The sequence below is a fragment of the Sphingobacterium deserti genome, from assembly GCF_000757725.1.
In the GTDB taxonomy this organism is placed as follows: domain Bacteria; phylum Bacteroidota; class Bacteroidia; order Sphingobacteriales; family Sphingobacteriaceae; genus Sphingobacterium; species Sphingobacterium deserti.
This window is the reverse complement of the sequence record NZ_JJMU01000029.1, coordinates 1-115,343: the sequence shown is the minus strand read 5'-3', so window position 1 is coordinate 115,343 and position 115,343 is coordinate 1. Positions and strand designations below refer to the sequence as shown.

At 41.9% G+C, this 115,343-nt stretch carries 99 protein-coding genes (1 of these 99 running past the window's edge); 19 read left to right on the top strand and 80 right to left on the bottom strand.

The genetic code is table 11. The features are described from left to right. The 4 genes from DI53_RS10075 to DI53_RS10065 all read right to left on the bottom strand — a co-directional run. On the bottom strand, positions 1-440 hold the 5' portion of the coding sequence (locus DI53_RS10075; protein WP_037498503.1) for a hypothetical protein. It extends 154 nt beyond the left edge of the window; the window shows 440 of its 594 coding nt (coding positions 1-440); its start codon is at positions 438-440; its stop codon lies off the left edge, out of view. A gap of 86 nt (positions 441-526) precedes the next feature. After that, on the bottom strand, positions 527-766 hold the full coding sequence (locus tag DI53_RS10070; RefSeq protein WP_037498499.1) for a hypothetical protein: 240 nt from the start codon (positions 764-766) through the stop codon (positions 527-529). Positions 767-794: 28 nt separating this feature from the next. Continuing rightward, entirely contained in the window at positions 795-926 is a 132-nt protein-coding gene (locus DI53_RS20680) for a hypothetical protein (RefSeq protein ID WP_275041040.1), read from the bottom strand. Beyond that, positions 923-1,315: a hypothetical protein gene (locus DI53_RS10065; RefSeq protein WP_052072318.1), complete on the bottom strand. Its 393-nt coding sequence runs from the start codon at positions 1,313-1,315 to the stop codon at positions 923-925. Before DI53_RS10065 ends, DI53_RS20680 begins: the two co-directional genes overlap by 4 nt. Positions 1,316-1,920: 605 nt before the next feature. Between DI53_RS10065 and DI53_RS10060 the strand changes: the two genes are divergently transcribed. Beyond that, on the top strand, positions 1,921-2,625 hold the full coding sequence (locus DI53_RS10060) for a LytR/AlgR family response regulator transcription factor (protein WP_037498496.1): 705 nt from the start codon (positions 1,921-1,923) through the stop codon (positions 2,623-2,625). 69 nt (positions 2,626-2,694) lie between these two features. Here DI53_RS10060 and DI53_RS10055 read toward each other — a convergent pair whose 3' ends face one another. Continuing rightward, positions 2,695-3,885, bottom strand: coding sequence for an exo-beta-N-acetylmuramidase NamZ family protein (locus DI53_RS10055; protein ID WP_037498493.1), 1,191 nt, complete (start codon positions 3,883-3,885; stop codon positions 2,695-2,697). A 768-nt stretch (positions 3,886-4,653) separates the two neighbouring features. Here DI53_RS10055 and DI53_RS10040 point away from each other — a divergent pair. Beyond that, positions 4,654-5,883 (top strand): exo-beta-N-acetylmuramidase NamZ family protein, encoded by a 1,230-nt coding sequence (locus tag DI53_RS10040; RefSeq protein WP_037498486.1) that lies wholly within the window; start codon positions 4,654-4,656, stop codon positions 5,881-5,883. 96 nt (positions 5,884-5,979) lie between these two features. Next, entirely contained in the window at positions 5,980-6,180 is a 201-nt protein-coding gene (locus tag DI53_RS10035) for a hypothetical protein (RefSeq protein ID WP_037498483.1), read from the top strand. A 68-nt stretch (positions 6,181-6,248) separates the two neighbouring features. On the opposite strand, the gene DI53_RS10030 is transcribed toward DI53_RS10035, so the two are convergent. Together DI53_RS10030 and DI53_RS19590 are read right to left on the bottom strand one after the other, a co-directional pair. Beyond that, positions 6,249-6,638, bottom strand: a complete 390-nt coding sequence (locus DI53_RS10030; protein ID WP_037498480.1) for a DUF2752 domain-containing protein — start codon at positions 6,636-6,638, stop codon at positions 6,249-6,251. A gap of 4 nt (positions 6,639-6,642) precedes the next feature. Continuing rightward, a complete protein-coding gene (locus DI53_RS19590) occupies positions 6,643-7,155 on the bottom strand; it encodes a CD225/dispanin family protein (RefSeq protein WP_052072328.1) in 513 nt (170 codons plus the stop codon). A gap of 56 nt (positions 7,156-7,211) precedes the next feature. Here DI53_RS19590 and DI53_RS10020 point away from each other — a divergent pair, with 56 nt between their 5' ends. Next, positions 7,212-8,018: a M90 family metallopeptidase gene (locus tag DI53_RS10020; protein WP_241462404.1), complete on the top strand. Its 807-nt coding sequence runs from the start codon at positions 7,212-7,214 to the stop codon at positions 8,016-8,018. Between the two features lie 57 nt (positions 8,019-8,075). On the opposite strand, the gene groL is transcribed toward DI53_RS10020, so the two are convergent. From groL to mutY, 15 genes are all read right to left on the bottom strand, one after another. Then, complete coding sequence (gene groL / locus DI53_RS10015; protein WP_037498474.1) at positions 8,076-9,713, bottom strand: chaperonin GroEL; 1,638 nt, start codon at positions 9,711-9,713, stop codon at positions 8,076-8,078. Positions 9,714-9,789: 76 nt separating this feature from the next. Further along, positions 9,790-10,065, bottom strand: a complete 276-nt coding sequence (locus DI53_RS10010) for a co-chaperone GroES (protein WP_037498471.1) — start codon at positions 10,063-10,065, stop codon at positions 9,790-9,792. 277 nt (positions 10,066-10,342) lie between these two features. Further along, complete coding sequence (gene secG / locus DI53_RS10005) at positions 10,343-10,702, bottom strand: preprotein translocase subunit SecG (protein ID WP_037498468.1); 360 nt, start codon at positions 10,700-10,702, stop codon at positions 10,343-10,345. A 13-nt stretch (positions 10,703-10,715) separates the two neighbouring features. Next, positions 10,716-12,392: a prolipoprotein diacylglyceryl transferase gene (locus DI53_RS19585; RefSeq protein WP_052072316.1), complete on the bottom strand. Its 1,677-nt coding sequence runs from the start codon at positions 12,390-12,392 to the stop codon at positions 10,716-10,718. A gap of 7 nt (positions 12,393-12,399) precedes the next feature. Continuing rightward, a complete protein-coding gene (locus DI53_RS09995; protein WP_037498465.1) occupies positions 12,400-12,918 on the bottom strand; it encodes an LptE family protein in 519 nt (172 codons plus the stop codon). Positions 12,919-12,930: 12 nt separating this feature from the next. After that, positions 12,931-14,190 carry a sigma-54 interaction domain-containing protein gene (locus tag DI53_RS09990; RefSeq protein WP_037498462.1) on the bottom strand — a complete coding sequence of 420 codons (1,260 nt, stop codon included), beginning with the start codon at positions 14,188-14,190 and terminating at the stop codon, positions 12,931-12,933. A 16-nt stretch (positions 14,191-14,206) separates the two neighbouring features. After that, positions 14,207-15,643, bottom strand: coding sequence for a tRNA (N6-isopentenyl adenosine(37)-C2)-methylthiotransferase MiaB (gene miaB, locus DI53_RS09985; RefSeq protein WP_037498458.1), 1,437 nt, complete (start codon positions 15,641-15,643; stop codon positions 14,207-14,209). Between the two features lie 232 nt (positions 15,644-15,875). Further along, complete coding sequence (locus DI53_RS09980; protein WP_037498452.1) at positions 15,876-16,565, bottom strand: YiaD family glycine zipper/OmpA-like lipoprotein; 690 nt, start codon at positions 16,563-16,565, stop codon at positions 15,876-15,878. A gap of 100 nt (positions 16,566-16,665) precedes the next feature. Next, positions 16,666-17,427: a hypothetical protein gene (locus DI53_RS09975; protein WP_037498449.1), complete on the bottom strand. Its 762-nt coding sequence runs from the start codon at positions 17,425-17,427 to the stop codon at positions 16,666-16,668. Between the two features lie 60 nt (positions 17,428-17,487). Beyond that, positions 17,488-17,883, bottom strand: a complete 396-nt coding sequence (locus tag DI53_RS09970) for a hypothetical protein (protein WP_037498446.1) — start codon at positions 17,881-17,883, stop codon at positions 17,488-17,490. Between the two features lie 204 nt (positions 17,884-18,087). Next, positions 18,088-19,494 carry a 23S rRNA (uracil(1939)-C(5))-methyltransferase RlmD gene (gene rlmD, locus DI53_RS09965; RefSeq protein ID WP_037498443.1) on the bottom strand — a complete coding sequence of 469 codons (1,407 nt, stop codon included), beginning with the start codon at positions 19,492-19,494 and terminating at the stop codon, positions 18,088-18,090. Between the two features lie 137 nt (positions 19,495-19,631). Next, entirely contained in the window at positions 19,632-20,207 is a 576-nt protein-coding gene (locus DI53_RS09960; protein WP_037498442.1) for a TetR/AcrR family transcriptional regulator, read from the bottom strand. A gap of 198 nt (positions 20,208-20,405) precedes the next feature. After that, complete coding sequence (gene pheS / locus DI53_RS09955; protein WP_037498439.1) at positions 20,406-21,443, bottom strand: phenylalanine--tRNA ligase subunit alpha; 1,038 nt, start codon at positions 21,441-21,443, stop codon at positions 20,406-20,408. An 81-nt stretch (positions 21,444-21,524) separates the two neighbouring features. After that, complete coding sequence (ssb, locus tag DI53_RS09950; protein ID WP_037498436.1) at positions 21,525-21,971, bottom strand: single-stranded DNA-binding protein; 447 nt, start codon at positions 21,969-21,971, stop codon at positions 21,525-21,527. Between the two features lie 2 nt (positions 21,972-21,973). Next, complete coding sequence (gene mutY / locus DI53_RS09945) at positions 21,974-23,041, bottom strand: A/G-specific adenine glycosylase (protein ID WP_037498432.1); 1,068 nt, start codon at positions 23,039-23,041, stop codon at positions 21,974-21,976. Between the two features lie 134 nt (positions 23,042-23,175). On the opposite strand from mutY, the gene DI53_RS09940 reads away from it, so the two are divergent. The 3 genes from DI53_RS09940 to DI53_RS09930 all read left to right on the top strand — a co-directional run bounded on the left by DI53_RS09940 (position 23,176) and on the right by DI53_RS09930 (position 26,462). Further along, on the top strand, positions 23,176-24,030 hold the full coding sequence (locus DI53_RS09940) for a M23 family metallopeptidase (RefSeq protein ID WP_037498429.1): 855 nt from the start codon (positions 23,176-23,178) through the stop codon (positions 24,028-24,030). A gap of 114 nt (positions 24,031-24,144) precedes the next feature. Beyond that, positions 24,145-24,585, top strand: coding sequence for a hypothetical protein (locus DI53_RS09935; protein ID WP_052072314.1), 441 nt, complete (start codon positions 24,145-24,147; stop codon positions 24,583-24,585). An 11-nt stretch (positions 24,586-24,596) separates the two neighbouring features. After that, positions 24,597-26,462 carry a M1 family metallopeptidase gene (locus DI53_RS09930; RefSeq protein ID WP_037498425.1) on the top strand — a complete coding sequence of 622 codons (1,866 nt, stop codon included), beginning with the start codon at positions 24,597-24,599 and terminating at the stop codon, positions 26,460-26,462. 361 nt (positions 26,463-26,823) lie between these two features. Here DI53_RS09930 and DI53_RS09925 read toward each other — a convergent pair whose 3' ends face one another. From DI53_RS09925 to DI53_RS09900, 6 genes are all read right to left on the bottom strand, one after another. Continuing rightward, entirely contained in the window at positions 26,824-28,821 is a 1,998-nt protein-coding gene (locus DI53_RS09925; RefSeq protein ID WP_071790479.1) for a calcineurin-like phosphoesterase C-terminal domain-containing protein, read from the bottom strand. Between the two features lie 183 nt (positions 28,822-29,004). Beyond that, the gene (locus DI53_RS09920; protein ID WP_131555226.1) at positions 29,005-30,552 is read right to left on the bottom strand and encodes a DUF5689 domain-containing protein; all 1,548 of its coding nucleotides are present in this window, start codon (positions 30,550-30,552) and stop codon (positions 29,005-29,007) included. Between the two features lie 23 nt (positions 30,553-30,575). Then, on the bottom strand, positions 30,576-32,039 hold the full coding sequence (locus tag DI53_RS09915) for a SusD/RagB family nutrient-binding outer membrane lipoprotein (protein WP_037498422.1): 1,464 nt from the start codon (positions 32,037-32,039) through the stop codon (positions 30,576-30,578). A 16-nt stretch (positions 32,040-32,055) separates the two neighbouring features. Then, complete coding sequence (locus DI53_RS09910) at positions 32,056-35,523, bottom strand: SusC/RagA family TonB-linked outer membrane protein (RefSeq protein WP_037498419.1); 3,468 nt, start codon at positions 35,521-35,523, stop codon at positions 32,056-32,058. Positions 35,524-35,639: 116 nt separating this feature from the next. Next, positions 35,640-36,611: a FecR family protein gene (locus DI53_RS09905; protein ID WP_169741991.1), complete on the bottom strand. Its 972-nt coding sequence runs from the start codon at positions 36,609-36,611 to the stop codon at positions 35,640-35,642. Between the two features lie 71 nt (positions 36,612-36,682). Next, positions 36,683-37,408, bottom strand: a complete 726-nt coding sequence (locus DI53_RS09900) for an RNA polymerase sigma factor (RefSeq protein WP_052072307.1) — start codon at positions 37,406-37,408, stop codon at positions 36,683-36,685. Between DI53_RS09900 and hemW the strand changes: the two genes are divergently transcribed. Then, positions 37,401-38,618: a radical SAM family heme chaperone HemW gene (hemW, locus tag DI53_RS09895; protein ID WP_241462403.1), complete on the top strand. Its 1,218-nt coding sequence runs from the start codon at positions 37,401-37,403 to the stop codon at positions 38,616-38,618. The genes DI53_RS09900 and hemW overlap by 8 nt on opposite strands. Before the next feature lie 95 nt (positions 38,619-38,713). On the opposite strand, the gene DI53_RS09890 is transcribed toward hemW, so the two are convergent. The 3 genes from DI53_RS09890 to DI53_RS09880 all read right to left on the bottom strand — a co-directional run bounded on the left by DI53_RS09890 (position 38,714) and on the right by DI53_RS09880 (position 41,593). Then, positions 38,714-39,415 carry a hypothetical protein gene (locus DI53_RS09890; protein WP_037498414.1) on the bottom strand — a complete coding sequence of 234 codons (702 nt, stop codon included), beginning with the start codon at positions 39,413-39,415 and terminating at the stop codon, positions 38,714-38,716. A gap of 19 nt (positions 39,416-39,434) precedes the next feature. Continuing rightward, a complete protein-coding gene (locus DI53_RS09885) occupies positions 39,435-40,109 on the bottom strand; it encodes a hypothetical protein (RefSeq protein WP_037498411.1) in 675 nt (224 codons plus the stop codon). 233 nt (positions 40,110-40,342) lie between these two features. Beyond that, the gene (locus DI53_RS09880; RefSeq protein WP_037498408.1) at positions 40,343-41,593 is read right to left on the bottom strand and encodes a 3-deoxy-D-manno-octulosonic acid transferase; all 1,251 of its coding nucleotides are present in this window, start codon (positions 41,591-41,593) and stop codon (positions 40,343-40,345) included. 59 nt (positions 41,594-41,652) lie between these two features. Here DI53_RS09880 and DI53_RS09875 point away from each other — a divergent pair, with 59 nt between their 5' ends. Continuing rightward, a complete protein-coding gene (locus tag DI53_RS09875) occupies positions 41,653-42,645 on the top strand; it encodes a UDP-glucuronic acid decarboxylase family protein (RefSeq protein ID WP_037498406.1) in 993 nt (330 codons plus the stop codon). A gap of 248 nt (positions 42,646-42,893) precedes the next feature. Here DI53_RS09875 and DI53_RS09870 read toward each other — a convergent pair whose 3' ends face one another. Both DI53_RS09870 and DI53_RS09865 read right to left on the bottom strand, forming a co-directional pair. Further along, positions 42,894-44,624 (bottom strand): FISUMP domain-containing protein, encoded by a 1,731-nt coding sequence (locus DI53_RS09870; RefSeq protein WP_052072305.1) that lies wholly within the window; start codon positions 44,622-44,624, stop codon positions 42,894-42,896. 20 nt (positions 44,625-44,644) lie between these two features. After that, the gene (locus DI53_RS09865; protein ID WP_131555224.1) at positions 44,645-44,845 is read right to left on the bottom strand and encodes a hypothetical protein; all 201 of its coding nucleotides are present in this window, start codon (positions 44,843-44,845) and stop codon (positions 44,645-44,647) included. 740 nt (positions 44,846-45,585) lie between these two features. On the opposite strand from DI53_RS09865, the gene galE reads away from it, so the two are divergent. After that, positions 45,586-46,614 (top strand): UDP-glucose 4-epimerase GalE, encoded by a 1,029-nt coding sequence (gene galE / locus DI53_RS09860; RefSeq protein ID WP_037498402.1) that lies wholly within the window; start codon positions 45,586-45,588, stop codon positions 46,612-46,614. 32 nt (positions 46,615-46,646) lie between these two features. Here the strand turns inward: galE and DI53_RS09855 are convergent, their stop codons facing one another. Further along, complete coding sequence (locus tag DI53_RS09855; protein WP_037498400.1) at positions 46,647-47,081, bottom strand: DUF983 domain-containing protein; 435 nt, start codon at positions 47,079-47,081, stop codon at positions 46,647-46,649. Between the two features lies 1 nt (position 47,082). Beyond that, on the bottom strand, positions 47,083-47,952 hold the full coding sequence (locus DI53_RS09850; protein ID WP_037498398.1) for an AraC family transcriptional regulator: 870 nt from the start codon (positions 47,950-47,952) through the stop codon (positions 47,083-47,085). A 158-nt stretch (positions 47,953-48,110) separates the two neighbouring features. Between DI53_RS09850 and DI53_RS09845 the strand changes: the two genes are divergently transcribed. From DI53_RS09845 to DI53_RS09825, 5 genes are all read left to right on the top strand, one after another. Next, positions 48,111-48,656 (top strand): hypothetical protein, encoded by a 546-nt coding sequence (locus tag DI53_RS09845; RefSeq protein WP_052072304.1) that lies wholly within the window; start codon positions 48,111-48,113, stop codon positions 48,654-48,656. A 301-nt stretch (positions 48,657-48,957) separates the two neighbouring features. After that, a complete protein-coding gene (mfd, locus tag DI53_RS09840) occupies positions 48,958-52,293 on the top strand; it encodes a transcription-repair coupling factor (RefSeq protein ID WP_037498396.1) in 3,336 nt (1,111 codons plus the stop codon). 135 nt (positions 52,294-52,428) lie between these two features. Beyond that, positions 52,429-53,613: a trans-sulfuration enzyme family protein gene (locus tag DI53_RS09835; protein WP_052072302.1), complete on the top strand. Its 1,185-nt coding sequence runs from the start codon at positions 52,429-52,431 to the stop codon at positions 53,611-53,613. Between the two features lie 187 nt (positions 53,614-53,800). Further along, positions 53,801-54,007, top strand: a complete 207-nt coding sequence (locus DI53_RS09830; RefSeq protein WP_037498392.1) for a hypothetical protein — start codon at positions 53,801-53,803, stop codon at positions 54,005-54,007. Then, positions 53,997-54,299 carry a type II toxin-antitoxin system RelE/ParE family toxin gene (locus tag DI53_RS09825; protein WP_037498390.1) on the top strand — a complete coding sequence of 101 codons (303 nt, stop codon included), beginning with the start codon at positions 53,997-53,999 and terminating at the stop codon, positions 54,297-54,299. Before DI53_RS09830 ends, DI53_RS09825 begins: the two co-directional genes overlap by 11 nt. Positions 54,300-54,342: 43 nt before the next feature. Here DI53_RS09825 and DI53_RS09820 read toward each other — a convergent pair whose 3' ends face one another. From DI53_RS09820 to DI53_RS09600, 45 genes are all read right to left on the bottom strand, one after another. Next, entirely contained in the window at positions 54,343-54,657 is a 315-nt protein-coding gene (locus tag DI53_RS09820) for a helix-turn-helix domain-containing protein (protein ID WP_037498388.1), read from the bottom strand. A gap of 190 nt (positions 54,658-54,847) precedes the next feature. Then, positions 54,848-55,987, bottom strand: coding sequence for an aldose epimerase family protein (locus DI53_RS09815; protein ID WP_241462402.1), 1,140 nt, complete (start codon positions 55,985-55,987; stop codon positions 54,848-54,850). 15 nt (positions 55,988-56,002) lie between these two features. Beyond that, positions 56,003-57,160, bottom strand: coding sequence for a galactokinase (gene galK / locus DI53_RS09810; protein WP_193790643.1), 1,158 nt, complete (start codon positions 57,158-57,160; stop codon positions 56,003-56,005). 1 nt (position 57,161) lies between these two features. Next, positions 57,162-58,202 carry a UDP-glucose--hexose-1-phosphate uridylyltransferase gene (locus DI53_RS09805; RefSeq protein WP_071790477.1) on the bottom strand — a complete coding sequence of 347 codons (1,041 nt, stop codon included), beginning with the start codon at positions 58,200-58,202 and terminating at the stop codon, positions 57,162-57,164. Positions 58,203-58,291: 89 nt separating this feature from the next. Then, the gene (locus tag DI53_RS09800; RefSeq protein WP_037498385.1) at positions 58,292-59,566 is read right to left on the bottom strand and encodes a metallophosphoesterase; all 1,275 of its coding nucleotides are present in this window, start codon (positions 59,564-59,566) and stop codon (positions 58,292-58,294) included. Between the two features lie 10 nt (positions 59,567-59,576). Further along, positions 59,577-60,602: a ferrochelatase gene (hemH, locus tag DI53_RS09795; RefSeq protein WP_037498379.1), complete on the bottom strand. Its 1,026-nt coding sequence runs from the start codon at positions 60,600-60,602 to the stop codon at positions 59,577-59,579. Between the two features lie 69 nt (positions 60,603-60,671). After that, on the bottom strand, positions 60,672-61,520 hold the full coding sequence (locus DI53_RS09790) for a 4-hydroxy-3-methylbut-2-enyl diphosphate reductase (protein WP_037498375.1): 849 nt from the start codon (positions 61,518-61,520) through the stop codon (positions 60,672-60,674). A 133-nt stretch (positions 61,521-61,653) separates the two neighbouring features. Continuing rightward, positions 61,654-63,303, bottom strand: coding sequence for a RagB/SusD family nutrient uptake outer membrane protein (locus tag DI53_RS09785; RefSeq protein ID WP_052072326.1), 1,650 nt, complete (start codon positions 63,301-63,303; stop codon positions 61,654-61,656). 28 nt (positions 63,304-63,331) lie between these two features. Beyond that, complete coding sequence (locus DI53_RS09780; RefSeq protein ID WP_037498370.1) at positions 63,332-66,349, bottom strand: SusC/RagA family TonB-linked outer membrane protein; 3,018 nt, start codon at positions 66,347-66,349, stop codon at positions 63,332-63,334. A gap of 483 nt (positions 66,350-66,832) precedes the next feature. Then, entirely contained in the window at positions 66,833-68,776 is a 1,944-nt protein-coding gene (locus DI53_RS09775; RefSeq protein WP_241462401.1) for a polysaccharide biosynthesis protein, read from the bottom strand. Positions 68,777-69,422: 646 nt separating this feature from the next. Beyond that, positions 69,423-70,058, bottom strand: coding sequence for a response regulator (locus DI53_RS09770; protein WP_037498363.1), 636 nt, complete (start codon positions 70,056-70,058; stop codon positions 69,423-69,425). Between the two features lie 25 nt (positions 70,059-70,083). Next, the gene (locus DI53_RS09765; protein WP_037498597.1) at positions 70,084-71,274 is read right to left on the bottom strand and encodes an OmpA family protein; all 1,191 of its coding nucleotides are present in this window, start codon (positions 71,272-71,274) and stop codon (positions 70,084-70,086) included. A 1,027-nt stretch (positions 71,275-72,301) separates the two neighbouring features. Next, on the bottom strand, positions 72,302-73,507 hold the full coding sequence (locus tag DI53_RS09760; RefSeq protein WP_037498357.1) for an OmpA family protein: 1,206 nt from the start codon (positions 73,505-73,507) through the stop codon (positions 72,302-72,304). A 402-nt stretch (positions 73,508-73,909) separates the two neighbouring features. After that, positions 73,910-76,297, bottom strand: a complete 2,388-nt coding sequence (locus DI53_RS09755) for a GumC family protein (protein WP_037498352.1) — start codon at positions 76,295-76,297, stop codon at positions 73,910-73,912. Between the two features lie 13 nt (positions 76,298-76,310). Beyond that, positions 76,311-77,105 carry a polysaccharide biosynthesis/export family protein gene (locus DI53_RS09750; RefSeq protein ID WP_037498347.1) on the bottom strand — a complete coding sequence of 265 codons (795 nt, stop codon included), beginning with the start codon at positions 77,103-77,105 and terminating at the stop codon, positions 76,311-76,313. A gap of 181 nt (positions 77,106-77,286) precedes the next feature. Continuing rightward, on the bottom strand, positions 77,287-78,222 hold the full coding sequence (locus tag DI53_RS09745; RefSeq protein WP_052072298.1) for a hypothetical protein: 936 nt from the start codon (positions 78,220-78,222) through the stop codon (positions 77,287-77,289). Beyond that, positions 78,222-79,850 (bottom strand): ABC transporter ATP-binding protein, encoded by a 1,629-nt coding sequence (locus DI53_RS09740; protein WP_037498341.1) that lies wholly within the window; start codon positions 79,848-79,850, stop codon positions 78,222-78,224. Before DI53_RS09740 ends, DI53_RS09745 begins: the two co-directional genes overlap by 1 nt. After that, a complete protein-coding gene (locus tag DI53_RS09735) occupies positions 79,850-80,950 on the bottom strand; it encodes a nucleotidyltransferase domain-containing protein (RefSeq protein ID WP_037498338.1) in 1,101 nt (366 codons plus the stop codon). Before DI53_RS09735 ends, DI53_RS09740 begins: the two co-directional genes overlap by 1 nt. 3 nt (positions 80,951-80,953) lie before the next feature. After that, positions 80,954-81,223: a PqqD family protein gene (locus DI53_RS09730; protein ID WP_037498335.1), complete on the bottom strand. Its 270-nt coding sequence runs from the start codon at positions 81,221-81,223 to the stop codon at positions 80,954-80,956. A gap of 3 nt (positions 81,224-81,226) precedes the next feature. Next, positions 81,227-81,664, bottom strand: a complete 438-nt coding sequence (locus DI53_RS09725) for a S24 family peptidase (RefSeq protein ID WP_037498332.1) — start codon at positions 81,662-81,664, stop codon at positions 81,227-81,229. 102 nt (positions 81,665-81,766) lie between these two features. Beyond that, positions 81,767-82,921, bottom strand: coding sequence for a glycosyltransferase (locus DI53_RS09720; protein WP_206538018.1), 1,155 nt, complete (start codon positions 82,919-82,921; stop codon positions 81,767-81,769). After that, positions 82,885-84,021 carry a glycosyltransferase gene (locus DI53_RS09715; protein WP_037498328.1) on the bottom strand — a complete coding sequence of 379 codons (1,137 nt, stop codon included), beginning with the start codon at positions 84,019-84,021 and terminating at the stop codon, positions 82,885-82,887. The genes DI53_RS09720 and DI53_RS09715 overlap by 37 nt, the downstream gene beginning before the upstream one ends. Before the next feature lie 6 nt (positions 84,022-84,027). Next, on the bottom strand, positions 84,028-85,161 hold the full coding sequence (locus tag DI53_RS09710; protein WP_037498326.1) for a glycosyltransferase family 4 protein: 1,134 nt from the start codon (positions 85,159-85,161) through the stop codon (positions 84,028-84,030). Beyond that, entirely contained in the window at positions 85,158-86,438 is a 1,281-nt protein-coding gene (locus DI53_RS09705; protein ID WP_052072296.1) for a hypothetical protein, read from the bottom strand. Before DI53_RS09705 ends, DI53_RS09710 begins: the two co-directional genes overlap by 4 nt. A gap of 6 nt (positions 86,439-86,444) precedes the next feature. Beyond that, positions 86,445-87,452 (bottom strand): glycosyltransferase family 2 protein, encoded by a 1,008-nt coding sequence (locus DI53_RS09700; RefSeq protein ID WP_037498323.1) that lies wholly within the window; start codon positions 87,450-87,452, stop codon positions 86,445-86,447. 2 nt (positions 87,453-87,454) lie between these two features. After that, positions 87,455-88,540: an acyltransferase family protein gene (locus DI53_RS09695; RefSeq protein WP_037498321.1), complete on the bottom strand. Its 1,086-nt coding sequence runs from the start codon at positions 88,538-88,540 to the stop codon at positions 87,455-87,457. Then, positions 88,537-89,412: a beta-1,6-N-acetylglucosaminyltransferase gene (locus tag DI53_RS09690; RefSeq protein WP_037498318.1), complete on the bottom strand. Its 876-nt coding sequence runs from the start codon at positions 89,410-89,412 to the stop codon at positions 88,537-88,539. The genes DI53_RS09695 and DI53_RS09690 overlap by 4 nt, the downstream gene beginning before the upstream one ends. Beyond that, complete coding sequence (locus DI53_RS09685; RefSeq protein WP_037498315.1) at positions 89,409-90,266, bottom strand: beta-1,6-N-acetylglucosaminyltransferase; 858 nt, start codon at positions 90,264-90,266, stop codon at positions 89,409-89,411. The genes DI53_RS09690 and DI53_RS09685 overlap by 4 nt, the downstream gene beginning before the upstream one ends. Further along, on the bottom strand, positions 90,263-91,225 hold the full coding sequence (locus DI53_RS09680) for a glycosyltransferase family 8 protein (RefSeq protein WP_052072294.1): 963 nt from the start codon (positions 91,223-91,225) through the stop codon (positions 90,263-90,265). Before DI53_RS09680 ends, DI53_RS09685 begins: the two co-directional genes overlap by 4 nt. After that, positions 91,225-92,313, bottom strand: coding sequence for a glycosyltransferase (locus tag DI53_RS09675; protein ID WP_206538017.1), 1,089 nt, complete (start codon positions 92,311-92,313; stop codon positions 91,225-91,227). Before DI53_RS09675 ends, DI53_RS09680 begins: the two co-directional genes overlap by 1 nt. Before the next feature lie 28 nt (positions 92,314-92,341). Continuing rightward, the gene (locus DI53_RS09670) at positions 92,342-93,145 is read right to left on the bottom strand and encodes a glycosyltransferase family 2 protein (RefSeq protein ID WP_071790476.1); all 804 of its coding nucleotides are present in this window, start codon (positions 93,143-93,145) and stop codon (positions 92,342-92,344) included. Position 93,146: 1 nt separating this feature from the next. Next, a complete protein-coding gene (locus DI53_RS09665) occupies positions 93,147-93,689 on the bottom strand; it encodes a serine O-acetyltransferase (protein ID WP_037498312.1) in 543 nt (180 codons plus the stop codon). 34 nt (positions 93,690-93,723) lie between these two features. After that, positions 93,724-94,767, bottom strand: coding sequence for an acyltransferase family protein (locus DI53_RS09660; protein WP_037498309.1), 1,044 nt, complete (start codon positions 94,765-94,767; stop codon positions 93,724-93,726). 166 nt (positions 94,768-94,933) lie between these two features. Next, a complete protein-coding gene (locus DI53_RS09655) occupies positions 94,934-95,878 on the bottom strand; it encodes a glycosyltransferase family 2 protein (RefSeq protein ID WP_037498305.1) in 945 nt (314 codons plus the stop codon). Between the two features lie 205 nt (positions 95,879-96,083). Further along, positions 96,084-97,418 (bottom strand): GNAT family N-acetyltransferase, encoded by a 1,335-nt coding sequence (locus DI53_RS09650; protein WP_169741990.1) that lies wholly within the window; start codon positions 97,416-97,418, stop codon positions 96,084-96,086. Positions 97,419-97,422: 4 nt separating this feature from the next. Next, positions 97,423-98,400, bottom strand: coding sequence for a hypothetical protein (locus DI53_RS09645; protein WP_037498302.1), 978 nt, complete (start codon positions 98,398-98,400; stop codon positions 97,423-97,425). Next, a complete protein-coding gene (locus tag DI53_RS09640) occupies positions 98,397-99,107 on the bottom strand; it encodes a WbqC family protein (protein WP_037498299.1) in 711 nt (236 codons plus the stop codon). Before DI53_RS09640 ends, DI53_RS09645 begins: the two co-directional genes overlap by 4 nt. 3 nt (positions 99,108-99,110) lie before the next feature. Further along, positions 99,111-100,193: a DegT/DnrJ/EryC1/StrS family aminotransferase gene (locus DI53_RS09635; RefSeq protein WP_037498296.1), complete on the bottom strand. Its 1,083-nt coding sequence runs from the start codon at positions 100,191-100,193 to the stop codon at positions 99,111-99,113. After that, a complete protein-coding gene (locus DI53_RS09630; protein ID WP_037498293.1) occupies positions 100,190-101,626 on the bottom strand; it encodes a lipopolysaccharide biosynthesis protein in 1,437 nt (478 codons plus the stop codon). The genes DI53_RS09635 and DI53_RS09630 overlap by 4 nt, the downstream gene beginning before the upstream one ends. A gap of 32 nt (positions 101,627-101,658) precedes the next feature. Then, positions 101,659-102,618 (bottom strand): NAD-dependent epimerase/dehydratase family protein, encoded by a 960-nt coding sequence (locus DI53_RS09625; RefSeq protein ID WP_037498291.1) that lies wholly within the window; start codon positions 102,616-102,618, stop codon positions 101,659-101,661. Positions 102,619-102,640: 22 nt separating this feature from the next. Then, on the bottom strand, positions 102,641-103,849 hold the full coding sequence (locus DI53_RS09620; RefSeq protein ID WP_052072322.1) for an MraY family glycosyltransferase: 1,209 nt from the start codon (positions 103,847-103,849) through the stop codon (positions 102,641-102,643). A gap of 399 nt (positions 103,850-104,248) precedes the next feature. After that, entirely contained in the window at positions 104,249-105,784 is a 1,536-nt protein-coding gene (locus DI53_RS20325) for a fimbrillin family protein (protein ID WP_052072290.1), read from the bottom strand. A gap of 10 nt (positions 105,785-105,794) precedes the next feature. Further along, positions 105,795-105,986 (bottom strand): hypothetical protein, encoded by a 192-nt coding sequence (locus DI53_RS09610; protein WP_037498288.1) that lies wholly within the window; start codon positions 105,984-105,986, stop codon positions 105,795-105,797. 477 nt (positions 105,987-106,463) lie between these two features. Further along, on the bottom strand, positions 106,464-107,594 hold the full coding sequence (locus DI53_RS09605) for an MraY family glycosyltransferase (protein WP_037498285.1): 1,131 nt from the start codon (positions 107,592-107,594) through the stop codon (positions 106,464-106,466). A gap of 40 nt (positions 107,595-107,634) precedes the next feature. Beyond that, on the bottom strand, positions 107,635-108,546 hold the full coding sequence (locus tag DI53_RS09600) for a DUF5106 domain-containing protein (RefSeq protein ID WP_052072288.1): 912 nt from the start codon (positions 108,544-108,546) through the stop codon (positions 107,635-107,637). A gap of 687 nt (positions 108,547-109,233) precedes the next feature. Here DI53_RS09600 and DI53_RS09595 point away from each other — a divergent pair. The 4 genes from DI53_RS09595 to DI53_RS09580 all read left to right on the top strand — a co-directional run bounded on the left by DI53_RS09595 (position 109,234) and on the right by DI53_RS09580 (position 115,069). Further along, entirely contained in the window at positions 109,234-109,881 is a 648-nt protein-coding gene (locus DI53_RS09595) for a Crp/Fnr family transcriptional regulator (RefSeq protein ID WP_037498282.1), read from the top strand. A 617-nt stretch (positions 109,882-110,498) separates the two neighbouring features. Continuing rightward, positions 110,499-110,741 (top strand): hypothetical protein, encoded by a 243-nt coding sequence (locus DI53_RS09590; RefSeq protein WP_037498279.1) that lies wholly within the window; start codon positions 110,499-110,501, stop codon positions 110,739-110,741. 16 nt (positions 110,742-110,757) lie between these two features. Further along, positions 110,758-112,554, top strand: coding sequence for a fimbrillin family protein (locus DI53_RS09585; protein WP_037498276.1), 1,797 nt, complete (start codon positions 110,758-110,760; stop codon positions 112,552-112,554). Between the two features lie 748 nt (positions 112,555-113,302). Next, a complete protein-coding gene (locus tag DI53_RS09580; RefSeq protein WP_037498273.1) occupies positions 113,303-115,069 on the top strand; it encodes a fimbrillin family protein in 1,767 nt (588 codons plus the stop codon). The last annotated feature ends 274 nt before the right edge of the window (positions 115,070-115,343 follow it).

Below are 115,343 nucleotides of genomic sequence, written 5' to 3'. Positions count from 1 at the left end.
TTTTTCCCACGAAAGAATTTCGAGAAAGATACATCAAACCTGTTATAAGCAGGCAACTGTTGATTAAAATAATCAGAACTAAAAATTGGGTAATAAAGATCTAAATCGCTATTATACTCTGCCCTATCCACCGTATTAATGAAGGTTCCAGGCCGAGCGAAATACACGAGCGAAAGGGAAAACAGGGAGGGATTGTTATATTGTACGAATGTCTTGACGAAATACTTTAAATGACTAGTACCATTATATTGACCATCCCCTATAAAGGCTTTTTGATCGATAAATGAGTTGGAGAAAGAGTATTTGATGTAATTGTAAAAGACCTTTTCAAAATAGAACTCTGCACCAAATGTCTGGACTCTATTCGATAATAACTCGAACGATTGATCCTGTTGACGATCTCCAGTTTCATTTTTATAGTATAATGCACCTTTGATCAAAAGATCAGCCTTTTTGTATTGGTAATCTAACGCCTGCTAATTCATAAAAAAGAGGCTGCCATTTTGAGACAGCCTCGTATAAATAATTAAACAGCATTACATTCCCCACCGTTCGAACAAGATCCATCGATATAATTAACCATATCTGATGTATTTTTATATTTGGCTTCCCAAACTATACCACTATTATAGCATTTGCATTTAAATGTACTATATCCATCCTCATATCCATCTTCACTATCGATAGTACCACCCATAATAAGCTTTAACTCGTCACTGGTCAGAATCTGATCCTTACCAAGATTTTTCAATGAAATTTTTTTCATTTTTTTAAAAATTTAAAATAGTTTTATCTTACAATCCGCCCACACCCGGATCAAATTCGTTAATTAACAAGAGAGGAATTTGTGAGCTCTCTTTTGCCCAAGTGCGTTTCGAACCGACACGGGCTTTTTTCTGCGCTAGAAAAAATTTTTCAAAATTCATACCAGATTACTTTCCAGCCTTGCGAGAAGTGCGAAATCTTCACTTGATTTATTAGGAAGGCTGCTTAGCAACTCTATACCAAAATCTACCTCCTCCTTCGCGTTCGACTTTTTACCACTTTGTGAATAAAGTATGGTCGTATAGAACTGTAGATACGCTCTCCAATAAACTAAAATTGCGCTTTGTTTTCCTTTATCCAGATTTCCCAGTTGACCCTTGAGCTCTTGCAGTTTCTCCGTTTTTTGTGAAACATCAGATACAAAGGCATTGTAAACTCTTTCCTGAATGTTATTCAAGACAGAATCAGCCGTTCCATTTGATCTAGCCATAACGCAAGTCTGCATAACAAGGAATACACTGATAAAACATATAGATAGCTTCATTTTCATAATACTGTGGTTTTAAATTTGACAAAAAAGAAGATTAAAGTAGCTTACAATAAAAAATTCGGTAATTTAAGCGTTGGTTAATTTACCATTCAGTAAGATTCCTATGAAATATTTTCGACGAACTCCTATATTAATCGTTTAAAAGGCAAAATTGACCCGATATTCCTGCTGAAGTATAACGCACTCAAGCCCGAGTTCAAACCATAGCCGACAGACGTGAATAGCTACACAGCCTTGAATCAACCTAACAGCCTCAATTAATCAATATTTTAAGAAAATAAGAACCAATACAAGGAACAAATTATAACAAATAGTAACCACTTGATCACACAAGCACCATCTCTTTTTCTCTCCAAAAAATAGAATTTTTATTAAAAACATATTTTGTAATATTTTATTATTTATATTAGTAAACATTGACAATAAGAACATAAAACAAATCCTTTAAATAGTTTGGGATATAGATGGAGAAATGGAGCTGTCTTGATGATGTAAGTTTTATGGTGCTATATTGTAATTGGGCCAATTGATACAGAATCTACTATTCTACATAGTAAACGAAAAATGTTGTGTGATAGGAAATCACTCTAAAATAAGAACATGCCATGATTAAATGCATTGTAGTTGAGAATGATATACATACACAGAAACATGTAGTATCGACATTGAAAAAGATGGCTGATGTAGAAATTGTTGCGGTATTCGATACTGCACTCGCTGCCATCACTATCCTAAGTACTAACGAGGTGGATCTAGTATTTTGTGCCATACAAATGCCTGACATCAATGGCTTGAGCTTGTTTAAAAGTTTACAAAACCCTCCATTTTTTGCCTTTGTAACGACAGACCCTACTTATGCAGTAGCGTGTTATGAACTGAATGTATTGGATTACATCCTCAAGCCTTTCGGGATTGAGCGTTTATTAAAAACGGTAAACAAAGCCAAAAACCTCCTGAGGTCTCGAAAAGCAGAAAATTTAGCTTCTGACTATATGGTGATTAAAGATAAGCAGTACAGTTTTATTACCTCTTATGACGATATCTGCTATATCCAGGCAGATAAAGATTACGTACATATCTGGACAATTAAACGGGAATACTATGTTTGGCGCAAACTTATCGACTTGGAAGACACCTTAAAGGGTATGCGAAGGTTTGCTCGCGTGCACAAATCTTACATCATCAATTTAGATTATGCGGAACATGTCATTGGAAATACCATCAAAATGAAAGGTAAATTACCTGAGATTCCAATTGGCGGACGCTATAAAGTCGAGTTGTTTAAAAAGCTGGGCGCGGCCAGCAGATAAGAAAGCCGATTAAATCTATCATAGCTTGATAATGACGTCAAGATTTGCGAGTCCTTGAACGATCCGTAATTATTGATACAGCAAATACTTGCTACGCATCACCTTGTATTTTTCGAGGCCTGGCTTCCAGCTGTCGCGGATCTGTTTTTCGGTTAGCCCATCGATTATTTGCTGCTTTAGCAATGGGCCGCCCGCCAATTTATCAAACACCACAATCTCTTTGCTTTGCTTATTATCGAAAAATATCTTTTTATCCGGATATTTATTATACGTTTCTATAAGCCAGGAAAGGTTGATCGCTTGTGCCTTGCGAACGCTCTTTAGGTCTACATTTCTTAAATCCAAACCATAGCATTTCTTTCCTAAATGAATAGGCGTAGCGCTCATATTTGCTATGCTTTTTGGCGTAAATGAAAAATCGTAAATACCCCTGAATTCGGGTGCCCCGATCACTGTGAATGGAAATTGGGTGCCCCTGCCCTCGCTTAAGACTGTGCCCTCGAACAAGCAGGTTGACGGGTATAAGATGACCGCTTGATACGTGTTAATATTCGGAGACATATTGACAGGAGGATGGTATTCCATATCGTGCGTATAGTTTGCAACAGGGATAATTTTTATCTGACATTTGATGCCATCAGCCAACCATCCTTCGCCATTGATCATTTGTGCATATTCACCAACCGTCATCCCATGCGTGATCGGCACGGGGTGCATACCTATGCCTGATTTGTAATCCATATCCAATATAGGACCATCCACGAAGTATCCATTGGGATTCGGCCGATCAAGGATCAGTAATTCCTTGCCATTTTCCGCACAAGCCTCCATCACCCTATGCATAGTTGCCAGATAGGTGAAATAACGAACACCAATATCTTGGATGTCAAAAATCATTAAATCAATATCGTCTAGCATTTCCTTGGTAGGCTTATTCGTCTTTCCATAAAGCGACACAACCTTCACTCCGGTTAATGCATCGACAGCATCCTTGACCTTAACTCCAGCACCTACATCTCCGCGAAAACCGTGTTCTGGACCAAATACTTTAACAATATTGACACCGAGTGCCAATAAACTATCTACGCTAGGCTTATCACCTATCCGTGAGGTGGGATTGACAACCATGCCGATCCTTTTGCCTTTCAGGTAATTGAGGTATTCATCTATCCGATCTGCTCCCGGAACGATTTGCGAAAACGTCGGCGCAGAAACAAACAAGAATAGGCAGATAAATAAGCTGATGTTTTTGATTTTCATAATGACAAAATTGAACTTACAACGTTTCAAATTAATATGGCTAACTCATTTTGAATTAATCGACAGGCCTGAAAGACTGCACCATCGACTCATTAATAGTTCCGTAAGAATAGGGATTAAAAATGAAATATGCAAGAAAACGCATGTGACTAAGCAAATAATTGTTACAAAGGTATTTCTGAATACACACAATTGAACGTTTGAAAATACAATTGCACAAAAATGCAGGGTAAGCAAACTTGGGCATATGTAACACATTTATTTTTAATAACCCAGCTTAGAATTTGCTATACGATCGTTAATTTATCGATCACCTTTTTTCATTTCGTACTGAACGAGGTTGACAAAGAAGCTAAGATAGCGGGCCAAAGCATAAGTCGCTTTAACGGTAATAGGTCGTAGTTTATAGTTTAACATGCCTTAAATAACGAGTAGGGAAAAATCCCTTATGCAGCAATACCTATTACCATATCTATTGTATACACATTTTTTTGATTGAGGCCAATTGGATCTTTTCGTAAGTAATAGTAGGTAACTGTAAGTGGCCATTTTCATAGCAGAATGACTAAATACGTATTTGCTCGTCGCTGAATGAGTTTACATTCTTTACTCGAGCATAGCTAACATATTTGCAGGTTTATACTTGTTTTAACACTATGGCCACAAAGAAACTAATAATTAAACGTAAAATTCAGCGCAAAAAAACGCATGATTATGCATATTTTTTCTACTTTTATAGTGTAATCAATATTTCTAATAACGATAGCTATGCCACAGTTTAAAACTATTTCACTTTTAATAATTCTTTCGTCCAGCCTTCTATCCTGCCAGTCTGGATCTAAGCCAAAAACCGTTATAGAATCAGCAGATTCGACCGATCAGGCGCTTAAAATTTTACCTGGAGCGGATCAGCTTAATGATTACCTGCCGCTATTAAAAGATAAAAAGGTAGGCCTGATGGGAAATCAAACGACTATCGTGGGTGCCGAAAAAGAGCATCTAGTCGATATCCTACTTGAAAAGGGGGTGGATCTTCACTTTGCTTTTGCACCAGAGCATGGCTTTCGCGGCACTATTGAGCGTGGTGAGAAAGTTGGAAACGAAAAGGATGAAAAAACCGGTCTTCCCTTATACACGTTATATGGGGGCAATTCAAAACAAGACTCTATTATCCAGTCAATTGATGTGATGCTATTCGATCTACAAGATGTAGGCGCTCGATTTTACACTTATATGGCTTCTATGCACCACGTTATGGAGCTCTGCGCCAAGCATGGTAAACAAATGATTGTATTAGATCGTCCTAATCCAAATGGAGACCAGGTGGATGGGCCTGTACGTAAGGATGATAAATTTAAAGCAGATATTTCTTTTCACAAAGTGGCGATCATGCATGGATTGACGATGGGAGAAATGGCGCAAATGATAAACGGGGAAAAGTGGCTGGAGGAAGGACGCCAATGTAGCCTGACGGTGATCCCTGTAAAGAATTACGACCATACGATGATGTATGAGCTTCCTGTGATCCCTTCACCATCTTTGCCAAACCATCTTTCCGTGCGCTTGTATGGCTCGCTATGTCTTTTCGAAGGCACATCCATATCCGAGGGTAGAGGCACAGCATGGCCTTTTCAAGTCATTGGGTATCCCGATCCTGTATTCGGAGATTTTAAGTTTACGCCAGGAGAAAAATCAGGTATGGCCAAGCATGTGGCAGGCAAAGGTGAGGTCAACTATGGGTTGGACTTAAGAAGCGTTGACGCAAACAAGCATAAATTTACCCTTAAGTATGTGCTCGATTTCTATACTAAGATGCCTGATAAAAGTAAGTTTTTCAGCCGTGCTGAATTTTTTGACAAGCTGGCCGGCACAGACGAACTAAGGAAGCAAATCATCGCAGGGAAGACAGAGGAGGAAATTAGAGCATCTTGGAAAAATGATTTGGCTGCATACAAAGAGATGCGAAAGAAATATCTGCTTTATAAAGACTTCGAATAAGACTTTTTTACAGACGATCGATAACAAAATAAACTAACGACTATAATTCGGGAAGAACTGTACTTTTCTGCGCATAATGAGTTATGTTACGTGCACATGGGCGCGAATGCACGCACGGCACATGGTCCTGCGCAGCAAACTGTAAACAAATATGTGACCCTAACCTTGATGTCGCACTTATTTCGAAAGGACTGGGCGAAAATCATTATTACCTGCAATTCTCTGAAATCCATAGCAGCAGATAGAAAACATAGCTCGGATGGCTTGATAGACTGTGGAATAGCAATGGGAACTTAACCGAAGAACCGTTGGTGCAATCAACATCCAGACAAACTACCAATTATATTGCCTTTCAGGGCAACGCTTTAGTAGATATTACGGCCAATAAAATAAAGCAATATGACGGTAGCCACAATTTTTATAGCCCATTCCCCATACAAAATTCTGCGCCAGCGTAGCATAGGAGCGGTTAAGTTTTGTTTCCACTGGAAAATTGTACCGATTAAGACATAGGGAATGAAGGGTAATAATAACGCATTGTATCGGACAGCGGCCGAGAAGTCACCATGCAACAAAGCGTGGATTGCTCGCTGTGAGCCGCAGCCAGGGCAATCCAAACCCGTAAATGTCTTGAAAGGGCACTTCGGAAACCAGGCAGACTGCAACGGGTCATACTTGTAGTAAATATAGATTAGCAGACTTACAATACCCGCTCCCAGCCCAATAAATAGCCAGCGGAGGTGTCCAGTTAGCATAAAATTAATTGAAGTCGCCCATCATCGCAGCAAACATCGCAGACCCAAATATCAAGAAATACAAGATCCAGAGGCCTACACTGAGTCCAAGGTTGATGAACAACCACCTTTTTGCACTGGCCGAATCAGCTTCAGCACCTAAATAGTCGCCACGATAATACTTTCCCTCCACCCGTGAAGCGTAAATAATGGATGGTATCCCTAGCGGCAAACAGCAGAAGATAGTCGTTAATATAGATTCAATTAAATATGTTTTGGGCGGTCTGCCAGTAGGTCTATTAAATGTTGGCGGCATACTCCCTCCAAATTGCGGCGGCACTTGGGTTGTTCCTGTGTAATAGGGTTGTGCTCCTTCATTGATAACCGAAGCCAACTCAGGGATTTGTCGAGCTGCTACCCAATTTGGTAGCCCCTCTGCCCAAACGAATGTATCTCCGGTGATTCCTTTTCCTTTTAATTCTTCCACAGAAAAAGGGCCAAAGGTATTAGTACCATCTGTATAGTGAAATTTTTGCATCTTTACATGGATATATTGCATAAATATAATAAAATCTTTTTTTAATTATCCCTGATATGATGATAGACAATAAGGTATGGATGCTTCTTGCTATAACCTTGGTGGGCATGCTGTTAATTTGGTACGTATTTAAGTATGTAGGAAACAAAAAGTACCGAAGGAGCCAGTTGCCACAGGAAGCGTCAGTCAGATCGGTACTTCAAAGAAGCGTAGCATTTTTCCAAAGACTACAAAAAGCCGCGCAAGACGAATTTATAGAGCGTGTACAATATTTTCTAGCTACAACGAAGATTTCACCGGAAAAAGGAGCTGCTATAACTGATACGGATCGTGTATTGGTGGCCGCGAGCGCAACTATTCCCCTATTTCATTTTAGCCGCTGGTCTTATGAAAATCTAGATGAAGTACTTATCTATCCGGGAACATTTAATGAAAAATATGATATAGAAGCGCAAGATCGCACGGTATTAGGCATGGTGGGTGAAGGTGTGATGAACAGAAAGATGATCCTCTCCCTAGATTCATTGCGCGCTGGGTTTAAAGATCACCCATCAGAGGGAAACACCGCCATTCATGAGTTTGTGCACCTTATCGACAAAGCAGATGGCGAAATCGACGGCGTGCCCTCATACCTCATCTCAAGGGACCTTGTGCAACCTTGGCTTCGTGAGATGCATAAGACTATTAATGCCATTCGGCACGACCGATCAGATATTCGCGATTACGCAGCGACAAATGAAGCTGAATTCCTCGCGGTGGTTTCAGAATATTTCTTTCAGAAACCGAAACAGCTCGAAGAAGACCATCCCGAACTCTTTGCATTATTGAACGAAATGTATAATAGGCCTGAAAAAAGCCAGTAAATAAAAGAGGTTCCACGCTTAACACGTGGAACCTCTTTCTATAGGGATTGATATGTCTTACATCATACCGCCCATGCCGCCACCCATTGGAGGTCCGCCAGCAGCTACCGGGTTTTCCTCTGGCTCATCAGCAAGAACACATTCTGTAGTTAACAACATCGATGCGATAGATGCCGCATTTTCTAATGCTACACGGGAAACTTTAGTCGGATCGATAACACCTGCTCCGATTAAATTTTCGTAAACATCTGTGCGTGCATTGTAACCAAAGTCTGCAGTACCTTCTTTTACCTTTTGTACGACAACTGCGCCTTCGATACCTGCGTTATTACAGATTTGACGAAGTGGCTCCTCGATAGCACGTTTGATAATTTCGACACCGATAGTCTCGTCTTCGTTTGCTCCTTTTAGACCAGCTAAAGCTTCTGTTGCACGGATGAAAGCAACGCCACCACCAGCTACGATACCTTCTTCTACCGCTGCACGAGTAGCGTGTAAAGCATCATCAACGCGGTCTTTCTTTTCTTTCATTTCTACTTCTGTAGTAGCACCAACGTAAAGAACGGCAACACCACCAGATAGCTTCGCTAAACGCTCTTGCAATTTCTCACGATCATAATCAGAACTAGTCGTTTCGATCTGTGAGCGGATCTGCGCAACACGTGCTTTGATATCTTCCGCATCGCCAGAACCGTTGATAACGGTTGTGTTGTCTTTATCAACCACAACTTTCTCTGCTTGACCTAAGTAAGAAAGCTCTGCATTTTCTAATTTAAAACCTCTTTCTTCGGAGATAACTGTACCACCTGTTAAGATGGCGATATCCTCAAGCATCGCTTTACGACGATCGCCGAAACCTGGAGCTTTAACGGCAGCAACTTTCAGTGAGCCACGGATTTTGTTAACCACTAATGTAGCTAAAGCCTCGCCATCTAAATCCTCTGCAATGATCAACAACGGTTTGCCGGTTTGCACTTGTTTTTCTAAAATCGGCAACAACTCTTTCATGTTGCTGATTTTCTTATCGTAGATCAAAATGTAAGGGTTTTCTAACTCAGCTTCCATTTTGTCGGAGTTTGTAACGAAGTATGGAGATAAGTAACCACGATCGAACTGCATACCTTCAACAGTTTTCACCTCTGTTTCTGTACCTTTCGCCTCTTCAACTGTGATAACACCGTCGTTACCTACTTTTTCCATTGCTTCTGCAATTAATGAGCCGATAACGTCATCGTTATTCGCAGAAATTGTAGCTACTTGCTTGATTTTGTTGTTATCAGCACCTACTACTTGTGACTGTGATTTCAAATTTGCCACGACAGCAGCAACAGCTTTGTCAATACCGCGTTTTAGATCCATAGGGTTTGCACCAGCAGCCACAGACTTTAATCCTGGAGATACGATCGCTTGCGCTAATACAGTAGCAGTAGTCGTACCATCACCAGCTTGATCAGCAGTTTTTGATGCTACTTCTTTCACCATTTGTGCGCCCATGTTTTCTAAAGCATCTTTCAAATCGATTTCTTTAGCAACGGAAACACCGTCTTTTGTGATCATCGGAGATCCGAATTTTTTCTCGATGATAACATTACGGCCTTTAGGTCCCAATGTTACTTTTACTGCATTTGCTAATGTATCAACACCTTTTTTCAGTGCGTCACGAGCTTCAACGTTATATCTTACTTGTTTTGCCATTTCTATAACTTTTTAATATGTGGATAAAGCAAGCTTCAATCCGTATTGTTTTTGTTTTCTAAATTTGTTGATTAGCTTATAACACTGCGTAAATGTCAGACTCACGCATGATTAAATATTCTTTTCCTTCGTAAGTGATTTCTGTACCTGCGTACTTTCCGTATAAAACTTTATCACCTACCTGCACGGTAAGGGGTTCTTCAGGCTTGCCCGATCCAACTGCAACAATAGTTCCTTGTGAAGGCTTTTCTTTTGCAGTATCAGGGATATAAAGTCCAGATGCTGTTTTTTCTTCTGCAGGAGCTGCTTCTACCACAACTCTGTCTCCGATAGGTTTAATACTTAATGCCATAATTATTGTGTTTTATTGTTTTACGTTTTTACTTCCAATCTTTATCACCAATTATGCCAAATGCAAAAAAGCAGTGTTTGTTGACATTTTTTCACATTAACGGTCTTAAAATTGACAGTCAGCAAATTTCTCCGTGTCATCCTGTCATTACTTAAGCGAGACGCATTGGCTTACCTACTTTTAAACAGAAGCTACCTAGAGCCGCACCGAAAATTCCGGATAAAAAAAAGTCCCACATATGGTGTGAGACTTTTAATTTCTTCAGCAAAAGAGTGCCTTATTTTGTTGTATCTGCTGTCGCAGGCGCCGTTGTAGCTGGTGCTTGCTGCTGCTGTGCTGGTCCGTTTAGGTTCAATGGCGATGTTTGCGCCGGAGCTTCAATTTGGTCGCCCAATCCACCCGGTCTTTTACCTGCTGACGGGCCTACAATGTTGATTGCCAAGCAAAAAACCATCAAGGCAATAGCCAATCCCCATGTTCCTTTTTCAAGAAAATCTCCTGTACGCTGAACACCCATTAAATTTGAGCTGCCAGCGAATCCTGATGATAAACCTCCTCCTTTTGGGTTTTGAATCAACACCATCAGTGCCAATAAAACACTTGTCAATACAATCAGGATAATTAAAAATGTTTGCATTTCTTTATAGTCGTTAATATAGTTTCTCTTCCAGACCTTTAATTTGGGTCGCAAAATACGATTTTTTTTCTGGAAATCTCAAAATTAATTTTTTGTAAACCTCTATGGCCTTCACGTACATACCTTGGCTAGCATATATATTGGCCAAAGTTTCCGTGACCAAGTTGAACTGCTCCTCCGAGCTCTTCCGAGCTTTATTCTCCATCGTCAGCTGATCGGCTGGCGGTGGCTGGATTTGCGGTTCCTCTCGAATAAATCGCTCGATAACTTCTGTTGTTTTGTCAACCCTGCTATAGGTAACAGCACGTTGTTTGACTTCCTCACTCAGTTTGTCTTCAGGACTTTGCAAGTGGATGATGTTCTCGCGGATCTGCTGATCCAAAACGACTTTATCAAATGCTTCCGGATCAAAAGAGGATTTTTTATTCGTAGGTAAATGGGGCGAGGCAAATGGTTGATACGTATCCGCATATTCCAAACGTGTTTTATGCAACCACCAACGAAAGCTGTAAGGCATCAAATCATCGTTGTAAACACTTACATCTTCTTCCTTTTGCTGATCTACCGGCTCCGAAATGACACTGGAATTACTGTCGGCTTCGTTATTCCCGCTTAAGCCCACGTTAGTCTCCCAACGAATCTCTTTGGTATGCAGTGCAAAGTAATCACCTCCGCCAATACCCTCATGCACAAGGTTATCCAGCGCCGCATTTTCCTCTTCCTTTGTCAAATCTGGTAAGTTTTCCAGATTGATGTCTACATGTCGAGCACGATCAGGTGCTGTATGGCCTTCTGACTCATGCTGCTCTTCAGTCGCACCAAGAGAACTGTGCTCTATTTCTTCGCTATCTGCCGGCTTGGATTCATCTGCTAAAAGTTCCGTATCATTCAGATCGACAACTCGTTCCTCGTCTTTATCGATAGATGGTATCTCCGTTCCGTTGGCAGAAGGCTCATGCTCCGTGGTAGCATGAATGGCTTCTTCCCCGACCTTAAAATCCGACGCTTCCGTTTCCGCCGTTAATGACTCTTCAACAGAAGGTTCGAAAGTTGGTTCGCCACTTGGAACGACATCTGATACTGCAGCTTCTTCGGCCAATGGTTTATCATCATCAGTATCTTTAATTTCACCGGCTTTTGGATCGACATCTGTCGCTTCAACTTCATGCTGCGAAGTTCCCTCAGAAGAAGGATCCAAAGCTGCTACACGCTCCGAATCCATAGGAGATGTGATCGATTCTTCTTCTGATAGCTTAACACCAGTAGACTGTGCACGCTCGACAGCGTCGTTCGACGGCTCAGCGTCATCACCGGATGTCTCCCCCGCAAACGGCGGATGTTCGACTGCAGAATTATTTGGTTCTTGTCGGTCTTCGTTGCCAGTACTCAATGGGGAGGTTAAATCAGTGACCAAAAGGTCATCGTCGATAGCGGCTATGAATGGGATATCTTGAACAGGTAATTGCACATAATCATGTAACCAACTCGGGCTACTCGCCAATAAAATCGCGCGACTGCCCAATTTGGTAAGCTCACCACATAAAAACTTCCGCCGCTCAAAGGCGAAATGTAAAGGCTGTGAATAGGGATACCGGGACAATAGAAGGTCAAAGTCCTCCTGAGAGACTTCCTTTGGATTTACGAGGGCTTGGTGATATAACCGTGTGAATGTTTGTCCTTGATTTTCCATATATAACCTACCAGTTTGCAAATGCTCTATTGTAAATATCTTCAGTTAACAAACTAATGATTTGCATAGTTAAGCCATCTTCCTGATTCTGTACCAAACCAGAGAACTCGCGAAACTGCGTAAACGATTGCTCAAAATTACTTTCACCCGTTTCATCTAAGCGATTCGTATATTTCACCTTGACGGTGATGGTAAGCCTGTTCAACGCAGCTCTATCCGAATTTGCCTCCACGGCTGCCGGACTGATGTCGTAACCTGTTATAACGCCTTCAAACATAGCGTCAGCATCTCCGTTTACTTGGCTTAGACGCGACTGACTTCTAATACGTTCTTTCAACCCCTCTGTAAAATTTTGGCTTAGCGTTGCGTACACCAAAGGCGCTATATTTTCAAAGAATTGGACATTTACCGTTTTCATATTTTCCGGTATAGAACCTCCAGAGAAGCGATATTTGACACCACAACTTGAAAAGGCCATAACAAGCACCAACGATAGTAGTGTAAAAGCCGTAATAATTCTTTGCATATGACTGATGAACTAATCTAAATTTAAATCTTTAATTTTTCTGTATAAGGTTCGTTCGGAAATTCCGAGTTCTCGGGCGGCAGCCTTACGTTTTCCCTTATGTTTCCGCAAAGCCTTCCGTATCAAATCTGATTCTTTTTCAACCAATGACAACGACTCTTCTACTTCCTCCGCATCTTGCGTTTCATAAGACATATAGTCATTGTTTGATTTAACGCTTTGATTAGGATTATGAATGGTAAGCTTTGGCGATGCTTGCTCTTCACCTAGATAAGCAGATGATGGAGTTACTTCGCTATATAGTTGGTTAATATAGGGAGAATTTTCTTCAAATGTACCCTTATTAACACCATTTTGAATCAACTCGACTACCAACTTCTTTAAATCCACCATGTCTTTTTTCATGTCAAATAACACTTTATACAACAGGTCGCGTTCAGAAAAATCCTCTTTGCTCGTCTCTTTCACAAGCGCAGGTAATGAGGATACATGCTCTACGGGTAGGTACTTTGATAAGATGCTGGAATTTACGACGCGTTCGCGCTCTAAAACAGCAATCTGCTCGGCAATATTTTTCAGCTGTCTGACGTTTCCTGGCCAGCCATAATTCATCAGCATATCCTGCGCATCAGGGGTGAGCTGTATGCCAGGCGTCCGGTATTTATCGGAAAAATCTACTATAAATTTCCGAAATAGCAGGTTAACATCTTCCTTCCGTTCGCGAAGAGAGGGAATTCGGAGTGGAACCGTATTCAACCTGTAATAGAGATCTTCACGAAACTTACCTTTCTTCACCGCTTCATACACATCAACATTCGTTGCGGCAACGACACGTACATTTGTCTTTTGAACCTTAGAAGAGCCCACCCTAATGTACTCGCCAGTTTCTAAAACCCGCAATAGCCGAGCTTGTGTACCCAAAGGAAGTTCACCAACTTCATCCAGAAAAATCGTTCCCCCATCAACCACTTCGAAATAGCCTTTTCTAGCCTCGTGGGCACCCGTAAACGAGCCCTTCTCATGTCCAAAAAGTTCGGAATCAATTGTTCCTTCTGGTATTGCTCCGCAGTTTACCGCGATGAATGATCCGTGTTTACGGGCACTCATTTGATGAATAATATGTGAAAAGACTTCCTTTCCAGATCCACTTTCCCCTTGTATCAAAACGGAAATATCAGTCGGTGCTACCTGTTTTGCAACATCTATTGCACGATTGAGCACCGGTGAGTTACCGATGATGCCAAATCTATTCTTAATATCTTGAATGTCCACGATAGTTCTCTTAATACTAAAGGTCTACAATACGTCCCATTAACGTTGCTGATGTACAGCGCTCTGCCAATACATGCACATATTGTCCCGGTTTGAAACGTGAGTCAACGGGAAACACAACCATCGTATTCTGATCATTACGCCCACAGTAATCCTGATCTGACCGCTTCGAAAAACCTTCGATCAAAACTTTATGTACTTTTCCAACGAAATTTTGAAGTCGGAAAAGACTGTGCTCTTGCTGTTTATTAACAACTTCCGTCAACCGTCTTTTCTTTACCTGCTCTGGGATATCATCTTCATAACGTTTCGCCGCCAGCGTACCTGGGCGTTCGGAGTAAGCAAACATATACGCAAAGTCGTATTTTACATAGTCCATCATGGATAATGTTTCAGCATGCTCCTCTTCCGTTTCTGTGCAAAAACCGGTGATAACATCGGTAGATATACCACACGCTGGAATAATGCGACGGATAGCTTCTACGCGTTCCATATACCATTCCCGATCGTACGTCCTGTTCATCAAATCCAGAACGCGCGAGTTACCGGACTGCACAGGTAGATGTATATATTTACAGATATTGTCGTAACGGGCCATCGTATAAAGAACCTCGTCCGTGATATCTTTCGGATGGGAAGTGGAAAAACGAATGCGGAGCTCTGGGCTTACCTCGGCAACCATCGCCAATAAATGGGCGAAGTTTACAGTAGGCGTTGCCGTTTCGCCTTCGGCAACTGGAGCCGTATATTTATACGAGTCCACATTTTGCCCTAGCAAGGTGACCTCCTTATACCCAGCTTCAAAAAGCTCTCGGGCTTCTTTAACAATAGATTGGTAGTCGCGGCTACGCTCGCGTCCGCGGGTGAATGGCACCACGCAGAAAGAACACATGTTATCGCAACCCCGCATAATAGAAACAAATGCCGATATGCCATTTGAGTTCAATCGTACAGGATTGATATCGGCATAGGTCTCTTCCCTAGAGAGCAAAACGTTTACTGCTTTCGTCCCGTCATCCACCTTGCCAATAAGGTTAGGAAGATCACGATAGGCATCAGGACCGACGACAACATCTACCAGCTTTTCTTCTTCTAAAAATTTTGACTTGAGGCGCTCAGCCATACAACCTAGCACGCCCACGATCATACCTGGATTTCTGTTCTTAGCAGACTCAAACTCCTTTAATCGGTTACGCACACGTTGCTCCGCATTTTCGCGTATGGAGCAGGTATTTATAAATACCACATCTGCCTCTTTATAGTCTTTCGTTGTTTCGAAACCATTACCCACCAAAATCGACGCAACAATCTCGCTATCCGAAAAGTTCATCTGGCAACCGTAACTTTCGATATACAATTTACGACCTGTAGATTTGCCCGTCGGCAATAGTTCTAAAGCCTCGCCCTGACGGGCTTCATCGTGTGTCTTTGTAGTATGTTCTAATTCTAGCATGACTTCATTTAAAAGACTACAAAGCTAACAATAAAAGTTTAAATTGATGACACTTTGGCAGAGCTTGACCCAAATTTAACAAACGCTATTTTGCTTAATTAAAAGAGCTGTAGCTATAGTGTAGCGACGAAATGCAGTATAAGGTGGGTCAATGTTGTTGTTACCTTATCTATAAACAAAAAGAGTTGTCATTTTTTAGAATGACAACTCTTTTTTAAAAGCTTGAATAAGTTTATCTACCTGCTTCGCTCTCTGCTTCTTTGATCATTTTATCACCAGCAACAATAACAATTTCTACACGACGGTTTTCAGCACGTCCCGCATCTGTATCATTTGATGTTAAAGGCTCCGAGTAATTTTTACCTTGCGTTTTGATTCGTGCACCACCTAAGCCTTGTGCAACAGCATACGCTTTAACAGCATTTGCACGTGACTCAGAAATTTTTTGGTTAACTTCTAAAGTACCGCGATTATCGGTGTGACCAATAACAAGAATTTCTGTGTTAGGCTCTTTGTTTAAGGTAGTCACAAGCTTATTGATATTTGTTTTAGCAGCAGCTTTTAATGATGAGCTATTGAAGTCAAAAAGGATACCTTCATCGAATTTTACGATAATACCTTCGTCAGACTTAATAACCTGTGCTCCGGCTACCTCATTCTCAATTTCTTTGGCCTGGCGATCCATCTTTTTACCAATTAAACCACCAGCAACACCACCAATGGCAGCTCCCGCAATTGCTCCGATAGCTGTGTTACCAGCTTTACCACCAATTAGGGCACCAAGACCAGCACCAGCAGCGGTACCAACAGCCGCTCCCTTTGTCGTACTACTTGTATTTTGTATTGTTGAACAACTCGCTAACAACATCATGGATGTCGCAACGGATAAGCCATATATAGCTACTTTTCTACTCATTTTCATAACTAATTCTTTACTATTAAACTGTAATATACTAGCTGTTAATCAAAGCGAATGCCAAACTATATCGTTCTTATCAAAATAACGAGAAAAGCAAATAAATTTATTTTTCTTGGGGCGGTACGTCCAGCTTAGGTAAGCGCGTAGAACGGGGGCGTCCGTTTTTTTCCCAAGATTCCAGGGATGTTTTGACATAATTCATAAAATCATATTGACCCCAGCGTTCTACCAAACTAAACGAAGGACGGTATAAATCCATGAAAGATTGAAGCTCATCGCCCTCAAGACTTGTCAACGAACCGACGGATGATTTATTAAAAACGCGGTCAACCCTAGACTCTTCAAGTTCACGATCCATAATCTTCGCAAATCGCTTGGCATTCTTAGCATCTTTGCCGAAAAGATTGTAAAGGGCGGTAGCTGGACTTCCTAAATACGTCCCAACGGTATTTTTACCACCATTGTAAACGCCTTTTTTTGCGTAATCATCCAGCATGTCTCGCATTTCGGCTTCTTTGCTCATCCGATTCACAACAACCGTCTCAATCGTCAGCCCTTCCTGCATCTCTATAAGGATATCTTCAGCAGTCTGAATAACTGTCTTTACCGGACCATAGCCAGTTTTACTAAATGATAAACTGTCACCTACCGACGCCTCTAAAATAAATACACCGAATGTATTCGTTTGGGCTCTTCTGTTCGTACGCAGGTTTTGCACATTTACCTCAGCCAGCCTGATGCTTCCTCCTTTTGCCACTACAATTCCTGAAATACCCGTAGACTGCGCCGACGCCATTTCAACAGTGCACAGTGCTATTAAAACGGCAAAAATGACTATATAAATATGTTTTATTCCCAAATACATTAAGCTAAAAATAACAAATGTTTAGACTTCTCTATGTTAAAAAGATTTAAATTATTGAACCTAGTTCGCGTAGGGATAGAAAACGAAATTTGCCCCCTCAGGTACAATGACAAATAAACACATGAAATCGTTCGCGTTTTTATAGCTTTTTATAAAATGATCTTTACGCTCTTCCTTGATAAGCCCACGCTCAACAAATTCTTCGAAGGAACTTACTTGTATAGTCCATTGCGTATTCAATTCATTTTTGTCTAATAACATTTCGCCAACGTTCACCTCATGCTGATGCGCAATAAAAATGGGATACAAGGTGTAGCCCTCTGCGATCATCTCGTTAGCAACCTCTTTTATAGATTCCTTGTAAAAGTCTAAGTCTAGTTTTAAGCTCTTTAAGGGACTGGACGCGGTCGGATCGTCAGCAGATGAATCCCGTGCCATTAAATCTTCAATATCCATTTTGAAAAGTAAAAAGTAAAAATTTAAAAGTAAAAAGTCAGAAGTTAAAAGTTAGAAATTAGAACCTTCAAATTTAAAAGTAAAAAGTCAGAGCAAACAAGTCAAAAGTTAGAAATTAGAACCCTTCAAATTCAAAAGTAAAAAATGAATACTTCAAAATTAAGAAGCTGCTTTCTCAAATTTTGAATTTGCCCAATCCCTGAACTACTTCAAACGGAGCAAAACAACATTTTCTACATGCTGTGTATGCGGAAACATATCAACAGGCTTAATCCGTTCTACAGCATATTTTTCTTGCAATATAGCCAGGTCTCTTGCCTGCGTAGCGGCATTGCAACTAACATAAACCACTTTATCGGCTTCCATTTCTAAGATACGATGTACCACATCGACGTGCATTCCAGCCCGTGGCGGATCGGTAATAACCACATCGGGTTTGCCATGCTCGGCAACAAAGTCCGAAGTAAGCACATCTTTCATATCACCGGCATAAAACTTGGTGTTGCTGATCCCGTTTATCGCTGAATTAATTTTTGCATCTTCAATTGCTGATGGTACATACTCCACACCAACAACTTCACGCGCCGTTTTGGCGACAAAATTAGCGATCGTGCCAGCTCCTGTATATAAGTCGTAAACCAGCTCGTCGCCTTTTAAATCTGCAAATTCCCGTGTAATTTTATACAGCTCGTAAGCTTGGGCAGAGTTTGTTTGGTAGAATGATTTCGGTCCAACTTTGAATTTTAATCCTTCCATCTCCTCATAAATAAAATCCCGACCTGCAAATAGGTGAATATCCTGATCGAAAATAGTGTCGTTACGTTTTTGATTTACAATGTAAAGCAGCGATGCTAGCTCTGGAAAACTTTGGTGAATATGGGCCATGAGCAGCTCCACCTGTTCTTCAGTAGGGTAGGCAAATACCACAATAAGCATTACCTCGCCCGTGGATGAGGTCCGAATGATTAAATTCCGCAATACACCCTCGTGTTCGCGTAAGTCGTAGAAAGATATATCATTCTTAACGGCGAACTCGCGCACATTATTCCGGATGGCATTCGAAGGATCCTGTTGTAAAAAGCAATGATCAATATCCAGAATTTTATCAAAACGTCCTGGAACATGAAAACCAAGAGCATTCATATCTTCCGGTAAAACCTCTTGGTCTAAAGAGGTAAGCCAGCGCTTGTTAGAGAAAGTGAATTCCAGCTTGTTGCGATAGTATTCTGTTTGCGAAGAGCCTAATATTTCTTCCATCGATTGGGTATCGACTTTTCCCAGACGTCGCAGTGCGTTATCCACATATTGTTGCTTAAATTGAAGCTGCGCCGGGTAATTCATATGTTGCCATTTACAGCCCCCACAGACGCCAAAATGCGGACAAAATGGATCTACCCGATGTGGTGAAGGCTGTTTTAAAGCCACCAATTTCCCTTCAGCAAAATTCTTTTTTTTGCGTAATAGCTCCACATCAGCAACATCGCCTGGGACCGCCTGCTCTATAAACATCACCATCTCATCTTGCTTCGCTACACCCTTGCCCTCTTCAGCAATGTCTATAATATCGACGTTGGCGATAAATTTTTTGTCTTGTGGAATTCGTCTACCCATAATGGCTGCAAAAGTACGCTTTTTTAGCTGAACCTTAAAGCACTCCGTATCTAATCAGGTATACAACAGCGCGCACCTTACCACGAATAAAAATGAAAACAAGCGAATTAACGATCTGTCTATAGCAGTTTTGAAACTTAGATTAATGTAGCCTGTACGAGATAAGGCAATATTTCCTTTTGGAAGGAGATGAAATTCTTACGGACATCGGCCTCGGTAACGGCTGTAAAAGCAAAAGAAAAAACAATATTTTTACTGGACTTTATCAAGAATGTTAGTCGTTCTTCAGGTACAGTCTGCCCTATCGTCTCATTCTGAATAAAAGAACTTAGGAGGAGAAATTCCAAATCATCAGACAGTGTTTTCAAGTACTCCTGCGCGTTAGCAGATTCTCGAATAAACTCCCAGCCAACAAATTCATTACACACGGTGTAGGTTACACGGCTTACCCGAAGAATAGTATTCGCCAAGAATGTTGACAAGTCTTTCTCTCGCACATTTTTATCCAGGATATCCTGCACATTTTCACGAATATAGTCCATCAGGACGGCGTGCAAAATCAGTTCCTTACTTGAAAAATGTTTATAGAAAGTCGCCTTAGCTATTTTTGAATGTTTAGCAAGCTCATTGACGCTGGTTTTGTTATAGCCATAGCGCCTGAAAAGCTCGCGAGCTGACTTCTTTATTGACAATATGACCTTATCCGTTTCCATGCAATAGGTTTTGTACGTAAAACACTTTACTACTTAACCCAACGACATCCGATAGTAAAAAACATGCCGTAGCTGCCGCTTGATTGCAATGAGCCGGAAACGAAATTTTAGGAACCCCATGACAGCTAATTGCTCTACAACATAAGATGGTTTCAAAGGATGTAAGAACAGATGTGTATTGGGTTCCTTCAATCATATTTAAATAATCTCTGTTTCGAATTGCGAGAGGAACTTCACGTCATTTTCGGAGAACAACCGCAAATCGCGAATTTCGTATTTCAAGTTTGTAATTCGCTCAATGCCCATACCGAATGCGAAGCCTGAATATTTTTTACTATCAATGCCACAGTTTTCCAGCACATTCGGATCGACCATACCGCAACCTAAAATTTCTACCCAACCAGAATATTTACAAAGCTGGCATCCCTCGCCTTTACAAATGGTACAAGAAATATCCATTTCTGCTGAAGGCTCCGTAAATGGAAAATAAGAAGGACGAAAACGAACCTTCGTGCCTTCACCATATAACTCTTGGACAAAGTGAAAAAGTGTTTGCTTTAAATCTGCAAAAGAAACGTTCTCATCTACGTACAAGCCTTCTACCTGATGGAAGAAACAGTGTGCTCTTGCGGATATGGCTTCATTGCGATACACCCGGCCTGGCATTATCGCCCGAAAAGGCGGCTGGCCCATCTCCATTAAGCGTACTTGTACCGAGGATGTATGTGTGCGCAGGGCAATATCATTTCCCTCCTTTTTCTCTACAAAAAAAGTATCTTGCATATCCCGGGCAGGGTGCTCAGGAGGAAAATTAAGGGCAGAAAAGTTATGCCAGTCATCTTCAATTTCAGGCCCTTCAGATACCACAAATCCGAGCTTCTTAAAGATTTCAACAATTTCCTTGCGCGCTAGCGAAAGCGGATGACGTGAACCCAGCTGAAAACCTTCACCCGGTAATGTTAGATCGCCTTCTTTTTTCGACTGCGTGTCAGATGTTCCTGAAAATTGAGCTTGTGCCTCACTAAACTTTTGCTCGGCAAGCTGTTTAAATTCGTTTAAAACTTTGCCCAAAGTGCGTTTCTCTTCAGGCCCAACAGATTTAAATTCGTCGAACAAAGCCTTGACGAGTCCTTTGGATACGAGGAATTTTAACCGAAATTGTTCCACATCAGCAGCTGATGTAGGCGTGAACTGATTTATCTCTTCTGAATACTGCTTAATTTTGTCCTGCAACATAGTGTCCAAAGATACGGCAAAATATTAAAACTTATGCCCACACAGTTCCAATTTTAAGCAAGAATCTCGATCGCGGAGGTCTTAAAATGGCAATCCATCGGTATCATTATCGGTTTCTGTGAAGTCCACTTCTTGTTCCTTTTCAACCTCTTCTGTTGTATTTTCTGGATGTGTGCTTTTGGTAGTTTGGCCAAAGTCAGATGGTCTTCCCAGCAATTTGAAGCTTTCACCTACGATTTCGGTTACAAAGCGTCTGGTGCCCTCCTTGTCTTCATAATTCCGTGTGCGCAGGCGGCCTTCGATATATACAAGTTTACCTTTTTTGAGGTATTTAACGGCCATTTCGCCCAGGTTACGCCACATAACGATGTTATGCCATTCTGTATGTTGCATACGAACGCCATCTTTCGTATATGTTTCTGATGTGGCTAAAGGAAAACTGCAAACGGTGATATTGCCTTCTAGATATCGTACTTCAGGGTCTTTGCCCAAATGTCCAACCAAAATTACTTTGTTAACACTTGCCATAATTAAAATTTAGGGTTAATTAGCTGTTTGTTCTTTTCAAGAAAAGAAAATATAAGTTTATGTTTGGCTAATGTATCGATTTTTTCAACAAAAAAATAATTCCAATTGCTTTTTTTGATGCGAAGTGATTTCGCATCTTCCAACATGTAAAAGCGGGCATAGATGTTTTGATGGCTTAAGATATGCTTGGTGACATTGCCCAACTGTACGAAGCTCGCCTCTTCATCAAAGTATTCCGAGAATTGCGCTGTTTTCAAAAGTCCTTCCAGCGTAAGATCTTGCTCGGTTTCTAGCATGGGAAATTCATATAAGTTTGCCCATACATCGGCTTCGCCTCTTTTCGACATCAAAAGTTGGTTGTCGCTCTCGACAATGAAATAGTGGAAATATCGGTTTTTGCTGGCTTTACCCCTCAATTTTACCGGAAGCCTATCGACAATTCCCTCACGATGAGCAACGCATTCCAAATTAAACACACAGATTTCGCAATCTGGCTTTTTGGGTTTGCATTGCAAAGCGCCAAAATCCATAATTGCCTGATTGTATGTCGATGCATCTTTCATGTCTAACATGTCGGCTGCAATCTCTGCAAACACTTTTTTGCCTTTGGTTCCGTTGATGGGTTCGTCAATACCAAAATACCGGGACAACACGCGATAGACATTTCCATCGACCACAGCTTTCGCTTCATTGGAAGAAAATGAAGAAATTGCTGCCGCCGTATAGTCGCCAACGCCTGACAGGCGAATGACCTCCGTATAGCTGCTGGGAAATATGCCATCAAAATCATTTACCACCATTTTAGCTGCCTTATGCATATTTCTGGCGCGCGAATAATAGCCCAGTCCCTGCCACAACCTCAGTATCTCTTCTTCCTCTGCAGCGGCAAATTTTGTTACAATTGGAAAAGCCTCCAAAAAGCGATGGAAATACGGCAAACCTTGCTCAACTCTTGTCTGTTGAAGTATAATCTCGGAAAGCCATATAATATAGGGGTTTTGGGTGTTTCTCCAGGGTAAATCGCGTCCATGCTCACGGTACCAATTCATCAATTTCAATGCAAACGACATATGCAAAGTTGCTTATTTTTTTACAATAAAAACGTGATGTCGAAATGTTAAAAAATGTAAAATATTGAACATAAAGCAGTTGTTAGGGTACCTTTGTGCTCCGTATCATAAAAACAGTTTTTGTTATTGACAGTATGTTGAAGAAAAAAACCGCTGTACTTTTCGTGGAAACGGATGGTACATCTACCAAAAGAGTGCAAGTGCCGACCCTAATGGTCACCCACTGGAAAAAAATATTGGGGTCGCTAGTTGTTTTAATTGCTATCGCCGTATTTTCAGTTGCTTACGTCGTTAAGCAAAAGACTTCCGAAGAATACACATTGGCCTACAATAAAAAAATAGACCTCCTGAATGAGGAAAAAAGACAATTGGAAAAGGAAGGATTCAACAGCCAGTTAACGACGGATGAGATGAAGAAATCATTTAATTCCATCGATAGCACCCTGGAACGCATCAATAAAAAAATGCGGACTCGGGGTTTAAAGGAAATACGCATGAAAAATGCTGGAGGCCCTGTAGAAAATGATGACGAAGATCTTGTAGAGCTCTCCCTATTTTATAAAAAACAGCTTAAAAATTTAGAAACGAAATTAGACGGTATGCCATTTGGTGTGCCACATCCTGGCCGTATCACGTCGCCATTCGGTTACCGTAGAAATCCATTTACGAATAGGGGCCGCGAAATGCACGGCGGTGTAGACCTAAAAGGGCGGGTGGGCGACCCGGTAAGGGCTACGGCAAAAGGTAAAGTAGCATTCGCGGGTTACAAAGGTGATTATGGTTATGTTGTTATGGTAAAACATAACAATGGCTTTGAAACGCGCTACGCGCATCTTACAAGAACCCGCGTAAAACGAGGCGAAGCCATAGAAGCGGGCGAAATCGTAGGCTTATTAGGCAGCACGGGAAGAAGTACCGGCCCACATCTGCATTACGAAGTAACACAGCATGATAAAAAACTAAACCCTGCAAAGTTTTTCTACTTTTAACAGGCCTTAACAAACTTCATATTTTGTCACGAAGGAAACGGCGCTTATGCGTAAAGATATCGTGATATTCAGAGAAAAGAGCAAAATATGATTGCTCTTTCTTATTTTTGGCTCATGAGCGAAAAGACGTTTCACATTGCAACCCTGCACCGTGGAAAATATATGATCCTTCTATTAATCGGCGTATGCATAGTAACGGCGATAGTTTCGAGGCTTCCTCTACAAGAAGTGCCGAAAATTCTAATTGTACTATGCAGTCTACCGCTCCTATTATTTTTAAGTATAACATGGAGCCGTAACGATTCACAGTGGATCGTCACGGATAGCGAGATCGCCATCCAGTTTCATGACAAAAAGCACGAGACGCTTTTGCTCGCAGATATCAAATACTTGCGGAATCTACCCCGCTCAGGCGGAAACCTGATTATGATCTTTAATAAGCGTAAAAAACAGCCTAAACGTTATTGGAGAAATAAGCTGTTTCAAAAAGACGATGACCTTAACGCCCTTATACACGTTTTAAAACAACAAGGTGTAGAATATTATTATATGTAAAACCAAAACCCATGAGAAAACTATTTACCCTCGCTTTTTTTATGCTCGTCAACACACTGCTTTTTGCGCAAAGAGCAGGTTATTGGCAACAAGCGGTGGATTATAAAATGGATATTGATGTTGATGAAGAGAAGTATCAATATCGAGGTAAAATGACCTTAAATTATAGCAATAATTCCAATCAATCCCTATCTAAAGTATATTTCCATCTCTATTTTAATGCTTTTCAACCGGGGAGTATGATGGATTATCGGCTGGCTAATATCAGCGATCCCGATTCGCGCATGGCAACTAACCTTGGCACAAAAGACAATCCCAAATACCAAAGTCGTATTGCTACGCTAACGCCTGCTCAAATTGGTTATCAAAAAGTGGATGCGCTTACCGTGAACGGAAAAGCAGCAACGTATAAAATAGACGGTACATTGCTGGTGGTAGACCTTCCACAGGCCATCGAGGCCGGAAGTACTGCACGTTTCGAAATGCAATGGACGGCTCAGGTTCCCGAGCAAATCCGCCGGAGCGGACGTAATTCTAAAGAAGGTGTTGCGCTATCTATGGCACAATGGTACCCGAAAATGGCACACTTTGATGAATTTGGCTGGCATTTAGACGAATATATCGCACGCGAATTCGTTGCACCCTTTGGAGATTTTGACGTAACCATCCACCTTAATAAAGATTACGTGATAGGCGGATCGGGAAAACTACAAAACCCTTTGTCCGTAAAAGGATATCATAAAAAGGCAAAAGTTATTGCTGAAGATGGTAAGGCGACCTGGCATTTCAAAGCGGAGAATATTCATGATTTTGTTTGGGCTGCCGACCCCAACTTTACCGTGGATTCTGCGCAGAGCAAAGGCGGCGTTACAGTATATACTGTTTTCCTGCCTACGAATAAAGAAGTAAAAGATAATTGGAAAACCGCTCTTTCCTTGGCTACAGAATTTTTCGATTATACATCGGCTCGTTTTGGCGCTTACCCTTGGCCAACGTACAGCATAGTTCAGGGCGGCGATGGCGGCATGGAGTATGGTACCGCAACACTTGTTACCGGCGGACGAAATATAAAAAGTCTTGTTGGTGTTATCTTTCACGAAGCGGCACACTCTTGGTATCAACACCTCTTCGGCATCAACGAAACCGTAGACGAATGGTTTGATGAGGGTTTTACAAGCTATGTACAGGAGCTGGCCTTTCAGCATTTGTTTGAGAAAAAGGGAGCACTGGAAACAAACCCTGTTATCGATGCCTACAGAGCTTATTATAAATTGGCGCTTTCAGGGAAAGAAGAGCCTATGAGTTTACTGGCAGATTACTACAACAGTAACTACGCTTATAGCAATGAAGCATATAACAAAGGACAGGTTTTAGCGGAGCAGCTTGGCTATATCATTGGAAAGGAAAACCTGCAAAAGACTTTTCTAAAGTTTTACGATGTTTGGAAGCTTAAGCACCCTACTCCAAATGATTTTAAACGGATAGCGGAAGAAGTTTCAGGTATCAATTTGAAATGGTATTTCAATCTGTTCATCAACACAACACGCACTATTGACTACGGTGTGACGAGCGTAAATGACCAAGAAATCCTAATCACGAACAAATCAAATTTTGCTATGCCTATCGACCTTTTGGTACACTACGCTGATGGAACGAAAGAGCTGTTTTATATACCGCTGCGCGAAATGCGTGGTGAGAAACCTGCTGAAAACTTTAGCATGTACGAAGGTGTGAAAAGGACCGTGCTTGAAGATTGGTTTTGGACCAAGCCAACCTACAGCTTAAAATTGGAAAAGAAAGTTGCGAAAGTTGAAATTGACCCGTCACAACGGTTAGCTGATATTGAATCATCTAACAACAGTTACGTGCAGCCATAAAAACAAACGCAGATAGAGAACATCCCCTATCTGCGTTTACCAACCTGCCGCGCACCTCGTATAATTAATGGCTTCCTTGTACTACTTAACTTCCACTGCCAAAGGTGTTTTTGAATAGTTCTTTTAATGCCGTAATCTACCAGTAATCTACATTTTGTAACAAAATAAACCCAAATTCACATAAATTTTGTAACAAAATAAAACCAGTTTTAGTCAATTTTTGTAACAGAATAAGCGCAGTTTACATGAGATGCTGGTGATAACCTTTTATAAGCTTCCTAATCGTGGAAGGAAAACAAGACAACAAGACTCGCCAAAACGTGGCGAGTCTTGTTTTCAATCGCTTTTTTCAAACGGTTTGTTACCGCATAGCGTAATTGAAAGCCTTCGGCCTTTCCATCTGCTCAGAGTAACTATTGCCAAATCGATCTGTAACACGAATCTGCAACGTACTTGTTGCGGAAGATGCCTTTACTTTAAACATATGCGAAGAGTTGGATGAATCAAATGTGGGCACCGCATTCACATTAATTCGCTTCATAGCGTAAGAGATGATGTGCAATGGGTCATAAGATGTAACACGCTGTACAGCTAACGGCGTACCTTGCTCGGTGACGGATATCGTCCATTTAGGGTCATACCCCCATACATTGATTAAAACCTCGTTGGATTTATTCTCTTTTGCAAAATCAAACGCATATTGGGTAACCAAACGCTTATTTTCCTCATTGACATTTGGCGCATACTTTTCCGACGTGATATGTACATTGTTTAGGTCATAAGAACGAAACTGATAGTTGTCGTCATAGCCGATCGCTTTGTAGCGCCACTTCAAAACTTTTCCTGTCATATCCCAAATACCGTAGCCGCCAGGACTTCCATCCGGTGCGATATGGTTGTTTGCATATCCATTTCTTCCCGTCCACCACCAAGTGGCACATATCGCTGCCGTATTGTGTTCCATGAAACGCTCATTCCTCACGATATTATTGTTGATATGCGTATGTCCTGTCAGCACGTGTACCTGCTCAAAGCCTGCAAATAAATCAACCAGCTGCTGCCCATTACTCATACGGAAACCAGGTAGACTCCCGTTGCTGGAAGGCGCATTGTGCAGTTGGATATGCGTAGCTAAAATAATTGGTGTGGACGTATTTACCGTTGCCAAATCTTTCTTCAACCAGTCGATCTGCTGCTCGACTAATTTCGCGTTGTAATTACGGCTCCCGATCGATCCATTAACACCACCCGAATTGATATATTCTATATTGTCTAGTACAATATAATGTACCTGTCCGATATTGAAAGAATAGTAGGTTGGCCCTAAGATCCGACGATAGGCATTTTCAGAAAGCCAATCGCTCGCAAAATAGGGATCATTGTCATGATTACCAATCGTATTGAAAACGGGCGCATTGAGCTTGGAAATCTCCTTTACATATTCTGGAAGCATAAAGCTGTTGCTATACCAATATGTTTCCCATGTGAGGTCTCCCAGAGTTAAAGCATACACCTTTTTTCCTTCAGATTGTATTTTAGCTATCTGCTGATTTGCGTCCGCTATAAAGCCATTTTGAAATTGTGAAAGGTCATCATTTCTATTTGCGAGATGCATATCTGCCAAGCTCAGTACAACATGGTTTTCATTATTTACTGGCTTCAACTCGAAGTCACGCGTATCAACGATTGTCGGATTGGCATTAAGGTATTTGTAAAACAAAGGAAGGTTTTGACTCGTACTGGCCATTTCATAGTTGCCGGGAATGGAAACAAAGACATAACCTGTCCGCTTATTAGATGCGAGGTAATAGACACCATCTTGGTTTGTCGTGGTGACATCATATCCGTCTGATACGACTACATTGCTCAATCCCTTTCCATCAACATGAACAACGCCCTTAACAGTTTTGCCATCCATATCGGGAATATCGGCACGAAGTACAAAATTAAAACTACTTGTCCCCAATGTCTGTTTGGCATCACCCCTGGAAACAGAGACGTTGTAACGTCCCTGCACAAAATCTATGGGCAGCTTTAGCAAAGCGTGCGTGGCTTGTACTTCTGTGATACGAATACTAAAAGATTTTGTCAAGCCATCCAAGGGCTCCAATGTGACTTCATCATTGATCTGGAAACCTTTTCCTAAAATTTGCGTAGTCGATTCCTTGACCACGTCCCACACTTGTGGGATACGTACATCGCCCAATTCGAGCTTACTACTCTCTACCGTTGGCGGCGGCACTTCCGTTGCTGTTGAAACCTCTTTCCGGCAAGCCGAAAAAATCAGGAGGATCAACAATAAAAAGAAATAATGCGGGCGTGCCTTTTGGGAGAAATGAAATGCTTTTTTCAACAGCATAATAACTTTCTTATTTAAAAATAAATACCGGGAGGAAAAGGACATTGACGAACAAAAAAAGCGTCACTGCAAGGAAGGATATCACGGCAATCTTGATTTTTTCGTAAGAATGCTTTGTCGTTGTTCCTTATTCTTGCAATGACGCTCATGTCCTGCTTTTTTAACCGGCCACTTTTATAAAATTTACTCTGTTTGTCGCGTCACAAACTCGCCAACTTCCAAATCGCTAGCTGGAGACTGTTTAGTCAACTGCTTCGCGTTGTAGCTTCGAGGTGTTTCCCAAGTTCGCGTAGTGGTATTAAAGACTCCACCTAATTGAATGAAGAAACCTACGTTTGCTGGGAGAAAATGTGGGATACGATATTGATTACTGCCCATCGAGAAGAATGGTTGTGCCTCGCCAGTCTCCTTATGAGACGGGCTGTAGTGATCGTTGTTGGCTACCCGATACCCTAAATTATTGACCGAGTCAATTACTGTCGCAGTGCCTAGACCGCCAAACATCACTAAATCAATTGGCACAGTCCCCTCATTGATGTTGGTCCCTACAAAGAGCGCCATCCCGCTGGCATTTCCACTATTCGCTAAGATATTCGCATTGGCGTCGCCCAAGCCATCGCCACCCGAGGTAGCATACGGTATCGCACGAACCCAGTTTAGCGCAGAAAGTGACGTAGAGTTTGCACCGCTAATACGCTTCTGATGCCCCCCTACATAGAAAAATTCGCCTTTCTTTACGGAACCTTCCGTCAGGTTAAACTTCAGTGTACGTGCTCCACCTGTTGCCCAGCCTGCTCCTGGAGGCGCGCCAGCATTCGGCTGATTTGCTCCAGCGTTATTCGTCGTCACCACAGCGAACGGAATCTCCGCAAAATTAATATCCACATTAGCGCGCAATTGTATGTATTCATAATTACCGTCTCCTCCTTCAGGGTCAGGACAATAGCCGGTAAATACTAAAGGCATGTCGCCTAAGTCGCCCGGAATTTCAGGATCTGAAACATCTAGAATATCTGAGGCCATACGAGGCCAAATAGCCATTACCCTAGCATTATCCGAATCTCCAAGCAGTATTCCCTGCACATTGATATTACGTGGAACTTGAAGATTAGCAAAAGGTGCGCTAGGCAAGGTGCGTATATTCAATGTATCGGCTCCATTCACCATTCTCTTTACGCCAGAAAATGTTTGTCCTACTTCCGGGCGTGGAAACATCTCCCCACCAATGATTTGGACATACGTAGCCTCAAATTCATGAGGTCGCTGGTAAATTGCCGAGGCCGTTAAATTGCGACGGTATATCCGCGAGACATTTGCAATAACTTCTATATCTGCTGCTGTAACAGCATCCACATAGAGGAAGCCTTCCCTTTTTAGTTGCTTGTTGCTGATATTTATTAGGATAGAATCGCCTACGCGATAATTAGCAGCGATATCCCCTACCTTAAGTGCAATACCGTGCAACTTACCCGGCTGTGCTTGCTGCACAATCAGCATCCCTTCAGGAACATTTCCCAACCGGGAATCCGAAATTACCACCCCTCGCGTCTGCTGCGCTTCATTCAGCAGGTCGGCCGACATCTGTACGTCAGTACCTTTATGTATTTGCCGAACATCCTCAATGGTGATGTAGGGACTCAATGTGCCGTCCAAAAAATTTCGCTTTTCACATGCCTGCATCAAGATTATGAGCAGAGGTAGCAAAAAGATATAGTTTAGATTCTTTTTCATCAATATACGTTTTACGATAAATATTATGGTTTTTGCCACCATACCAATGTGTTGATATCATCTGGACCTTGTTCTGCCACAGCGCTCGAATAGTTTTCCCGATTGGCAGATTGTACATAAATTGGGTAGTTGAGCCTTGCCGGCATTCTTCCCCCATTAAGATGCCCGGAACGGATAGGTAATACTGGATGCCCCGTACGGCGATACTCAAACCAAGACTGCATATCCGTGAAGAAAAGCGCATAATATTTTTGCAGATGAATAAGCTCCATTTTCTCGAATTCGCTGTAAGAATCGTCCCAAGCTACCAAGTCGGATGTCAGATAAAAAGAAGGTACGGTATGGTTCCAAAGTTCTATGCCTGCTACTGTACCTCTTTCATAGTACGTTCGAGCAGGCTGCGCTGTAATCCAACCTTTAACGGCTGCCTCTGCCAATATTAACTGCAATTCACCATAGTTCAGGATATTACCCAATAGCGGGTTTGACATCAATCCGGTATGCAGTGCAGAACCGGCCACTGGTGGCTGTCCCACAGGATAACCACTCGGCACACCAAAATAATCGCCATCAGCCAATGATACCCAGGTCACGATACGCGGATCGCTCCGTTCGTTTAGTTTATCGATAAAGAAGCTTGCCGAACGAGGCCCATACCAATCTGCAGGTCGCCAAGTCGCGAAAGGCGAAACATAGGGTGCCGAGCCTGACCAACGCAGAATAGCCGAATCATCATTATTAAGCATAATAGGATAAATTATAGGCGATTCATCTACTATTTTCTTGATGATTGCGGGGGTATTTAATTCCGTTTTGTGGGCCAAGCGTAGGGCCAACCGCAAATAGAGGGAATTTCCAAATTGGCGCCATTTCCAGGTATCACCGCCGAAAATAGGATCGGCGTTGCCATTGATCTTAAATGTAGGATTTAAGCCGCGAAGTAAAGTATTAGCTTCTTCCAGTTTTGCAAATAGTGCCGGATAAATGTCCTGCTGCTTATCAAACACTGGACGCACCGCATTAAGATCTTTTGCTCGCAAGGCCTCGCTGAAAGGAATATCGCCATAGATATCCGTCAGGATTGAAAATATCCAAGCCTCGCAAATTTGGGCGATAGCCATATATTCCGGCTGGTTTAACTCCTCTGCAAATTCATAGATATCCCGAAAATTGCGCAATTGCAAGTACAAGTTATTCCACATATAATCAGCTTCACTCGTCCGAATATCATAGCGGAAGATACGGCCGTCCCCATCGCCCATGTTGACCGTCACCTGCATCAGCTCATTGGTAATACGTTGACTGCGGCTCATATTATACGTAACCACTTTGGTAATTGCCGGTGCCAGTAAGTTTTCTGGCTGCACACGCGGACTCGAGTTGGGATCGGTATTTATTTCCTGAAAATTCTTGTTACAGGAAGGCACGAGCATAAGCGTCGCCAACCCCAAGCCAAGTATGTATATTGATCTTTTAATAAGTTTCATCTTCATCATTCATTTTTTATAATCCTATAACGAGATTCACGCCGAAAGTCCGTGTTGCTGGAAACTGACCAAGCTCAAACCCACGGGTGATGTCGCCGTTACCTAATGTTCCAAATTCAGGATCAAATGCTGGCCAGCTTGACCAGATAAATAGATCACGACCAAACACCCCTACGGAAGCACGCTGCAACCCTATATGCGAGAGCACAGAGGGACTTAATGTATAATCAAAGCGCAATTCGCGAAGCTTTAAGAAATCTGTTGAATAGGAGGTTCCTTCAACATTGTCACGCCCAAGGTGAGCATTGTAGTAATCCCAAACATTGGTTGCTATAACGTCGTTCGGACGGTAAGTCCCGTCACCATTGGCAATCACACCGTTTCCGATGATACCATTGTAACGGCCTGGCAAGGTGTTTCTTGTTTTGCCTTGCTCGCCGTGTACAGCAGAGGTCAATGAATAGCCCACCGCGCCAAATTGCGCATCAAACATAAAACCTAAACGGAACTGCTTATAACGAAATTCATTGTGTAAACCTACCCGCCATGCCGGATTGGTTTGACCGATATATTGCATAGTATCCGTCAACTGTGGAATACCGTTTTCATAAACAATCTGTCCATCCGGAGCGCGCTCATATCCTCGGCCATAAAGATCGTCCATACGCGCACCAACTTTTGCAATAATAGCGCCTCTACTTCCGGGACCATTTTGCAAGATCATTTCACGTAATTCATCTGTCAGTTCCAATACCTTATTTTTATTGGTGCTGAACGTCGGGCTCATCGTCCATTGGAAGTTTTCATTGCGAATTGGCATAATGCGTGACTCGATCTCCAAACCACTATTTTGAATCAAACCCGCATTCACTAATATTGTGCTGGCTCCTGACGACCTATCGACCGTGGCCGTTAAATGTTGATTTGAAGTTTTGGAGGTATAGTACGTCATATTGACGGAGAATCTACCTGCGAACATCGAAACGTCTGCCCCTGCCTCATAACTGGTGGTATATAGGGGTTCCAATGTGTAGTTCGGCATCCTTGTTGGATTAGATCGACCTCCAGGAAAGATAGATTCAACGAGATAGTTGTACGATGTCACATAAGGCACGTCAGAACCGCTTCCCACGCCAGCAATCGAACCGCGGAATTTAACTAGCGAAAATTGCTTAGGTAAACGTACAACATCCGAAAGCACAAAGCTTAAGTTAAGCGATGGATATTGGAAGGGGTCACCCTTATTAATTGGAGAAGCCAAAGCACTATTCCAGTCATTTCTAAAGGAGAAATCCGCAAAAAGGAATTCTTTGAAAGATAACGTTCCTAAAGCGTAAAGACTGTTGGTTACCTGTTCTTCCTTATGTGGCATACTTACAAGGTTGCCTGCGGCATTTCCTAAGTTGAATATTCCTGGGTAGGCTAGCGAGTCAGCATTGTTTCTTTCTAAATTGCTTTCACGTCTTCGGGTGCTTCCCCCTGCTGTTAATCGTAATTTAAGATCCGGTGTGATTTCTTTTTTATAAGTCAACATCACATCAGACGTTGTTTCCGAACTATTAATAGACTGCGTCCTGTACATCCCTTTACGGAATTTCTCGGTATCCCAAGGTCGCTGCTGGCTCCTGCTTTCTGCATTTAGATCCATGGTTGTTCTAACCAAAATATCCCAGTTTTTTGAAAATTGATAGGTAGCATCCACACTTCCCGTCAAACCATGGCGCTTATTCTTGTTCAACATTTCGTTGGTAATGAGATAAGGATTGTCAACCAAACTACTAAATGGATAATTTTGTAAAATATTCTCTTGGCCAATACGCCAATAGTCAGTCAACCAATCTAAAGAGGCATTGGGTTGCCAAAAAGCATTCCAATACATCAAAGACTGATTATTATAACCAGTAGACGGCAAGTTATCACTACGGTTTTGGCGGTAGTTGATCCGCGTTTGTATTCGTAATTTATCAGTTACGCTATGACCGGCTGTTAAGGATACGTTGTTTCGTTCGTACCCTGTGTTTGGGATAATCCATTTATTTCGCAAATCGGTGAATGAAAATCGAATTTGAGTTTTAGCATTACCACCATCCAAACTCACAGAGTTGGTAAAGGTTGTTCCCGTATCAAAAAAGTTTTTACGTTCATTCGGATAAGCCTGCCACAAGGTGCGCTCAGTTGCCCGCGTTTGGGTTACGGGGTCGTATTGGAAAAAGTATTGCCCGTCAAACTTAGGCCCCCAGGCTGAACTCGTGCTGCGTGTGCTTGCTCCATCGATACCTGCGTTGAAGGAGTAAAAGCGAACGCCTTCGGTACCTTGTCCGTATTCATATTGGTAATCTGGCCATCTAGAGATTGATTCCATCGTGGCATTTGACGTAATGGTGACGCCGATGCCTTTTCTAGCCCGACCTGATTTTGTGGTAATCACAATGGCACCATTACCGCCACGCTCACCATAAAGCGCAGTCGCATTTGGCCCTTTCAAAACCGTAAGTGTCTCGATGTCTTCAGGATTGATATCATTGATTCCCGTTCCAAAATCCGTTGGCGAGTCCCCGCCAAGATAGGCTCCAGATCCATTACCAATCTGTCTACCGCTACTTTGGCTTACCATCACACCATCAATAACGATAAGTGCCTCATTACTTCCCGTGAGGTTGTTTTCTCCACGAAGAATAATTTTGTTTGACCCAGCAGGACCAGCTCCAGAGCGCACGAGGTTCACACCGGCAACGCGGCCAGATAACGCTTCACTCCAATTGTTCGGCATCGTCTGAGCAATATCTTCACCTTTCACTTCAGTAGCGGCATAGCCTAAGGCCTTTTTCTCTCGCGTAATACCGAGAGCAGTAACCACAACCTCTTCCAAATCGCCTGTTGTTGGTAATAAGGCAAAGTCCACTGTGGAAGTGCTGCCTTCGCTCACCGTGATCTTTGACTTGCTCATTGTTTCAAAAGATATGTATCTGGCGGTAAGGGTATAGGTACCCGGAGCAGCTGAAATGGTGAAACGACCGTCTGCATCTGCAATTACGGTTCTGTTTAGTTCCACAATCTGCACAGATGCTGCTGCTAATGGCTCGCCTTGGCTATCCGTAATAACACCGGTAATACGGCCTGGGCGCTGCTGTTTTTTTAAGACGAGCGTTCCATCAGCCTTTTCTTCGTAGGTTAAGGCAGTTCCTGCAAAGAGGCTTTTTAATACCGCGTCGACGGACGTCGCTCGGTACGCCTGTTGGCGCACTTCGATATTTACTAGATTAAGAGCTTTATCGTCAAAGGCCATATCGATGCCATGCTCGGCCTGCAATTTTTTGATTGCCGCATACAAGTTTGTATTGGATACTGAGAAGTCCACTTTCCGAAGATGGACCTGTCCGCTAAGCGGAGCGGCTAACAGCAATTGAGACACTGTTAAACCGATTAGATAGATAATAATTGTCGTACGCATCATTATTCGTATGAACAACAGGTTTTTATTCATATTTTTATTGTCTTAGTAATTCATATTAAGCTAAGTGGCCGTGCTAAGGGTCTCAAGCTGAGCTTGGCCAAACAAATGTAAACAGGTGCCTCTTTGGCGCCTGTTTTGTTTATCGATTAGTAAAGTATTATTCCATTATCTTCCCTCCTATAGTTTAGCCGGTGCATGCCACAGATAACGTCTAAGGTTTGCACGAGCGAGCGGTTGCTATGTATTTGTAAATTGTATGAATAGTTTTTGGCAGATTTTTTTTCGTTGCGTAACCGAACGCCGTATATATTATAAATGGCCTGCGCCAGCTCCGAAAAAGTCGCCTGTTCTAAAACAACTCGTCCCTCACGCCAAGAGCCAACAACAGCATCTTGTTGTGTAAGGCTCTCACCACTACGAGTTTCGTAAGACAACATTTGGCCTTTGGTTAGTTTATTTAATTCTTGTCCGGCATTATCCCAAACCGCGACCTTTCCATGCTCTACTCCCACGCGAAATTTGTCAGCAGCCGTATAGGCTTGAATATTAAATGCTGTACCCAGCACTTCAATCTTGATGTGCTCAGTTTTAACAACAAATGGTTTTTCCGGATCGGGCGATACGTCGAAGAAGGCTTCACCCTCCAGCTGCATAAGGCGCGCCTCCGTTCCATATCCGGCTTCGACAGACAAGGTTGAGTTGGCATTAAGCCATACGCGTGAACTATCTGGCAGCGTGATCAATTTTCGTTCTTTTGTTCCTGTCGACGCGGTAAAGGCTGCTACATAATTCGACAGCTGCACTTCTTTGCTATCAATATCAAAACGCTGCTGCAGCTGAGTCCAAGAAAATACAACTGCAAAGAGCGCCGCTGCGCTTAAGCTTATCATCAGGTATCGGTTTCGTTGCAACCACGATGGTTGCTTTTTCGACACCGGCAAATTAGCCCATATACGCTGCTGCATAGCATCTCGCTCCATTTTACTATCGAATAGAGGCGAACCCTCTTTCTTCACAGAAAAAGATTCGTACCAGATATCTACAGCCCTACGTTCCGCAGGTGATGCGCTATTATCTTCGTATTTACGGAGTAGTTTTTTTAGCTTATTAAATATCACTTTCCTTCGCTTTTCACACATATAGTGAATCGAAACGCGGAAAAGTACTTCAAGAAATTGTTACGCCTTTGTTAACTTTTTATAAACAACATTAAAGCTGCATAAAGAGAAGAGGATATCTCAGGATGTTTTTCAGTCAATACATGCTTCAAGCGTTTCAAAGCTTGAGAATTGTTGTTTTTAACAGTTTGTTGGGATAGGTTGAGGGCTTCTGCAATTTCTGCTATCGTGAATTCTTCGGTACGCAACATAAAAATCTCACGCATATTATCTGGGAATTGTGCGATTGCTGCTTGCAGCGTTTTTTGAATTTCGCCTGCAGCAATAACTTCAAGAATGCTATCCTCGAATACTTGCATGTGGAGAAGCAAATGATCCACAACGGTTTGGTGCAGTCGCGATCTAGAAAAATGTCGTATGATTTTATGCTTTAAAGCTCCGTGTAAATAAGCTGAAATGGATGTGGAAATTTGAATACTGTGCCTGCGTTGCCAAAAATCAGTGAAGATATCTTGCACCATATCTTGCGCTTCACTATGACTCTTTAATCTATAGTAAGCTTCTTTAAAAAGACCCTCCCATTGCATATGAAAGATATCTGCAAAAATATCTTCCCGCCCGCACTTCATCCCTTCGAGAAGCTCATTATCTTTAAAAGACCTCATTTCCTGCATGATAATACAAAGATACATATTCCATATTAACAAAACATTAAATTGAATGTAGGCCGATGCATCAGCCGTGGAGTAAAATGAATAACGAAGGGATAGCTGAACAAAATCGAATGAGTTGCTCATTAAGCGCCTATGGGCTTACGAAATTTATGCTTTTACCAAGGAGGCTTATCTTCCTTATACCTATCTTTGCAAGATGATTTATTTCCATATTCCGTTTTGTAAACAGGCTTGTCATTATTGTGATTTTCACTTCAGCACATCCTTGAAGCAAAAAGATGAGATGCTCGAAGCTATGCACACGGAACTCGATCAACGCCAACACTACTTAACCGATCGAAAGGTACAATCTATTTACTTTGGTGGCGGAACCCCGTCGATCCTGAATGCTTCCGAAATCGAGCGATTGATCGACAAGATCAGTTCCCATTACGATGTTGCCCCAGATGTGGAGATTACGCTAGAAGCAAATCCGGATGATTTAGATAAGAAGAAAGTAGAAGAACTTCGCCACACCAGCATTAATCGCTTTAGTGTAGGCATTCAATCTTTCTTTGAGGAGGATCTTCGATGGATGAATCGCGCGCATAATGCCGGCGAAGCCGAATCTGCAATTAAGCGGGTGCAGGATGCTGGTTTCGAAAATATAACAGCGGACCTTATTTATGGTTATCCGCTACTTACCGACGCGAAATGGAAAGCGAACATAGAACAGCTTTTAGCGTTTGACATCCCACATATCTCATCGTATGCCATGACTGTGGAACAAAAAACCGCCTTAGCCTATTTTATCCAACAGCAAAAAACGCAACCTATGGATGAAGCACAGGCGGCAAACCAAATGGAATTCCTAATGGAGACGCTAACGTTGAATGGCTTTGAACACTATGAAATTTCCAATTTTGCTAAGCGCGGACAATATGCAAAACACAACACAAATTATTGGCGCGGTGTTCATTATATGGGTATAGGCCCGTCAGCGCATTCTTTTGATGGCAAGTCCAGAAGCTGGAATATCGCCAACAACGCTCAATATATTCAACAGACGCGAAGTGGCAGCGGCGCGCTGGAAACGGAAGAGCTTACGTTGCGCGATCGGGTTAACGAATACGTTATGACCGCATTACGCACCATGTGGGGAATAGACCTAAATCGAATAAAAGACGTATTCGGGACGGAAATATTGGCAGCAATACAAAAGGGTGTGCAGCCCTTTATAGAAAAGCAACAACTAGCCCTCATCGACGAGCGATATCTTCGACTGACAGCCGCCGGAAAGCTGTTGGCTGATCATATTGCATCGGAACTTTTCATTCTGGATGGGTATGATTAAAATAAAGCATGACACGCCGTGCTCCTTCCCCATGACACCGAAGAGTCTCCATATATAAGAAATTTTAGGACGGTAAATCCTGTGCTTTCCGTAGTTTACATAGGATGGGTATATAGCTCAATATTATTAAGCTCCCCTTTTCGCACGCTAAAACTGCCATAACCATAGCCGAGATTATTGCTGGTCAGACTATATACGATGAAATCGTAATTGACATTTGATGGAACTTTAATCGATACAATCCCTTGAGCATCTGTTACACCTTTTAGCTTAGCGTTAGCAATAACAGTTCTTACATTATCAGATTGAACTGCTGTGTTTGATGGATAAGCTATTACGCCTAATCCTCTTAATGCGGTGAAGTAATCGTAGTGAGAGATTAGTTTGAGTCGTAAGGTTCCTGCAAAGTCAGAAATTTTTACTGACTTTTCTTTTTCGATTCCCGCCACCACTTGTACATATTCCTCGGTCCGGTACCGAAGACCATTCAGGGAAACAGAATCGGCAACAACAAAATAGTTCCTTGGATTTAGGTCTTTGAAATAAACTGATCCTTGCTGATTCGTTCGCATAGTGTCAACGTAGGTTTTGTCAGACCTTTCACCCCATTGATAAAAAGCTTCCGTATCATACAAGTAGACTTTCACGGCCGGAATACCTTTACCATCGTCATCCTGAAGATGGTAAGTTAAAGTTCCATGCGTTTCATTTTCTACCAGCGATACATGCGTCGTTTTCTTGCACGATGAGAGTAAAAGCAACGTGCAAGAAAACAAAAAAAAGACTCTAAGTTTCATAATGCATCAAAGCAGATATTTACTGATAGATGTAAGTTGTATAATTGACAGTCTGCCCCTTTTGCACGCTTACATGTTGATAATTATTGTAAGCAGCGTTTGTAACACTGTTATAAAAATACAGCACATATTCTTTGTCAGAAGGAATTTGTAAGCGCAACGTTCCTGCGGCATCAGTTAGTCCTTTAAACTCTGCAACCCGTATGAAGTAAGTTGTATTTGCCGAGTAATCAAATCTATTCGCTGGGACAACGGCCACACCGATATTTCTTAGTCGCTGATTATTGTAGGATTGTGCGGTTACGGTAAGCGTTCCTGAAAAATCTGTTACTTTCGTTTCTTTCTGCTTTCCATCCCCTGTAATTACTTGGACGTGTTGTTGCACCATATACCCCACATTGTTTACAATCGCAGAATCAGCACGTAAAAAATAGGTTTTAGGATTAAGATCACCGAAATCCACGACGCCTGCAGCATCTGTTGTACGTTGATCAAGTAGCACTTGATATGCCGGATAGGTTCCTAAAAGATCGTATAGCGAAACTTTAACATCAGGCACCCCTTTGCCACTGTCATCGACAAGTTTGTAGCTCAGTTTGCCACTAGTAGAAACAACAACATCGACATTAGTCGTTTTTTCACATGCAGTTAGTATTCCGAAAATCAGAATAAATAAGGTTAATTTGGATTTCATATTTTTGGGTAATGTTTGATGATGCAAATATATTACATCCCTCTATTATTTCTCAAAAAAATTAAAAAACAACCATTGCATTTACTGCAGTGCAGAAATAGCTAGGACATAAAAGCATATTCGCACACTGTCAAGAAGAATGCTTTAACAATAATATATTTAAAAAACTTCAATTTGAACGCTACATCCCCGCATTCTATGGAATTTTCATCACGCATGCCGAAGGTTGAGACTTAGTCATGAAGCAGTTTCTGCGATTGCAAATATTTCATAATTATCGGCGTAGCTCCAGACTTCTCCTGCACATACGCTCGAGCCTTTTCCGCAGCATATGCATACTTTTGATCTACGGCGAAAACCGTCAATAATTCCTCTAATTGTGTAGACTTAGTTATGGAAAAACCGGCACCCAATTCTATAAGATCGACTGCTTCCTGAAACCTGCTGTAACGCGGACCAAAAACAACAGGAAGCCCATAGGTCGCAGCTTCTAGTGTATTGTGTATTCCTGCTCCAAACCCTCCACCGACATAGGCGATTTTCCCGTAGGCATATAATGAGGAGAGCATGCCGATATTATCAATAATTAGTATTTGCGCCGCTTCTTTTGCGCACTCCGAATATTCAGAAAATGATGAATAAAAAATAGCTTTGGGAAATATTTGCTTAATCTGTTGCAAGTGAAAGTCAGACACCTCATGCGGCGCCAGTACAATCTTCCAATCCGGGTGTTTTAAAAAGCAATCCGCAATCAAGCGTTCGTCTTCCGGCCAGGTACTACCTGCTACTAAAACATTAGCGCATCCAGCAATAAACTCCTCCACTACAGGTACATCTCGTCGTTGCTTGGGGAGCTCCGCAACACGGTCAAATCGTGTATCGCCTGCCAACCCTGCATTTTTTATATGGATGGATTTAAGCAGATGGACAGAATCCATGTTTTGAGCGAAGAAGAAGCTAACTTTTCTTAATATTCTCCTAAAAAATGTTCCATACCATTTGAAAAATACCTGATCTTCTCGAAATATAGCCGACACTAAAAAAAGCGGAATATTTTGCTTTTTCAGTACATTGAAATAATGGTACCAATATTCATATTTCGTGAATACGGCAAATTTGGGCTGTATAATCGTTATGAATCTTTGCGCATTGCGTGCTGTATCCAGCGGCAGGTAAAATACATAGTCAGCCAATGCCGTGTTTTTTCTGATCTCGTAGCCAGAGGGAGAGAAAAATGTGACGATGATTCTTTCAGTGGGATATTTGCTTTTAATTGCTTCCATAACCGGCCGCCCTTGCTCAAACTCGCCCAACGAAGCGAAATGAAACCAGATCGGATTTCTACCAGGTTCAATCGTTTGCTGCATCTGCTCCATCAATTTCCTTCGGCCCGCAATCCATAATCTCGCCTTTGCATGAAAGGGCGCTATGATCCATAAAATAGTGGCGTAAAAGCCTATCCCGAAGTCGTAGAGAGCGCGCATGTGAAAAAATTATCCGTATATTCGTCAAAGATATTAAACTTTCTCCATTCCAAACATCCGTGAATAATCAACACAAAAAACGAATATTGGTAACAGGCGCTGCGGGTTTTCTCGGATCGCATTTATGTGATCGTTTTATAGCGGAAGATTTCCATGTGATCGGGATGGACAACCTAATCACTGGCGATTTACGCAATGTAGCGCATCTTTTTAAGTTGCCTAACTTCGAATTTTACCAGCACGACGTTTCCAAGTTTGTTCATGTCCCTGGCCAGTTGGATTATATTCTACATTTCGCATCGCCGGCAAGCCCAATTGATTACCTACAGATTCCGATTCAAACATTGAAAGTTGGTTCATTAGGCACACATAATTTATTGGGTTTGGCAAAAAGCAAGTCAGCAAGAATATTGGTTGCTTCTACGTCCGAAGTCTATGGCGATCCTTTAGTTTCTCCGCAGCCCGAAGAGTACTGGGGAAATGTAAATCCTGTGGGGCCTCGCGGCGTATACGACGAAGCAAAACGTTTTCAAGAAGCCATGACTATGGCCTACCACAACGTTCATGGATTGGAAACCCGCATTGTACGAATTTTTAATACCTATGGCCCACGCATGCGACTAAACGATGGCCGAGCACTACCCACATTTATCGCGCAAGCACTAAACGGCGATGCATTGACGATATTTGGCGATGGTACGCAAACCAGATCATTCTGCTATGTTTCCGATCAGGTAGAGGGCATATACCGATTATTGTTAGCAGACTACGCATTGCCTGTGAACATTGGAAATCCGGATGAAATGACCATTATCGACATGGCACAGGAAATTATTGAAGCGACCGGAAAAAGATCGAATATCGTGTACCATTCTTTACCGATTGATGACCCGAAACAGCGGCGTCCCGATATTAGCAAAGCGAGAAGGCTATTGCATTGGGCTCCGGTAGTTAGCCGTGAAGAAGGTCTTCGAAGAACTATTGAATACTTCAGGACTTTACCGCAAGAAGAGCTCAAACGCAAGGACTTCACCTACTACAACCAAAAATAAGTTGCACACGCACCACTGAAAGGCTTGTTAAACGAAAATCTCCAACAAGCCAACTGCATACCAATGAAAATGAGCCATTGCTTCGTTGCAACGACTCATTTTAACAAACTTAAAATCAATCTTATCCGTCTACAAAAGTCCAATTACCACCCTGATAGAAAACTGTCTATTTTCAGTCGTTCTCATTTTTTCATTTCGCGATCACTTCTAGATCTCGCTCGTAGACGGCATTCAATAGCTCGCTCATGCTATTGCACATCGCGTATACAACGTACATTAATAGCAAAATTCTTATTGTTGTTTCCTTGCCCCATAGTAGCCGATGTTTGGTTGGTGACCAAACGGGCAGCATTCAAAGCAGCAGTTTCTGGCGCTATAGATTGGCTTGTCCAGTAGGCCCCGGCATTGCCTCTGCTTTGCAATGCACCAACGGTTGTATTGTTTGCGCCTGCTGTAGGTGTATAAGCGCCGCCAGATGGAAATGTAAGAATAACATTCCGATCGCGGAGGCTACGGAACACCTTCGCTGTGGCATAATTTGTCGGGCCAGCAGTCCAATTGCTTCCTACGTTATCACTCTCATTCTGCGTGGTGTTCGCGAGAAGAAGATTCCATTCATTCCGGGTAGGCACTCTCCATCCCGAAGGACAGGGATCGTTCGTGGCATTTTTCACCGGCGCTGTTTCCGTTCCTGTATTCCAAGCCGTCAGACTTTCCTCTCTGGTAGCCCAATGTGCACCCGTTTGGTTAGCCGTACTGTTCCCATTTCCTCGCGCTGTAATTCTACCCCATTGGAAATAACTCCCAATATGATCCCGAAATCCGATTGAAGCAGTTGCATTCGGCACGTCCGGATTAACGGTCGTTGCTACGCCGAGATTTCTGCGCATCCAATATCGCCCCCCAATGAATGCTGCCTCTTGTCCGGCAATAGTTTCGAAACCATCGGCAGGATTTAATCGCAGACGCACTGTGTAAGCAACTCCCGGCAAGATGTTGATGTTGTTAAAGTTGATCGGTGTTGTTCTATTTAAAGGCCCCACAGTCAACGACGCAATGGACAACGTACCAGCTGTAGTATTATTGGAGAAATAGGCTATATTAGACACCCATTCATCTGCAGCGGTCGTACTCGGGTAAGATATTGTTTGCGTAGTTGTTGTTCCAGCAAAATTGGTAACCGCACCCGTACTTAAGTTAACCGTTGCCGTGCCTCTAGTCGTCCCCAACGTTGTTGCACCTACATTAGTGATTAAATAGCCATTGGTAGCCGACGCGTCAATCAGTACCTGCATAGGGGAAGTAAGATGGCGTAAGATGACATTTAAATTTACTGTAGCCTGGGAAGAGACCGTAATCAGCCCCGAATTAAATACCATAAAACCGTTAGCTACTGGAGCGTTGGCTATGGTAAAGTTCGACGCTGTGGTTCCTGTAAGATTCTCAGTTGGCGCTGTATTCGTATTATAGGAGTAGGCAATAAATGTATATTGCCCGTTGGGCAATTGCATCGCCACCCCATCTGCAGGTGTGACCGTACCGTTCGCTGCGATACTATATACTTTTGCCTGAACGAAATTCCCCCCACTGTTGTAAGCAGCAAGCCGAAAGGATATGGTTCGCTGTATAGGGCTAACCACTAATGCAGCACGTTTTCCGCCCGATGAAGATTTCCTTCCACTTGGACGGTACACCGCGGGTTTTGATGTCACTTCTGCACTAATATAGAAACCATCGTCTAAGGGTATTTCCTGAATCTGGACAGCCGGTGCGCTTAACAAGCTTGATTTGTCTGTTGATCTTGAATTATTAGCAGTGGATTTCCCCGCAAAAACTACTTCCTGTTCATCGTACTCTTCCCCACCTAAGCTTACGTTGAGCGTAACGATTTCCTGGCCAAGTTCATTGTCAGTTTTACACGAAAATAAAGATGATACGACTAGAATCATCGTTGTGATTTGTAGCAATTTAATAGTCATGATGATAATGGGTTAAAAAACTACCAGTCTAATTCTCTTTCTTGCTCCTGTAAATCAAACTGTTCTTGCACTCGGTTACCACTATTCGTCGGGGTGACAGTGGTTGAGCTCGCAGCAATACCCATTTCCATTTTTACCATGGTAACGATACTGTGGGGAGCAGTGTAAGCCTTCGAAATCTTGTTTTTGGGATTTTTGTTCTTTTGGATGTGAAAGTTCATGTTTTCGCCTATTTTAAAGTAATACATATATAAAAAAGTTCATCACACTTTAATGACCAATCATTTACACATAAAAAGACCTATCGATCACAGAGTGATGGCAAATTTAATTGTGCAAAAAACCAATCAACGTTCGTAAACAAAGGGGCACTGAGCATTGCGTTTAGGAACTACTTATCCGATTTCAATCCCACGAGCAAATCATGCTGCGTGGAAATATGAAAAACATCTTTTTCGCTTCGTTTTTGTCAAATTTCAAGCCAACTTTAACTAATAGCAAACTAAATAATTAAAAAAAAGGAATTATCCCACTAAGAAACGTCCTTGTGAAGCGACGTAGCAACAAAATTTTTCAATTATGTATACTTCTTCGCTTCCAGCATAAATCCCCCCTTTTCGCTTCTGAAAGGCCATAAGTAGCAACTATCGAATCGATGAGCGATCAGGCTGAAGAATAAACAGTGTAGCCCAAGTAACAGACTCAGGATGCCTGCTTTTTTACAGGAAATAATCCATGCTAATGTTTTACCCAATTTTTTTTAAGCACGATCGAACTTCCTCTTTTTTATGTAGATTTGACAGGAGGAAAATAGAGGTGGCTGGGGAAGCGTCCTAAAAATTACACATCGCTATGATTTGCAATTTCGCAAGAGCGCATAAAGAAATGAGGAGAAGCATAAGGGCTTACAGCGTATCATAAATTTTGTGAAAACGAAAAATATATATTATAATAAAGGATAATGAGCAAAATATTAGTTACAGGCGGAACCGGTTTTATAGGTTCTCACACCGTCGTGGAATTACATCATGCTGGCTACACTCCAGTTATTATCGACGACCTTTCCAATTCCAACTTGCAAATCTTGGATCAGATTGAAAAAATTATCGGTATAAAGCCCGAATTTCACCAGTTTGACCTCTGCGATACGGCAAAAGTAGAAGCGTTTGTGCGAAACAATTCCGACGTAACAGGCATCATACACTTTGCAGCCTCTAAAGCCGTCGGTGAATCCGTAGCAAAACCTCTAAAATATTACCATAACAATTTCTTTTCCTTAATCAATTTGCTCAAAGCCTATCAAGAAAGACCAGTCAATTTTGTTTTTTCTTCAAGCTGTACCGTTTACGGAGAGCCTGATACACTTCCTGTGAGCGAAGCAGCACCTGTCAAAAAAGCGACCTCGCCCTATGGCAACACCAAACAGATTGCCGAGGAGATTTTGGAAGAAACGGCGAAAGCTCACGATAATTACCAGGTAATCGCTTTACGTTATTTCAACCCCGTGGGCGCGCATAATTCCGCTTTAATTGGCGAACTTCCTTTGGGCGTCCCTCAAAATCTACTGCCTTTCATTACACAAACAGCCATCGGAAAGCGGGAAAAGTTAACCGTTTTTGGAGGCGATTATGATACCGTAGATGGTAGCTGCGTGCGCGATTATATCCACGTAGTAGATCTAGCAAAGGCACATGTGGCTGCTATTAAATTATTGGAAAAAGGTAATCCCAATGGGAATTATGATCTATTCAATGTAGGAACAGGTATCGGCTACTCGGTTTTCCAAACGATTGCGGCTTTTGAAAAAGCTTCTGGTCAAAAATTGAATTACGAGGTAGGCCCACGACGCGAAGGCGACGTTGTACAAGTATGGGGGGATGTTAGCAAATCCAGCGCAGAGCTAGGTTGGACAGCCGAGCTGGGTATTGATGAAATGATGTCATCTGCTTGGGCTTGGGAAAAATATTTGCAGGAAAATCCAATAAGATAAGTAAGATCAATAACAGAATAGAGGCGCACTCCTTACGCCTCTATTTTTATGTCCTTTTTATACTGATCGCCATAATATTTCGGATTAAAACTCAAATTCGGCGTTAACCAATACAGCTGTATAACACGCGAATAGCGGAAGTTAAAACCGGCCAGAGCGATCGCGACAAAACAACAAGCCGTTAAGTAGAGCCAAGGCGATTCAGATTTACTGGAAAGCACGTAGGTAGCAATGCATACCGCGATAAACTGTGCGACGTTCAATGCGTAACTGACAAACATGGAGACATAAAAAAATCCTGGCTCCATTTCGAATTTCAACCCACAATGGGGGCAGTATTTCGACATTTTTTGCCCTTTCAAACTAAGCAAACTACCTGTAAACATTTCACCTGTCCGACAGCGTGGACACTTACATTGCCTTGCCGCCTGAAATTTGCTAATCGTATATGTGTTTGTATTATCCATTTTATTTATGTGTTAATGCTATGCTCCGTCGAAATTCATCGGGCGTTAACCCTGTTGCTTTTTTAAAAAATTTAGTGAAATACGAATTATCGTTAAAATTCAGGGTGTAGGCGATATCAGCTATAGCCTGATCATGAATGGCCAACAAACGTTTTGCTTCTAGCACGATCCTATTGCGAATAAGTTCACCGGCAGAAATTCCTAAAAATTCGTTACTAAGCGCATTCAAATGATTTGGGGTTATATACAGCATCGCCGCATATTCCTTCGGCAACCTTAGCGTTTGATAATTGCTTTCAATTAAATCCAGAAAGTTACGCAGCAGCGTATGATTATAGACATGGCTATTCGAACCTTTATTTAAACCGCGTTGCTTTTCGAGTACATGAAAAAGATACAAAAGGGAAACACGGGCGAAGTTATGATCAGCAACATTGTCCAATAGTCTTGTCAAGATATTCAACACAGCAGCACGTTCTTCGGCACCTACCATAAAAACACCATCCTTTACTAAGCCCGAAAAGAAGGAAAAATTTGTTATACTTTCTGGACGTAAAAGAAAAGTCTTGAAAAAATCCCTGTCAAAATTCACGACAAATCCCTGTATGTCACCTTCAAAATGCCAACTATGAATCTGTCCGGGCGACATAAAATAGATCTGCCATGGCTGTACATCAAAACGCTCAAAGTCGATACTATGCGTGCCAGAACCGGCCGTAAAAACAAGGAAATGGTAAAAATTATGCCTATGCGGAAATACCAAGTTCTTATTCCGATCCAGGTATGCAGCCAAATTTTCCACCATCAGATCTCCCCGATGAATGCTATTGGCGACGGTACATTGCTCGATAACAGGTATTTTCAATTCCATACACAAAGGTACCTGCATTTGGCCGAAATGAATGGTATAATTTCTGCTATTAATGGTACTTTTTACGGATAATGAGCTCTCGGCTGGTCTGATTTGGCAAGCATTTCCAAATACAATATTTACTTCCTATTTTTAACTTCACATCGATAAACACACACATGTCACTTCATAAACAGCCCGAATTAAAAGATGCCGTTTTAAACTTACCGCAAAAAGAGAAAGACAAACTCTTGGTACGCTTAGTCAGCAAGGATAAGATGCTTATGAAGCAGCTTCATTTCCAGTTATTGGAAAACCAACTGGATCTAGATGATCGTATCGAAAGTCTTAAGGAATCTTTACGCGAACTATTTTCCACGAGCCGCCACGCGATCAAGAATATTCCCCAATATACCAACTACAAAGAGCTGCAAGCTTTGCTGCGCCAAGGCAGTGGGATGATCAATGAGCACGAGAAAGTGACCAAAGACAAATACAGTGAGATGGAATGTCGTATTTACCTTTTAAAAGAAGCCTTCGAACGTTTTCCTTCGCTTTTTGAAGCATCCGCCGTACACGCGGCATTCAAGCTCCAAGTGTATGTCAAAGCGCGTCTGAAAACCACAACGAACAAATTTGACAAGCTGCACGAAGACCTTCAATTTGACCTTAATGACGACATGCAAAAAATACTTGATTTTGCTGTACGTCTTCATCTTATTTAGTAAGCAAGTATGACACTTTATATGTGGTGTAAAAGCCACGATGGTTTTACCGCCGTATTTCCACTGATCCCGATTTTATTAAAAATGTGTTAAAAACGGAGTTCCAGCCAGCAAGTTGAACCATACCCTATTCCTTCAAAGGCATTGCCTATTATCGGGTTCTTAAATCACCTATTAAAAACGGTCGCCCAGTATTTTCCACGTTATTTGCTTTTTCACGCGGGATGGCCGATGTTTCACGGCTTTGTATTCTGATTCGCTCTGATAATTTCTTAAATTCGCAAAAAAGTAAAGGCATCAAGTGGGTATACAAGAAGTTATAGAAAAATATAAGCACAGTAATGATGTGCAGGAGCTGGTAAAAGCTATACAACAAAAAAATCCAAAAGTACACCTGAAAGGGTTAGTCGGTTCATCTGACGCCATGGTAGCCGCTGCCGCTTACATTTTGCAAGAAAGACCGTATATTTTTATCCTTCCAACGCACGAGGAAGCATCCTATTTCCTTAGCGATTTAGAAAGTATTTTAGATAAGCAAATTCTTTTCTTCCCCGCTTCATTCCGCAAAGCTTTTGAATTTACACAGACAGATGCCGCTCATGTGCTGCAACGGGCAGAGACATTAAGTGCACTTAACCATGCATCCGAACTACCAAAGATGGTCGTTACCTATCCGGAAGCTATAGCGGAGAAGGTAATCAATCGCGATGACCTGGATAAGAATACACTGGCCATCACCGAACACAGCAAGCTCAGCATCGAATTTATAAACGAGTTTCTGTATGAGTATGATTTCGACCGGGTGGATTTCGTATACGAGCCCGGACAGTTCGCCATCCGCGGCGGCATAGTAGATATATTTTCTTTTTCCAACGACCTTCCCTACCGTATCGAATTTTTTGGTGATGATATTGAAAGTATCCGAACCTTCGATATCGAATCGCAGCTATCTGTAAGCAAGATGCATACAGTGACCATTGTGCCCAACGTGCAAGCCAAATTTTTAAGCAACAACCATATATCACTTTTGGAATATGTGGATCGGAATAGCGTCTTTTGGCATAAAGACGTGCAGTTTACGATGGATGTCATTAAAGACGGCTATAAGAAAGCTGCCGAGTTTTGGAAAGCATTGCCAGAAAAAGATATTAAGGTGAATACCGAATGGGTAGATCCGCGAGTTACGTTCACAACGGACCGAACCTTCAGCGAAATGCTGTTCGAATTTCCTAACATTGAATTTGGTAAGCAGTTTTACTATAAAGCGGATAAAACCATCGTCTTTGACACGCATCCTCAACCTTCTTTCAACAAAGATTTTACCTTGCTCATTCACAATTTCAAAGAAAATGAGAAGCAACGTATTCAAAACCTGATTTTTTCCGATTCAACTAAGCAGATAGAACGCATTTTCGCCATTCTAGAGGATATAGAAAAATCGACTACATTCACGCCCATACACCGCGGCCTTCGTGAAGGCTTCCGTGATGATAGTCTGAAATTGGCTTGCTACACGGATCATCAGGTGTTTGATCGATACTACAAGTACAAACGAAAGAAGGGATACGAACGATCCCAAGCGATCACGCTGAAAGACCTAAGAGAACTAAAACCGGGCGATTACATCACACACATAGATCACGGCGTCGGCAAATATGCAGGGTTAGAGAAAGTGGAGGTCAATGGGAAAACGCAGGAAATGATTCGGCTTATTTACGCTGATAATGATTTGCTATATGTTAACATTAACTCCCTGAACCGTATCTCTAAATATTCGGGCAAAGAAGGCACACTGCCTAAAATGAATAAATTAGGCACAGATGCTTGGGATAAACTAAAAAAGACCACCAAGAAAAAAGTCAAAGACATTGCGCGCGACCTGATCAAGCTTTACGCGAAGAGAAAGGCGCAAACAGGCAATGCATTTAGTCCGGACAGCTATTTACAAAATGAGCTGGAAGCATCTTTTATTTATGAAGATACTCCGGATCAGGAGAAAGCGACGAACGATGTAAAACGCGATATGGAATCGCCCCACCCAATGGATCGACTTGTATGTGGCGATGTAGGTTTTGGCAAAACCGAAGTGGCTATCCGCGCTGCGTTCAAAGCAGTTGCCGATAGCAAACAGGTCGCAGTTTTGGTACCAACGACTATTTTGGCTTTACAACACTTCCGCACCTTTAGCGAGCGCTTAAAAGGATTTCCAGCGAATATAGATTATATCAACCGGTTTAAGTCGTCGAAGCAAATTAAGGAAACCCTAAAAAAGCTGGAAGCTGGCGAAGTAGATATTATCATTGGAACGCACCGCTTGGTGAGCAAAGATGTGAAATTTAAAGAGCTGGGACTGATGATCATTGATGAAGAGCAGAAGTTTGGCGTTTCGGTCAAAGAAAAGCTTAAAGTGATGCGTGCAAATGTCGATTCCTTGACCTTAACGGCTACGCCCATACCGCGCACCCTGCATTTTTCCCTCATGGGTGCACGCGATTTAAGCATTATATCTACTCCCCCACCAAACCGCCAACCGGTACAAACGGAGCTGCACGTTTTCAACGAAACCTTGATCCAGGAATCGGTGGCTTTCGAACTGAACCGCAACGGACAGGTATTCTTTATTCACAATCGTGTCGCAGATTTGAAACAGCTTGGTGCCATGATCCAAAAGCTGGTGCCCGGTGCTCGAGTAGGTATTGCGCACGGGCAGCTGGAGGGCGATGATCTGGAAGATGTGATGCTTAAGTTTATCAATCATGAATTTGACGTCCTTGTCGCCACGACGATAATCGAAGCAGGACTTGACATTCCTAATGCAAATACCATCATCATCAATCATGCGCATATGTTTGGGCTCAGCGACCTGCACCAAATGCGTGGCCGCGTAGGACGCTCGAATAAAAAAGCCTTTTGTTACTTGCTAAGTCCACCCCTATCGACCTTAACCAGCGAAGCTTACAAACGTCTCTCCGCTTTGGAAGAGTTTTCTGAGCTAGGGTCTGGTTTCAATGTAGCCATGCGTGATTTGGACATACGCGGCTCGGGAAATCTCTTAGGCGCCGAACAGTCTGGCTTTATTGCCGAGATAGGCTTTGAAATGTACAATAAGATTTTAGATGAAGCCGTTCAAGAATTGAAAGACGATGAATTCGGCGAATTGTTTGCGGATGATAAAAACCGGAAATACGTTAACTTCACGCAGATTGACACCGACCTGGAAGTCATGATTCCTGACGAGTATGTTACTAATATTGGCGAGCGCTACAACCTCTACAATGAGATTGCCAAATTAGAGAATGATCAGCAATTGGCAGGTTTTCAAAAGGAACTGGAAGACCGTTTTGGTCCGATACCTGCACCGGTTTTTGAACTGTTTAATACCCTCAGGCTGCAATGGATGGGTAAGCAGATAGGGTTTGAAAAGATCTCCTATAAGAAAAATGTATTGAAAGGCTATTTCCTCAACAACCCGAAATCCAGTTATTTCGAATCGGATCAATTTGGTAAGGTATTAGCTTTTGTACAAGCGCATCCAGCAATGTCCAATCTCAAGGAGGTAAAGAATCAGTTACGATTGGCATTAACTAATGTGAATAGCATCGATTACGCCTTAAATTTGCTCAGTAAGATGGCTTAACGCTATCTCGCTTTTTCTGCGCTATACGAATGCTCCTCTATATTCGTATAGCGTAGACTATAATATACCCCAGACAGATATTATAATCTACTATTTAAGTAGATTTTTATTAGCTTTGAAAATAAAGCTATTTTCATGAAAAACGTAGAAACAGCCCTCATTCATCAGGGAAATCATTATAATACCACTAAAGCCGTCGCTACCCCTATATTTCAAACATCCACCTACTTGGCCGATACTGATCTTTCCGCCTACATTGAAGCCGCTACGGCCACCAAACACCCCGAATTTTACCATAGACACGGCAACCCGACGAATAGTCAAGTAGCCGAGCTTATTGCGAAACTTGAAAATACGGAAGATGCACTAGTATTAGCCACCGGCATGGCGGCTATCAGTACCGCTATCCTTGCCATTGTTAAGGCTGGCGATCACATCATCGCCCAGCACGCCCACTATTCTGGTTCCACCTTATTTTTGAAAGAGTTTCTGCGCGACTATGGCGTGGAAATCACCCATGTCAACCAAACCGATAACAACGCTTTTGAGGCAGCCATCCAGCCAAACACGAAGCTGATCTATGTAGAAACGCCTTCCAATCCAAACCTTGACATTACGGATCTTACCTTTGTTGGATCATTAGGAAAGAAACACGGCATTACCACCATGGCTGATAATACCTTCGCATCCCCCATTAATCAACGGCCGAGCGAATATGGAATTGACATAGTTGTCCACAGCGCCACCAAGTATCTCGGCGGTCATAGCGATTTGACTGCGGGCGTGGTATGTGGGTCTAAGGAATATATTGAGCGCGTATGGCGGCGCTCGCTTGTGCTGGGTGCCTCATTAAGCCCTTTCGATTCTTGGTTGTTGCTGCGTGGGCTAAAGACCTTGGCTTTGCGTGTCAGGCAGATTAATGAAAATGCATTGGCTTTGGCGCAATGGCTGGAACAAAGCACGTTTATAAAAAAAATCAGCTACACAGGTTTACCGACACACCCCCAGTATGCACTCGCACGTAAACAGATGCAGGGATTTACGGGCATGCTATGCATTGAAATAAATGGAGAAAATGAGGCGGAAGAATTTCTACGTGCGCAAACGATTCTGAGCAAACTAAAGCTATTCATCAATGCCGCCAGTTTAGGCGGCGTGGAATCATTGATCGTGCATCCAGCAAGTATGTGGGGGTCACACCATTCTTCGAGCCAAAAAGAAACATCGGGTATCACCCGAGGCATGTTGCGCATTTCGGTAGGCATAGAGCATATCGACGATCTTATCGCCGACTTCCAACAGGCTTTTGCGCAACTATAGATCGGATATACTAAGCCGGCAGCAGTTATTAAATCCAGTTATAAGATGGCGATAGATTTGATATACATTATAACCTGAAGGGTTGGAGCAGTAATCTACGTTTTAGACTAACGCCTCGTTACGTAGATCCATTTTACCTTTGAAAAGATATAGTTATATTTGTTTTATAATCTTTAAATACCGAATCATGAAAGTAATATTAGATATTAAGGACAATAAGGCGGCTTTTGTGATGGAGCTTTTGAGCAACCTCTCTTTCGTTAAAGCAAGACCACTTTCTGAAGATGATGTTATTTTAATTGAAGAGATTAAGCAAGCAGTGGAAGAACTCAAGCTTGTTCGTGAGGGCAAGCTTAAAACACGTCCTGCAAGAGATCTGATAAATGAGTTATAATGTATATACACTACAATTATTCGAAAAACAGCTAAAAAGACTGGTTAAAAAGTATCCCTCGCTTAAAAGTAAATACATCGATTTAGTCGATTCGTTAGAAAGAAACCCACAACAAGGTACAGCTTTGGGAAGTAGCTGTTATAAGATAAGGTTAGCCGTTGCCTCTGAAGGAAAAGGGAAATCTGGTGGTGCTAGGGTTATTGCCAATATCATTTTGGAAGATGATACAGTTTACCTACTAGCGATCTATGATAAATCCGAAAAATCCAATTTGACAGACCGAACTCGCTGATTTACTGCAAAAAATCCCACATAAACTATTCTAATTGATCTGCTCATTTTTTTCGCGCCCTTTTCCGCGTATGATAAGTGGTATTCTCGTCTTTCAGCACATCGTCTATCGACGCAAAAACGGCTTTTGAAGGCTGTAATGCCTCAATGATCGCTTCGACACCACCAACGACCATCAGAAGTTTCACAAATGACTCTAAAGAGATCAATCCTTTTTGTTCAAACTTGCGTAATGTCGGAAGTGCAACGCCAGAGCGTTCCGCTAGCCCTTCCTGCGTTAGATTCATCGCAAGTCGCTTTGCACGGATCTGTTCAGCAATTTTAAGCTGTGCTTTCGAAGGTGATATAAATAATACCATAATATTATTAAATACTTAATTATTGCATATACTAATATAATGATATTACTACTGTAATAAAAGGAAAATTTAAAAATGGACTAAGATTTTTTTAGTTTAAACCCACTGTACACGCAGACAATTTATATTACAAAAATTGAGGGGTTTGCATGCATACATACAAACCCCTCAATTTTGGATATTATCCTTGTTACAAACTAAATTTATAGATAGACTTTGTCGTATATGTTTGGCCGGGTTCTAGAACCGTTGAAGGGAAATTAGCTTGGTTAGGAGCATCCGGAAAATGCTGCGTTTCTAAGCACAAACCTGTGCGGAATGCATCTTTTTTACCATTCTTTAAGGTTACTTTCTCCGCCATAAAATTTCCACTATAAAACTGTAATCCTGGCTCCTCGGTATAGATGTCCATTTTAATTCCTGATTTATCACCGATTAATGTGGCGGCGTGGTTTAAGTTATCCACCTTGTCGCCACGCAGTATAAAATTATGATCATATCCCCCTCCGTAGCGCAATTGTTCATCTTGTTGTTCAATATCTTTTCCAATCGTCTTCGCTTGCGAAAAATCAAAAGGCGTTCCTTTCACGGTAGCTAGTTCTCCCGTCGGGATCAAGGTGCTATCGACCGGCGTATATTGATCTCCATAGATCTGCAAGCTGTGATCCAAGATGGTACCGCTACCTTCGCCATTCAGGTTGAAATACGCATGGTTAGTCAGATTGACAACCGTCTTCTTATCCGTTGTAGCGGTGTAATCTATCTCCAGCGCATTATCGTCAGTAAGTTTGTAGGTTACAGTCATCGAAATATTCCCAGGAAAACCCTCGTTCTTATCGGGTAAGGTGTATGAAAATGTCACTTTGTTATCCCCATCCTGCTTCCCTTCCCAAGCGGCGAAATGCACACCTTTGAATCCACCATGTAACGTGTTCCCGCCATTATTCGTCGGCAATGTATATTCTTCGCCATCCAACGTGAATTTCCCTTTGGCAATACGGTTACCAAATGGCCCCACAATCGTTCCGTAATACGGTTCTTCCGGGTTATTGTAATCCCCTGCCTTGTTAAATCCGAGCACAACATCCGTCAAATTGCCTTCTTTATCAGGCACCCAAAGCGAGACAATACGGGCTCCAAAATTTGTAAAAGTAGCTTTAGCTCCCTTTTCATTTTTCAGGGTAAATAATGTCATTTCTTGCCCATCTATAGATCCGGCAAAACTGCTGTCCGACAACTCAGTATCTGTTGTTTTATTTGCTTGATTTTGGCAGGCTGTCCACGAAAGCGCTGTTGCCAAACCGACTAAAAGAAATGTTTTTTTCATCATGGGAATAAAAGAGGTTTATATTAATATTTCCGTTCCGTTGGACGGAATTACTTTAATCGCTGTCAGTTCCAAACCAAATTTCGCTTTGTATATTGGTGTTACTCTTTCGATCAACAGATCCTGAAAAGATTTTTTTACTAAATTGATGGTACAGCCCCCGAAGCCCCCGCCCATCATACGGGCACCCAGCACTTCTGGAAATTCCTTTACATATTCTACTAAAAAGTCCAATTCGGGACAACTTACGTCATATTCTTTACTTAAACCAGCATGTGCGCGAAACAGTTGTCGGCCAACTTCTTCCAAATCGCCGCGTTCTAAAGCAGCACAAGCATCATTCAAGCGCTGGTTTTCTTCTACCACGAAGCGACACTTCGTATAGATGTCTTCGTCAACGGGTCTTACGAGTTCGTCCAACATAGCTATAGATACATCCCGTAAACTATTCACTTCGGCATGTTTTTCCTGTACTAAGCGAACACCTTCTTCGCAGGATGCTCGTCGGTCGTTATATGCCGAAGACGCCAGCGAATGCTTTACATTGGTATTCAACAAGATTATGGCGTATTCGCCAAGTTCTAACGGTATATGTGTGAAAGACAGATCGCGACAGTCTAATTTCACGACATGACCAGCCTTGCTTAGTACCGAGGCAAACTGATCCATAATACCGCATTTTACTCCGGCATAGTTGTGTTCCGCCAATTGACCAATTTTCGCAATATCCACCCGTTGCAACTGCAGGTCAAAAAGAACATTCAGTGCAAAGCCAGCTGCGCATTCTAAGGCCGCAGATGACGAGAGTCCTGCGCCAAGTGGCACGTCGCCGTCAATATACATATTGAATCCTCCAAATGGAAGCTTTCTTTCCTGCAATTGTGCCACAACACCCAGCACATAATTCGGCCAGCCTTCCTCTACCGGATGAATATCAGCTATGCGAATCTCAAAATAAGCCTTAAAGTCTTCCGCGTAAAGCCGAATGAGATCATCTTCCCGCTTGCCAACAGCTACATAGATAGCCTTATCAATGGCAGTAGGCAATACAAAGCCTTCATTATAATCCGTATGCTCACCAATGATATTTATCCTTCCCGGTGAGCGCACCGTGTGTGTGGGTTTGCTTTCAAAAACGTGCGTATATCTATTTTCTATTTGTTCTTTGGAAATCATTTTACTGTGCTTTGTAATGTACCGTTGCTTGTTGTTTCAGTGTATTCGCGGCTTGTTCGGGCGTGATATCTCGCTGTGGATTAGCTAACATCTCATACCCAACCATAAATTTCTTTACTGTCGCCGAGCGTAGCAAAGGCGGATAAAAATGCATATGCCAATGCCACTCTGGATGTTCGCCACTGTTAACTGGCGCCTGATGCATACCAGCGGAATACGGAAACGAGGTTTTGAAGATATTATCGTAACGGATAGTCAATTCCTGCAGCGTCTTGGCAAGGTCTTCTTTTTCCGCTTCATTGAATTCTAAAATGGAGGCTACCGCACGTTTGCTGATGATCATCGTTTCATAAGGCCATGCGGCCCAAAATGGAACTAGCGCCACAAAATGCGCATTGTTCACGATGATACGCTCATCTTTTTTTAGTTCCAGGTCGAGATAATCCTGAAGAATAGTCCGACCAGTCCTCTGGAAATAAGCCTTTTGTTGCTCGCTTTCCTTCTCTATTTCTACGGGTGTAGAGCTCTGAGCCCAAATCTGTCCGTGCGGATGTGGATTACTACATCCCATGACGCTACCTTTGTTCTCAAAAATTTGAATGTATTTTATCCACTCGCGCGCAGACAGTTCTTGATACTCTCGCTGCCATAGATCAACAACGGCCTTGATTTCACGAGGACTCATCTCCGGAAGAGTTAGGTCGTGCCTAGGCGAAAAGGAGATGACTTTGCAGATCCCACGCTCGGCTTCGGCCTGTAAGAGATCCTCTTCATTGAATATGTCTAGATGGGTATCTTCTAGTAAAGCGGAAAAGTCATTGATGAAAACAAAGCTATCGGTATACTCGGGATTGACGGTGCCGTCTGCCCTGGTATTGCCTGGACACAGATAACATGTAGGATCATAATGCGGACGATTATCCGGAACGAGATCCTCTACCTGTCCCTGCCACGGGCGTTTGCTCCGGTGTGGTGATACTAAAATATACTCCCCTGTTAATAGGTTTTTGCGTTTATGTGGTTGTTCTGAAAAATTAAGCATGGCTAGATTTTTATAAATATCTTCTTTTTAAATTAGAAAACAAAAAAAAGCCTATGAAAAACATAGGCTTAAATAGATTTATCTACATGTTACGATAGATGTGGCTTATCTCCTTTTATAAGCTCGAAGATCGTGATCTCTGGTAAGATCCCCACACGACCCGGATAGCCCAAGAAGCCGTAACCGACATTGACATAAAGTTTTTTATTATCCTCTTCATACAAGCCCGCCCACTCCTTGTAAATATACTTCGCCGGACTCCATTGAAAATGCTCACCACGCACACCGAATTGCATCCCGTGGGTATGTCCGGCAAACATGACGTCTACATCGGTATCAAGAACCTGCGCACGCCAATGTGAAGGGTCATGCGACAGCAATAGCTTTACCTCGGATTCCTCTGTTCCTAGCAAAGCTTTCCCTAAATCGCCTTTTTTTGGGAAACGTCCAGTACCCCAATTTTGTACGCCCACAATCGCCAACTGCTCATTGCCTACCTTCAGTAATCGGTTTTCGTCCATTAACAAATCCCAGCCCATCACCTTATGCGTCTCGATTAAATCTTTCAGATTTTTGCGCTTCGCTTGGGAGTCTTCCTTACCAAAATAGTAATCGCCGTAGTCGTGGTTCCCAAGCACCGAAAACACCCCCAAATCAGCCTTCACCTTGGTGAAAATATCTTGGTAATCCCGCATTTCGGAAGCTACATTATTCACAAGGTCTCCAGTAAAAAAAATCGCATCAGGCCGCTCACCCAATAACATCTCTACCCCGCCTAAAACAGCCTTTTGATTATAAAAGGAACCGGAGTGAACATCTGAAATCTGGCCGATGCGCAAACCGTGGAATGCACTTGGTAAATCGGGCAGATACAGTTTTTGCCTACGAATTTTGTAATCGTATCCTCCCGAAAGAATTCCCCAAGACAAGGGGAATATAGGCAATGAGGCCACTATTATTCCTGATTTAGTCAGGAATTCTGATCGCGAAATACCATTTCGTGGCTCCTCCGGCAATGGAGAATCCAGCTCTTGCTCAGTTTCAATGGTTTGTTCTTTTTTTGCAGGAATGAAGAGGCGTGCAACCCATAAACCACCACGTCTTAAATCATCAATAAGCAAAATGATGATAAAAATAAACTTGCAGACAGCGGTCATGAAGAAGGCGACTAAGATTACCGAACGGTATGATAGCGGAATGTCAAATTTTGTAGCGATTACTAAGCCTAGCAATAGACCTACAGAATACCCCCACCATACGTATGGAAACCAATTCTTCTTAACGACCCTTATCTTCGTCGCGCGCAACGCGAAGAAAATATAAAAGTCAAAGAAAAGCAGTAACACTGCATTAAATATCAACATAGTAATAATTTTATCCTTGTGCTAGTCGCTTCAATACGCCTATCCATTTGGGGTCATCATTCAGACTTTCCACCATAGCAACCTCTTCGCCGCCTAGTTCTTTAAACTCGTTGGCATACTCCACTTGTATTTCGTCGAGGGTTTCGATACAGTCGGCAACAAATGCCGGACTAAATACCAGCAGTTTTTTCACGCCTTCGTTTGCCAATTGGTGAAGGGCATCTGAGGTATAGGGCTGAATCCAAGGCGTTTTTCCCAATCGAGATTGGAAACATACCGTATAACGATCTTCCGAAAGCCCGAGCTTCGAAGCAATAGTGCGCGATGTAGCATAGCATTGCGAAAGATAGCAATAGCTTTTCTTTTCTACGCGACAGCTATCACAACCGCGATCCGGGCAGGTGAGTTCACCCGAAGGATCAACCTTGCCTAACTGCCGAACGGGCAAACCATGGTAGCTAAACAGAATATGATCATAGTAATCGATATCATGCTGCTTTGCGTGGTCTGCATAGGTTTCACACATCTGCTCATCGTCGCAGTAATTGCTCACAAATGATATCTGTGGGAAATACTGCCAAGTACGCATAACTTCCATCACCCGATCTATAACAGAGCCACTCGTCGCAGAAGCGTATTGCGGAAAAAGAGGAATGACGCGAATAGATTCCAGCATCATCGATTCCATATTTTTCAATGCAGAAGCGATAGAAGGATTTTGGTAGCGCATAGCAAGCTCGACATGATAATCCTCGCCAAGTTCCTGCTGTAATAGGTCGCGTTGTAGCTCACTGTAATACATTAGCGGAGATCCGGTCTTTTCGTCCCAGATCGTACGATAGGTAGCGGCAGATTTCGGAGCACGGCGGGGAACGATCAGGCCTTTAACTAATAAAGTCCGTCCTACAATCGGGATATCAATCACCCGGGGATCCATCAAAAATTCTGTTAGATATCTACGCACATCGGGCGTGGTGGGGGCATCGGGCGTGCCAAGTTGCACTAAAAGAACCCCCTTCGTCGCGCTCTTACTCATTAATACAAAAATAATTATTATTTATAGGAACCGTGGAAAGGCATTTTAAAATGAGAATGACATGACGTACTAAAACTGCTCTAAAGCTTGTTTCACATCTTTCATTAGCCACATAGGCGTGGATGTAGCACCACAGATACCTACACGCTCATCCGGTTGGAAATTCGTCTCATCAAGTTCGGCAGTGTCAGAGATAAAGTAGCTGTTTGGATTGGCCTGCTTACATACATCGTAAAGCACTTTACCGTTTGAGGATTTCTTCCCAGATACAAAAACAATTTTGTCATACTGGCGCGCAAAATCGCCCAAATCCTCATACCTATTTGACACCTGTCTGCAAATGGTATCGTTGGCCTTCACTTCGTAGCCCCGTTTTATGAGCTCTTCCTTTATAGCATAGAATTTATCGACACTTTTTGTCGTTTGGCTATACAGGGTAAACGAAGCTGGTAGTTCCGTTTGATCTAATTCTTCAAGATCCTGAAACACTAAGGCTTCGTTATTGGTCTGTCCCTGCAAACCAATCACCTCAGCATGGCCATGCTTCCCAAAAATCAAAATCTTCTCGTTATCGTCGTAAGAAGTTTTAATCCGGTTTTGCAATTTCAATACCACGGGGCAGGATGCATCAATTAGTGTGATATTATTTTCGAGTGCGGTGCGATACGTCTCTGGCGCTTCCCCGTGCGCACGAATCAATACTTTTTCGTTGCTCAGCGTAGCAAGATCTTCGTGTGCAATGATCCGCAAACCTTTGGCTCTTAACCGAGCTACCTCCTCATCATTATGAACGATATCGCCCAAGCAGTATAGATAGCCGTCTTCTTCGAGGATTTCCTCGGCCATATCAATGGCATAAACCACACCAAAACAAAAGCCGGAGTCCTTATCAATCGTTACTTGAAGATTTTTAGCCATACACAAAGTTACGCATTACACAGTACATTCAATTAATTTCAATAGTTAAAACACGTTTTTGACAATTTGGTTTCCTTAAATAAAGAAAACCCGGATCATACGATCCGGGCCTCTCACTACACTTTACACTTGCTTAATTATACCCAGCGTTTTGGGCTAAGTTTTGGTTTAACACCCGTTGATTGTTCGGGATTGCAAATATGGTTTTATTAATGTCTGTTGGTTCGTGATCCCACCAGGAGTCGGTATGGAAACGACCGAAGCGTATCAGGTCTTGCCTTCTGAACCCTTCGAAGATAAACTCACGGCCTCTTTCTGCGAGTAGTTCTGTCATCGTCAGCGTCGCCGAGGTGTACGCATAGGCAGGCCAATCCGCCGCCGAATATGCCCTACGCTTTGATGCATTAATTAATTCTACAGCTTCGGCGTTGGCGCTGCCGCCATTTTTGCGCATCAATGCTTCAGCCTTTGCAAAATACACCCAGGTCAAACGATAAAAATGCCAATCTGTGCTATTGTAGCTCGGATGAGCGATGTGCCCCAATTGATATTTATTGAAACGCACACCACTGGTTCCTTCGCCAGTTGTCATGTCTGAAGGTAGCAATTCAGGATCGGTACCATTACGTATTGCCTCTAGGTTTCGGCGTATGTTATCCACAAAAACTACCGGCTGCCCTTGGTATTCATCATTACTTCCCAATACGGGCTGTGTGGGATCATCAAAACGCATTTGCGGGCCATGCAACATCCATGCTGTCTTACGTAAATCTGCTGTTGGAAAAGTATCATAAACACCAGGAATGACTACCGTTCCGTCGTTCCCATTTCTTCCGCCCCCGGTTATAGCACGGTGATTGAAATAGAAAAAGTCGCCCGTCCATTGCGGTTGCGTATTGGATCTTTGAAACTCATAAGCTAATGCAAAAATAGTTTCTTTAGAAAGATGGTTATCCGGTTTGAAAGCATCGGTAATATTTGGATCAAGCGCCATTTGACCGTTTTGTGCGCCGGCATTTCCATTGATTATCTGGTTTGCTGCCGCAATACAGTCGTCCCATCGCGCCGTACCTGTCCAGACTTCGGCATTTAGGTACAATTCAACTAACATCGCGTAAGCACCTGCCCGAGACATACGACCTGTCATCTCCTTTGATAAAACCGGGATCTTATCAATATTCTCTAATATTTCTTTTTCAATAAAATTAAATACCTCAATCCTTGGTGCCGTAGTAGGGCTCGCAGGAATTCCGACTTGCGTTACGATCGGCACATTCCCCCATATATCCATAATCTTTAGATAATGAAACGCCCGAAAAAGCTTGAGTTCGGCTATAAATGCTGCTTTTTCCTCCTCTGTAATCCCCATGCTTGCAATATCGCGTCCTTCCAATGCTTCAATAGGAGACGTACATAAACCCATTCCCCAAAACATTAAGTTCCAAGCCTGTTGTATAGCCGAATCGTCCCCTGTCCAGGTATGGTAATGCAATCGAATCCATTTACCACCATCTTGTCCGTGCCTACCTTTCACCGGCCAAGCCAGTTGGTCTGCGGAGTATTCGCTCAGTCGCCACCAGCCATCTTGGCCAGGTGTCGCCCAAGCATTTGCATGCGTGTAGGGTCGCAAAACCGCTGAAATTACTTCTTCGCGTGTGTTATAAAAGTTCTCGTTTACCAGTGTATCATACACTTTTTCGTCAAGGTTTGTACAGGCATTCATGGCTGCCATGCTACTGAGTATCCCTAACGCGTATATTATTTTTCTAAATTTCTTATTCATCACATTCATTTTTTCCAATGAGTTTCTGTTAAAATCCAATATTCAAACCAACAAGGAATGACCGCGTCGTTGGAAACCTATCACGACCATCTACGCCAGGTTCCAAGCCATAATCTCTAACCAAATCTGGATCGTTACCTGAGTATTTGGTGAACAGCGCTAGATTTGTTCCTGTGACATATACCCGGAAGTTGCGGATGCGCTCGCTATTTAATTTGAAGGTGTAACCTAAACTAACTTCGTCCAATTTTACATGTGAACCACTCTCGATATAATAATCAGAATACATGTAGGTATCTTTTAAATCGGCATGCTTTGTAAAGGCATCATTTATTAAATTATTAGGAAGAGTGATTTGGTTTCCATAAGATAATTGTGTCGTGTTCAGAATATCGTAACCGAACTTACCGCGGAAAAACACACGTACATCAAAGTTTTTATATTTTACCGTGTTCGTCAAAGAGGCGAAATACTTAGGCATAGCATTTCCAATAACGGTTAAGTCATTATTTGCGATGTCAACGCGCGAGTCATTGATCTGATCAAAAGAAACTGCCGAGCCATCACGCTTATAAAAGAGCCATTTTCCTTCTTCGGTGAAGCCTGCAAAGCGTTTGCCGTAAAAGTCACCAACACTATTGCCTTCGAATGTACGAATTGCGCTTCCCAAGTCTCCAGAACCGCCAATACCGGCAAAATCCCGGTAACTCGCCTTATAGACATCATCGGAAAAACGATCCATACGGTTTCTGTTTGTACTACCTATAAAGTCGATTGACCAGGTCACATTCTCGTTCCGAACAGGCACAGCATTCAATGTTAATTCAACACCTTTAGAAGACATTTGGCCTACATTGGTGTAAATAGAATTCATGATCAAAGAGGGTTGCTGCGATGTATATGTCCCCAAAAGATCCTTTGTAACACGTCTGTATAGATCTATTGCACCGCCTAGTCTACCAGCCAAAAGAGAAAAATCTACCCCAATGTTGTATTCGTGCTTCGTTTCCCATCTTAAATTAGGATTTGGATTGGTTGTAGGACCATATGTTTGACGCCAAACATCATCGGGATATAGATAGTTGTTACCTGTGCCAAGCGTAACTAATGAACGATAGTTTGGTATATCCTGATTTCCCGTTACGCCATAGCTGGCACGCAACTTCAGGTCGTTGATAAAGGTCAAATCTTTGATAAAATCTTCAGAACTCAAGTTCCACGCCGCACCAACCGATCCGAAATTACCCCACTTGTTATTCGCACCAAAGCGCGTAGAGCCGTCACGACGATATGTACCTTGAATCGTATATTTCCCATCATAGGAATAGATCAACCGTCCTAAGAAACCAATAATCTTATTGTCATTCTTCCAGCTTCCCATCTCTCCACGACCCAAGGCGAGTTGGTTACCTGCATTTAAGTTATTCTCCTCGAAAACATCATTGGGAAAACCTCGGTTGGTGGCGTCGAAATTTTGATTCACCTCATAGCGATAACTATATCCTGCAACTGCATTGATGGAGTGAACGTCTTTGATCACGCGGTTAAACGAAATGGTAGGTTCAAACGCATAACGGAATTCCAATCTGCTTGCCTGGGTCGCACGTCCAAGTGCCCCAACGCTGTTTTCTATCGACGATTCCGAAAACCTTGAAGCATAGCTACCGTCAACCCATGAATCTCGCTGAACCGATCCAAATACATTAAATTTAAGGTCTTTGATAATTTCGTATCCTATTGTTCCGGCAAGTGTCGTGGTCTGTTGCTGACGACGATAATGTTCTTCCGCCAATCGTGCCACTTCATTGGTGGACGTAGGCTCATAATACCATGTACCGTCCTCATTTTTTAAAGGCAAAGTGGGATTCCTTGTATAGGCCCATTCCCATCCACCACCGCTATACATATCATTCCCGCCACCTAGACGATTTGCATTATTGATATTAGTAGCAAAATCTACCTGCGTCGTCAAACGATCTTCAAAACCGCGACCGTTAAAGTTAGCACGTACACCATATTCTGCACGACCGTTTTCACGCGCAATACTTTGCAAATCACGATAGTAAGTACTGGCTCGGAAGTTATTATTTTCTCCGCCTCCCGATATCGCAAGGGTTTGATATTGGCTTAGGTTATCTTTTCTCAATAATTCATCCAGTGCGTCGACACTTCCGCCCAAATCAGTCTCTTCATCGATCAGACCTTCCGCGATTTTTTGTCTATATTCATCGGCACTCATGAAGTCTAATCTTCTTGCCAAATAATCCCGGTTTACAAACGTGGAATAATCAAAGCGTGTTTTACCAGCAGTACCTTTCTTGGTAGTAACCAAAATAACACCACCATTGGCTTGCGTTCCATAAATAGCAGCTGCCGATCCGTCTTTTAGCACATTTATAGACTCTATATCTGCCTGCTGAAGCAGATCGAGGTTCCCCCCGGGGATACCATCAATAACAACTAGAGGTGAGTTTGTCCCTGCGACAGACGTCGCTCCACGAAGTTGTGTGACTGTACCTGTGTTAGGATTAGAACTACCTCGGGAGACTTGTAGACCAGCGACCTTACCCTGCAGCAGGTCGAGTGCGTTACGTGCCGCGCTAGAGCGGAAATCTTCTGCTTTGATATTGGTGGATGCTGCCGTTATTTCTGACTTTCTCGCCGTACCATAGCCTACAACCACGACCTCATCCATACTACGGCTATCTGTACGCATGACAACCTGCAAATTTGTAGAATTACCTACTTTAACGTCTTCGGGCTGATAGGCGATATAGGTAAATTGTAAAACATCGCCTGCTTGGGCTTGAATACTAAATCGACCATTCTGATCGGTAGAGCTTCCTTCCGTTCCGCCTTTTACACGAACAGTAACACCTACAAGCGGGCTTTGATCTGTGGCACTCGTCACAACACCATTAATGCTGCGTTGTTGCGCATAAGCTAACCCACCGCTATACACGCTAGTGAATAGCAAGAGCAGGAAGCACATGAATTGCCGAGCATTAGTATACCGGCCTCTTCTTCTCAAGTTTAATTTAGTCATTATTTTGGATATTAGATTTTCTGCGGTTCGTAGCTTTTCTTATTCAAATTGCACATAGAAAACTTAGGCTAATCGTTTTAGTGCATAAGTGATGAAGGTTCTTGCGTTTCATAGTATAATAATTGCCGGTAGTTTTACGTTAGTAAATGTAAATTTAGGCTTAAGTAGGTATCCAAATTGTGAATGAAATCCTAACGACTTGTTAACAGATTGTTAATATAAAACGTATTAGCTAAGATTGGGAGTTATCAATAGCTTCAAAAGAGACAGGGCAGTAATCAAAAGCAGAATAAACGCTCTTCCGCTAAAGGCGTATGCTAGTCTCCACAGTCACCTTATCGTGGGCTACGGACGGTTGTAATGGAAGTAAGAGGAAAAAGGGGTAGTTTAAGTGAGGTAGGTAATCGATTTAGATAGAGGGTAAGCCTTTTACAAGACACCAAGCTGTGCGCAAGCCGATAAGGCTCGCGCATGCTAATAAAATTATGATACCATCGAACTTTTTGTCGTATCCAGGTTACTGTAAACAGAATTTTGAGATATAAACTCAGGGACGATCGCTTTAAGTTGTTTTACGACCTCGAGCTCCGTCTGTTCGTCGCGACCATGCTCAGACTGTAAATAAGCACACATTTGCTCGATTTGCAGGCGTTTCATCAAGAGATCATTTGTTGACACCTGTGCAATCATAATTTTAGGATGATGCGTTGCAATGGTATTCTCATTATTAGCAAGGAGCTCCTCAAAGATTTTTTCTCCAGGGCGAAGACCCACGATTTTAATATCAATATCTTGTGGGTATCGGTATCCTTTAAGCTTAATCATACGCTTAGCCAAGTCTATAATCTTGACAGATTTACCCATGTCAAATACAAATATTTCTCCCCCGTGACCCATTGTCCCTGCTTCCAAAACCAACTGACAGGCTTCTGGAATCGTCATGAAATAACGGGTAATATCTGGGTGGGTAAGTGTAAGTGGACCACCTCGTTCCATTTGCTTTTCAAAGAGAGGTATCACAGATCCGTTGGATCCTAAGACGTTCCCGAAGCGAGTTATAATAAAGTTTGTACGACTTCGTGCATTACAAGAATTAATATAAATCTCCGCAGCACGCTTGCTGGCTCCCATGACATTGGTAGGATTAACGGCCTTATCGGTAGAGATCATGACAAATTTATAGGCATCAAATTCCATGGCTAGATCAGCCATGATACGACTACCATATACATTTGTCCAAATCGCTTCATAAGGGTTGTCCTCCATTAAGGGGACGTGCTTATAGGCGGCAGCGTGAAAGACAACTTCGGGACGATATTTTTCAAAAACTCTACGCATAAATATACGGTCGCGCACATCACCTACAATGAAATGACTACTTTCCGGATGCTGCAGATGGATGGTTTGCTGCAGGTCGTACAATGGAGATTCAGACTGATCCAGTAAAATTAGTCGTTTGTAATTTACGCGTGCGATCTGTCTGGCGAGTTCACTTCCTATTGATCCAGCGGCGCCGGTAACAATAATCGTCCTATCGTTAAGCTCTTCCTCCACAATAGGATTATTTAGCCGGATAGGCTTTCTCCCTAATAAATCTTCGATTTGGAGCTTGCGTATCTGCCTTTTTCCACCACCATTGAGCAAGGAACGTCCCGGCTGCATTATTTTAAGCTCAATATTTAAATGTTGAAAATGATCTGTCACACGAGCTAATCGCTCCGGATCATTATTCTCCACCGCAATGATAACCTCATCAATATCATGCTTTCTTACATAATCCTCATCAATATCAGAAATGTGAAGAATCCGAATACCCCGAGAATTTTTGCCAACCCTATTCGACTTATCTTCAACAAAAGCAATGACTTTATTTTTCGCTCGGATATCGTCGGTTAGCATAGCATAGGCTACAAGGCCTGGACGAGATGCGCCAAATATAAGTACATGTCTGCTTTTACGTTTCGTGAAGAACAATATTTCATAGAGTTGCCTGTAGGCTACACGAGCAGCTACCAGCATCACCATCGTGAAAAAACCGTGGGTAAAAATTAAGGAGTACGATTGACGAAGATAATCGCTCACCAACGTATCCTTCGGAAAGAATTGACGTACAGCAAAACTTACTACGAAAATCATCATGCAGGCAAGCCACACCGTTTTAAATATGCGGATAGCTTCACTTAAGCCGGTATGGCGTACAATGTCTTTATACGTGCACATGATCAAAAATGTTGCCGTGTAAGCTGTCAAGATCAGCAACCCTTTCTTGACCATTAACTCGACATCAAATCCCCCTGTAAAGCTATTTACAATAAAATGAGACACGACATAGCAAGACAATACAATCACTATATCAAGCAGAAGAATAACCCACCTCGGATTATCTTTCCGCAATCTTCTTTTTAATAAAGCCAATTTCATTTGCATGCTCACACGTTTAGATCCGTCTTATTATTTCTATTTAACTCCGGCTATCTCCCTCCCCGGCTCAACACAGTAAAATCTACACAGATTATGGATTAAAGACAAAAAGGGCACATAGTTGCAAAATCACAATAACTGTGAAAGCAAATAGTGACCATAGATTACGTTCCGCGAATGAGGCACGGATATAGCGTTTTTTCAAATTCTGCATTTTACAAAGGTAGATTAAAAGGATAATCTATTTTTGAATTAAGCAATAACTATACCGAATCTCAATCCCTCAAAAATAAGCATCTGCGTTTGTCACCGCAAATCAATTTTTTCATTGTGCATTTAAAAAATAAATAAAACGTTTTTGTGAAGTTTGAAAAACATGTTATCTTTGTTCATCATAATTTAGGTTTATAATTGGTTAGCAAAGGTTTTCATTCTCCCCGTTTGAAAACCTTTTTTTATTACTATCCAACTTCAATTTTTCTAAAGAGCTGTTCGTTCGGAGTTGCAAAAATTATTCGCTTACAAAATCTTATCTACAAAATTTCAAATACCGCCAAGAGCCATGTGTATAGACTGCGATTTAACAGATTGTGATGGGTCTGTAAGATTTACTTAGACGCTATTTGAAGAGTTTTTCAATTGATAGGATAGCTTATTTATACTTTAGGATGAGCTCTACACGGCTGCTAACCTGCAATTTTTGATAGATATTACGGATATGATACTTTACGGTATCTACACTTATAAATAATGTGTTGGCGACAATTTTATAAGACGCACCTGTTTGCAACATAGAGACAATTTCAATTTCGCGTGGCGTCAACTGTTCTGTTTTTTGATACTTCGTTGTAGCTAGAGATGGATTAAAATGTTGAAATACCAGCCGCGCTACCTGCGGACTCATTACTGAACCACCTTGCATCACCTCCAGCAATCGTTCTTCAATCTGGGGCAGGGGTGTGCCTTTTAGCAGGTAGCCAGAAGCGCCAGCACAGAGTGCTTGAAATACGGCATCTTTATCCTCCAACACCGTAAACATAACGACTTGCGCCTCGGGGGACCTTCTCTTGATATACCAAGTTGTTTCAATACCCGATTTCCCAGGCAGTCCAATATCACTCAGCACAATGTCTATGGATTGTGGTTTCCAACCTTCGACTAGTGATTCGTAAGAATTCGCAGTGAACTTGAGATCAAAAAACTTAGAAACGCTAAAAAAGCTAACCAGGAGGTCTAGTAAGTGTTGCCTATCTTCTATTATTGCTAAACGATACTTCCTACTTTCCAACCTGTGAATCTCTCTTTATCATGCCTTATTGCGCTATTGTTATTACCGCCCTGCTTAACCGAGGATCATTGTAGAACATATTTGCTACGCCACCTTTGTAATCAACGACCAACTGCGAAGCGTTCACATTAAATTCTCTCACAAGCACATTGTATATCGCTTCCGCACGCTCTCTACTCAATCGTTGATTGGTAGCTGTGCTGCCTGTACCAGCATCGGCGTAACCCACGATTTGATAGCGAATATCTGGATTCGCTTCTTTTATAACTTTCGCCAAGAAGCCTAAGTTAACACGCGCTTCGTTACTTACAGTACTCTTATTGATAGGAAATGTCACTAAAACTGGTGCTGCAATCATATTTCTTTCCAACACAAGGTCCGTCATCGTTGTATCTTTAGCATTTGCTAATTGTCGACGAAGATCGTCATTGCTCTGCGCCAACTGGTTCACACGATCCCTAAGTGCATTGATTTCTTCTGAATTGTCGTAACGAATAGTCGTTGTTGTTTCTTTATCCCAGTTTCGCTTATTGAATTTATATACTATGCCGACCGCAGCAGTCAGCATGCCTTCATCTTTACGTCCACCTTCTTCGCCATCAAAGCGGTCATGTACCAAGCTTCCGCGAAGATCAAGCGACAAATCCCAGGAATCATTTAACCGGAACTTATTAAATAAACCTAAATTCGCGCTCACCTCATTAGATACAGGTTCTTCCCAAGTAAACATATATCCTATCCCTACGTACGGACTTGCTTCATAAAACCTGTCTGGTTTATATCCGTTAAACAAATTGGTAAAATTAAAAAGAACGTCCGCATGAACGTTCAGATATTTGAACTCCTGATTATACAAGCCTTGTGAAGCGTCGTAGATCACTCCTGTAGAATGGCTCCCATTTTGAGTAGCACCTTTATTTTGTATCCCATTTAAAGCTAAACGAGCACCTATTCCCGGCGTAAACCACTTTCCTAAATGCAACTCAAACGCAGGAACTAGGCGATCCCCGAAATTCATTTGTCTATTATGGTCACCATAAAAATACTGCATCCCTACGCCCGCTCCCACAAACCAGTTGTCAACGAATCTGTTGGTCACAACTTGGTGTTTGTCTGTGCTGACTTCGACAGTTGAATCAGCAGCAACATTTTTTGTTTGCGCAACAGCGCCAGACAACACGAAGGTTAGCCCAAGACAAAGTACAAGTATTTTCATACGATGGTATTTTAAGTGATCAAATTTCATAGCAGATGTGCTTATCAAAGATAAACAGAATAAATACAATTATTCAAAAAAAAGTGCGCAAAAAGCATACCAACTATATAGCTGATCTCTTCAGTTTCAAGGTATATGGGTAACGTTGTTCTAAGGGCATAAAAAACGCTTTTGGAAAAAACGATGGCGATCTACTACTTCTTTTGGCGACAAAGGAGCAGGTTTGCGAGGAAGGCTTCAGTGAAAAGCCTGCGCTATATTGGAGGAGATACCACGAGCGTGCATATGCACACATGCCTCTAGCTCAATTTTAGGGACCGGAAAGGATTGTTTGAATGGTTTTTTGCTATTTGACGCATGCGTACGGTGACATCCTCGTAATAGCAGATCGTGTTCAAGGTGGCTTATTTCTTTTTAAAATAGTTGTCAATAAGATTTTGTCTCTCTTTCAACCATTTAACAAGACTAACAGTAGAAACGCTAAACTCCTTGGAAGCTTCTTCAAGTAGGAGCTCTCCGGAGATTATCTTGAGAATAATCTTTTCTTTCTGTGCTTCTGTATACCTATTTTGCATCATTTTTCGTCGTCACATACGAGTGGTATGTAATGGAAACTAAACATCTCCCCAACAACTTTTTTATAGGCGATTTAAAGTTATCGTTTTCAGAAATAAGCTACAATACGTGAACCCGAAAAGATAATAAATGTAGCAAAAAAACGACAGCATAATCCACAAGGGTTCGCAGTGTTCTGTCGTAAACAAGATTTATTTGACTTGCGCTATCTTACTTAACGCGACAGTGGGGCTAACCGTCTACCCTTACAAAACTTAATATGAGAGGGATACAAACACGACCAACACAAAACAAGTAGAGACGCTAAAAAGCGTCCCTACATCATCCCCGATTCTCTCCACCCTTTAAATCACACACACGCTATCATTAGTCAATTAGGCTGTTCCATGTATTATAAATGTACCTCTGCCCAATCTGTTTCGTTTGAGGTCGTACCGCCTCAATAATCCTTCTACTTCTTTTTATACTTGCCTATCGTTATTACCGCTCTGCTTAAACGCGGATCATCGTAGAACATATTGTCGACACCACCTTTGTGATCAACCTCTAGCTGAGTTGCTGGGACAGAAAATTCACGTACCAGAATATTGTAAATAGCTTGAGCCCGTTCCTTGCTCAATCGTTCGTTGGTTGATTTAGAACCGGTTCCTGCATCCGCATAACCTACTATGCAGTACGTCATATCTGGATCACTTTCTTTAATTACCTTTGCAAAGAACCCAAGGTTGACGCGAGCTTCATTACTCACTGTACTTTTGTTAATTGGGAAAGTCACTAAAATAGGCGCTGCTAGCATATTCTTCTCATCGACGATCACTTCTGTAACCGTTTTGTCTTTCGCATCAGCTAGCTGTTGCTTAAGTGCATTGTTGTCACGCGCCAGCTCATTAATCTTATCTCGTAAGGCGCTTAATTCCTTTTCATTTGTGTAACGAATCACTGTTTTTGTGTTTTTACTCCATCCAGGTTTTCCAAATTTATAAACAATACCCACCGCTGCAGTTAACATCCCTTCATCTTTTCTTCCGCCAAGCTCGCCATCAAAACGATCATTTACCAAGCTACCACGCAGATCCAACGTTAAATCCCAGGAGTCTGCTAACCGGAAACTATTAAACAATCCCAAATTTGCACTAACTTCTCGTGTCTTAGGCTCATCCAATGTAAACATCAAGCCTAAACCCACGTAGGGACTTAATGTGTAAAATCTGTTTGGATTGTATCCGCCTATTAAGTTGCTTACATTGAACAACACATCACCATGCACATTTAAATAGTTGAATTCTTGATTGTATAAAAATTGAGATGCGTCGTAGACAACACCAGTAGCATGGCTACCGTTCTGCGTAACGCCTTTGTTTTTAATACCATTTATGGCCAAACGCGTACCTATACCTGGCGTAAACCATTTACCAACGTGAAACTCGTAAGCGGGAACGATGCGATCGCCAAACTTCATTTGTTTATTATGGTCACCATAAAACAATTGCCCCCCAGCCCCAGCTCCGATAAACCAGTTTTGGAAAAATTTGTTTGTAATTACTCTATTTTTCTCCGAAATTACTTCTACAGTAGAATCAGGGGTAGAAACAGTTGTTTGTGCGGACGCTGCCATGACACAAAGTGAAACTCCCAGAGTAAATAAAATTCTTTTCATAAATTGATAATTTTCTTCCTGTGTATACCTTTAGTTATTGCTTATTTTCCAACACCTTCTAAACCAATCCTCCTTCTTGCAAGCATTAATGCGACAAATTTATACATAAGGGTTTTCTATCACTGTCGGCTTACAACTACATTCCCGGGTTTATCAATTCTTGTAGATGAACAACTACACAAAAGCCGAGCAATATGCAAACGACGGCAAAACACGAGGTTTAACAGGAAATAAAAATTAACGGAAGAAAAAGTGGATCGTCTAGCCTGCGTTTCTTAAGCAGATCGTATTTATCAGGATGTGTAGCGTGGAAAAATAAAGGCGGGAGTAAAAAGAGTTACATAAAAAAAGACCCATGTGCGTTTTTGCACATGGGCCCTAAAGTATCTAACGTGTGCTATTTTAGCGTCTGAACAAGCGGTTGAAGAAACCTCTAAGTCCAGCTTTTTCTTTTTGGTAGCCATAGCCGTAGCCATAACCGTAGCCATAGCCATAACTGGATTTTAGTTTGCGAATACCATTAAGCAAAATTGCCATATTATTTAATTTGCCTTTTCTGTAGATCTTTTCAATTTCCGGAAGGAGACGTCTATCCATGGCACCCGCACGCACTACAAACACTGTTAATTCAGAAATTCTATTCACGACGGCTGCATCCGCGACAAGATCAATCGGCACGTTATCCACTACGATATAGCGATAACGTTCTTTCAATTGTGCTATTAATACATCGAGGCGTTTGCTTAAAAGTAACTCTACTGGATTTGGCGCTATGACACCTATCGGGATAACATCTACACCATTACCCACATTTGCTTTGTACGTAATATGATCGAGTGAAACTGCAGGATCGGCCAAAAAATGCGTCACACCTTTTACTGAACCTAATTTTAAATGATCGCTTAAAGTTCCCTTACGCAAATCCAAATCGAGCAATACCACATTTTGCAATAAAAACGTTAAGCTCGCTGCTAAGTTTACCGCTGTAAACGTCTTCCCTGCGCCAACATTAAATGATGTGAACGTTATGACGCGAATTTCTCGCTCTGCCGAAGACATGAAGCCAATATTGGTACGTAAAATACGAAAGGCTTCTGTCGCGGGATCGCGCCCCTGTTCATTCACGACGACATCATCATTGGCACGTATTGTCTGTTTTGAAAAGGGTATCTCACCCAGAAAAGGAACGGAGACCGCCTCTTCGATGTCTTTCCGGCCGTTAACTTTTGTATCCAATAGAAGCAGTAGTAAAAGTACTACTGTAGGAAGCACAACACCAAATCCTACCCCTGTCATTACCTTACGAGCTTTGCTTGGATAAATAGGTGCTTCGCTTCCAGAGGGTGGATCGACAACACGCAAGTTATCATCGGTCATGGCCTGGTTTAACGCATTTTCCTCGCGACGATTCAATAACAAAATATAAAGTTCTTCCTTTACCTTTTGTTGACGTTCGATGGACAGCATCATGCGCTGTTTTGCAGGTAGTGATTGTGCCTTGGCGCGAGAAGCAGCTTCCTCCTGTTGTAAATTGCGGATACGGATACGTAAACCCATAGCTGCATTATCCACCGAGCGGGAAATATTGTCTCGGATCGCCCGCAAAGCCGCATCCATATCTTTAACTATTGGGTTTGCGGAGTTGTCGCCACCTACCAAACGGTTTCTTTTCAACAGCACCTCATTATATTCCGTAATCTGAGCCTCAATATTATCCTCGACAAGCCCAGTATTACTTGGTATCAAGTCATTCCGGCTTTCGGTGTTATCTATCCTTTGTCGCATCAGCTCTACTAGGCGCAGTTGCGTTTCTATACCTCGTGTGGTAGACTGATATTCTCGACTTTCACCCCAAAAAACACCTGTAGCCGTATTTACATCCATACCCTCATTACGAGCCTTCATTTGTTCCAAATCGGTCTCTACCCCACCTAGCTCAGTCTCAATAATAGCAATACGTTCCTTAATAAATTCAGCCGAATTTTTTGCCACCCGGTTCTTATCTTCCACGGTTTCTTTGTTGTAAACCGTTACCAGCGTCGACAACATATCAGCTGCCCGCTCCGCAGACACATCTTCCAACGACATTTGAAGTAGAGAAGCGTCATCCTCCATCTGTTCGATGCGCATCCGGCTTAAAAAATAGCCTACCATCGACTCCATTGCATTTTTCGAGACAGTTACCTGTTCGCCATAATACGACGAAGTGAATTTGGCCGTTGTGTCAACGACCATATTTCCGAAGGGTGTCTTTATTTCTTTTCCAATGGGTATCGTCGTGTAATTTTCTACATCGCCATCTACTGTTGCAAAGCGTACTTTCGTGGAATCTATTGCTGTAAGCGTAAAAGAAAAATTGCTTTCCGGCTTTATATTTAAAAACTTCACCTCAAAAGGCGAATTACGGTAGAGTTCAACCGTACGTAAACCGTGCTGTACAGAATAACTGACGTCAGATCGCAGCGAGCTTATAGTGTTTCGCATCAGTTCTTTCGAGCGTAGCTGCAAAATCTCACCCGCCACATTCACTGTATTATAATAGGAGTTCAAGCGCGTCGCGCGGCTAACACTCAGCGTGTTAGTCGTGCTTTTTATCATGACCGTTTGTGAGCGACTATATAAGAATTGAGTTTTACTGTATTGGTAGTAATAATACCCGCCAAACAGTAGTACAGACAGGACAAACCAATACCAGTGCAGCAGCAGATATTTAATCAAATCGATTAAGTTCAGGGATTTCCCCTCTTTCTCTCGACTTTCGATATAGGGATTATAATTTGTGTTATCCATAACGAAATTGCAATTAGTTATTCATCAGATTCAGCAGCGTCAACACCATCGTTGCCACGCCTGTAATTAGCCCGAAATAGGTTAATGTTTGCGTTTCTCGTGGCGTCATTTCTCCTGAACGAGGTTCGACATAGACAATATCGTTTTGTTGTAAATAATACGTTGGGGAATTGAATATATCCATCTTCTCCACATCATTCATATACATTTTACGTCCTCCAGCCTCTTCACGAATTACAGCTACTTTATCGGTTTTGGCATTAGCGGTCAATCCACCCGAGCGTGTTATAGCTTCCAATAAAGTGATACGGGAGTCAGGCACGTCCAATACCCCCACACTTCCTACCGCACCCATCATTGTAATTTTAAGATTCATTAACTCAATCTTAATGACGGCATCGCTAATCAGCTTTTCTTGCACCACACGATCTCGTATCATATCGCGCACACCATCTAGCGTCATACCTTCCACATTTAATGTACCCAAAACAGGAAACTCAATGTTGCCTTCCTGATCGACGAGGTAACCCTTATTGGTATTTGCTGTAGGGACATTTGTTACCGCTCCCTGAGACGAAACATTGTATACGCCTCCATCTGGATTAAACGGTATTGCCAATTCCGGATTTTTGGAAGTAATCTGGATACTCAGACGATCGTTCTTTTGCACGCGAAGTGGCGGTACCAACGTCGTATTGTAGACCTTGTCAGGCTCCATATCTTTTAAATAGACGACTTTCTTCGGCACAATGCACGATTGAAAGCTAATAAGACACAAGGCGAAGATAATAATTACCGTATTTTTCATCTTAATTAAGTTACTCTTCAAAAGCTAATATAATCCATCAGATTCTTGGCCGCATCTACCGACCAAAACAATCATCATGGTTGTTTATGTAATTTCTATTTCAAAACCTCGCTACGCAAGGTCTGTTTAATTGCCTTTTCGAAATATCCATCTGCCTATGTTGGATCTTTCGTTCCACAATTTAATTTTTTTGTTTTCGTTCAATTGCTGTATAGCACGTCTCCGCAGCTTCCGCATTCGGCAGGCAATTCAAGTGACCCACAGCAACCCGATCTTGCACACGCTGAAAGATGGATGTCATCGCGGCGAAAAGCCCGCTATTCCAGCGTAAAGCAGATCCGCTGGGCAGCATCGTAATCAAAGCCTCTTTACCCTTTTTCCAATGAAAGCTATTTTCTTTGGCCTGTGTCAAGCGTACCACAGCTTGTAATCGTACACCCAAATCGCGGTAACACGGCGTCTTCCCACTCCATGGCGTGCCGTAAATCCATACGGTGTTGTCGTTGGCAATGCGTAGTGCCGGATTGTCATCATTCAACAATTGAAAATCTGGCAAATTCGTTAACCAAAGCCTGCTATGCGTGCTTTTCCCAGTACCACTTTTTCCCAAAAACGCAAATCCTTGGCCTGCACGTTCAACAACAGAGGCATGGATAAGCACCGTATCGTAAGGCAAGGCAGCTTGCGCAAAGGTAACCATTAGTAACCAAGCAAGCACCGTTGTCGAATGTATTTCTTGTTCTACAGCGTAAACTTCATTCGTAGAGAAATCTTTCGAGCTCCGCATTTTCCATTCACTTTCGCCATGCCCTGCACGTAGAATCGTATAATAATAGGTTTCAGACTCTCTAAATTGGAAATGATCGCCCCACACAAGAGACTCTTCGCTCAGCAACTTTGTAGCAGTAATATCCTCGTCCAGCGCTGTGAAATTCACCTTTACGGTAGACACCAGTTGCCCTGCATCCGTATCGCGTAGAAAAGGGCGAAAACTAGGAAGCACTTTATCTGGATTCACCGTTGGGGGAAGCAACACCCGCATCACGAGATTGGCGATCTCGTAATATAGACTCGCTTTATCGCCTGCTTGCACTGTATTCGTGTCTGAATCGTTCATTAACCTTGTATAAAAATTGTTTGCTGGCACCGCGCGGCCAACTTCATATCATGTGTAACAAATAGTATAATCTTCTCCATTCCGGCTTCCGTCAATCGCTGCACCACAATTTCTGCAGTTTCACTATCCAAAGCCGAAGTGATTTCGTCAAACAGCCAAATGGACGCCTCACGCATCATCGCTCGGGCGATTGCAACACGCTGTGCCTGTCCTTCAGACAACCCAAAGCCTGACTCGCCAACCACTGTTTCTAGCCCCTGCGGTAGGCTGTATACAAATTCGGCGTTTGCTAAATAAATAGCACGCTTTATCTTTTCAGCATCAATCGCCTGATCTCCAATTAAATTATCTAATATACTGCCGCTAAACAAAGAATTCCCTTGAGGGACATAAGCAAAATTGATACGGTGCACATTTGATAAAACAATATTTTCGCTATTTTGTTCGACTAAAATTTCACCTTTATGCGGCTTAATTAGTGCGAGCAATAAGCGTATTAATGTCGTCTTCCCCCGGCCACTGGAGCCTACTATTGCCACTGGCTGTCCGCGCTGCATGATGGCTGAAAAATTATCGACAACCATCTTATCTTCATAACGGAAGCCTAGCTCATTTATTTTAATAGCAGTCGGGGCTTTCAAGACCTGCGCCTGCGAATCAGTTTCCTTTTCATCATTATGCAAGGCCAGCAAACGATCCACGGCCGTACGAAAACGAATAAACTGCGGCACGAAGCTCATGGCTTGCAGTATAGGTGTCTGTATCCTGCTGACGAGCTGCAAAAAGGCAGCCATCGTTCCGAAAGATATTTGACCGGCATCCAACCGATAGATCCCCCATATAAACGTCAATAAATAACCGCCATTAATCGTAAATTTCATTATCGTTTGGCTACTAATCGCAAAATTTTGCTGCGCCATCTTTAACGAAAAAATAACATCCTGACTGTTTTTTAGCTTCCCTTCTCTTGAAGGGATAAGACCCAGCGCTCGGATCAAAAGCCGGAATCGCAAGTTCTCTTGCAAAACATTTCCAAAGTTACTTTCTGCTTGTTTAACTTCCGCGTTTAATCGACGCATTTTTCGAAAGTATAGCTTAGAAAATAAAAAAAGTGGCGATATACCTACAATTGTTAACGCTAACATTGGATCCATTAACCACAAGAAGCCGAAGGAGGCTAACAGCCTAATCAAAACCAGAAAAAAGGAAAGGATACCTTGGCTTAGCATTTGAGATACCTCCGCAGTATCGGTTTGCAACCGCAGCATGAGGTCGCCGGTATGCCAGTCTTTGGCATATTTCCAAACGGCACGCATTTGCCCCTCGACAAGTGTTCTTTGCAGGTTTAGTCCCATTTTTAATCCTATAGCATCGTTCCAACGTGTGGAACAGGCTTTGATCAGTAAACCCAATAGCACAGAGCCAACAACATAGATTAGTGTGGTCCGCAAGCTTCCCGACACGCTATGCACAGCTTGATCGATAGCTCGTTTTGAAAAAAAGATAAAAAGCAAAGAGAGGCCAATGGCGATTAATTCCAACAAAAAATATCCCAAAAGCTGCTTGCGAAAATTTTGGGTCAAAGACCAAACCCAACGGAGCTGATATGGTACGGAATAGGAACGCATTATTTTACAAATCGCGAATAATATTGTACAAGCGGAAAAAAGATGGTCTCTTGCGGAGCATAAGCAATATACCTGCGGAAGTTATTTTTCCAACGTTTGAAGCTATCCACACGTTGATTAGTTTGATCCTCCTGCGCCAGATCTACACGGTCGTCGTGAAAACCAAAATTTCCAGCGACCAGTATTTCTCTCATCATCCAGTCAGCTTGCACGTCTTCCGGTAGAGGAAATGGAAGTTTTGCCGTTTCGAGCCCGATATACTTTACCAGTAAAATATGCAAAAGATCAATCCATTTTGAGATGCCCAATTTTCGGTAAACTGCGCGTAGCTCCTCGCCGTCAATTTTGTGGGCATATTGGAAACATACCCGCGCTGAATCACAGAGCTGCCGCATGCCGATTCCGAAGGACAAGAGATGTTTCAAAATATGGACATTGACTTGTACATAGGTTAACAAGGCTGATGGCAAAAAAACGGATTCTTTGTGCAGCTCAAGCGTGATACTGCGCGGCCTTTCTGTGTGCTCGAGCCGTTTTAAATACGATTTTACGAAAGGGTTGTGCACATCGAGAAGCCGTTGGTGAATCTCCGTATCACAATTTTTCCAAAGAAAACTAAAGCTAAATCCGGCCTGTTTCTCCGGTTTCAGATGCTGCTCTTGGAGTATGCTGAACAGTGCCTTATTATCTTCTCTGCCCTCGACATACCAATCGATATCGCCGCAGATCCGGTGGTTTGGATTGGGGTAGCAACTAGCCAATCCTTGACCTTTCAACAAAATTGGTTGTATGTTTTGCGTTGTAAAGAAACGCGCTTGCGCAGCGATAATTTTATTCATCCATACATTGCGCCGCTCGATAGCATCTACGCGTACCGTCCAACGCAAGAGCAGCGCTTTTGGCGGATGCAGGGATAGCGGTAATTTATTCAGTCCATCAAACAGAATACCTTCTACCGTATGCTTTACAGCTAGTTGAAGTACCTTTTCCCATTGTTCAGCAGAGATTGGGAAATAGCTGTGCGCAGCTTCGTCGGTAGCCTCCCATAAACCTAGACGTAGTAAACAGAAAAAAGAGTCATGTATCTGCTCTGCCCCCATTCATTATCCTTTAAGTAAGTTTTGCGCACGGAACAACTCGATCAGCTTCTCTGCATCGTCAGCAGCAGTTGTCTCATCGACCTCATACCGATCTAAAAGCAGGTTCGTCACGTCCGACAGCTGAAATTCCTTGCCTTGTAATTGTTCCCAAAGCCATGCTGCTGTCTCATTTAACGTGTAAACACGCGACATATCAATTTGATCTTGACCAGGCTCTACAATAATGTAATCTTCACCTACATGCCTTAGAATTAAGTCTTCTCTTAAGTTCATTGTTTATTTTTTTATTTTAGCGACCACTCGTCTCGCTGGCCGCATATAAAACCAAAGTACGCCTAATATACGGTTTAATCTGCCTTCAGGATTTTTAAGTTTGCTTCCTCCACGTGTAACGCCTACCACTTTTGCGATAATGTCGAGTTCTTCAACCCACTCAATTTGCGAAAAGTTAGCATCGCCTGCCAATCCAAATTTATCTCTTTTTTTGGTCACCAATCGATGCAATACATAATTACCGCGCCATTTTGCCAACAGTATATCTCCCAGCTTTAAGCGTTGGCCATCGGCAGTACGAACCTGCACTTTATCCCCTTCAAACAAGAAAGGCCGCATACTCTCACCTCGCACAATAAAGGAAACCGCCTTACCCTTCGCAAGATGAAACTGGATTTCATCGAAAAAAATATGATTGTTTATGATGACTTTCCGATCCATACCCTCCAACTATACTTGTATTTTGTACCTGTTAAAATACGTAAATACTTTACAATTTATCAAAAAATATAACGTAAACACGCGAGTTTTCTTTTATTTCCTTTACAATACCTCCTGATAATACCCAAGGCATACCTTCACCATCTCTACTCGCGTAAAGCATGTATTATACCGATTTTTTGCACCAGCGGCCAGCCGTTGATAGCGTTCGTCGTCTTCACCTATCTGTAAAATTTTCTCGGCGAGCGCGTTCGCATCCTCAATCGGTGCGATCAACCCAGATTCACCATCCTGATTGACCCAACTTACCCCAGATCCCGGAATATCTGTAGATACCACCGGCCTTCCGCAAGACATCGCTTCAATCTGCACAATGGCAAACGCCTCTGTTTTCAATATGGAGGGTAAGCAAAACTGATTTGCCGCTGCAAAATATGCAGGAATTTCCTCATCCGGAATATAGCCAACCAGGAAAACTTTCTGTTGTAGACCACGCTCTACAATCAAGGCTTCTAAACTTTGTTGCAGTGGGCCCTTTCCGCCTATAACCACGCAGTAGTCATCACTCAATTTGAGCGCGGCCTTAATGAGGTACTCATAGCCTTTGTAGCTTACGAGTCGGCCTAAAGAGAAGATAATCTTTTTGCCGGGATAGCGTTTTTGAATCTTTTCCACCAATGCTGCTTCAGGCTGCAGCGGCTCCACGCCAATAGGAATATATCCCGTTTTATGTTGCACCTTTTGCAGAAATGGCGATTCTGAGACATATTTAGGTGTCGTGCCTAATATCCTGTCCGCGCGCTTAATAAGCCAGCGCTGCAAAGGCGCATATGCCTTCAGCAGAACTTTCTGCTTGAGGATGTCACTATGCCAATGCAGCAATACTTTGCCTTTGTATCCTGAAAGAAATAGCGCCAAACACGCCATCGGATCCGGATGGTGCACATGGATAATATCGTATTGCTTTGCGATGTTTCGCAATCTGCTAATCATCGCCGGAGCAAGCTTTGTAGCTGCCAAACTAAGTTGCGTGGGAACGACAAACAAATTGGCAAATTCATTTATTTTGATGGTACCGGCTGCGTGGTCTTCCGTAGATGCACAAAGCATGTCGCAGTGCACACCGGTTTCTGATAGTCCCAACATCAAGTCGTACATCACTTTCTCTACACCGCCGCGGATCGGGTAAAACTTACCCAGTTGGAGTACTTTCATAGGGTCTATCGTTCCAATAATTTCGTAAATAATTCTTCCCATGACTGCACCAGTGGCTCTTCAATAGCTCTGGCGTACACAGGGTTTAAAAAAGAGTTGTCGCCGGCGATAATCTTTTCCATATAGCCCGCTAGAACCTGGTAATCATTTATATCAAAAAAGGCGACCTCCTCATTACCTTGAGCTGTTTCGTGAGCATACGGAAGATCCGCAAGTAAAAGCGGCCGTTGATAACGCGAAAACTCAGAAATAGGCAAACCCCAGGTTTCCACTTTTGAGGGGAAAATCAGGCAGTCAGACAATTGATAGTAATGAAATAGTGTTGTTTGATCGAGATAACCCAAAAACCGTAAGGCCGGAACTTTCTTCGCCCATCGCTTAAACAGCCATCTCGTGTATTTATTTTCTTCACCGCTTATTGTCAGAAGCACCTCAAAGTTACGCACACCTTTCATCCATAGTAATTCAGCAGCGGCACAGATACATTCAAAATTCTTATGGCTATCTGCAATGGCAGGATAGATAAAAACCGTCTTCTCTTTTGCACCCTTTTGCATAGGCACATCCACTTGCGATTTTGCGACTTTTGGCGGCGCAACGATAATATGTTTGGCATGCAAGTTAAATAGCCGTACAAAGGCGGTACGAAACCATTCCTGCTGCACAACGACATAGTCGTTTTTGTGGATGTTGAACTGGTAAAAAAAACGGGAAAACAGCGCAAAAAGAACAATTTTTGGCGCAAATAGCAGATCTCTAAAATTCCATTTGAGAAATGGAAAGGAATTATGGCAGTATACGACTCGGCGCCTTGCCAATACAGAAGGCGTCGTATCATGCAACGAAAACCACAATTCTACGGGCTGCAAGCTTTTTGATATTTTGCGAAGGGAGAAATACTCATACCAAAGCCTGTTGATCCATCTTTTTTTAGGCCATTGGGTTTCAATATAGTCGATATTTGGAAAGTCTACGAGCTCTCTTTTATAGACGATGGCCACGATACGGTAGTCCTCATTTACGGCCATGCTGGAAAGGTAACTTAGACAATCGCGCAATATTCGTAGCGTACCTCCTCTGTTTAAATTTACGGCAGAGATAACAATGGTTTTTTTCTGTCGGAGTTGGTTATCTCGTTCCATTACGCGCTACGCTTTAACATGTAATTCATCAAATAAATCAAGCCAATATTTCATCACAACTTCTTCCGCGTATTGCAAAGACAAACGCTTTGCTTCCTGCCCCATCTTTTTACGCAAAGTATCATCTTCTATTAGTTGAATGATATGTTTTGCCAAACCTGATGTATCGCCTTCATTAATTAGGAAACCGTTTTCGCCGTCGCTGATAATATCGCGAGGACCACATTTGCAGGCATATGCTACCAACGGCAGACCACACGCTTGTGCTTCCAGCAATGCCATGGGTAATCCTTCATAGCGCGAGGTCATTGCCAATAGAGCATGCTGAACGTATTGCCCTTCAATATTTTTAACCGGTTCGCGCAGCTTAACAACGTCTTGCAAACCAGAGCTTTGAATTTGCCGCTGCAAACTATCGCGCAATGGCCCGTGACCGAAAATATTTAAAGACCAACCGGGACAAGTTGCTTTAACCTCTTTCCAAGCGTATACAAGATCTTCAAAACGCTTTTGGTAGTCATACCGACCTACCGCGATCACCTGCTGACTGGTTAAATCCGAGACAGATGTGGGAACAAAACTATTAGCATTTGGGATGACCCTGATATTTGGCAATGCTCCCCAGTATCCCTTATCTTCTTGTGTGAGAACGACAAACCGTTCATAACGCTTTGCAAAAGACACATCCTGCTTGCTCCGCCATTGATCGATGAAGCCCCAAATACCACGACGACCGTATTGCAAACGTTTAAAGCGAGAAAAGTGTATTTCTACTATCTTTCTGCTTCCATCGCCGATCTTGTAAAGAAAAGACACTTCATGATCAAACATAGAGACCGTAATGTCGGGCTGCAATTGATGAAGGAGTTGGTCTAGCCGCTGATGGTGTTGGCGCTGTTTAACACGGTAGCTAAACAACTTTTCCAAAAGACCTCTTCCGTTGTTCAGTACATAGTTGATGCCTAGGTCATGCTGTTGCACACGCGGATCTAAGTCAAAAAAACTAGCCATGCCGCGTTGATCTGTCGTCACAATATGCACATCGAACCCCAGTTTTGCGAAGTAGTTGGCCTTATTAGTCAGTACACGTTCCATCCCGCCTGAGTTACTGGTTGCTGCAATACAATAGACTATCTTCATACAGCTGTGGCTAAAGTAGGTTGCGCTACCCGTTTTCGGGCAAAGGTTTTTTGTTCTATCCCGTCCAGGCAGTAAAATAGCGCATAGATAACAAAAATATCCGTTGCTACTTTAAGCCAGATGACAAAGGTTATGAGCACGAAAAAGAAAAACATCAGCGCATAGCGCTTATTTTGCTGGGCAAAGATATAGGCATTATAGATGAAGAAAAGGGCAAATACGGAAAAACCGCTAAGCCCGCAATACAGGATAAAACGGCAATAGCCAATATCTGTACTATATACAAAATTATCAAACAGACCTGTTCCGATAATCCAGCTTTTGGTATCTTCTGGCCAAATCCACATTTCACGGTTCAGCTTATCTGTAGAATCTGTGCGCCACTCGCCTTTCTCCACCCAATTAAAAAAACCTTCAAAGGCAAAGCGCATGTTATGGTAGAAGCTTTCATCCGTCTGATAGAGATATACCGAAATCGATATTCCGAGGGCAAGGATCAGCAAAAACACTAAAAAGAACTTAAAAAACCGTTCCCGAATAACCAGCTTCCAGGCATCGGTAGCAATGGCTAAGTAGGCCAAGGCCATACCAAAACCGAGGAAGGTCGTTCTGGCCATCATATTTCCAATCAACGTAATGGTAAAAAACGCCAATAACAGCAAGGCTACATACCAAGCGTTGGAGCGTATCTTAGTATCATTGACCAATAACGCCGCAATCATCACCAACACCAATGAAAACCTTACTCCTGCCGTGTCTAAGGCAGCGCCAATTCCATACAAACGATCGACTTCTTCAAAAAATTCTTGGCCTTGATTTACATAACTGTCTACCAAGGCCTGTACGGCAGGTATACGGTCAATTAGCATGGCGGCCACACACTGCGCAAAGCATACCGCTGTTAAATACAACGTAATACGTTTAAAATTGGCAGTCCCATGTACATAGCGAATGGCTGTACAAACAGTATATGCACCAAACATCCATACGGCAAAAGAAACGTAATAATTCGCATACGCATAATCCACCGTCCGGTTATAATCTATGGCATACAAGCAAATGAGTGAAAATACAACCGCTAGACCGATAGATCCGAGCAAATTCAACGATATTTTTACATGCTTGGCTTTTATACAGTCATACAGCAGAAAAAAAATCCCCGCCAATGCCAAAACATTTTTTGTATTTAAACTTGCGGGAAGTATCGACAAGCCTATGGGAAAGTAATAGAGACTTACCAATATAGTCAACGATATGTATTGTAAAAATTTAAGCATGTCTCCCTATCTGTAAATTACACCATATACAAAACGTATCACAAAATAATAATATATTTTCAGCAGCCAAAATTGCTTTTTCAGTGCTAAATATTGGATGAACCGTGTGCGCCAAGGCAACGCCTTATTTTTCCAGACAAATGCATTTGCTTCAGGAAACCACCTTCGCCATAGCTTGTATTGCGCCGTTTTAGCAGAAATCAATAAAGGCAGCTTAATATTGAGTTTCAATTGCTCAAGCAGATTCCCTAACTGGGGGGCATACTGACTGGCTTTCAAAAATATTTCTACCTCGTTGACATTTTGCGTTACTTGCGCTATGTGTTCTTGCGCATATGTTTTTGTCAGCGAAGCACTGTTCGACTGTCGGTAACGGTATAAAGGCTGATCAATAAAAGCCACATGCTGCGCGTAGCAAAACAGCTTCACCATCACCATCAGGTCTTCCCCCATATTCATCCCAGGCGTAAATCGGATTGCATGTTGCTCATATAGGGAACGTTTCACCAGAAACAACCACAGGTTCCAACGCATCGTACCTAACATCATCTTTTCCAATGCCTCCCATGCTGTTTGAAAAGCAGGCTGATTCATCTTTCGTTCGTTCTCATCAAAAGTCAAAAACCAATTGAAGCCTACCATATCAGCGTCCATCTCCTGTGCTCTATTTACCGCTAGCGACACCGCATTGGGTGCTAAACTATCATCTGCATCAACATAATAAATATACATCCCGGTAGCATGCTCTAAGCCGCTGTTTCGCGCTGCAGCTACACCTTGGTTCGTGGCGTGGCTCACAATTTTTGCCTGTCTCTCACCCATACAAAATTTTTGAATGAAACTTTCCAGCAATGCTAGACTCCCATCCGTACTGCTGTCATTTACAAATAATAATTCCATTGCTGGGTAATCCAATTCTGCCAATGCGCGTAAACAATCAGGCAAGGTAGCTTCTGCATTATAAACAGGAACAATAATGGATACTAACGGATCATTGGAATTTTCTATAAGCATAATTACAGTTGTTTGACTCTACTTCCCGTAATGAAAGATAGGGTTTTTGGTAGCAGGCGATTCATCGAATAGTAGATCCCTAATATTATTAGCACACATATGAAGGGAATTATCAAGTAACCTGCTAACATTCCCCATCCCGAATTTGAAAGTTGAGTTGCCGTAAATATACTCTTCAATTTACCTAAAAAATAAACGGTATGTATTGCATAAATAAAAAAAACCGTCTGAGATAGTGATTTGAGGATATTTTTGAGCCTTTTCTTTTCTGAAAATCGCACGGCCATAAGAAAGACACCCGGTAATGTACTAACAACAAAACATCTAAAAAAGTATTGGCCTATAAATTCATTGATGTAATACAAGTCAAGACCCAAAAATATAAAAGATAAAAGCAAAAAGAGCTTTCCGTATTGCTCACAAAATGGCAATACATTATATTTAAACATCCCTAAATAACTTCCCAAACCGAAGTACATAATAGCGACACCGCTTAATCCAGGAATGCCTAAATCAGGAACAGCTAGATATAAAAGCAGTAGAATAGCTAAACCCAAAATCTTTGTTCGACTCAGAAAATAATAGAATAGCGGGCTGAGTAAGACCATAATCATTAGGTCGCGTACATACCAAAGAGGAATGTTTACAGGCAGCGACCACATCAAATCATACACTGAATTCTCTTTTAAAGCACTGTAGTTTTCGTTATTTCCGCGCCCTAGAGCGTTAAATAGCGTATTCATAAGCGCTATAATCAATATGACGATTATGTTCCAAAAAAGATAAGGAATCAATAATGTCTTCAATCGCTTATGTAATTGTTGAATATAATTATTAAACGTCCATTGTTGGTCTTTGAGAAAGAATAAATACCCTGAAAATACGAAGAAAAAAGGAACGGCCAACTGCCCTATATGGTGAGATATAATTTCCGAAATCGTCGAGTATAAACTATAGCTATCAAACCGCCAAGAAACCGCTTGGGGTTCGAGTGGCGCCATATGCACAAATACAACGAGTATGATCAAAGGGAAACGAAGCATTTCAATAATTTCCGATTGATTTTTCAACTTGCTTTCTGGGTTCATAGATCGGCCTCTTTTAATTTTCGTAGTATCGCTGCTGGAAGATCATTATGCCGGCTAGTAAACTTCCGTGCAAAGAGCAAATCGGATCTTTGCAACGTATCAAAATCTTTTACTTCCCAATCGATTAACTGGTTGTCCCGCCATTGTATAAAGCGTTGCGAACCATTTCCTTCATGAGTCATATCATATATTTGCTCTCGAAAGCGAGAGTTCCAACAGGCAGTCTGCACAAAGATCTCGTCCGCACAAAACGTATAATTGTAACGTTTAAGGATATCGTCCTTTTGAGCTAACAGAAAGGCGACAAATTCATCTGTCAAGCTTAGCCATTGCGTCCCTTTTTTAAATTCAATATCCAGGTTTCGCTTAATATCCAAGATAATTTGTAGCCGTAAGCAAATAAATCGAAGAATTTTTCTCAGTTTGTCGCCCATATTCCCGCTCGTTCTAAAATGCTTCGGGAAGAGATGGTAGCGCTGCACTTTACGTTCAATGTGCGCTTTTTGATCTCCCTGAGAATAGCCTATAAATTGCTTGTTTGCATGTTTGGCGCAAAAGCTATGAATAACATCTTGCGTTTGCAACGGCATATCCACGCCGGATAATAGATGATAGTGGCTATACTTGCCGTGGTTTTGCGCTGTCTGGAACAAAAGAAGTTCAGCTGCTACAATACTTACATCGCCCCAACGCACATCAACACGCTCCTCAAGGATTATCACGTTTGCAAAAGAGGTTCGCAAAACTGGTAGAACAGCCACTTTCTTATCAAAATGAATAAAGACAGTATTACGTGGATCATCCAGCGCCTCCAGTAGATAGCCTAGAAGTTCAAATTCATGATGAGCAAGTATAAGATAAGCGTGCTTCATACGTCTTTTTTTACGGTCTCTACTAACTTATCAACCAAGGACATCCCAGACTGGCTAACTTTTCGCGCAAATAGGTAATCACTATCTATTAAAAATGTATAGTCGTCCATTGTCAACACCCTAGGGTTGCTTCCTTCAAATTCATTAAATAAAAGCTTTCCTTCATTAACCACGGTAAAGCCGGACTTTTCATCCGCCAAGAGATAGGGTACAAAAAATTCATCGCCGCATAATGACCAACGGAATTTCCGTAATACATCTTTTTTTCGTGAAACAATGTATCGTACAGCTTGCTCCGTCAAACTTACCCAATTATTTGCTTTTATATGAACATCTGGCGCTTGTCGGCGGATAGAAAATATATATTGTAGTTTTAAAATGACATGCCAACACAGGTTTGCAATACGCCGGATCCAGGGCTTTCCGTATTGAAAGTAATTCAAAAAGAAATGATATCTCGCCAGTTTCATATCGATTTCATAAGAATTCGTGTAGAGGAAATTCAACACCTCTTTTCCCTGGTGCTGTTGAAAAAAAGCATGGATATCATCTTGCGTTTTAAGCGGGAAATGGGTTCCAGAAATAAGGTGAAGTCGCTCGTACGAAACAGCATCTGCCAAAGCCGCTTCAAAAAGCAAGTATTCTGCTTCGATCTGCGATACCGAACCCCAACGAATATCCTGCCTTTCTTCCAGCACCTGAAGTTTCGCATGTTGGGTTTGCAAAAGGGGGCAGTTTTCTACCTTCTTGTCAAAATGCAGGTATATGTCGTTTCGCGGATCATCTAAAACAGTAATCAGCTTACTCAAAACCTCGAATTCATTGTGGGCGATAATGAGGTACGCATGTTTCATTCCGGCGTTCCTTTCAATTTCCGATAGACAGCTTGTAATAAGTTAATACTGAATTTACCGAATGAATTTTTATAGAATCTTGCAAAAAGCGTCAGCTTACGATCAATACTTATGAACCTTTTTATCGCGTCTGGCAATTGATCATAGAAAGTCCACCAAAGATCAAAAGCCACCGTGAACCTATTCCAGGGCTTCGGCCCCGTGTAATGTACATTCCCCTGGCTTTGTACCATTCGCCAATCTTCCTCCGTATAAAAGCGCAAAAAGCTAGCCTTATACTGCGGAAGCAAAAAGGTGCGTATACTATTCCAAAAAGGCGGGAGGCCAACGATCCGACCTTTACACAATTGATTGATAACATCTTGATCTGGAAACTCCAATCCTTCTACCTTGGCCGCTTCCAAAAATTTCCCGACCATCTTGTCTGCACGCAGCTGATTTAAGTTCATGAAGAGCAGGCCGCTATTGATATAAGTACCCGGCTTGCACCCTATGGCTTCCATATGCACACGCTGTTCCGGCAAGGTCGCTTCAAAAACACCTGCCATATAATTATCTTCTAAATCCACGGTCCGATAAAGCACACTCAGATCATTCCTGAAAATCATATCGCAGTCTATGTATAAAATCTTATCGTATTGAGGCAAAAGATCGGGAAGCAATAAACGATAAGAAGCCGCAATTGTGTATTTTGGATCGACATAAATATCTGGTGACAGCGCGCCTGTAAGGTCTATAAAGGTAAATCGCTGCTGCTCGCTTGCAAGCCCCTTTAGCAATTCCTGCATAGCTGTAGGCAGTGCCTCTGTTAGTAAGCAAATAAAATGAAAAGTTGCATGGGCGGCGGCATTTTGTAAAACGGAGGTGATGCAGGTCGCTACAGGCACAAAATAGTTGGGCGTAAAGGCAAGTACGATGGGCACTGCTGCTTCATGATGTCCTGTTGATACGTCTTGCATTATTTGTCTATTAATTCCTTATAAAACTGATTCAAATTTTGCGCCTCTTTCCGGATATTAAACCGCTTTTTAGTGATACTTTCCTCCACCGAATACCGCGGGTAATTTAAACACTCCTTTGCTATGGTTTCGCTCCACATGCTAGCGTTTTCGATATCCAAATAACGAATAAATTCCGTAACGTCGACTAACTTTGTTACATTTTCAGAGACTAAACATTTTAACGCTGCCGCTTGTGCTTCTACCAAAACCAAGGGCAGCCCCTCATAAAATGATGGTAGAAGTAGCGCATCCATAGCCATCATAAGTTGCGGTATATCTTCCCGATTATTAAGGAAAACGACATTGCTTTCAATATCAAACTCCCTTATTTTTTCTTCCATTTCTGTTCGCAATTCCCCTTCACCGACTATCAGAAGAATTGCTTCGGGCCTTACTTTAGCAAGATGCATAATGATTTCTAACAGAAAGAAAACATTTTTTTGAGCAGAAAGCCGCCCCACAAACCCTACTATCAATCTATCCGAAAGCCCGAGCTCCGTCCGCTTACTATCTCGTACAGAAGGTTGAAAAGAGAATTTCTTCACATCGACGGCGTTATAAAGCACTACTGCGTTTTTCGCATACTGTTTTCCGAAGACAGCATTGATAGAGAGATCGCTAGCTCCAACACGTGCCGTCACCACCATATTCATGAGTAAACGCAGTATACTATTTGAAAAGCCATGACGCGCTCTCGATAAATGCGCGTGCGCTACACGTTTCTTAACGCCACACAAGGCGGCCAATGCTAAATATACGGAGGACTGTAATTCAATATGCGCGTGTACCACATCATACGCTTTTGATCGAATAAGCCTCGTTAAAAAAGCCACCCTTTGTATAACTGGGTTCGGCATATAGAATACATTCACGCCCAAAGAAGTGAAAATCTCATGATATCCCTGAGGATAACCGGTATCAATCGCCACAATATCAAATTGCATATTGGAGCGATCCGAAAACGTATAATAATTATGTAGAAATGTACTTATCCCACCAGCGTCGACCCTTGTCACCACATGCAAAATCCGCATATTTTTTTTCATCCCTTATCTGTAATTTTCCTCGCAGGAATTAGCTCCGCAGTTTGCTCCATATTGGCGCTACCGTCTTCGCTCCATCGACAATGATCCGTAAACAAAATAGGGCTAAAGCATATTTTTTTGTACCCATTTTAAGTTGATTTACCCGTTGAAACAATTCGTCGTGTTCAATATAATTAAAGTAACGAAATGCTTCGAGCACCTTCTGCTTTTCGAGATCTGCCTTTTTATCATCAGCAGATACGCCGTCTCTGCGAAAATCTGCTATGACCATTTCCAAACGTCGAAAGGTTCTTTTATTGATGATCAACTCATAAAACATCTGCTCATAATCCGCTACTAAACGATAGGCTTCATTGTAAGGCCTTGCCTTCAGGATATGTGTCTTTGTAAATACAGACTGGTGGCAAATGGAAAAACGTTGCATAAAAAAAAGCGGGTTAACTTGCAGTGGCCCCTTCCACAGCGACTTTGTTTGATCCGCTTCAACGACATAGGCAGATCCGTAAACGAAGTCGGCATTGAGCAAGGGCTTGGCACGATCCAGAACAGAAGAGTCAACAAAAACATCACCCGCATTCAAAAACAAACAGTAATCTCCGGTGGCAACGGCAATGGCTTTATTCATCGCGTGGTAAATACCGTTATCGCGCTCGCTAACCCAATAATCTATATGCGCCGCATAACTTTCAATCAGTCCCTTACTGCCATCTAAACTCCCCCCATCAATGACGATGTATTCCTTATCTGAATACGACTGATCAATTACAGATCGAATCGTCTGCTCTAGGTAATCCCTATTGTTGAGCGTCACGGTAATGATAGTAATTTTCATATTATAATGTTTGTTGATGAACAATACGTGCTGGAATTCCCACGACCGTAACATTGGGTTCCAATATAGATTTTGTGACGATAGCGCCAGCGCCTATTTTCACGCCGTTAGCTATCGTTATTCCTCCCAATACCTGTGCACCTTGCCCTATATCTACATTATCTCCAATGACAGGCGAATCATCCGGATAAACGCCCTTACTTCCTAAACAACAATTGCCATGTAGGGTACAGTTTTTTCCAATGCGAGTTTTTGGGTTGATCAGTATAGAACCGTAGTGGTAAACCTTTAGTCCCGGGCCAAAACAACCTGCAGGAATAAAGAAACCAAGCTTACGTCCCAAAATATTTTTCTGCCGCCCATAGTAATATTTCAAAAATTTGTTGGGTTTGTAGAACGTGTAAAACTCTTCCTTTCGCAATGCTTTAACAAAACAACGCAACCAATATTGTTCCGACTTAAGCAACCAATCCATGATATACCCCTTCGAAAAAAACGGTAAATAATCCATTCGATCATTACACAGATAGGTTTTCAAATCCATAGCGCCAGAAATTTAAACGACAATAGCATATATTTTATATCTTTTTTAATGTGTAACGAATGATGGGCTTTTCGACCCGATTATAAAAAAGGCATCCCCCGATCACAGCTCCAATAACAAGTAAAAAATCAAGGGCATTAAGAAATACATCAAAATCCACATTAAAATATGTAGAGCTGCTTATCAATTTAGGCTTAAAAAATGCAAAATAATAGTGTGTCAAATAGATACTGTAGGACGCGTCGCCGATATAAATTATCTTGCTTATTATTCTGTTTCCAGCAAAGCCTTTTTGGGTCAAGGTAAAAAAGCTTACGACAATAAAGGCGGGAAGTCCATAAGCAACAAACCGCGGAAACTTACATTCCGAATATAAATATGCAGCCAATATACTTACTGCTAGTAATACTATAAACGCCGAAAAAATATCTAGATTAACCGCCCTGTGCCATAACTCATAAAGGCGAAAGCAAACTATTCCCAGCACAAAATTAAGCATAAGTGTATCGCCTAAAATGTAAGACAGGTTCACCCAGCCCCCCTGCGATGATTGCAAATTAAACAACTGATACATACCTACAATCGCTAGAACGGCCAAGCCTACTATTAGTAAAAGTTTTTCTTTGCATATCGTAAATAACATTGTCAGTGCAAAAATGTAATAGAAAATCATTTCATAAACCAATGTCCAACCTGGACCTAACACTAATCTATATGGCCAATCAGCATTGATAGAAGGTAACAAAAAAATGTTACCTATGTAAAAGAACGGACTTTTAACGCCTTCTGCCTTGACGTCAAATAGTAAGAGCGGAATCGCACAAATAATATAGATCGGGAAAATCCTCACCACTCTCTTCGACAAAAAATGAAAAGCATTTATCGACCGATTTTCTAAATTCAATTTAACTGTAAGAGACATGATAAATCCGCTGAGAACGAAAAATAAATCTACACCAAAGCCACCCAATTCGACTAAGGCATTATTCAACCAACCGTCATTCCATATATGGCAAATAACCACGAGAATAGCAGCGTAAGCTCTGATTATTTGTAAAGAATTGATTTTGCCCTTCATGCTAATCTATCCGTAAAGGGAAACGGACAGTATCCGGTTCACTCCTCCTAAATTTGATTGAAAAAAATCATCAGTAGAAGCCAATTCAATGTATACTCGTTCGAATAGAGAAAATATGTTGTTTACTCCATAAATGGGTATATCGGTGTACAAACTCATGTTTATATCATTTAATTATCTTCAAATAAATCGTAGCAAAGGTCATCTTCAGCAAATTTTTTGTTCCGAGAAGCCCGCGTAGCTTCTTGTCTTTAAACAGGGCAAACAATACTTTAAACGATTTGCTTAAAGCAATAGTATTCACAACCTCACCTTGTATAGAATTTCTTAAATTGTATTCTGTTACTTTTGCATAATAAGCCGCAATAATATTGTCTGATTTCAAAAACGGAAGTATTTCACGATTAAAGTATGCTAGGAACTGGACTCTTGTCTTTGCTTTTTTTAAAACGTTACTCCGCTGAGAACTGATATTGATTCCTGAAAAGCGCCACGTAAAAAGAATTTCATCGACATAAGCTACCCCCGCGTTTAGGGCGAGCTTACACCATGTTGCATCATCTGATCCCCAAGCCAACGGAAAATTGATAAAACCATCGATTTTTCGGAGGTCCGCAAGCCTAAACATAAAATCCGGTGCGACCTGCCGCCTTCGCTTAATTATATTTTGGAAAATAAATTCTTCAGCTTGTTCAAATGGCAAGCAGGGCTCGGAAACTTCGATAACTTCATTCTTTTCATTTACAACTTTATAACGACAATGCACTAAACTCACCAACGGATATTGCTGGGCTTTTGTAAGTAGTTTTTCGGCGAAAGTAGATTCATAATAATCGTCATCAGATGCTAAAACCACCCATTCGCCTGTTGCATATGTCAAACAACGGTTCCAATTTCCTACCAAATCTTTTCTGCCAATGTTCACCTCATTTTCATAGAATTTTATCCGCTCATCCGAAAATTCACCAACTATTCCCGAAATATTGTCCGGTGACTGGTCATTGACGATTATAAGTTCGAAGTCCGTAAATGTTTGGTTTAGGATACTACTAATAGCTTCCTTCAGATAATGGGCTTTGAATACTGGCAGAACAAATGATAACTTAGTCATAGCTGTTTTTGACTTCCTATTATATTTTAAGCTTGCAAATAGCGAATTGTTTCCAGTAGTCAAATTTACAAACCTGATAAAATGTATAATTGAGAATACTACGCTCTAAGCAAAAGCTATCTATTCGATTAAGACACTAAAATATGCGCTCTTCACTTATTAGCGAAATATCTTTTAAAAATTGTAGACTTTCTTCGTATTAAACTTAAAAGGCTGATTTAATAAACCTCTTAAACAAAGTAAATATGTAGACAGGCTTTATCCTTAAAACGATCATTATAAATGAATTGCGTTCATTAGCATTTAAATCTGTCAAGCCTATTCGTTCACATACAGTCACTGCTTGATCGATCAGTTTTCTTCTTATCAGCTTACTATCCGTATAATTTATCAGTTTTTCCAACATCAATAGCCAGTGATAAGATTGTTTAAACAAACTTTTCTTACCCCAAACAGATCCATTCCACATTCTGTAAACCGCCATATAATCGGGAATAAACCCAAACTTACCTTTTTCACCATTTAAGAACCATAGGACATAATCCCCGACCACAACCGAAAGCAGTTCAGATGAAAAATTTATATTGTTTCGAAACATAACCGTCGGGCTATGCATAAAGTTGCCATTAGTTGATAACTCTTCTAATGTTCGCTTACCTTCAACATCATGGTTTCCAAGATTTTCGGGCACCAAGACTTTATCATCTTCGTCATAAATCATTGCCCGATGATAAACTAGATTACAATCGTTATTACTTTTCAAAAAATCAACTTGTTTCTGAAGCTTAAAGGGATCTGTCCAATAATCGTCACCCTCACAAATGGCGATATAACTTCCTTCACACATGTCTAACAACATATTCTGATTTTTGACAGCGCCGACATTTTTCTCATGAAGAAGAAGATTAAATTTACCAGGATATAACGATTGATAACGCTGTAATATAACACGAGATTCATCTAACGAACAATCCTCTCCAACACATATCTCATAATCAAAATCACAATCCTGTATGAGCAGCCCATCTAAGCACTCTTGAAGATATTTGGCGTGATTATAGACCATTACAAAAATACTTACTGTTGGCTTGTAAAGCGTATCAAGCATTATGGACATAATTGAACCCGTCTCTTTCTTTTCTATCTGTCTAAACCCACAACTTTCATATGCCTTTATCGCCGAAATATTCAAATTATTCACTTCCAAAAACACAGCTGTCAGCTTTAATACTTTAGATGCGAAATAAAGGATTTGATAAGTAGCTCTTTTAGCGACACCTTTGCCCCAAAAAGATTTATCACCAATAAAAATGTGATACTGTGGTTTCTCGGTATTGAGATGAGTCAGTTGAATATTTCCTACATAAATATCATCAGCTAAAATCGCAAACCTTTTACTCGTCGGATCTGATAACGCTTTGAGAATCCACTCTGTTTCTATTTCTTCAGTGATCTCTCGATCTGGTCTACTACCCGTAAACTCCCAAATTTTAGGATCATTCCTCCAAGCGTAGGATGTTTTAGCATCCAACTCTTCCAAGGGTCTAATTAATACTCTGCACATGACTTACAATTGTTTTCATATCGTCAATATTGTAACGCTGGTCAATCGGAATGGCGATAATCTCTTCTGTCAACCAATAAGAATTTTTGTTTTGATCGCACCAATCATAAACGTTTGGCCAATATTTAGCGCAATAAATTCTATCTTGAGCAAGTCTGTCTCGCAAATGTAAATTGCTTGAACGAAAAGGATACACCATTGGTACTTCCCCTTCTAACCTTTCGAAAGACAATCCATTTGATTGGGATAGATTCGCATGCAAAAAATCGAAATTTTCAATTCGGGCTTTTGTTACATTTTGAAGATCAGTGGATAAAAATATATTTTCGGTAATATGAGACATCTGTTTTATAGGCTGATTCGAAAGTGCGCTGTCATTGATCTTAAAGTCTTCATACCCGTCTTCCGCAGAAAGATCAAGACGTTTTATCAAATGAGCCATTCGCTGGTAGCTTATATCTCTTTCAAAATCGGCTGAAAGTTTATCAGGACCAACCACTATCCCGCCATCTGGTAATCCTAAGAATTTTCGCGGCGAATAGAACTGATAAATTTCTTCTATTGGGTTGGCAAATAAAGCCTGTGCATTATCCACAATAAGATTGGGAATTTTACTTAATAAGGCTTTCTGAATGTACGCAGTCTTAAGTCCGAAATAATTTGTATACAAAAAAAAATCAGACTGACTAAGTTGATTAAAATTAAAAATTGGCTCTAATCTATCATTTACATCATAGAATTCGTAAGCTATATTCAGTTTCAAGAGTGGCTCTAACAACACATCACAGGTGTAATAAGGAATATGAATTCTCCTTACTTGCTTCAATATGAGGATATACTCGAAAGCGTTACGCCCCGAGTTTAAAAACGTTGTAAATAGATTTTTAGAGTTGTTGAAAAATCCATTATTATAGATAGGTAACTCTATCCCGAAATATCCGCCAATTGCCTTTTTCATATCAACTCATAATTATCCAACATCAGGTTAATTTCGTCCTTCGAATTAAACATCATGACATCAATGATAGAAAGCCCTGGCTCAAAAGTTGCGCGCTTCTGAGAATACGGCGTGATCATCATTTTTTGGAAGAGCAGATTGATATCATTGTCTTCGTACTTTTTCCGGTCAAAAAAATCCATGCCCCCGATCGGATTTATATAACTGATGTCAGTTCCTAATTTCTTACAAATGTTCAGCGCCCACTCGTCAGGAGCGTGTGCCTCGTCAATTTGTAAATTCATTTGTGAAAATACCTCAATTGTTGCCGCAATTTCAAGGTACTGACAAATCGCGATCAATAATTCTCTATTCAAATCAACAATCGAATCGAAACTTTTATCAAATACGTTCCGAAGTAGTTCGACCACTGTAGCGTAAAAAGGAGCCCTCTTCTTATACGTTATCAACTGAGCAAATATTTTGTCTTTCCAATTGATTTCATTATTGATTCGGACATCTTTAATTAGGGTTTCTCTAGAGAACTTCTCCAATGGAACCTGAATATATAACCAGCCATCATTTTGTTTAAGCACTCTATTTCTTTCAATCCATCCGTGTCTTATAAACTGCACAACATCAAATAATATAAATCGCTCTGTGTGTTTAATCAAACTTATATAGCCGATGTAGGGCAGAAAATACGGTTGCATTATCCCGACTTTCATATCTTAATTATTTTGCATTCTTAAAATCACACGACAAATCATATCCACTTCTTCAAAAGTAAGCTCGAAAAATAGCGGAAGACATAGCACGCGCTTTGCAATATCCTCCGTCATGGGCATCTCCACTGGGTCAAGATAGGGCAACGCCTTTGCAAGGCTTGGATAAAAATACCGTCTGGTAAAAATTTCATGTCCATCTAACTCTTTCTTAATCTTCAACAAGAGTTCTTCAGATTCTAACACGTAGGGTAAATAGGCGCCATTGTTTGCAGACTTACCATGCCACTTGGGCCGAAAAGCCTTGAAGTTTTTCAATTTGGACTCGTAGCGTTTTATAAGCGACACCCTTTTATCCATGATGCTGGTAACGAGTTCCAAGTTCGCTAGCCCCATCGCTGCATGAAACTCCGAATTTTTCCCGTTAATACCCAGGTCTGAGAAGCTTTCAAAACCGGATATACCAAAATTACGCATCGATGCCAACCTCTTCAACAAATCAGGGTTTTTCGTGACAATTAAACCTCCTTCAATGGAATGGTAAAGCTTTGTGGCGTGTAGGGAGCAAATGCTAATATCACCATATTCAAAGACGGACTTGCCATCAACTTGCACCCCAAATGCGTGCGCACCATCGTAAATAACCTTTAAATCATGCTTTTTTGCGATCTGCTCTATCGCCTCAACATCACAGGGATTGCCATACACATGTGTAGCAAGGATAGCGGACGTGTTTTCCGTTATGGCGGCTTCAATTTTTTTAGGGTCTATATTCAACGTATATGGATCGATATCTACAAATATAGGTTCACAACCTTCCCAAACAATACTGGAAGTCGTTGCAACAAAGGAGAACGGCGTTGTTATAATTTCGCCTTTAACAGCCAAAGCTTTTAAAGCCATTTGCAAAGCAACTGTTCCACTCGTTACATAGAGCAAATGGTCTACATGTAGATACGCTTTCAAATCCATTTCTAGCTGACTGGCCAAAGGCCCCATATTAGTCAACCACTGGCGGTGCCAAATGCCATCTACAAACTTATCATATACTTCCCGCGGAGGAAGAAAAGGTTTTGTTACAGGTATCATCTCTTAAAAATTAATTCTTTCAAAATTCCTATTTCCTTACCCTTTGTCAAGAGAACAATGCCGAGGTAGAAAAAAGTATACAACAACAATAAAATACAAAGCCTAATAAGATCGATGGAGTTGCCAATATAAAATCTGTCAATGAGGTATACCGCCAATGCACAAAAAGAGGCTATGAGTAGACTGGGCACCAAGTCTCTTACTTGTGAAAAAACAGTGTATTTTATAAACTTACCTGTGTAATAGGTATTGATAAAAAGCGCTAGAATAGAAGTAATTACTTGCCCCCAGAGCAGGCCTAAGATACCGAAAGGTAAAGAAGCTAGCACAACAAGTACAACCAAAATTTTCTTAAAAATTTCCAACTTTAGAAACAAATCAGAGCGCCCTTTTACTTGCAACACATTCAAGTTGTAGGCATGTATTGGATACAAAACCCCTGCAATAGCTAAAATCTGAAAATACGGAACGGCTGGCAGCCATTTATCAGTCAGTAAAAATCGAATAAGTGGTTCTGCAGATACTACCATAAAGGCAATGATCGGCGCTATAACAAAAATAACGATCGATAGAATCTTTCGATATGCCTCTTTTAAGAGGATATCGTCGTGGCTCATCTTTGCAAAGAGCGGAAAAGAAACTTTATTCAACGCATTTGAGATGTTATTGACCGGCAATTGCTTCAGAGAATCGGCACGGTTGTAATACCCAAGTTCAGCCGTAGAATACTTCTTGCCAATGAGAATGGTGTAAATATTATTAAACGTAACATCCAAAAGCGAAGACAGCATCAATCGAGATCCAAAAGTGAAGTGATATTTAAATTTAGCTTTATCAAACAGAAATGAAGGTCGCCAAGTACTATACAACCAATATTGCAGGGTGTATAACATGTTTTGGATAAGCGAAGCGTAGACCAATGACCAGGCTCCAAACCCGAAATAAGCAAATGAGATTCCTGCTATCCCCCCCACTAGAATCGAAGGAAGTTGTATCTTAAAGTTTGTTTTAAAATCTAAATTTTTGACAAATTGGACGCCTTGAACGGCTACTAGGGAATCAATAATTAGGATAATAGCATAAACTCTGATCAAGGGAGTCAATAATGGTAACGTATAAAATTCTGAAACTAAGGGAGCTACAAAAAAAACGACACCGTATAATATCGTACCAGCCAGCAGATTAAACCAAAACACAGTTGAATAATCCCGTTCATCAGCATCGGTAGTACGTATAAGACTACCTACTAAGCCGCTATCCAAAAACACTTTTGCTATAGCCATAACCACACCGAATAACGCAATCGTTCCAAAATCAGATGGCAACAAAAGACGTGCTAGCGCGAGACTTGTCAAAAAGCCAACAATCTGCGAGCCGAATTGCTCTGCAAACGTCCAAACTACACCTGTAAAAGCCTGCTGTTTAAGCGACATACTAAGGGATAAACTTGTTTAGGGAAGCGTCCTTACTTTCCAAATTCTGATTTTAATGTTCTGCGCAAGCCTTCTTCCATGGTAAATGGCGGCTTAAAGCCGGAGCCCATTGCCTTACTGGAATCAAACTGTGTGACGGCACAAAACTTTTTCACGCGAACCGAGCTGATGGGCAATTTTTTTCGTGTTGCCCAAGCAAGCACATCAAAGCCATATCCGCCTAACATGCCTAACCAGTAAGGAATGCGGCGGGTCGGGATTTTTTTGTTCAGCACGTTGCCGGTATGGTAAACCAGATCATTCGTTGTGAAGTCGGGCTTATCCACATAATTATAAACTTCTAAACCGGTCTTTTTGTTTGCAATAAGAAACTGGATGAAAGCGACGATGTTGCCTACGTAAGCCATCGATTTCCGGTTAGTACCTGAACCGATCATCATAAACTTTCCGGATGCGATTTGGTTTAATAGGTTCCACACATTTCCGCGGTTCCCTTCCCCAAATATCACTGTGGGCCGCACAATGGAAATGGTCCAGTCACTATGGCTTTTAAACCATGCCTGTAAAACCTCTTCCGCTTGCCACTTGCTTTTTCCGTAATGATTGAAAGGATCGGCAGGCAATAGCTCGTCGGGATTATCCTTATCAAGACCATAGACTGCTACCGAGCTCGTGAAAATAATATGTTTGCAGGCATTAACCTCCATGGCCTCTAGCACATGGCGCGTGCCTTCCACATTGACATCATAATATAAGGACGTTGGCGAAACATCATCGCGATGCTCTGCGGCAAGTAAGACCACTACATCTGTACCCTGCAAGCCAGTCTTCAAACCAGCAACATCACTTACATCTCCAATATGCGTCAGGGATGCATAGCTGTCGCTCTGTTTTTTATCAATATTTACAATATCGACACTGTTTTCTAAAAGTAGTTTTTCAATCAGGCGGGTTCCCACAAATCCGGATCCGCCAATAATAGTAACTTTCATAAGAAGCTGGATAATTTAAGGATTAACGTACATTCTCCAACTGGAGATTTTTCAACGATACATCCTGTAAATTTAGCTTTTTATTTTCAGTATTTTCCAATTTGTTTTGGGCTTTCATCAACTCTTGGATACGTCTCGTAGCCCGTATATTTTCAACTTTGTTCAGCATAACGTGAAAGCCCAACCAAAGCACAAGATCCCAAACCAAAACAATATTGTTGCTGATGTAATTCACCATGATACTGTTGAAGATCGCGAAGAATGCAGCAAATGCAAGAATGCTCATCATTGCATTGCGGTGCGACAGGCCGAGATCCAGCAATTTATGGTGGATATGGTTTCTATCAGGCTTAAACAACGGCTGTTTCGCTTGCTTGCGCACCCACATTACGCGTAAGACATCCATCACCGGAACAATCAACACCGAAAATGCAGCCACAATTGCCCCTTCATAAAAGGGCTTTACTGCCGGGTTGTTCATTGCAAAGCTTATGGCTAAGAAAGCGATAGATAGCCCTAATGTAAGGCTTCCCGTGTCGCCCATAAAGATCCGGCGCCGATGCTTAGATATTCCAAATACATTGAAATAGAAAAATGGAGCTAGCACACCCGCTGTAATAAAAGCAAACATTGCATGCAGATAAGCCCCTTGCACGGCAAACATCACACCCAACACCATAGAGCCTACAGCGATCAGTCCGGAACATAAGCCATCCAATCCATCAATCAAATTCACCGCATTAATAATCAATATGACAACCAGCATCGTCAAAGGCATTCCTACGTAAGCAGGGATAGCCGTTATAAAAAACACGCCGTAAAGATCATTTATCCATAAACCCGATAACGGAAACAAAGCCGCGACAAACAGCTGAACGGCAAATTTCCACTTATAGCTGACTCCTACTAGATCATCGCCAATCCCCACTAAGAAGAGCATTACCAAACCGCAGATCAACAAAAGGAACATCGGCAACACTTCCTGAGTGTTCACACTTAAGTCCACAAAATTATACTTGTAAAACACCACAACAGCAAACGTCATCAAGAAACATTGTATAGGAGCGAATATAACACCGCCCAAGCGCGGGATGAACTGCCCATGTAGTTTACGCTTGTCGATAGGATCAAAAAGTCTTTTCTTAAAACAAATCAAAAAAACATAGGGGAGAATTATCCGACCGAGGTAAAGCGCGAGGAAAAAGGGTGCAAGTATAAATAAAACTTTCATAGTCGTTTTTTTGTTCTTTTTTTTCAACAGTTTGGAAAGAATTCTCCGATTAGTATGTACGGCAAAAGTACAGCGCCGCACCGACGTAGACGAGTCTTTTCTGCTATTTAAAAATTTCTGTAGACCAAGCGCTACAGTAAAACGCAGGCAAACCAAAAACCCCGAAAGCCCTGTAGCATAAGGGCTACAAACTATTTCGGCATACAGCAACCCTTGGGAAAATCCTTTTGCGTTTCACCTAAAATCGCAGCTATAATATTGTATTTTCCCAGCACACAATAGCAGCCGAAATTTAAAAAAAGGCAGAGGCATGACCACGCATATGGAGTGGGCCTAATAAATCAAAAAGGGTTATATCAGCTACATGATACAACCCTAATTGACAGGTTAATTATGGACTTATTTCTTTACACAGCGAATACTTCCACCAGCGTTATAGTACTGACCGCTGTATGGCCAAGTGACATCGCCTGTGTTAAATTGAAAACGCTCGTTATTTGCACTGGATGGCGTAACCGTCCAATATGTCCCCATTGACCCTTGCCCCCGGTTGCGTTCGCCTGCATAAGGGAGAAACATATAGCGATCGATATCAGCTGGCGCGGGCTGCGTAGTTGTACCCACAAACAATCCGCCAACACCGTTATAGCTGGCTCGTGGTTGCCCACTCAGGTCATAACGCACGTGAAAGATCGGTTTTTCGTTACGGTTCGCACCCGTTATGCTCTGCAATTGTTGCATCGTGGGTGTACGCCAGTTTCCACCATGGGAAGTAACTTTTGTACAGGGGTCTTTTGCCGGATCGTAAGCTTGCTGCCCTTCGCTGCCTGCACCCCGATCAATGGGCAATAGCGCGTTAACTTGCCATTGATCGCCATATAAACCTTGATTTTCTGCGAAGCCATAATTACCATTGTTGTACACCAAATTTCCCGGTGCCCAGGTGTAGCTTCCCACGCTGATTCCATTTTTAGGGCTAAGTGTAAGATTGAGGTTGTATTTTACACCAGGCGTTATATCCAAATTATTAACGACCAGATTTTCTCTTGTTGTACCACCTGCCCTAATCTTCGCAATCGTTAAAACCCCATTGGTAGTCGCCGGGTGGTTAAGCACCGCCGCGCTGCTCACAATTTTTTGTGTATTAAAACCACTAAAGACCAAATTGTTCACAGTTGTTGAACCGGTGTAGGTAATGGTAGAATCCGTCAGTCTAATATTTACAGCACCGTAGTGAGGTGAAATAAATGCCGAACATTCATCGATAACACCCACGGCGCTAGCGTCAATAGTTGTGGTGATTTGACTAAATAGATTACGCATCACCAAATTCACATTATTTTCCCCACCTTTTACCGTCACCGCACGCTTGAAATACATTAAATTAGCACTGCCATTAAGATTAGCCAGGTTCACGTCTGCAAGTTTCTGCTGGTTGTTTAACGACGGCAGATCACTTTTACTATTAACAGAATAGGCTAAAAAAGTATAGGTCTTCCCTCCATCCAATAGAAAAACATTTGTAGCTGGCTCGCCTACTTTATAGACTTGGTCGGTTACATAGCTTCCCAATTGATCGTAAACAGCAACCCTGTACAACGTTCCTTTTGGCAATACCGTTTTTGTGCTGGTTGCAGCTGCAGCATTCCCATTTGCATAAATCTTGCGCTCCACCCGCACGGCGCCCTGCGTTTGTAAGGTCGCAATTAATTCAAAGTCATCATTAAATGGCACCGTTACTTGCTGCCCAGCGTAGCTTCCGGAAGAGGCAGCACTCATCTTTACGGAAGTTTCTACTTCGTTTACACCTTCCAAGAAAATGGAGACACGTGCTTCACCATCCACCGAAATGGACTCCTCTTTTGAACAAGACAAAATAAATAAGCTTGCAAAAACTATCGCAACACTGTATTTCAGTTTTATTAAAAATCTCATGTCTGCGTTATTAGAAGTCAATTTTGCGGTTATCGTCCAGCTCTACATCCCACGTTTCAAAAACATCTTGATTAGCACCTTGTGTACGCACCGTAGCAGATCCTGCCGCGATCGAACACTCCAGTTCTAAATAAGTGATAAAGATTTGTGGCGTCGTGTAAGGACGTTTAGCGGTAGATTTTTGAATTCTTGTGTTTTCCATTTTCGTAAGGTATTTCCCATATGCAACCCAACGCGAAGGGCATAAAAATCCAGGCTCACCCCTTTTGTTGAGAATATTTTAATAATATAAACTATAAAGCTAAATTAGACCTGAATATTAATTTGAATTTAGTCAGACTGTGCTAGAGCGCGGCATAAATCCAAAAGGCTTTTCATATGCTATCTATTATTTTTCATTGTGATACAAAGGTAGTTGTTTAACCAAACAAATGAAAATAAGCCTGTAGCCGCACAACTACAAATGCGTTTAAATAGGTATATAGGGGATATTTGATTGACAAATGTCAACAATTCACAGGGGAAATATCTAATCAAAATGAGGCTTATAATTTTCAAAAAGTATTGAAAACATTGCATACAACACAACCACGCGCGAATTCGACGCTCCGTGTAGATAGATCGCTACAATTTTATTATTGAGTAATTTTTTGTTTTAAAGGAAACTTAAAAAGAGCATTTATTGGTTTAAAAATTGCATCTTTTGAGCCCGCTCCTTCTTTTTTCGGCTTTCTACTATGTTCCAAACCAGCAAAAACCCGATCCATAAAACTACATCACACAAGACGACAATGTTATTGCTGATGTATTGTACCGCAAATAAATTGAACAAACAGAAGAAGAGCGCCAATAGGAGTATGGAAATCATAGCGTTACGATGTGACATGCCCGAACGTAGAAATTTATGGTGCAGATGATTACGATCCGCTTTAAATAAGGGCTGCTTCTCGCGCCAGCGAACAAAAAGTACCCTGCTCACATCAAATACCGGGACAATAAGGGTAGAAAAAGCAGTAACAATAGCCCCCTCCGAGAAAGGCTTAATATCCTTATTATTCATAGCGAAGCTAATGGAAAGAAATGCAATGGCGTAGCCTAAAGTTAAACTTCCTGTATCCCCCATAAAGATGCGCCGACGACGCTTGAAGGCACCAAACACATTGAAATAAAAAAAAGGCACCAGCACCCCCGCGGTAATAAACGCAAAAATTGCATGCAACCAAGCATCGTAGTAGGTAAATAAAACGCCAAGAAATAGACAGCCTACCATAATAAGCCCCGAGCAAAGACCATCGATCCCATCAATCAAATTGACAGCATTAATGATGAGCACCACAGCAAAAATAGTCAAAGGCACCCCAACCCACATAGGCAAGTAGGTAATAAGGAAGATACCATACAAGTCATTAATCCATAAACCCGACAGCGGAAATAGCGTGGCTACAAATATCTGTATAATAAATTTCCATCGATAGCTTACACTTACCAGATCATCCGCCAGACCGACCAGAAACAGCATAACCATCCCGCAGAGAAATAAGGTGAACATGGGAAATATCTCTGCCGTATTAATCCCCAATGCGACGAAATTGACCTTGTAGAGGATAACGACCGATAGTATAAAAAGGCAACTCTGCACAGGTGCAAAAGCAACCCCCCCAAGGCGCGGCGTAATCTGCTGGTGAGATTTTCGCACATCGAGCGGGTCGAATAAACGCTTTTTATAAGACACAAAGAGGATATATGGAATGATAAAGCGACCAAGCGCAATAGCAATAATAAATGGAACGATAACAACGAGTACTTTCATCTAAACTTTATTTGTATCTACATCGAACGATAATCTGCACCTATCTTAAACCAAAATACCCTAACAGCTGCACGACATCCACATCTTTAAGGATAACTTTCTTATCGGCGTCCAACAGGAATATAGTTGGCGTAGCTTTCAAGTCGTACAAGCCTTTTTTAACAACTTTTCCTTGTTCATCAAAACCGTTTATCCACTTGTCAGGGATATGACTTTGATAGGCCTTCCAAATATCTTTACCGCCAAACGGATAGACTGCCAGAAAGGCTAAAGACTTATCTTCGATCGCTTTGTTAATGTATGGTTGCTGTTCCAGCTGTTGAATAGCTTCCTCACAATGCGAACAGCCCGGTTCATAGAAAAACAGCACCGTAAGAGGCGATGAAAGTTTTGATAATTGGCCTCGATCGCCATTGCCCAAAACATAGGAGAAATCTGCCGCAGTTTCTCCCGGCAGGTTTTTTCTGAGCAGAGTCAACCTGTTTGCCGTCCTTACTTTTTCCAGCTCATCCAGTTGCATGGAATCTAGTGTAAATTCTAAAACAGGAATATAGTATACGTCGTTTCGCACAGGAGAGTTCGGATCGTAAAGATATTTTTCATACTGCTTTATAAAAAAATCAAGTGCTGCGGGCACCTGTTGAGCGTCGGAAAGCATAGACTTGATGGAACGAGAAACAACATCTGGACTCGAGGATGGAAACAGATTGATAAAGTTCACCAGGGACTGCTCGCCCTTGTCAGGATTGGTAATATTGACCTCATCATGGAAATCATACCCTCGCCAATAGCGCATGATTACTGTATCAGCTGTAAGGGCAGCTGCTTTTTCTGGAACAGCGACAGCCTGCGGCTCGCTAGCAACGTTCGAAGCGCGCTCTTGTGAGCATGCTGCCATCGCAAACAACAGAAAAAAATACAACAATCGCGGCAAAAAATACACTTTATCCATCCGTAAAGAATTAACAGAAAGCTGTGCTTATTGTTTGTAATAATCTCCATAAAGCCACCTCATTAGAAAAAAACCATGGATAAAGCGGCGTAGAAAACACACATCAACTCACATTCACAAGCAGCTAAAAATACTTAAAAAATCTGATTTTACTACTTTTTTGCACCTTTTTTTGAACGGTATTTCAAATATCATGCAGTTAATAAAATGGCTAAGAAGACAATTTACCAAACATGGCTGACACCTTACGCACAACATCTTGGTCATGAGCCGAATGATCAGGAACTTAGACAAAAAAAGAGGCTGTTTCTATCGAGACAGCCTTCCCCCCCCCGGGTTTCGGCTTATAGCAAGCCGACAATATGAGTAGTCTCCAAAAGATGGATTTTAAAATATAAAAAGATATCCGGCGCTACAGATGTCATTTGCTACCAAAAGAAATATTGCTTTCGGCTACCAGCCGATTTCAATCTACACCCCGAACTATTGCAGCAGCTTGATTAAAATTGATTGGACAACACTATTCAGCACAAAAGTAATGATAGCACGCATACATTTGTAAGTAAACCCTAGTTCTATTGACAAATGTCAACTACTTTTTTTTCTACAATCAAAACGAAAGTAAGAGTTAGCTATCAGCCGCGGTAAAATAAATCAACAATCTTATACGCCGAAACACCTACAACTATGTATTTTTGCAATACAAAAGCGCAGTTAGCAAGACACAACACAGCACAAATGGCCAAAGCGAAATTGACAGTAAATTTTAAGGAAATAACAGATTTCCTAAACCATATTCACCCCATTTCAAACGAAACAACGGCCTATCTCGTCCAACAGTGCAGCTACTTCCATGTTAAAAAAGGAAAATTCCTGAGAAGTCCGATTGATAATACGGAAACATTATACTTTATAGTAAAGGGGCTGGTCCGCGGATTTATTAAAGAGGATGGGGATGATATAACAACTTGGTTAAACGAAGAAAACAATATTGTGGGAAGCGTTCGCAACCTAGGTTTAGATGTTGAAACGGAGGAATACATACAGGCTTTGGAAGACAGCACTCTTATTGGGATTGAACAATCTGCACTTGATGCAATGTACGACAGGTATTATGAAGCGAATATAATAGGGCGGAAAATACTTGAACGCTATTATCGCGATGCAGACGAACGTGCTTTCCTTTGCAGACTCCCCTCTGCTGAAAAACGCTTTCGAAGATTTGTTGCGACACGATCGAGTTTATTAGGACGTGTTAAATTGAAATATATTGCCTCTTATTTAAATATGAAACTAGAAACACTGTGCCGCATAAAAGTAAAGGTGGAATCCTAAAATAGCTATCTAAAATTATCCGCACACCGGCTTAGCGGTTAAAAAGCAACATTGAAAGGTCGGGCCTCAAAATCCTACAGCCGCGAATTAACCAAGTACTGCTGCCCTTTGTGTTCAAGTAAAACCATAGTTCCTCTTTTACCTTCCTCTCCCATTCTCTATGCTTATGACACGTGTAGGTTTATGGATAGCTACACCACTGTCTTCATTACCATACGGCTAAACTATTTTTATACACATAAGCATCATCCGTATAGATTAGAAAAACCAAATAATTCGCTTGTAGCAGATTTTTTTTTAAAAATGTAGAAAAAAAACGCCATCAAACAATCCAATATATACATTTCTCCAAGGCAGAAAATGCCGAAAAAAATTGCATCAGATTTTCAGTACTCGCTTAGCATACGATTTTCAAGCAAAAAACTATTACATAAATCGAAAAATGACTATTAAAACAATCACACGCGACTTATAACTTGTAGAGAAAGATTTACAATGCAAATACAACCAAAATAGAATAAAAATAAACATTTGTAGATAATAATTTACATTTATATTGTTTATCAAACAAAACCAAAACGTTTGAAGGGCTCGAAACACGTAAAAAACAACGCTACATGAAATTAAATTGCAAATTGGCACGTGAGTTGAGCGAAAGTTTTTTTAGAATTAAAAATATGAAGATGTATAAAAAGACTTACATTCCTCCAAACATCACCTGCACCATTGTGTGGTTGGAGTCTTCGATGGCTGCCATGTCAACAGGCGCACGCGTAAATCCTGGGAATGAACAGGAAAATTTCCCGTACGTTGAGGACGTACAATCGGAGCCAGGGATTTCTAACGATTTTGATTTGTAGTAATAGAAAAAGCATCATGATCACCAAAAATTTATCAGCCTGCTTTAGGCTACTGCTGTATATTGGATCGGCCTGCGCCTTATTAAGCTGTTCGAGGGACAGCCAAGACGAAACAAATCAGGACGCTTCGCTTGTTGTGCGGGTAAGCGGATTAGAAGACTATGTAGCGGTCACAACGTCTGTAGAATTACGTCAGGGAAGCAGCAGCAAACAGGCCCCGGCAATGAATACAGCGAGCGGCAGCTTGTTCAACACCACAGAAATGCAGCAAATCGACAACAAAGAGCATGAGATGCATTTCTCAAATGATTTTGACGTTGACTTTGAAATCGTTAAAGCTCACCCCGCGTCCACCGCGCCGAAGGAAACTATGGCAGGCGAAAACGGCACCAAGATGTCAGCCAAACGTTCTTTGATGGCAAGACAGCCCCTTGGCAGCACGGTAAGATACCGTTTGCTGGTTTACCGGGAAAACGAAACGAACCCTGTTGTTAATGTCGAAGCTACCGGATCTACATTCCCTGCTGTAGGTATTGCTACAGGATTTAATTACCGATGGGTAGCCGTTTCAACGAACGAAACCACCTCCGCCCCGAATGTTACAAACAACATTGTGTCGGCTTCCGATATCGCCAATAAAGATTTTCTGTATGCCTCCGGTACGTTTTTCTCGGAGTACGGACAAAACTATTTAAACATTGTTTTTAAGCGTTACACCTCGCAGATCCAACTGACGGTCGATTCCCGCGGTATGTTTGGTAATATCGCTCCTAACTCAAACATTTCTTTTGCTATAAGCTCCGGCGAAACCCTAAGCGAAACAGCAGATTTTAATGTGCAGGATAGCAGTTTTTCCAATTTTCAACCCGTGGCGCTGAGCTCTAATAATATGACCAACACCGATCCGGCATTACGCACAGGCACGATTTACACGGTGCGCCCCAGGCCGGTAGCTGCAGGGAGCTTACAGCTAAGGTTTAACCCCTTACTGCTGACCCTCGACGATGGCAGCACACGGACTTTTGCTGACAACAGCTTAACTTTTGGCTCGGCTTTTTCTCCTGTGCGCGGCAGCAGCTACAGCATTTCGGCAAGGTTGATCGAGTCCGGCATTCGCATAGGCACCTCCCCCCTGCGTTGGGCAAGGTCCAACCTCACCTATGACGCATCCGCAGCAGCAGGCTTTAGGTACCGCTTTAGGCCACATCCGGTAAACTATATATTTAATCCCAATGTGGACTTGTGGAACTTCGGCGCATCAACACCCACAATACCATTCGATGCCATAGACCCCTGTAGACGGGTTTATCCTAACGGTACTTGGAAGCTCCCCTCGGATCAAGACCTCGCAGGCAGCATTAGTAGTGCCGGAAGACCGAACTCTCTGGAAGCCTATACCTTACCAAGCACGGGGGCTCCCGGTATCATTGCCAACTGGAACCGAAGTACAGATCAACCAGCAAGCAGCGCCTATCCGGAGATGGATAACTTGCGCCTACCGTTTTACGGGTACCGAGATACCACCGGAAACTTACTCCAACAACCGGCAATAAACGGAACACAACTAAGTGGTCTAGCTACATATTTTACGGCCCAGTTCTATGACCGAACCGAAACTGATCCAAATACCAACACATCAGTAACTACACGGCATCCAACCTTGCTGGAATTGAGTTATAATGGGGAGAGTTTTGCGGGATCAACAACCAACACGGCAAACTATACGCAACGATTAGTATACGGGCAATTAGAAACCACTTCTGTGTTAAATCAGGGAAGAAATATCCGGTGCGTGCGGGTCGTTAACCCATAAAAAACTTGGCTACCAACTTTTAGACTGCATACTTTTACCACTTCACGAAGAGCCACAGCGCGCCAAGCTGTAGCTCTTCGTTTTTATATACATGTGCATTCCCATCTAGGCCTGTGCTGACCTATGTAATCCAAAAAGTTTCGCCAGCCCCGGTAATTACTTCATTTGCCGTCTTAAAGCAATCACAGCTACGCAATGACAAGAACTGCTTGTCGAAGCAGTCACTATTAATAAGCATTGATTTCTATACATAATACTTGTTAACGCTTCAAAGCGAACAATGAGCCTGCAGGTGCTGATAGGTATATCTAAAGAAACAAACGGAACAACACAGAAACTGCTTTGAATGTATTTCTAAACACGTACACGCTTTTCGACATTTTGGACACGCAAAAAAAAACAATCACCGTGTAGATTAAAGTTTACATTTAAAGAATTAAAAACCGCTTGAACACCAAATTATCAAACTCAATTAAAATAAACACAACTTTAAATGAGAATATATTTCATTTTGGCACACAACTTGTCTTATAGGCGTTTTTAGAATTAAATCGCTAAGACTTACTTAAGAAAAGACACAACGATTCGATTATACGGATCCGATTGATGGGTTAAAATTTCCCAGCATCCCTATGTCGACAAGAACTTGCATCAATTTGGAAAATGACCAGATCTACTTTCCTTATAGAAAGGGTTCTGAATCAGCTTCCGGATTTTCCAATGCTTTAGATTTTAGATAACACAAAAAATGATACACAAAAAATTATTGAACTGCATAAGGTTGGTGCTGTGCCTCGGTACAGCGAGCATGCTATTAAGCTGTTCGAAAGATGGCAACGAAGCGACGAATCAAGACGCGACGCTCGTTGTCAACGTTAGTGGACTGGAAGAATATACCCTAGTCGACGCACCCATTGAGCTGCGTCAGACAAACAAGAGCGCAGCACATGTGTCGCAAAGCAGTGCAAACAGCAATCTATTAGGCCCGGTACAAACGTCCACTGATGAAAGAAATGAACACGAGCTCCATTTCGGAAAAGATTTTGATGTGGATTTTGAAATTGTCAAGTCACATCCTGCAGGAACGGTTGCAACGGAGACTAAACGCAGGGCCGGTGGTGCTAGTATGTCAGCCAACCGCTCATTAGTAGCCAAGCAGCCGCTAGGCAATGGAATCAAATATCGTCTACTTATTTACAGAGAAAACGAAATGCAGCCTATCGTCAATGTGGAGGCCGCCGGATCAACATTTCCTGCCGTGAGCATTGCGTCAGGCTTCAACTATAGGTGGATGGCCATCTCTACTAACGAAAGCACATCTGCCCCAACGGTATCCAATAATATCGTTTCCGCTTCTCAAATTGCCAACAAAGATTTTTTATATGCGTCCGGGACGTTCTTCTCGCAATTCGGGCAAAACTATTTAAATATAGTTTTTAAACGTTATACCTCACAGATCCAGCTGACGGTCGATTCGCGCGGGATGTTCGGAAATATTGCAGCAAACTCAATTCTTTCATTCGTTATGAACGCTGGGGAAACGCTAAGCGAGACGGCAGACTTCAACATACAGGACAGCAGTTTTTCGAATTTCCAGCCGTCGGGACTCAATTCAAACCACATGACCAATACGGATCCTGCGCTGCGCGTCGGTACCATTTATACGGTAAGGCCCCGACCAGTCGCCGCCGGAACCTTACAGCTACGTTTAAACCCGTTGAATTTAACTCTTGATGATGGCTCGACGCGTACCTATGCTGACAACACCCTGAGCTTCGGCTCTGCATTTTCTCCTGTTCGCGGCAGTAGCTACACTGTCACAGCCAGACTAATAGAGTCCGGTGTCCGCACAGGCTCCTCTCGCCTTCGCTGGGCACGATCAAACCTGACTTACCTACCCACCGCCGCCGAGGGATTTAGACTTCGTTTTAGACCTCATCCGGTAAACTATATATTCGATCCCAATGTTGATCTATGGAACTACGGCACGCTTACGCCCTCAGGTCAGCAACAACCGATCCTTCGAGACCCTTGTCTGCGGGTGTACCCAGCTGGGACGTGGAAAATGCCTGCCAGAGAAGATCTTCTTGCGCTCGAAAGTCCGTTCAACTTAGAGCGCTACACGCTACCGGAAACAGGGGAGGTTGGCATAGTTGCAAACTGGCGAAGAAGCCCAGACCAACCAACCAATAGTGCCTACGATGGAATGGACCGGTTGCGCCTACCCTTCTACGGATACCGAACAGCAGAAGGCACGACTCTGCAAAAACCGGCAGCAACGGAAACACAACTCAGCGGTCACGGGCATTATTTTTCACAAAAGTACACCATTCGACTCAATGAAGCGGGCCAGTTAATAGCCATCCCTACTTATAGCAGGATGAGTTATAACACCTCGGCTATAGCAGGCTCAACAAGTAACCTGGGCAGCTATTCTAAAGAAGTTCTAGAGGAAGATGCCACATCATACAACCAAAAAAGAAGTATTCGCTGTGTACGTGTGGTAAACCCTTAACATTAATAGCGAATGACGGCTTTCGCTGTAGTGAAAATAGATGATAGTATATAGAATTGCGTATTGAGTAGTGAGTAGTGCGTAGTGCGAGAAGTTCAGATATTCTTTATTTTATCGCTTCTTCCCATTATTAAACGAAATGTCGCATCAGTTTTGTTGCGTCTGTAGTCATTTGCCTCTGCACTATTCAATAAGGATGCAACAAAAGTAAGCGACGGGGTTTTGAATACTTTTGCCCTACAAAAGTAGTGCCTTGCCGCGGCATGCGGCAGAT

Coding starts and splice junctions, on each gene's coding strand:
- DI53_RS10065 (WP_052072318.1), bottom strand. CDS start 1,315: ATGAAAATGAAGCTATCTATATGTTTTATCAGTGTATTCCTTGTTATG.
- DI53_RS09820 (WP_037498388.1), bottom strand. CDS start 54,657: ATGGTATTATTTATATCACCTTCGAAAGCACAGCTTAAAATTGCTGAA.
- DI53_RS09765 (WP_037498597.1), bottom strand. CDS start 71,274: ATGAAAATACTTGTACTTTGTCTTGGGCTAACCTTCGTGTTGTCTGGC.
- DI53_RS10060 (WP_037498496.1), top strand. CDS start 1,921: ATGATTAAATGCATTGTAGTTGAGAATGATATACATACACAGAAACAT.
- DI53_RS09915 (WP_037498422.1), bottom strand. CDS start 32,039: ATGAAACTTATTAAAAGATCAATATACATACTTGGCTTGGGGTTGGCG.
- DI53_RS09605 (WP_037498285.1), bottom strand. CDS start 107,594: ATGAAAGTACTCGTTGTTATCGTTCCATTTATTATTGCTATTGCGCTT.
- DI53_RS10030 (WP_037498480.1), bottom strand. CDS start 6,638: ATGCTAACTGGACACCTCCGCTGGCTATTTATTGGGCTGGGAGCGGGT.
- DI53_RS09960 (WP_037498442.1), bottom strand. CDS start 20,207: ATGGAAACGGATAAGGTCATATTGTCAATAAAGAAGTCAGCTCGCGAG.
- DI53_RS09760 (WP_037498357.1), bottom strand. CDS start 73,507: ATGAAAAGAATTTTATTTACTCTGGGAGTTTCACTTTGTGTCATGGCA.
- DI53_RS09830 (WP_037498392.1), top strand. CDS start 53,801: ATGAAAGTAATATTAGATATTAAGGACAATAAGGCGGCTTTTGTGATG.
- DI53_RS09885 (WP_037498411.1), bottom strand. CDS start 40,109: ATGAAATCCAAATTAACCTTATTTATTCTGATTTTCGGAATACTAACT.
- DI53_RS10010 (WP_037498471.1), bottom strand. CDS start 10,065: ATGGCATTAAGTATTAAACCTATCGGAGACAGAGTTGTGGTAGAAGCA.
- hemH (WP_037498379.1), bottom strand. CDS start 60,602: ATGAGTAAGAGCGCGACGAAGGGGGTTCTTTTAGTGCAACTTGGCACG.
- DI53_RS09630 (WP_037498293.1), bottom strand. CDS start 101,626: ATGTCGCTTAAACAGCAGGCTTTTACAGGTGTAGTTTGGACGTTTGCA.
- DI53_RS09620 (WP_052072322.1), bottom strand. CDS start 103,849: ATGAAAGTTTTATTTATACTTGCACCCTTTTTCCTCGCGCTTTACCTC.
- DI53_RS10070 (WP_037498499.1), bottom strand. CDS start 766: ATGAAAAAAATTTCATTGAAAAATCTTGGTAAGGATCAGATTCTGACC.
- DI53_RS09970 (WP_037498446.1), bottom strand. CDS start 17,883: ATGGATATTGAAGATTTAATGGCACGGGATTCATCTGCTGACGATCCG.
- DI53_RS09805 (WP_071790477.1), bottom strand. CDS start 58,202: ATGCTTAATTTTTCAGAACAACCACATAAACGCAAAAACCTATTAACA.
- DI53_RS09750 (WP_037498347.1), bottom strand. CDS start 77,105: ATGAAAAATACGGTAATTATTATCTTCGCCTTGTGTCTTATTAGCTTT.
- DI53_RS09835 (WP_052072302.1), top strand. CDS start 52,429: ATGAAAAACGTAGAAACAGCCCTCATTCATCAGGGAAATCATTATAAT.
- DI53_RS09845 (WP_052072304.1), top strand. CDS start 48,111: ATGTCACTTCATAAACAGCCCGAATTAAAAGATGCCGTTTTAAACTTA.
- DI53_RS09600 (WP_052072288.1), bottom strand. CDS start 108,546: ATGGATAAAGTGTATTTTTTGCCGCGATTGTTGTATTTTTTTCTGTTG.
- DI53_RS09855 (WP_037498400.1), bottom strand. CDS start 47,081: ATGGATAATACAAACACATATACGATTAGCAAATTTCAGGCGGCAAGG.
- DI53_RS09825 (WP_037498390.1), top strand. CDS start 53,997: ATGAGTTATAATGTATATACACTACAATTATTCGAAAAACAGCTAAAA.
- ssb (WP_037498436.1), bottom strand. CDS start 21,971: ATGGCAAGTGTTAACAAAGTAATTTTGGTTGGACATTTGGGCAAAGAC.
- DI53_RS09780 (WP_037498370.1), bottom strand. CDS start 66,349: ATGACTAAATTAAACTTGAGAAGAAGAGGCCGGTATACTAATGCTCGG.
- DI53_RS09755 (WP_037498352.1), bottom strand. CDS start 76,297: ATGGATAACACAAATTATAATCCCTATATCGAAAGTCGAGAGAAAGAG.
- DI53_RS09625 (WP_037498291.1), bottom strand. CDS start 102,618: ATGAAAGTTACTATTATTGGCGGATCCGGATTTGTGGGAACCCGCCTG.
- DI53_RS09980 (WP_037498452.1), bottom strand. CDS start 16,565: ATGAAAATGAGTAGAAAAGTAGCTATATATGGCTTATCCGTTGCGACA.
- DI53_RS09665 (WP_037498312.1), bottom strand. CDS start 93,689: ATGGATTTGAAAACCTATCTGTGTAATGATCGAATGGATTATTTACCG.
- DI53_RS09700 (WP_037498323.1), bottom strand. CDS start 87,452: ATGCTTATAGAAAATTCCAATGATCCGTTAGTATCCATTATTGTTCCT.
- DI53_RS09880 (WP_037498408.1), bottom strand. CDS start 41,593: ATGCGCGCTCTCTACGACTTCGGGATAGGCTTTTACGCCACTATTTTA.
- DI53_RS09800 (WP_037498385.1), bottom strand. CDS start 59,566: ATGTTGATATTTAATGCAGTGTTACTGCTTTTCTTTGACTTTTATATT.
- DI53_RS09975 (WP_037498449.1), bottom strand. CDS start 17,427: ATGTATTTGGGAATAAAACATATTTATATAGTCATTTTTGCCGTTTTA.
- DI53_RS20680 (WP_275041040.1), bottom strand. CDS start 926: ATGAATTTTGAAAAATTTTTTCTAGCGCAGAAAAAAGCCCGTGTCGGT.
- pheS (WP_037498439.1), bottom strand. CDS start 21,443: ATGTTGCAGGACAAAATTAAGCAGTATTCAGAAGAGATAAATCAGTTC.
- groL (WP_037498474.1), bottom strand. CDS start 9,713: ATGGCAAAACAAGTAAGATATAACGTTGAAGCTCGTGACGCACTGAAA.
- DI53_RS09675 (WP_206538017.1), bottom strand. CDS start 92,313: ATGAAAAAAAATATGCGGATTTTGCATGTGGTGACAAGGGTCGACGCT.
- galK (WP_193790643.1), bottom strand. CDS start 57,160: ATGATTTCCAAAGAACAAATAGAAAATAGATATACGCACGTTTTTGAA.
- DI53_RS09890 (WP_037498414.1), bottom strand. CDS start 39,415: ATGAAACTTAGAGTCTTTTTTTTGTTTTCTTGCACGTTGCTTTTACTC.
- DI53_RS09610 (WP_037498288.1), bottom strand. CDS start 105,986: ATGGAAAACACAAGAATTCAAAAATCTACCGCTAAACGTCCTTACACG.
- DI53_RS09925 (WP_071790479.1), bottom strand. CDS start 28,821: ATGCTGTTGAAAAAAGCATTTCATTTCTCCCAAAAGGCACGCCCGCAT.
- DI53_RS09785 (WP_052072326.1), bottom strand. CDS start 63,303: ATGAATAAGAAATTTAGAAAAATAATATACGCGTTAGGGATACTCAGT.
- DI53_RS10055 (WP_037498493.1), bottom strand. CDS start 3,885: ATGAAAATCAAAAACATCAGCTTATTTATCTGCCTATTCTTGTTTGTT.
- DI53_RS09740 (WP_037498341.1), bottom strand. CDS start 79,850: ATGCGTTCCTATTCCGTACCATATCAGCTCCGTTGGGTTTGGTCTTTG.
- DI53_RS09660 (WP_037498309.1), bottom strand. CDS start 94,767: ATGAAGGGCAAAATCAATTCTTTACAAATAATCAGAGCTTACGCTGCT.
- DI53_RS09645 (WP_037498302.1), bottom strand. CDS start 98,400: ATGAAAAAGGCAATTGGCGGATATTTCGGGATAGAGTTACCTATCTAT.
- DI53_RS09710 (WP_037498326.1), bottom strand. CDS start 85,161: ATGAAGATAGTCTATTGTATTGCAGCAACCAGTAACTCAGGCGGGATG.
- DI53_RS09730 (WP_037498335.1), bottom strand. CDS start 81,223: ATGAACTTAAGAGAAGACTTAATTCTAAGGCATGTAGGTGAAGATTAC.
- DI53_RS09900 (WP_052072307.1), bottom strand. CDS start 37,408: ATGAGCAACTCATTCGATTTTGTTCAGCTATCCCTTCGTTATTCATTT.
- DI53_RS09715 (WP_037498328.1), bottom strand. CDS start 84,021: ATGGAACGAGATAACCAACTCCGACAGAAAAAAACCATTGTTATCTCT.
- DI53_RS09995 (WP_037498465.1), bottom strand. CDS start 12,918: ATGCAAAGAATTATTACGGCTTTTACACTACTATCGTTGGTGCTTGTT.
- DI53_RS09680 (WP_052072294.1), bottom strand. CDS start 91,225: ATGCAAGACGTATCAACAGGACATCATGAAGCAGCAGTGCCCATCGTA.
- DI53_RS09670 (WP_071790476.1), bottom strand. CDS start 93,145: ATGAAAATTACTATCATTACCGTGACGCTCAACAATAGGGATTACCTA.
- DI53_RS19585 (WP_052072316.1), bottom strand. CDS start 12,392: ATGGAAAATCAAGGACAAACATTCACACGGTTATATCACCAAGCCCTC.
- DI53_RS09590 (WP_037498279.1), top strand. CDS start 110,499: ATGAAATTAAATTGCAAATTGGCACGTGAGTTGAGCGAAAGTTTTTTT.
- DI53_RS10020 (WP_241462404.1), top strand. CDS start 7,212: ATGATGATAGACAATAAGGTATGGATGCTTCTTGCTATAACCTTGGTG.
- secG (WP_037498468.1), bottom strand. CDS start 10,702: ATGCAAACATTTTTAATTATCCTGATTGTATTGACAAGTGTTTTATTG.
- DI53_RS09790 (WP_037498375.1), bottom strand. CDS start 61,520: ATGGCTAAAAATCTTCAAGTAACGATTGATAAGGACTCCGGCTTTTGT.
- DI53_RS20325 (WP_052072290.1), bottom strand. CDS start 105,784: ATGAGATTTTTAATAAAACTGAAATACAGTGTTGCGATAGTTTTTGCA.
- DI53_RS09910 (WP_037498419.1), bottom strand. CDS start 35,523: ATGAATAAAAACCTGTTGTTCATACGAATAATGATGCGTACGACAATT.
- DI53_RS09580 (WP_037498273.1), top strand. CDS start 113,303: ATGATACACAAAAAATTATTGAACTGCATAAGGTTGGTGCTGTGCCTC.
- galE (WP_037498402.1), top strand. CDS start 45,586: ATGAGCAAAATATTAGTTACAGGCGGAACCGGTTTTATAGGTTCTCAC.
- DI53_RS09595 (WP_037498282.1), top strand. CDS start 109,234: ATGTATTTTTGCAATACAAAAGCGCAGTTAGCAAGACACAACACAGCA.
- DI53_RS09865 (WP_131555224.1), bottom strand. CDS start 44,845: ATGAACTTTCACATCCAAAAGAACAAAAATCCCAAAAACAAGATTTCG.
- DI53_RS09930 (WP_037498425.1), top strand. CDS start 24,597: ATGAGAAAACTATTTACCCTCGCTTTTTTTATGCTCGTCAACACACTG.
- DI53_RS09850 (WP_037498398.1), bottom strand. CDS start 47,952: ATGGAATTGAAAATACCTGTTATCGAGCAATGTACCGTCGCCAATAGC.
- DI53_RS09635 (WP_037498296.1), bottom strand. CDS start 100,193: ATGATACCTGTAACAAAACCTTTTCTTCCTCCGCGGGAAGTATATGAT.
- DI53_RS09815 (WP_241462402.1), bottom strand. CDS start 55,987: ATGATGAAAAAAACATTTCTTTTAGTCGGTTTGGCAACAGCGCTTTCG.
- DI53_RS09745 (WP_052072298.1), bottom strand. CDS start 78,222: ATGAACGATTCAGACACGAATACAGTGCAAGCAGGCGATAAAGCGAGT.
- miaB (WP_037498458.1), bottom strand. CDS start 15,643: ATGCTAGAATTAGAACATACTACAAAGACACACGATGAAGCCCGTCAG.
- DI53_RS09920 (WP_131555226.1), bottom strand. CDS start 30,552: ATGAAAAAGAATCTAAACTATATCTTTTTGCTACCTCTGCTCATAATC.
- mutY (WP_037498432.1), bottom strand. CDS start 23,041: ATGTCGTTTGCATTGAAATTGATGAATTGGTACCGTGAGCATGGACGC.
- DI53_RS09640 (WP_037498299.1), bottom strand. CDS start 99,107: ATGAAAGTCGGGATAATGCAACCGTATTTTCTGCCCTACATCGGCTAT.
- DI53_RS09870 (WP_052072305.1), bottom strand. CDS start 44,624: ATGACTATTAAATTGCTACAAATCACAACGATGATTCTAGTCGTATCA.
- DI53_RS09655 (WP_037498305.1), bottom strand. CDS start 95,878: ATGACTAAGTTATCATTTGTTCTGCCAGTATTCAAAGCCCATTATCTG.
- DI53_RS09775 (WP_241462401.1), bottom strand. CDS start 68,776: ATGCAAATGAAATTGGCTTTATTAAAAAGAAGATTGCGGAAAGATAAT.
- DI53_RS09940 (WP_037498429.1), top strand. CDS start 23,176: ATGTTGAAGAAAAAAACCGCTGTACTTTTCGTGGAAACGGATGGTACA.
- DI53_RS09685 (WP_037498315.1), bottom strand. CDS start 90,266: ATGAAACATGCGTACCTCATTATCGCCCACAATGAATTCGAGGTTTTG.
- DI53_RS10035 (WP_037498483.1), top strand. CDS start 5,980: ATGGGCGCGAATGCACGCACGGCACATGGTCCTGCGCAGCAAACTGTA.
- DI53_RS09695 (WP_037498321.1), bottom strand. CDS start 88,540: ATGAACCCAGAAAGCAAGTTGAAAAATCAATCGGAAATTATTGAAATG.
- DI53_RS09725 (WP_037498332.1), bottom strand. CDS start 81,664: ATGGATCGGAAAGTCATCATAAACAATCATATTTTTTTCGATGAAATC.
- DI53_RS09935 (WP_052072314.1), top strand. CDS start 24,145: ATGAGCGAAAAGACGTTTCACATTGCAACCCTGCACCGTGGAAAATAT.
- DI53_RS09690 (WP_037498318.1), bottom strand. CDS start 89,412: ATGAAGCACGCTTATCTTATACTTGCTCATCATGAATTTGAACTTCTA.
- DI53_RS19590 (WP_052072328.1), bottom strand. CDS start 7,155: ATGCAAAAATTTCACTATACAGATGGTACTAATACCTTTGGCCCTTTT.
- DI53_RS10040 (WP_037498486.1), top strand. CDS start 4,654: ATGCCACAGTTTAAAACTATTTCACTTTTAATAATTCTTTCGTCCAGC.
- DI53_RS09585 (WP_037498276.1), top strand. CDS start 110,758: ATGATCACCAAAAATTTATCAGCCTGCTTTAGGCTACTGCTGTATATT.
- DI53_RS09720 (WP_206538018.1), bottom strand. CDS start 82,921: ATGGGAAGAATTATTTACGAAATTATTGGAACGATAGACCCTATGAAA.
- rlmD (WP_037498443.1), bottom strand. CDS start 19,494: ATGGGTAGACGAATTCCACAAGACAAAAAATTTATCGCCAACGTCGAT.
- DI53_RS09705 (WP_052072296.1), bottom strand. CDS start 86,438: ATGCTTAAATTTTTACAATACATATCGTTGACTATATTGGTAAGTCTC.
- DI53_RS09735 (WP_037498338.1), bottom strand. CDS start 80,950: ATGGGGGCAGAGCAGATACATGACTCTTTTTTCTGTTTACTACGTCTA.